Annotated in this window: 88 protein-coding genes and 3 tRNA genes (1 of these 91 running past the window's edge); 40 read left to right on the top strand and 51 right to left on the bottom strand. The window is 43.0% G+C overall.

The genetic code is table 11. The features are described from left to right. Both VLA57_RS11980 and VLA57_RS11985 read left to right on the top strand, forming a co-directional pair. A protein-coding gene (locus VLA57_RS11980; RefSeq protein WP_333955026.1) for a UvrD-helicase domain-containing protein crosses the window boundary here: on the top strand, positions 1–2 show a 2-nt sliver of it. The gene continues 1,498 nt to the left of window position 1, outside the view; just 2 of its 1,500 coding nucleotides fall inside the window; its start codon lies beyond the left edge, outside the window; its stop codon straddles the left edge of the window (only 2 of its three bases are visible, at positions 1–2). Positions 3–106: 104 nt separating this feature from the next. Continuing rightward, positions 107–1,129: a tRNA dihydrouridine synthase gene (locus tag VLA57_RS11985; RefSeq protein ID WP_333955027.1), complete on the top strand. Its 1,023-nt coding sequence runs from the start codon at positions 107–109 to the stop codon at positions 1,127–1,129. Between the two features lie 49 nt (positions 1,130–1,178). On the opposite strand, the gene VLA57_RS11990 is transcribed toward VLA57_RS11985, so the two are convergent. Together VLA57_RS11990 and VLA57_RS11995 are read right to left on the bottom strand one after the other, a co-directional pair. Then, entirely contained in the window at positions 1,179–1,604 is a 426-nt protein-coding gene (locus tag VLA57_RS11990) for an MAPEG family protein (RefSeq protein WP_133104915.1), read from the bottom strand. Between the two features lie 14 nt (positions 1,605–1,618). Then, positions 1,619–2,032, bottom strand: a complete 414-nt coding sequence (locus VLA57_RS11995; RefSeq protein ID WP_333955029.1) for an OsmC family protein — start codon at positions 2,030–2,032, stop codon at positions 1,619–1,621. A gap of 473 nt (positions 2,033–2,505) precedes the next feature. Here VLA57_RS11995 and VLA57_RS12000 point away from each other — a divergent pair, with 473 nt between their 5' ends. Then, entirely contained in the window at positions 2,506–3,027 is a 522-nt protein-coding gene (locus VLA57_RS12000) for an RNA pyrophosphohydrolase (protein WP_011514617.1), read from the top strand. A gap of 99 nt (positions 3,028–3,126) precedes the next feature. Here the strand turns inward: VLA57_RS12000 and VLA57_RS12005 are convergent, their stop codons facing one another. Both VLA57_RS12005 and VLA57_RS12010 read right to left on the bottom strand, forming a co-directional pair. Further along, the gene (locus VLA57_RS12005; protein WP_201531898.1) at positions 3,127–3,951 is read right to left on the bottom strand and encodes an NRDE family protein; all 825 of its coding nucleotides are present in this window, start codon (positions 3,949–3,951) and stop codon (positions 3,127–3,129) included. A 197-nt stretch (positions 3,952–4,148) separates the two neighbouring features. Then, complete coding sequence (locus tag VLA57_RS12010) at positions 4,149–5,822, bottom strand: DUF4139 domain-containing protein (protein WP_333955030.1); 1,674 nt, start codon at positions 5,820–5,822, stop codon at positions 4,149–4,151. A 156-nt stretch (positions 5,823–5,978) separates the two neighbouring features. Here VLA57_RS12010 and lgt point away from each other — a divergent pair, with 156 nt between their 5' ends. The 3 genes from lgt (at position 5,979) to VLA57_RS12025 (ending at position 8,437) form a co-directional block, all read left to right on the top strand. Then, the gene (gene lgt, locus VLA57_RS12015; protein WP_011514620.1) at positions 5,979–6,863 is read left to right on the top strand and encodes a prolipoprotein diacylglyceryl transferase; all 885 of its coding nucleotides are present in this window, start codon (positions 5,979–5,981) and stop codon (positions 6,861–6,863) included. Between the two features lie 73 nt (positions 6,864–6,936). After that, entirely contained in the window at positions 6,937–7,809 is an 873-nt protein-coding gene (locus VLA57_RS12020) for a thymidylate synthase (RefSeq protein ID WP_333955031.1), read from the top strand. 55 nt (positions 7,810–7,864) lie between these two features. Continuing rightward, positions 7,865–8,437 (top strand): dihydrofolate reductase, encoded by a 573-nt coding sequence (locus tag VLA57_RS12025; protein ID WP_133104941.1) that lies wholly within the window; start codon positions 7,865–7,867, stop codon positions 8,435–8,437. A gap of 114 nt (positions 8,438–8,551) precedes the next feature. On the opposite strand, the gene uvrC is transcribed toward VLA57_RS12025, so the two are convergent. Together uvrC and VLA57_RS12035 are read right to left on the bottom strand one after the other, a co-directional pair. Further along, on the bottom strand, positions 8,552–10,396 hold the full coding sequence (gene uvrC, locus VLA57_RS12030) for an excinuclease ABC subunit UvrC (RefSeq protein ID WP_133104993.1): 1,845 nt from the start codon (positions 10,394–10,396) through the stop codon (positions 8,552–8,554). Between the two features lie 148 nt (positions 10,397–10,544). After that, positions 10,545–12,065, bottom strand: a complete 1,521-nt coding sequence (locus VLA57_RS12035) for a DUF3360 family protein (protein WP_133104942.1) — start codon at positions 12,063–12,065, stop codon at positions 10,545–10,547. A gap of 452 nt (positions 12,066–12,517) precedes the next feature. On the opposite strand from VLA57_RS12035, the gene VLA57_RS12040 reads away from it, so the two are divergent. Beyond that, positions 12,518–13,075, top strand: coding sequence for a DUF4442 domain-containing protein (locus VLA57_RS12040; protein WP_149409727.1), 558 nt, complete (start codon positions 12,518–12,520; stop codon positions 13,073–13,075). 211 nt (positions 13,076–13,286) lie between these two features. Here the strand turns inward: VLA57_RS12040 and rplS are convergent, their stop codons facing one another. From rplS to rpsP, 4 genes are all read right to left on the bottom strand, one after another. Beyond that, complete coding sequence (gene rplS / locus VLA57_RS12045) at positions 13,287–13,715, bottom strand: 50S ribosomal protein L19 (RefSeq protein ID WP_011514626.1); 429 nt, start codon at positions 13,713–13,715, stop codon at positions 13,287–13,289. A gap of 181 nt (positions 13,716–13,896) precedes the next feature. Beyond that, a complete protein-coding gene (trmD, locus tag VLA57_RS12050; protein WP_333955032.1) occupies positions 13,897–14,661 on the bottom strand; it encodes a tRNA (guanosine(37)-N1)-methyltransferase TrmD in 765 nt (254 codons plus the stop codon). An 87-nt stretch (positions 14,662–14,748) separates the two neighbouring features. Then, positions 14,749–15,282, bottom strand: coding sequence for a ribosome maturation factor RimM (gene rimM / locus VLA57_RS12055; protein ID WP_133104946.1), 534 nt, complete (start codon positions 15,280–15,282; stop codon positions 14,749–14,751). 179 nt (positions 15,283–15,461) lie between these two features. After that, positions 15,462–15,731: a 30S ribosomal protein S16 gene (gene rpsP, locus VLA57_RS12060; RefSeq protein WP_011281274.1), complete on the bottom strand. Its 270-nt coding sequence runs from the start codon at positions 15,729–15,731 to the stop codon at positions 15,462–15,464. Between the two features lie 296 nt (positions 15,732–16,027). On the opposite strand from rpsP, the gene VLA57_RS12065 reads away from it, so the two are divergent. Beyond that, positions 16,028–17,497, top strand: a complete 1,470-nt coding sequence (locus tag VLA57_RS12065) for an ATP-binding protein (RefSeq protein ID WP_133104947.1) — start codon at positions 16,028–16,030, stop codon at positions 17,495–17,497. Between the two features lie 179 nt (positions 17,498–17,676). Here the strand turns inward: VLA57_RS12065 and VLA57_RS12070 are convergent, their stop codons facing one another. From VLA57_RS12070 to VLA57_RS12130, 13 genes are all read right to left on the bottom strand, one after another. Continuing rightward, positions 17,677–17,853, bottom strand: a complete 177-nt coding sequence (locus VLA57_RS12070; protein ID WP_201531891.1) for a hypothetical protein — start codon at positions 17,851–17,853, stop codon at positions 17,677–17,679. A 177-nt stretch (positions 17,854–18,030) separates the two neighbouring features. Next, positions 18,031–19,716 (bottom strand): ATP-binding protein, encoded by a 1,686-nt coding sequence (locus VLA57_RS12075; protein WP_133104948.1) that lies wholly within the window; start codon positions 19,714–19,716, stop codon positions 18,031–18,033. A gap of 252 nt (positions 19,717–19,968) precedes the next feature. Continuing rightward, on the bottom strand, positions 19,969–20,685 hold the full coding sequence (locus VLA57_RS12080; protein WP_011514631.1) for a response regulator: 717 nt from the start codon (positions 20,683–20,685) through the stop codon (positions 19,969–19,971). 530 nt (positions 20,686–21,215) lie between these two features. Continuing rightward, entirely contained in the window at positions 21,216–21,632 is a 417-nt protein-coding gene (locus tag VLA57_RS12085) for a F0F1 ATP synthase subunit epsilon (RefSeq protein WP_149493092.1), read from the bottom strand. A 104-nt stretch (positions 21,633–21,736) separates the two neighbouring features. After that, positions 21,737–23,170: a F0F1 ATP synthase subunit beta gene (atpD, locus tag VLA57_RS12090; RefSeq protein ID WP_011514633.1), complete on the bottom strand. Its 1,434-nt coding sequence runs from the start codon at positions 23,168–23,170 to the stop codon at positions 21,737–21,739. Positions 23,171–23,220: 50 nt separating this feature from the next. Beyond that, positions 23,221–24,102: a F0F1 ATP synthase subunit gamma gene (gene atpG, locus VLA57_RS12095; protein WP_011514634.1), complete on the bottom strand. Its 882-nt coding sequence runs from the start codon at positions 24,100–24,102 to the stop codon at positions 23,221–23,223. A 261-nt stretch (positions 24,103–24,363) separates the two neighbouring features. After that, positions 24,364–25,908, bottom strand: a complete 1,545-nt coding sequence (gene atpA / locus VLA57_RS12100) for a F0F1 ATP synthase subunit alpha (protein ID WP_011514635.1) — start codon at positions 25,906–25,908, stop codon at positions 24,364–24,366. Between the two features lie 91 nt (positions 25,909–25,999). After that, positions 26,000–26,623 (bottom strand): F0F1 ATP synthase subunit delta, encoded by a 624-nt coding sequence (locus tag VLA57_RS12105; protein WP_011514636.1) that lies wholly within the window; start codon positions 26,621–26,623, stop codon positions 26,000–26,002. 13 nt (positions 26,624–26,636) lie between these two features. After that, a complete protein-coding gene (locus VLA57_RS12110; RefSeq protein WP_011514637.1) occupies positions 26,637–27,107 on the bottom strand; it encodes a F0F1 ATP synthase subunit B in 471 nt (156 codons plus the stop codon). A gap of 117 nt (positions 27,108–27,224) precedes the next feature. After that, complete coding sequence (atpE, locus tag VLA57_RS12115; protein ID WP_010197960.1) at positions 27,225–27,473, bottom strand: F0F1 ATP synthase subunit C; 249 nt, start codon at positions 27,471–27,473, stop codon at positions 27,225–27,227. A 33-nt stretch (positions 27,474–27,506) separates the two neighbouring features. Continuing rightward, positions 27,507–28,373 carry a F0F1 ATP synthase subunit A gene (gene atpB, locus VLA57_RS12120; protein ID WP_011514638.1) on the bottom strand — a complete coding sequence of 289 codons (867 nt, stop codon included), beginning with the start codon at positions 28,371–28,373 and terminating at the stop codon, positions 27,507–27,509. A 682-nt stretch (positions 28,374–29,055) separates the two neighbouring features. Next, a complete protein-coding gene (locus VLA57_RS12125; protein ID WP_333955038.1) occupies positions 29,056–29,454 on the bottom strand; it encodes an ATP synthase subunit I in 399 nt (132 codons plus the stop codon). A 294-nt stretch (positions 29,455–29,748) separates the two neighbouring features. Continuing rightward, on the bottom strand, positions 29,749–30,684 hold the full coding sequence (locus VLA57_RS12130) for a metal ABC transporter solute-binding protein, Zn/Mn family (protein ID WP_333955039.1): 936 nt from the start codon (positions 30,682–30,684) through the stop codon (positions 29,749–29,751). A 290-nt stretch (positions 30,685–30,974) separates the two neighbouring features. On the opposite strand from VLA57_RS12130, the gene VLA57_RS12135 reads away from it, so the two are divergent. From VLA57_RS12135 to gluQRS, 6 genes are all read left to right on the top strand, one after another. Continuing rightward, positions 30,975–31,496: a Fur family transcriptional regulator gene (locus tag VLA57_RS12135; protein ID WP_133104951.1), complete on the top strand. Its 522-nt coding sequence runs from the start codon at positions 30,975–30,977 to the stop codon at positions 31,494–31,496. A 57-nt stretch (positions 31,497–31,553) separates the two neighbouring features. After that, positions 31,554–32,285: a metal ABC transporter ATP-binding protein gene (locus VLA57_RS12140; RefSeq protein WP_333955040.1), complete on the top strand. Its 732-nt coding sequence runs from the start codon at positions 31,554–31,556 to the stop codon at positions 32,283–32,285. Between the two features lie 75 nt (positions 32,286–32,360). Then, entirely contained in the window at positions 32,361–33,194 is an 834-nt protein-coding gene (locus VLA57_RS12145) for a metal ABC transporter permease (RefSeq protein ID WP_011514643.1), read from the top strand. Between the two features lie 309 nt (positions 33,195–33,503). Continuing rightward, on the top strand, positions 33,504–34,343 hold the full coding sequence (locus VLA57_RS12150) for a metallophosphoesterase (RefSeq protein WP_133104953.1): 840 nt from the start codon (positions 33,504–33,506) through the stop codon (positions 34,341–34,343). Positions 34,344–34,866: 523 nt separating this feature from the next. Beyond that, a complete protein-coding gene (gene dksA, locus VLA57_RS12155; RefSeq protein WP_011514645.1) occupies positions 34,867–35,307 on the top strand; it encodes an RNA polymerase-binding protein DksA in 441 nt (146 codons plus the stop codon). Positions 35,308–35,570: 263 nt separating this feature from the next. Further along, positions 35,571–36,560 (top strand): tRNA glutamyl-Q(34) synthetase GluQRS, encoded by a 990-nt coding sequence (gene gluQRS, locus VLA57_RS12160; protein ID WP_133104954.1) that lies wholly within the window; start codon positions 35,571–35,573, stop codon positions 36,558–36,560. Positions 36,561–36,609: 49 nt separating this feature from the next. On the opposite strand, the gene VLA57_RS12165 is transcribed toward gluQRS, so the two are convergent. Together VLA57_RS12165 and murD are read right to left on the bottom strand one after the other, a co-directional pair. Next, positions 36,610–37,734, bottom strand: a complete 1,125-nt coding sequence (locus VLA57_RS12165) for an FtsW/RodA/SpoVE family cell cycle protein (protein ID WP_133104955.1) — start codon at positions 37,732–37,734, stop codon at positions 36,610–36,612. Positions 37,735–38,171: 437 nt separating this feature from the next. Next, complete coding sequence (murD, locus tag VLA57_RS12170; protein WP_133104956.1) at positions 38,172–39,587, bottom strand: UDP-N-acetylmuramoyl-L-alanine--D-glutamate ligase; 1,416 nt, start codon at positions 39,585–39,587, stop codon at positions 38,172–38,174. 521 nt (positions 39,588–40,108) lie between these two features. On the opposite strand from murD, the gene VLA57_RS12175 reads away from it, so the two are divergent. The 4 genes from VLA57_RS12175 (at position 40,109) to VLA57_RS12190 (ending at position 44,726) form a co-directional block, all read left to right on the top strand. Next, on the top strand, positions 40,109–41,608 hold the full coding sequence (locus VLA57_RS12175; protein WP_133104957.1) for a SulP family inorganic anion transporter: 1,500 nt from the start codon (positions 40,109–40,111) through the stop codon (positions 41,606–41,608). 145 nt (positions 41,609–41,753) lie between these two features. Next, positions 41,754–42,608 (top strand): universal stress protein, encoded by an 855-nt coding sequence (locus VLA57_RS12180; protein WP_020444443.1) that lies wholly within the window; start codon positions 41,754–41,756, stop codon positions 42,606–42,608. Positions 42,609–43,047: 439 nt separating this feature from the next. Further along, positions 43,048–43,386: a P-II family nitrogen regulator gene (locus tag VLA57_RS12185; protein ID WP_011514651.1), complete on the top strand. Its 339-nt coding sequence runs from the start codon at positions 43,048–43,050 to the stop codon at positions 43,384–43,386. A 77-nt stretch (positions 43,387–43,463) separates the two neighbouring features. Continuing rightward, the gene (locus VLA57_RS12190) at positions 43,464–44,726 is read left to right on the top strand and encodes an ammonium transporter (RefSeq protein ID WP_011514652.1); all 1,263 of its coding nucleotides are present in this window, start codon (positions 43,464–43,466) and stop codon (positions 44,724–44,726) included. 293 nt (positions 44,727–45,019) lie between these two features. Here the strand turns inward: VLA57_RS12190 and VLA57_RS12195 are convergent, their stop codons facing one another. The 3 genes from VLA57_RS12195 to VLA57_RS12205 form a co-directional block, all read right to left on the bottom strand. After that, on the bottom strand, positions 45,020–45,403 hold the full coding sequence (locus VLA57_RS12195) for a DUF2147 domain-containing protein (RefSeq protein ID WP_133104958.1): 384 nt from the start codon (positions 45,401–45,403) through the stop codon (positions 45,020–45,022). 271 nt (positions 45,404–45,674) lie between these two features. Next, positions 45,675–45,938 carry a hypothetical protein gene (locus tag VLA57_RS12200; RefSeq protein WP_133104959.1) on the bottom strand — a complete coding sequence of 88 codons (264 nt, stop codon included), beginning with the start codon at positions 45,936–45,938 and terminating at the stop codon, positions 45,675–45,677. Positions 45,939–46,014: 76 nt separating this feature from the next. Next, positions 46,015–46,908, bottom strand: coding sequence for a DNA/RNA non-specific endonuclease (locus VLA57_RS12205; protein WP_149409715.1), 894 nt, complete (start codon positions 46,906–46,908; stop codon positions 46,015–46,017). Between the two features lie 223 nt (positions 46,909–47,131). On the opposite strand from VLA57_RS12205, the gene VLA57_RS12210 reads away from it, so the two are divergent. The 3 genes from VLA57_RS12210 to cls all read left to right on the top strand — a co-directional run bounded on the left by VLA57_RS12210 (position 47,132) and on the right by cls (position 49,896). After that, positions 47,132–47,222 (top strand) — tRNA-Ser (locus tag VLA57_RS12210). Between the two features lie 415 nt (positions 47,223–47,637). Next, positions 47,638–48,375 (top strand): YdcF family protein, encoded by a 738-nt coding sequence (locus tag VLA57_RS12215; RefSeq protein WP_333955045.1) that lies wholly within the window; start codon positions 47,638–47,640, stop codon positions 48,373–48,375. A gap of 81 nt (positions 48,376–48,456) precedes the next feature. Next, positions 48,457–49,896 (top strand): cardiolipin synthase, encoded by a 1,440-nt coding sequence (cls, locus tag VLA57_RS12220; protein WP_333955046.1) that lies wholly within the window; start codon positions 48,457–48,459, stop codon positions 49,894–49,896. 56 nt (positions 49,897–49,952) lie between these two features. Here the strand turns inward: cls and VLA57_RS12225 are convergent, their stop codons facing one another. The 7 genes from VLA57_RS12225 to rsmH all read right to left on the bottom strand — a co-directional run bounded on the left by VLA57_RS12225 (position 49,953) and on the right by rsmH (position 59,361). Then, positions 49,953–50,894: a putative RNA methyltransferase gene (locus VLA57_RS12225; RefSeq protein ID WP_333955047.1), complete on the bottom strand. Its 942-nt coding sequence runs from the start codon at positions 50,892–50,894 to the stop codon at positions 49,953–49,955. A gap of 158 nt (positions 50,895–51,052) precedes the next feature. Continuing rightward, on the bottom strand, positions 51,053–52,171 hold the full coding sequence (gene mraY, locus VLA57_RS12230) for a phospho-N-acetylmuramoyl-pentapeptide-transferase (protein ID WP_333955048.1): 1,119 nt from the start codon (positions 52,169–52,171) through the stop codon (positions 51,053–51,055). A gap of 3 nt (positions 52,172–52,174) precedes the next feature. Beyond that, positions 52,175–53,623 (bottom strand): UDP-N-acetylmuramoyl-tripeptide--D-alanyl-D-alanine ligase, encoded by a 1,449-nt coding sequence (locus VLA57_RS12235; RefSeq protein WP_333955049.1) that lies wholly within the window; start codon positions 53,621–53,623, stop codon positions 52,175–52,177. A gap of 111 nt (positions 53,624–53,734) precedes the next feature. After that, positions 53,735–55,453: a UDP-N-acetylmuramoyl-L-alanyl-D-glutamate--2,6-diaminopimelate ligase gene (locus VLA57_RS12240; protein ID WP_133104966.1), complete on the bottom strand. Its 1,719-nt coding sequence runs from the start codon at positions 55,451–55,453 to the stop codon at positions 53,735–53,737. A gap of 70 nt (positions 55,454–55,523) precedes the next feature. Beyond that, positions 55,524–57,611, bottom strand: a complete 2,088-nt coding sequence (locus tag VLA57_RS12245) for a peptidoglycan D,D-transpeptidase FtsI family protein (RefSeq protein WP_133104967.1) — start codon at positions 57,609–57,611, stop codon at positions 55,524–55,526. After that, positions 57,608–58,120: a cell division protein FtsL gene (ftsL, locus tag VLA57_RS12250; protein WP_263241230.1), complete on the bottom strand. Its 513-nt coding sequence runs from the start codon at positions 58,118–58,120 to the stop codon at positions 57,608–57,610. Before ftsL ends, VLA57_RS12245 begins: the two co-directional genes overlap by 4 nt. Positions 58,121–58,332: 212 nt before the next feature. Then, the gene (gene rsmH / locus VLA57_RS12255) at positions 58,333–59,361 is read right to left on the bottom strand and encodes a 16S rRNA (cytosine(1402)-N(4))-methyltransferase RsmH (protein ID WP_201551412.1); all 1,029 of its coding nucleotides are present in this window, start codon (positions 59,359–59,361) and stop codon (positions 58,333–58,335) included. A 400-nt stretch (positions 59,362–59,761) separates the two neighbouring features. Here rsmH and gltX point away from each other — a divergent pair, with 400 nt between their 5' ends. The 5 genes from gltX to VLA57_RS12280 all read left to right on the top strand — a co-directional run bounded on the left by gltX (position 59,762) and on the right by VLA57_RS12280 (position 63,099). Continuing rightward, positions 59,762–61,291, top strand: coding sequence for a glutamate--tRNA ligase (gene gltX, locus VLA57_RS12260; protein ID WP_201551364.1), 1,530 nt, complete (start codon positions 59,762–59,764; stop codon positions 61,289–61,291). A 145-nt stretch (positions 61,292–61,436) separates the two neighbouring features. Then, the gene (locus VLA57_RS12265; protein ID WP_333955051.1) at positions 61,437–61,802 is read left to right on the top strand and encodes a hypothetical protein; all 366 of its coding nucleotides are present in this window, start codon (positions 61,437–61,439) and stop codon (positions 61,800–61,802) included. 122 nt (positions 61,803–61,924) lie between these two features. After that, positions 61,925–62,000, top strand: a tRNA-Ala gene (locus tag VLA57_RS12270). 145 nt (positions 62,001–62,145) lie between these two features. Further along, positions 62,146–62,221: transfer RNA gene (locus VLA57_RS12275), tRNA-Glu, on the top strand. Between the two features lie 224 nt (positions 62,222–62,445). Continuing rightward, positions 62,446–63,099, top strand: coding sequence for a LysE family translocator (locus VLA57_RS12280; RefSeq protein ID WP_333955052.1), 654 nt, complete (start codon positions 62,446–62,448; stop codon positions 63,097–63,099). 88 nt (positions 63,100–63,187) lie between these two features. Here the strand turns inward: VLA57_RS12280 and acnA are convergent, their stop codons facing one another. Next, positions 63,188–65,995, bottom strand: a complete 2,808-nt coding sequence (acnA, locus tag VLA57_RS12285) for an aconitate hydratase AcnA (protein ID WP_333955053.1) — start codon at positions 65,993–65,995, stop codon at positions 63,188–63,190. 411 nt (positions 65,996–66,406) lie between these two features. Beyond that, positions 66,407–67,450 carry a DUF3025 domain-containing protein gene (locus VLA57_RS12290; protein ID WP_333955054.1) on the bottom strand — a complete coding sequence of 348 codons (1,044 nt, stop codon included), beginning with the start codon at positions 67,448–67,450 and terminating at the stop codon, positions 66,407–66,409. A 114-nt stretch (positions 67,451–67,564) separates the two neighbouring features. Between VLA57_RS12290 and VLA57_RS12295 the strand changes: the two genes are divergently transcribed. Together VLA57_RS12295 and VLA57_RS12300 are read left to right on the top strand one after the other, a co-directional pair. Then, positions 67,565–68,281, top strand: coding sequence for a metal-dependent hydrolase (locus VLA57_RS12295; protein WP_201531864.1), 717 nt, complete (start codon positions 67,565–67,567; stop codon positions 68,279–68,281). 42 nt (positions 68,282–68,323) lie between these two features. Then, positions 68,324–68,887, top strand: coding sequence for a YchJ family protein (locus VLA57_RS12300; RefSeq protein WP_333955056.1), 564 nt, complete (start codon positions 68,324–68,326; stop codon positions 68,885–68,887). 23 nt (positions 68,888–68,910) lie between these two features. Here the strand turns inward: VLA57_RS12300 and VLA57_RS12305 are convergent, their stop codons facing one another. The 3 genes from VLA57_RS12305 to VLA57_RS12315 are packed head-to-tail and all read right to left on the bottom strand — an operon-like array spanning position 68,911 to position 71,307. Then, positions 68,911–69,834 (bottom strand): class II glutamine amidotransferase, encoded by a 924-nt coding sequence (locus VLA57_RS12305; protein ID WP_201531860.1) that lies wholly within the window; start codon positions 69,832–69,834, stop codon positions 68,911–68,913. After that, positions 69,835–70,095 carry a hypothetical protein gene (locus tag VLA57_RS12310; RefSeq protein WP_011514694.1) on the bottom strand — a complete coding sequence of 87 codons (261 nt, stop codon included), beginning with the start codon at positions 70,093–70,095 and terminating at the stop codon, positions 69,835–69,837. A 42-nt stretch (positions 70,096–70,137) separates the two neighbouring features. Continuing rightward, positions 70,138–71,307 carry a homoserine kinase gene (locus tag VLA57_RS12315; RefSeq protein ID WP_201531858.1) on the bottom strand — a complete coding sequence of 390 codons (1,170 nt, stop codon included), beginning with the start codon at positions 71,305–71,307 and terminating at the stop codon, positions 70,138–70,140. 188 nt (positions 71,308–71,495) lie between these two features. Here VLA57_RS12315 and hisF point away from each other — a divergent pair, with 188 nt between their 5' ends. The 7 genes from hisF to glmS all read left to right on the top strand — a co-directional run bounded on the left by hisF (position 71,496) and on the right by glmS (position 79,483). Beyond that, entirely contained in the window at positions 71,496–72,278 is a 783-nt protein-coding gene (gene hisF / locus VLA57_RS12320; RefSeq protein ID WP_011514696.1) for an imidazole glycerol phosphate synthase subunit HisF, read from the top strand. Positions 72,279–72,483: 205 nt separating this feature from the next. Next, positions 72,484–73,005, top strand: a complete 522-nt coding sequence (ribH, locus tag VLA57_RS12325) for a 6,7-dimethyl-8-ribityllumazine synthase (RefSeq protein WP_011514697.1) — start codon at positions 72,484–72,486, stop codon at positions 73,003–73,005. A gap of 230 nt (positions 73,006–73,235) precedes the next feature. Next, positions 73,236–74,297 carry a transcription antitermination factor NusB gene (nusB, locus tag VLA57_RS12330; RefSeq protein ID WP_227673063.1) on the top strand — a complete coding sequence of 354 codons (1,062 nt, stop codon included), beginning with the start codon at positions 73,236–73,238 and terminating at the stop codon, positions 74,295–74,297. A 2-nt stretch (positions 74,298–74,299) separates the two neighbouring features. Beyond that, positions 74,300–75,334 carry a thiamine-phosphate kinase gene (thiL, locus tag VLA57_RS12335; protein ID WP_333955060.1) on the top strand — a complete coding sequence of 345 codons (1,035 nt, stop codon included), beginning with the start codon at positions 74,300–74,302 and terminating at the stop codon, positions 75,332–75,334. A 3-nt stretch (positions 75,335–75,337) separates the two neighbouring features. Further along, complete coding sequence (locus VLA57_RS12340) at positions 75,338–75,916, top strand: phosphatidylglycerophosphatase A family protein (protein WP_333955062.1); 579 nt, start codon at positions 75,338–75,340, stop codon at positions 75,914–75,916. Between the two features lie 196 nt (positions 75,917–76,112). After that, positions 76,113–77,489: a bifunctional UDP-N-acetylglucosamine diphosphorylase/glucosamine-1-phosphate N-acetyltransferase GlmU gene (gene glmU, locus VLA57_RS12345; RefSeq protein WP_133104979.1), complete on the top strand. Its 1,377-nt coding sequence runs from the start codon at positions 76,113–76,115 to the stop codon at positions 77,487–77,489. 149 nt (positions 77,490–77,638) lie between these two features. After that, positions 77,639–79,483 carry a glutamine--fructose-6-phosphate transaminase (isomerizing) gene (gene glmS, locus VLA57_RS12350; protein ID WP_133104980.1) on the top strand — a complete coding sequence of 615 codons (1,845 nt, stop codon included), beginning with the start codon at positions 77,639–77,641 and terminating at the stop codon, positions 79,481–79,483. 248 nt (positions 79,484–79,731) lie between these two features. On the opposite strand, the gene ahr is transcribed toward glmS, so the two are convergent. From ahr to recG, 5 genes are all read right to left on the bottom strand, one after another. After that, the gene (gene ahr, locus VLA57_RS12355; RefSeq protein ID WP_133104981.1) at positions 79,732–80,733 is read right to left on the bottom strand and encodes an NADPH-dependent aldehyde reductase Ahr; all 1,002 of its coding nucleotides are present in this window, start codon (positions 80,731–80,733) and stop codon (positions 79,732–79,734) included. A gap of 369 nt (positions 80,734–81,102) precedes the next feature. Beyond that, positions 81,103–84,201 (bottom strand): efflux RND transporter permease subunit, encoded by a 3,099-nt coding sequence (locus VLA57_RS12360; RefSeq protein ID WP_333955063.1) that lies wholly within the window; start codon positions 84,199–84,201, stop codon positions 81,103–81,105. Next, positions 84,198–85,511: an efflux RND transporter periplasmic adaptor subunit gene (locus tag VLA57_RS12365; RefSeq protein WP_333955064.1), complete on the bottom strand. Its 1,314-nt coding sequence runs from the start codon at positions 85,509–85,511 to the stop codon at positions 84,198–84,200. The genes VLA57_RS12360 and VLA57_RS12365 overlap by 4 nt, the downstream gene beginning before the upstream one ends. A gap of 398 nt (positions 85,512–85,909) precedes the next feature. After that, positions 85,910–87,025 (bottom strand): OmpW/AlkL family protein, encoded by a 1,116-nt coding sequence (locus tag VLA57_RS12370; RefSeq protein ID WP_333955065.1) that lies wholly within the window; start codon positions 87,023–87,025, stop codon positions 85,910–85,912. Positions 87,026–87,452: 427 nt separating this feature from the next. Further along, positions 87,453–89,804, bottom strand: coding sequence for an ATP-dependent DNA helicase RecG (recG, locus tag VLA57_RS12375; protein WP_333955066.1), 2,352 nt, complete (start codon positions 89,802–89,804; stop codon positions 87,453–87,455). A 267-nt stretch (positions 89,805–90,071) separates the two neighbouring features. Between recG and VLA57_RS12380 the strand changes: the two genes are divergently transcribed. Beyond that, positions 90,072–91,079, top strand: coding sequence for a patatin-like phospholipase family protein (locus VLA57_RS12380; protein ID WP_149409680.1), 1,008 nt, complete (start codon positions 90,072–90,074; stop codon positions 91,077–91,079). A gap of 124 nt (positions 91,080–91,203) precedes the next feature. Here VLA57_RS12380 and VLA57_RS12385 read toward each other — a convergent pair whose 3' ends face one another. After that, positions 91,204–91,791 carry a hypothetical protein gene (locus VLA57_RS12385; RefSeq protein ID WP_333955067.1) on the bottom strand — a complete coding sequence of 196 codons (588 nt, stop codon included), beginning with the start codon at positions 91,789–91,791 and terminating at the stop codon, positions 91,204–91,206. 402 nt (positions 91,792–92,193) lie between these two features. On the opposite strand from VLA57_RS12385, the gene argA reads away from it, so the two are divergent. Then, on the top strand, positions 92,194–93,516 hold the full coding sequence (gene argA, locus VLA57_RS12390; protein WP_020444499.1) for an amino-acid N-acetyltransferase: 1,323 nt from the start codon (positions 92,194–92,196) through the stop codon (positions 93,514–93,516). A gap of 124 nt (positions 93,517–93,640) precedes the next feature. Here the strand turns inward: argA and VLA57_RS12395 are convergent, their stop codons facing one another. After that, positions 93,641–94,372 (bottom strand): FKBP-type peptidyl-prolyl cis-trans isomerase, encoded by a 732-nt coding sequence (locus VLA57_RS12395; RefSeq protein WP_333955068.1) that lies wholly within the window; start codon positions 94,370–94,372, stop codon positions 93,641–93,643. Between the two features lie 426 nt (positions 94,373–94,798). Here VLA57_RS12395 and VLA57_RS12400 point away from each other — a divergent pair, with 426 nt between their 5' ends. After that, positions 94,799–96,496, top strand: coding sequence for a mechanosensitive ion channel (locus VLA57_RS12400; protein WP_011514712.1), 1,698 nt, complete (start codon positions 94,799–94,801; stop codon positions 96,494–96,496). 121 nt (positions 96,497–96,617) lie between these two features. Here the strand turns inward: VLA57_RS12400 and VLA57_RS12405 are convergent, their stop codons facing one another. Next, positions 96,618–97,961, bottom strand: a complete 1,344-nt coding sequence (locus VLA57_RS12405) for a hypothetical protein (protein WP_333955071.1) — start codon at positions 97,959–97,961, stop codon at positions 96,618–96,620. Positions 97,962–98,286: 325 nt separating this feature from the next. Between VLA57_RS12405 and VLA57_RS12410 the strand changes: the two genes are divergently transcribed. Beyond that, positions 98,287–99,099, top strand: coding sequence for an SDR family NAD(P)-dependent oxidoreductase (locus VLA57_RS12410; RefSeq protein WP_133104987.1), 813 nt, complete (start codon positions 98,287–98,289; stop codon positions 99,097–99,099). Between the two features lie 112 nt (positions 99,100–99,211). Here VLA57_RS12410 and VLA57_RS12415 read toward each other — a convergent pair whose 3' ends face one another. The 3 genes from VLA57_RS12415 to VLA57_RS12425 all read right to left on the bottom strand — a co-directional run bounded on the left by VLA57_RS12415 (position 99,212) and on the right by VLA57_RS12425 (position 102,694). After that, positions 99,212–99,907 carry a lysophospholipid acyltransferase family protein gene (locus VLA57_RS12415; RefSeq protein ID WP_262881098.1) on the bottom strand — a complete coding sequence of 232 codons (696 nt, stop codon included), beginning with the start codon at positions 99,905–99,907 and terminating at the stop codon, positions 99,212–99,214. Positions 99,908–100,041: 134 nt separating this feature from the next. After that, entirely contained in the window at positions 100,042–101,928 is a 1,887-nt protein-coding gene (gene parE, locus VLA57_RS12420) for a DNA topoisomerase IV subunit B (RefSeq protein WP_133104989.1), read from the bottom strand. 139 nt (positions 101,929–102,067) lie between these two features. Next, positions 102,068–102,694, bottom strand: coding sequence for a YqiA/YcfP family alpha/beta fold hydrolase (locus VLA57_RS12425; protein WP_333955072.1), 627 nt, complete (start codon positions 102,692–102,694; stop codon positions 102,068–102,070). A gap of 188 nt (positions 102,695–102,882) precedes the next feature. Between VLA57_RS12425 and VLA57_RS12430 the strand changes: the two genes are divergently transcribed. After that, a complete protein-coding gene (locus VLA57_RS12430; protein WP_133104990.1) occupies positions 102,883–103,143 on the top strand; it encodes a DUF1289 domain-containing protein in 261 nt (86 codons plus the stop codon). Positions 103,144–103,327: the final 184 nt, after the last annotated feature.

The following is a 103,327-nucleotide window of genomic DNA, read 5'->3' on the forward strand; positions in this document are numbered from 1 at the left end:
AGTTTTCCTCACTTAATCAACCTTTGTATTTGCCACTCTAAACCTCTAGCCTACCTTTCTTTATGGCAACCTTTTAATAGCACCCTTTTAGCAGTGAACAACAAGCATGAATAATAGTCAGCAACTTCAAATACGTCAAAAAACAATACAAAATCTATTTGCCAATCCTGTCCGCCTCCTTGCACCAATGGAAGGCTTGACCGATCCATTAATGCGACAAATCCTAACGCAAATCGCATCGGACTTGGGTCGCCCTTATGATTGGTCGGTTAGCGAATTTATCCGTGTGACTCAGCATGTCTTGCCCGCGCATGTATTTTATAAATACGTTCCAGAATTGCGTCATGATGCCAAGACTGCCTGTGGCACGCCTATTCATATCCAGTTGCTCGGTAGTGAAGCGCAACTCATGGCAGAAAATGCCGCTTATGCTGCCGAGCTTGGTGCGCCAGCGATTGACATCAATTTTGGTTGTCCTGCCAAGACTGTCAATAGCCACCGTGGTGGTTCGGTATTATTGGATGAGCCCGAAACTATGTATCAGATTATCAGCGCGGTGCGGCAAGCTGTTCCCGCTCATATTCCAGTCTCAGCCAAGATTCGTTTGGGCTATACCGATAGCAGTCGTATGGATGATATCAAAGCTGCGATTGACGACAGTGGTGCTGATTGGCTAACTATTCATGCACGAACTAAAACCCAAGGCTATAAGCCGCCAGCCTATTGGGACAAGATTCAAAGTTTTAATGCGCTCGATATTCCAGTCATTGCCAATGGCGAAATATGGAATGCAGAGCACGCACAAAATTGTATGATGCAATCGGGTACAGAGCATTTGATGTTGGGTCGCGGTGCAGTTACCCGTCCCGACTTAATTGCACAGGTTGATAGAGAACATAGTCAGACTTTAAATAATGAAAAAACATTGTTATGGCAATACCTGATTGCGCATCAGATTAAATTTCTGCAAGGCACAGCAAAAAGCGATATTGTATTGGTCGGTCGTTATAAACAATGGTTAGCGATGCTCACCAAAGGCTATAGCGAGGCGAAGATATTATGGGACAGTATTAAAAGAGAGAAAAATAAAGCAGCTATCATTAGCGCACTACAGATGAGTGCACAGTAACGTTAGCTGCTTTTATCTTATAAGCATTAGTATTTTCAATCAGCTGCTGCTATACACTGACTCGGATAGCTAAATAAAAGAGCATGAGACAGCAGGCAATAGAAAGACCCCAAAGGATAGAGCGGAACATCGCCAAATTAGTGATGTAAGCCACGCAAAAACCGATACGAATCAGCACGTATAGCCAAGCCAATGTATTTACAATCAGCTGTGGCACAAAAAACAGCATCGCTGCTAAGACTGCAGCTAAGAATACTGGTAAAGTCTCATAGCTATTCTGCTGCGCGGCATTAGCACGTGCAGCAGCGCCCGTCGTACCTTGTAAAAAATCACGTGGATGGGCATTGTCAGCCAAATTAAAGCCGCCGAGCATTTTTGCAGTCAATGCCATTGTTAATGGCAGCAAACTGGCTACCACCATTGCCCAAATGGCTGACGATGCGGTATCAGAGACCAACCCTAAGAATAAATTCATCAATATACTCGCCTTTATCCTGCGATAACTTCAAAGTCATGCGTCACATTGACCCCGCCTTGTACCAACATACGACTGGCTGAGCAGTATTTTTCTGCGGATAACTTAATGGCTTTTTCTACTTGGCTTTCTTTGACATCTTGACCGGTCACGACAAAATGCATATGAATATTAGTATAGACAGCCGGTACGGTTTCGGCACGTTGAGCAGTCAGCTCACAACGTACGTCAGTCACATTTTGACGCGATTTCTGCAAAATCGCCACCACATCATAGCTAGCACAACCACCAAGCCCCAGTAGAATCAGCTCCATTGGACTGGCGCCTTTTTCTTTATCAGCATCGATTTGTACATTATGACCTGATGGCGATACACCCATAAAGGCTTTGTTCTCTTGCCATGTAACGCTTGCTTTAGATTCTGACATTTTTAATATTCCTAGTTTTATTTAATAATAGGTTCTTATTTGTTCGATATTATTGGTTCAATATATAAGAATAACTTTATCGTTGATTAAGATAAGCAAAATATGACTAGTGTAGCATAAGCTAAAACCCGCATTAATGAATCAAAAACTCGTATTATTACTTACATTATTAAGTAAGCACTTATAACGATAAGACACTAAAGCAAAAACTTTGACAACAAAATAACTTAGCTAAAAAATACACAAAAGTCTGCTTAAATATCTTTATATACCCTCTTGATTTTAAATCATTAAAGCTGTGAAACATTTTATAGCAAAATACTGTTACACATTTTGCTCTTTTCTTGGTTTAATGATGGTAATGAATCTTATTTTGCCAAAGTATCGATAGCAATCACCCTATAATAATTATGATTGCTGTCACTGTGCCTTGTTGAAATAAGCTATTTTTAAACATTTTAAAAGGTTACGTCATGATAGATGCAGACGGCTTTCGCGCCAATGTCGGCATCATCTTGGCAAATACACAAGGGCAAGTTCTGTGGGCAAAACGTATTGGTCACAACGCTTGGCAGTTCCCTCAAGGCGGTATCGACCGTGGGGAGACGCCGATGGATGCGATGTATCGCGAGCTCTGGGAAGAGGTCGGTCTACATCCGCGTCATGTCGATTTGCTAGCGGTTACGCAAGATTGGTTGCGTTATCGTCTGCCAAAACGCTATGTGCGTCATGGGCAGTACCCTTTATGTATTGGGCAAAAACAGAAATGGTTTTTGCTACGCTTAGATGAGCCAAATACCCAACACATCCGCTTTGATGAGGGAAAACCAGAGTTTGATAACTGGCAATGGGTCAGCTACTGGTATCCACTTGGACAAGTGATTCACTTTAAACGCAGCGTATATCGTCGCGCCTTGCAAGAATTGGTGCCCGAGCTACCGCTTCAACAAGGGCTTATTATTCCGGAACAAAACAACCATTTGTTGGTGGAATAAAGTCACTAATTTTTCATGCAATTAGCACAATAATGAATACCGTTAGTGATATTTAATATTACTAACGGTATTTTTTTCTCACTGGATTTTTGTTAATAGCTAATGAGTACATTCACGGCTGACGATTTCAGCTTGAATGCCTGAATCTTTAATAGTATTTCGCCGTAACGTTAAAATACTTTGTGTCCTTGTACCGTAGCTTGGCACGGCATTATTGGCAGCCTCCTTACTAGCAATGCCAGTAAGATTGGCGCCTTCAATATAAATCGAAGACAGCGCTTGCTCTATTTTGATATCGATACCAGTATTTGGTAACTCTTCTTCTGGTGCTTGAGTATTATCGGACAATACCTTAAAAGCAGCGTCTTGCCAGTATTCAAAATCACTATTTTCGCTAATTAATGGCAATATTTCTTGACGTAACCTGCCGCGCAAACGCTCTGTCTTAAACCAACCCTCTTCTGGCTGACCATTAGAGAATACGTGCAAGCCTCCATATAAGGGTGTTGGTGCATGACCACGGTTATTAACGACAACCGCTTGTTTGCTATCGCCGATAATCAGATTAAACCCAGCATATTCTTGCAGACTGATTTTCCGTGCAAATTCCATCGGGCTTAAGCAACTGGTCAAAAAATCAGCGACCAATTCACCACGTGAGCGCTCATCATTACTTGCCTGCACACCATCGCGAAAGTTCAATACTGCCGCCCAGCGACCATTTTGCTTATAAAAGTCAGCATGCTGCTCTTGGTGAATTCCTAACCACGTACCGCCACTTTGCGCATCACGCCCTGCAAAAATAGGCTTATCTTCCCATTGATGTAGTGGCTCTGTCGGACGCTGTAGAAACTCATCGCGATTAGATAATAAAACCAAAGGCAGCTCATCAAATAACTGCCAAGCAATGGCGACAATACACATAGAATTCCTTTTATATGATTGTTATATAGTCATTTCAATATGAAATAGGCTCATTCAAAATAGGGTTATGCTGGGATAAATTTTCCTCGCTTGCTGTGCGCTTCGCACTCCAGAGGCTTCATAAAATTTATCCCAGCAGCATTCCCATCAGGATTGTATTTTTTAAATTGAATCGATTATATGGTTCTGATTTAACATTAATTCGTGCTTAATTTTTTATCCGCAGGATAGCTAATTTGATAGATCGACTGCACGACTTGAGATTGTTGACTCGGTAAATCGAACTCCCACGCTACCATTCCTTTGTTATCATTCCAATCTTTTTTGCTAATCGCTGGTGTATGCGTCGCGGTTACTTTAATGCTGTCATCGCTACTCAAGGGTTCTGCGCCTAACACTTGCATGCGCATACTACGATTGTGCTGATTGGTAAATTGATACGCCTGAGTGACGGTCTTGGTTTGTTGACGATTAAATACGCCTTTATCGCCTTTTTTGTCTTCATCAGTCAGCGGTTTCACAAGCAAGCTCGGATCAACACCAAAACCAATCCCTTGCTCTTTTAGACTCTGATAATCATAGCGCGACTGACCAACATAGTTATCGTCGCGATACAGTTGCAATGAACCATCTGCCCAAGCTGGCGTCAAAAATGGCGCAGACGCATACCAGTAAGCGGCAGCTTCGATGCTTGGTGTACTCCGTAGCCACAGCTTACTGATGCCGGATTGTTCATCAATAATAGTGCGTACGCGTCTGCCATCACTTGGAATACTGACGCGCTGCGGCAGGCGATATTCAGTGATACCGTTTTTATTTTGGCTGCTAACCGTAAAACTCGGTAGCGGCGCCATACCATCTGCACCGCCATAACTGTCGCTGGCAGAAACAACAACCACTGGAGCAGCTTCCATCATTGGTTGTGCATAACGGCTCAACTTAGCTTGCTCTTCTTCATATAATGACAAACGTTCAACTCTTGGTAGCTGGCTGGTCGTCGTTTGATTGGAATTGACAGTACTCAAAATAACGGGCACGTTGTTCCAATTCTCGCCTGTTTGTTGGGCGATGATGGCAGAGGCGGTGATATTGAGTTGTTTATTATCGGTATTTAAACGCGCTTGATAAGTCGGCTCCCAGCTGGCACCGCGTACTTGATAATGTAATTTAACACTACTAGCAGAACGGCTAGCGGTACGTACACTGACTTGGGTGACATTACTTTGTACTGAAGAAGTACTGTCAGCGACCAGCTGATTTAAGTCGTCTTTAGCACGAGCTTCTCGTTTTTGTAGCTCTACTATTTTTTTGTTAATACTGGCGGCTTGCGTTTCTAAGTCGCGTGCATTATTGGCAAGGGTACCAGCAGTAGTGATTTGCGTGACTTTGGTTAGGTTTTGCAAATAGGCTTTGGTCAGGCGTGCCGCTTCCAATTCGGCACTGATATCCGCTAGATTATTCTGCTGAGTCTGTACATTAGCTGCCCCTTGATACTGGCACTGCGCTGCTTGCTCACCACTCAAGGTTTGAATACTGACTTCACCGATATTAACATTGCCCAGTGCTTGCACACTAATACTGTCAGGTTCAATCGCAGGCGAAAGACAGGAAAAAACCAGTGTCTGCTCACCTGTGCCACTGATGGGTAATGCACGAGTGACACTGGCTAAGCCTTGATAAATGGTAATTTTCTCGATACTACTGGTTGCCGCTTGCCCCGTCATTGGCACGAAAAAACTGAAGGTTGATGCGACTATACACAATAAAGATAATGACAATCTGTTTCGCTGAAGGTTTGGCGATTGCACATCAACTGCGGTAGTTAACCGTTTATCGTGCAAAAATGATCGTGATGATACGGTAGCAGACATGATAATTCCTTAGAAGTTGATGCGCTTTTTTCATCTTATCGGTTTTTTTAGCGCTTTGCTATTCATTCAATAAACCATACATTTATCATAGTGTTCGCAAGGGATGAATTTTGCTATTATAGACAGCATTTCATTACCAATAATTATGACGACCTTATGATAATTCATCCTCAGTATAATCCTGTAGCGCTGTCCTTGGGTCCAGTAGAAGTACACTGGTATGGCTTGATGTACTTGCTAGCATTTGCTGCAGCTTTTGGTCTGGCTTGGTATCGCAGCAGCAAACGTGACAATTGGACCACTGATATGGTGTCCGATTTGGTTTTTTATGGTGCGCTTGGTGTCATTTTGGGCGGTCGTATCGGTTATGTGCTGTTTTATCAGTTTGGCGAGCTATTACAAAACCCGGCTTATCTATTAAAAGTTTGGGAAGGCGGTATGTCTTTCCACGGCGGTTTTATTGGTGTCATGGTAGGCATGTGGTTCTTTGCTCGTAAGTATAAGAAAACTGCCTTTCAAGTATTCGATTTTATCGTGCCTTGTGTACCAACCGGTTTACTATTTGGTCGCATTGGCAACTATATCAATGGCGAGTTATGGGGACGCGTATCAGACGGTGGCTATAACTGGCTGACTTATTTTCCGCAAGCCGCTGCCTTTGATATGGAGCAATTACAGAGTAATCCACAATTGCAAGAGCTAATGATTGAGGTTAATGGTCAGTATGTGCTGCCGCGTCACCCATCGCAGCTATATGAAGCCTTTGCCGAAGGTCTGCTGCTATTTATCTTCTTATGGTGGTATTCATCAAAGCCGCGTCCACGTATGGCTGCCTCTGCTGTGTTCTTACTGGGTTATGGTATCAGCCGATTTATCATCGAATTCTTCCGCCAGCCTGATGTTGACCAAGGATTTATTTTATTAGGTTGGATGACCAAAGGGCAGCTATTGAGTGCACCGATGATTATCGCTGGTTTGATTATGCTGATTTATGCTTATAAGCGCGGTATTTATGACTGGGGTAAGCAAGCCGCTTATTAAGCTTTATCTTCTTTATGCACCACGTTAAGAACTATATTAAAGATGCGTTTTAATAGCGCAGAAGAGTAATTTTATGACCATGAACAGCTCTATCATTAAAAACGAGCAAGCCTATTTAGACCTGCTACGCCTTGTCCTTAACGAAGGCACGGAAAAAGGTGATCGTACTGGTACTGGTACGCTAAGCCATTTTGGCGCGCAGTTACGTTTTAATTTAGCCGATGGCTTTCCACTATTAACCACCAAAAAAGTTCATCTTAAGTCCATCACTTATGAGCTCCTATGGTTTTTAAGTGGTAGTACCCACGTCGATTATTTACAACAAAACGGCGTACGCATCTGGAATGAATGGGCAACGAGCGAGCAAACCACGCGCTTTAATCGTCTTGCTGGCGACTTAGGTCCTATTTATGGTCACCAATGGCGTAATTATGGCGCGACCACAACTGCAGATGGGCAGTATAACTCTGACGGTGTCGATCAAATCGCACAAGTGGTTGAACAAATAAAAACCAACCCTAACTCGCGGCGCTTGATTGTCTCTGGCTGGAATCCGGGTGAAGCAGAGCAAGTTGCGCTGCCACCTTGTCATACGTTATTCCAGTTTTTTGTTGCGGATAATAAACTCTCCTGCCAACTCTATCAGCGCTCAGCGGATTTATTTTTGGGCGTACCGTTTAATATCGCAAGTTATGCCATGTTGACTCATATGGTGGCACAAGTTTGTAATCTAGAAGTTGGTGAATTTATTTGGACCGGTGGCGATTGCCATATTTATCAAAACCACCGTGAGCAAGTGGAGCTGCAGCTGACCCGCTCGCTTTATACGCTGCCGACATTAGCGCTTAACCCTAATGTAAAAGATATTTTTGCTTTTAATTATGATGATATCAGTGTTGATGGGTATGAGTCGCATCCAGCGATTAAGGCGCAAGTGGCGGTATAGCGCCTGTTTATTCGATTGTATTTAAATATATTTAAACATTAGCAAAGGATAATTTATGAGTTATGCCAACACCGAAGTTGCCCAAATCGCGGCTATCAGTAGCAATCGCTGTATTGGTAAAGACAATGAGCTACCGTGGCATATCTCAGCCGATTTGCAGCATTTTAAAAGTATGACAACCAAACCAAATGACGGTGCGATACAAGGTATCGTGATTATGGGTCGTAAGACCTTTGAGTCAATGGGCAGCAAGCCGTTACCTAAACGTGTGAGCTTTATTATTAGTAGCCAGATAGATTATGCTGAGCAAAAAGGCTTAGTCGGCAGCGATAAAGCTTATGTAATGCATAATTTAGACGATGCCTTAACTCAAGCAGCAAGCCTTGCGCATGGTGCGCATCTTGATACGATTTGGGTAATTGGTGGCGAGCGCGTGTTTAGCGATGCATTGCTGTACACCGACCGTATCGAACTGACTCACGTTGACACTGAAATTGTTGATGGCGATGCCTTTTATCCTGAGCTGCCAAGTGAGTTTGAAGTTGCGGAAGAATCTGAGCAGATGCATGATGAAAAAAGCGCGTTAGATTTTAGATTTGTGACTTATAAAATAAAAAGCGCTGAATAATAGTAAAATTTTAAACATGAAAAAAGAGGCTATCCTAAATAACTCTAGGACAGCCTCTTTTTTCATGTTCAAATTTTATGAACATAAACCTAAATTTGACGAACATTACCTAGACTACTCATGCAGCACTTTATAAACGGTTTTCGCTAATACCGGACCAATTCCCTGCACGCCTGCCAATTCTTGCTGCGAGGCACCAAGCAATTGCTGCATGCCACCAAAGTGATTGAGCAAGTCACGACGGCGCTTTTCACCCAGCCCCGGAATCACTTCTAGCACCGACGATGAACGACGCTTATCGCGCTTCTTACGGTGCGCTGTAATTGCAAAACGATGCGCCTCATCGCGGATATGCATTAATAAATGCAGCGCCTTGCTATCCATAGGCAAGTCAAGTGGCTCATGATCGATAAAGTGCAACACTTCCAAGCCAGCCTTACGTCCTTCACCTTTTGCCACACTGATAAGCAAAGTATCACCAAGGATACCCAACTCAGTCAGCACTTCTTTAGCGATACCGAGCTGCCCTTTACCACCATCAATCAGCAATAAATCAGGCAATGGCTGCTTCTTATAACGCCGTGTTAACACCTGCTTCATCGCTGCATAGTCATCACCGCCGACGATGTCATGGATAGCATACTGACGATAATCACGACGACGCGAGCCACCTTGATCAAAGACCACACAGCTACCAATCGTCGCCTCGCCCATCGTATGTGAGATATCAAAACACTCGATACGGTCAATGGTACGATCCGTGACTTCGGTCAAGACATCTTTTAACGCCCCAAAGCGTGCATGTAACTCTAAATAATCACCAAGTTTGGTTTTTAGTGCATTATTAGTATTGAGTTTTGCTAAGTCTAACCATTCAGCACGGTGCTCACGTACGCTGGTTTTGATAACGACCTTACTACCAAAGTGTGTTGCCAACGCTTCACTCACTGCTAGCTGATCTGGTAATTCATCGCTCAATATAATCTCTGCTGGCAAATCATCCGTCACCTGAAAATAAAATGAGGTGATAAACGCTGATAAATTGTCTGCAAGAGGCTCACTGCTATCGACATCAGGGAAGTAGTTCTTACCGCCAAGCACGCGCCCACCACGTACCGTCAATACGTTGACACAGGTCATGCCTGCTTGACTGGCAATAGCAATCACATCCGCCTCGCCCTGCACTGTATAAACGGCTTGCTTGGCTTGTACTTCACGCAGCATAGACAGCTGATCGCGATAAAAAACTGCCTTTTCAAAGTCTAGCTTTTCAGCAGAAGCTTCCATTTTTTCAATCAAAGCAGTATGGATATCACTAGAGTCACCTTTTAAGAAACGAATAGTATTATTGACGTCCTCGCTATATTCTTCTGGCGATACTAAGCCCACACATGGCGCACGGCAACGCTTAATTTGGTATTCAAGACACGGACGCTTACGTTGCTTAAAAAAGGTATTGGTACATTGGCGCATTTGAAACATTTTTTGCATGAGCACCAGTGTTTCTTTTGCCGCATGCGCGGAAGGAAAAGGACCGAAAAATCGCCCTTTCTGGTGATTACCTTTACCGCGCCCATAAGCCAATCTTGGATAAGGCTTATCTGCTGAAATAAACACATAGAGATAGGATTTATCATCGCGCAGTAGCACGTTATAAGGCGGACGATATTCTTTAATCAGATTTTGCTCAAGTAACAGCGCTTCCGTCTCACTGCGGGTAATGATGGTTTCAATATTATGTATCCGTGCCACCAGTGCTCGTGTCTTAGGATGATCAATGGTTTTCGCAAAGTAGCTGTTCACACGGCTCTTGAGTGATTTAGCTTTGCCGACATATAAAATATCACCATTTTTACCCAGCATTTTATACACTCCCGGCAAGTTTGGCAGGCGCTGGATTAAATGTTTAAGACGGGCTTTCTTGTCATCGATGGGACTCGATTCTGAGACATTGACCATAGAATTTATTGCTCTCAAGATACTGATATACAGATGTTTATGGGGCGATGGCATGGGTTTTACAAGAACCCTTATCAGCTTAGCAATAACCATAAAAAAAGCCAGCACCAAGGCTGACTTTTTGCAGAAAAACAACCCTACAGTGTGACTAGTGACGGAAATTTGGTAATAGTGCTGGGATACCTGGCAACATACCGACGATTGCCATAACCCCCGTCAATATCACAAAGGTGATCACAGGAATAATCCAGCGGCTCATTTTGGTCAGACTGGCACTGCGCTCTTTAGAGCCAATTAATCCTAAATTATCAAGCACCAAAGTAATAGACCAACCGAAGGCGGGGTTAACTAGTGCGGACGCAAAAACCACAATAGCAGCAGACTGAGTAGTTTTACCCTCACGCGTCATCTCCATCCCAGCTTCAAGCAATGGAATGAATACCCCAACAATCAGCGCCACACACATCACTGGCTCCCAGATTGCCAAGTCCATAGGGTAACCCCAAACACCTGCGATAAGGCAAAATAGTCCTGTCAAAATCGCACCAGCTGGAATAGGACGTTTGGCAATTGCTGCAGGTACAATATAAGTACCCCATGACGACGCAAAGTTTGCCCCACCGAGCACAGAACCTACGACCTGACGAAACGATGCGCTGGTCATCGTATCATCAATATCCATCAGTACACGTTCAGTACGTTTGGGATAGCTGATTTTCTGGAAAACCTGATGACCTAAAAAATCTGGCGACCACATCGCCACTGCTAACACCGCAAAAGGTAATACCACGATAAAGCTCTCAACCGTCGGTAATCCTAACATCCAACCGGTATTTTCACCCCACCAATACATAGGGCTCATATGCGGTAGACCGGGTGCGGTTTTAAAGGCAAAAGGTGCGCCCATAGCAAATGCCACGCCACCACCTAACAAACAGCTCAGCGGCACAGCCAGCCAGCGCTTTTGAAAATTTTCTAACACAGCATATAAGACAATCGTCAGCAAAATCACCACAAAAGCAATATGCGCCATGCCAATGCCCTCTGCCCATGCAAACAAGTTTTTAACTTGTGATATCGTACCAATAAAGCCCAAGTAGAGCAGCAAACCACCGCACACGCCTTTACTGGTCAAATTTGCTAGTAAACTGCCCCCTTTACTGATTGCCAATAATAATCCAAAGGCACCGATGAGCAGACCAAAGGCCATCGGGTGACCACCAGCTGCGACAACAATAGGAATAAGCGGAATTAAAGGCCCATGAGTACCCGCAAGGTTGGCGGTCGGTAGTAGAAAACCTGAGAATAAAATGACAAAAAACGAAACAATCAATAACTCATAACGGACGTTTTCTAAGATAAAAGCATCACCCAAACCGAGTGGCCCTGCAAAAGTCGCCGCAATAGCACCCACCATCACGACTTTACCAATGGTCGCAGCCATTGCTGGAATGGTATCTTCGTACTCAAAACGATAATCACGGAACGGTAAGTTGGCGCGCCAGCGTTTCGGCTGCATGATTTGTAATTCATGATTGAGGTAGGCATCACGATTTTTAAAACTTGAATAGGGCTTATGTAATTCTACATAACTACTTTGAACATCATTATCAGAAGAGGTTGGCTGCTGCGGATTGGCATCTAAAGGGGGAAGCTGCGTGTTACTCATCACATTTCCTTGTGTCGACCGACGTTTTAGTGACTGGTTATCCACTTACTACTCTGGCGATAAGTGTTAAGCCACTGAAGAAAAAATGCAGTCATTGTATGTCATGAGACTTTAGAATGCGAATGTATAACGATTCGAATATACTATAAATATAGCAGCCATTAATAACATAAAGTTTCCTTTTAAAATAAATGCAAACTTATTAACTACTTAGTTGCTAATAAAATAGTAAATTGTAGTCATTATGATGATGGTTCTTATAATTAATAATGCGTTATGGTACATAAACCATCGACAATCACGCATAGACAAAAACAAAGCGCTAAGATTTGAATGAAGTTACGCTTTAGCTCTAGCGCCTTTATAAGTTTTTCACTATGATAAATACCTTTTTACCCATAACGATTGAATAATAGCAGTCTAAAAATCAAGAAGTTCCCTAGGATAAGTTTATGAGTTTACTACCCAAAAATCTTGAGACGCTAAAACGTAACGCTAAAAAAAATATTATGCCATTGCTCACACCTTATCTGCTCAAGCTACGTATCAACACTTATGCACCTTATATCGGTGCCGGCATCAAGATTGAGCACATAAACCTTGACCAAGGTTTATGTGTGGTCAATATGGGACTAAATAGTTTAAATAAGAACATTGTAGGGACACAGTTTGGCGGCAGCTTATATTCAATGGTTGATCCATTTTATATGCTCATGCTCATGCATCAACTGGGTAGCAGTTACGTCGTTTGGGATAAAAGCTCACATATTGAATTTATCGCGCCGGGCAATAGCAAAGTTACTGCTCGCATGAAAATCCCTAGCAGTGAGATTAAAGCCATTCAAGAGCTGGCAAAAGAGGGTGAACCCGTCTTTCGTGAATACCAAGTAGATATCGTGGACGATCAGCAAAAGACCATCGCTATCGTCACCAAGACGCTATACATACGCTTGCGTAAGTACAGCAAATCTAAAGACCAAAACAGCCGTATTGAAAATCTCGATGATTAAAGGCAACGTTTAAAGCTTTAATTTAAGTCTGTGATTTAAAGCGCCAGAAACAAAAACCCCAATCTGGCATTCGCACAGATTGGGGTTTTGTCTTTTTTGGTATGACCCGCTTATTTATATGATAAACCTATGAATAAGGGTTTGTATCTACTATCGCCTTACTTTAATCGACTGTATACCATACAGCTAATTAAAGATGGCAAACTTTTGCTTAAATACCAGGTGCAGTTTCAACTGCATCAGGAACGCGAGCATCAGTTTTTGCCTTAACAACTTTAGGCGCACGCGGAGCAAGCTTCTCGCGGATACGTGCTGATTTACCAGAGCGTTCACGTAAGTAGTATAGTTTCGCACGGCGAACAGCGCCACGGCGTTTCACTTCGATGCTATCGATAATTGGTGAATGCAATTGGAATGCACGCTCAACACCAACGCCACTTGAGATTTTACGTACGGTAAACGCTGAGTTTAAACCGCGGTTACGCTTAGCAATTACAACGCCTTCAAAAGCCTGTAAACGCTCACGCTCACCTTCACGTACTTTTACTTGAACCACAACGGTATCGCCGGGTGCAAAGCTTGGGCGCTCAATCAATTGAGCATTTTCGATGACCTGAACCAATGGATGCTTGTTGCTCATGAGAGTTATCTCCTCACATTAGATAATAGAGGCTTGACGCATATCACCTGTTTGTAATAATTAATTATATCTCTTTTTAATAAGACACAACGTAAGTAGGTTATGACAAACGGCCATTATGCTATGACTCGTTTTGTTATTGCTCAAAATTTTATTACTTAACTGTTTATCTTTTTAACCGCTATTTTTTATCAGCTTTTGCTAATGCCTTTAGCCACTTTGCTTGCTCTACCGTTGGCGTAAACGCTTGCCATAAGTCTGGACGACGCGCTTGCGTACGTTCGACTTGCTGACTAAAGCGCCACTTCGCGATATTGGCATGGTGACCTGAAAGTAACACTTCAGGCACTGCCATACCTGCAAACTCATGCGGCTTAGTATAATGTGGACAATCAAGCAAGCCATCGACGAACGAGTCTTGCTCAGCTGACTTATCATCACCCATAATATCAGGCAGACGACGTATCACACTATCCATTAGCACCATTGCTGGTAGCTCACCACCGGTAAGCACGTAATCACCAAGTGATATTTCCATATCGACATACTGCGACAGTAAGCGCTCATCAATGCCTTCGTAACGACCGCATAATATAATCATGCCGTCATACTCGGTCATATCGACCACACTACTCTCACTCAGCGTCTGTCCTTGTGGCGACATATAAATCACCGGACAGTGCGCTTTGTCGACACGGCAGCCATGCTGACTTGCTCGTAGGCGCGCATCCTCAATCGCATGGGATAAGGGCTCAGCCATCATCACCATGCCAGGACCGCCACCATACGGGCGTTCATCAATACGGCGATAATTATCACTGGTAAAATCACGTGGATTGATGCATTCAATCGTTACTTGCTTCTGAGTGACTGCCCGACCTGTGATTCCAAACTCACGAATCGTGGCAAACATTTCAGGAAAAATACTAATAACGGCAAAATACATCAGATGTCTACTTGCGCAGTGGCTAATATTGGCTAAATAAATCGGTGTTATTACTGATAAAGCTTAACCGCAAAGTTAAAATTATTATCAATAATCACTCGGCCATGCCACTAGCACTGTCTTTTCAGTCAGATCGACCTTCACTACAGTTTGCTTGTGCCATGGAATTAGGCGCTCATCGGCATCTAAGCTGTCTGTCGTTGCCGCAACCCGCATGATAGCGTGGGCGCCAGTTTCAAACATCTCAGTAATATCGCCTAGATATTCATCCTGCTCGTTCATTACGCGCAGGCTGACCAAATCCGACCAATAGTATTCATCTTCAGCAGGTTCTGGCAAGATGTCTTGCTCGACCCAAAGAGTTACCCCATTCATGGTCTCAGCAACATTGCGATCAGGAATCTGCTCAAACTGAGCCACAATTCCTGTGCCTTGCTCACGCCAAGCCTTTACTGTCAAAGGTTTCATACCGGTAGCGGTTTTCATCCACCAAGGCTTGATGTCGAATATCGCCGTACGATCGTCTGTTTCACTAAAGACCCAAAGCCAACCTTTGATGCCATAAGGCTTTTTGAGCTGACCAATTTTCATAAGGGCACTAGCGTTTGGAGCAGACGACATAACGGCTAACCTAACAATGATAAAAACAGCGATGATAAATAAAAAGCCATTAAAAACGATAAACGTCGTCAAAAGCGATAAACAGTTAATGGCGTACCCTGGTTAGACCAGTTACGCTAGGTATTCTTAAGCCAACTGATGGATGCATAAATGCACTATCAGTCTATTGCAGCCAAAACTTAAGCAGTAGCTTCAGTTTGAGCAGCAGACTTATTATAAGCTTTTGCTAATGAAGCAACGCGATCAGAAGGTTGTGCACCTTTTGCGACCCACGCATTATACGCTTCCATGTTCAAGCGCACTGCTTCTTCAGAATCTTTAGCGAGTGGGTTAAAAAAGCCGATGTTTTCAATATAGCGACCGTCACGCGCGCGGCGTTGATCAGCAACAACTACTTGATAAAATGGGCGTTTCTTGGCACCGCCCCGTGCTAAACGAATAACAACCATGTGAATTCTCTCTTTCGCAGGTATACCAAAAAGGGCATAATTATACCACAGTCTTATTTTATTGAAAACATAAACTGTGCTTATTTAATTATTTATTAACAATAGCTTAAATCGTTCTGACTGTAAATAAGATTCATCATTCACGCTGCTAATATGATGGATACTCCTCTATCATATGCCTTTATCTTAAGCGGATGATATTGCCAGCGTTGTCGATGAAAGCTGGCAGCGTTATTAATGGGTTATGCTATCCTAACAATAGCATCTGTCACTGCCTCATTATAATTTGGATTCCTATGACCACGCCAAACCCACCATTGCCTCATAAAAGCTGGTTACCCCGCTCTTACTCTAATAGTCTGCTAACCACTCTAATGGTGGCTTTTATTGTTCTCATTAGCGTCGGGGTATCAATTTTGTTTTTTTGGCGCAGTCTATATTTACCCGAGCTCAAAAGCCATGCGCGCTATTTGACCAGCGAGCTTCGGCTGATGAACAGCGCCAATCGAGACTGGCGGGACAATCCTGAAGTCCGTCAGTGGATTTATCAGCACTCACATGTAGTAGTGGTAGATAATCCAAGTGACTTTCCAGAGGTTGCGGACAAAGCTTTTGTCAGTGTTTTTACGGATGTATTACAGCGAGAAATCAGCGCACAATTGGGGCGACCAGTTGAAGTATATTTTAAATTTAAACCAACCCCTCAGCTTTGGGTACAAGACAGTCGTGATAGCAGTTTTTGGATACGCGAACCTGTGGTCTATTATTCGCAGTACAGCCCTACTTTATTGATCTTGTTTTTGTTTGGGCTACCCATTTTGACACTGTTGACGATTATTTTATTAGCCCGTCAATTAAATCGTCCTCTACGTTATCTTCAACGTGCTGCTACCAACTATATTCAGTTGGGTCATGCAACAACGCTACCGACCCGTCATGGTCCTACCGAGATTCGCCAAGTAAATATGGCTTTTAACCGTCTGTTTACTACTCTTAACCAGGCGCAAAAAGAGCGTACGATTATGTTAGCCGGCATCTCACACGATTTGCGTACCCCGCTGACTCGTATGCGCTTAACTGCTGAAATGCTGCCCGATGATTTTTTTCGTGAAGGGTTGATTTACGATATCGAAGATATGGATGCTATTTTAGAGCAATTTATCTCGTTTATGAAAGATGGCTCCGATGAGCCTGTACGCCTTACCAATTTAGATACCATATTTAATGAGATTATGGTGCAATTTGCGCCACTAGAGTTTATTTATCAGTCAGAATGCAGCAAGCTTGTGCCCGTACGTCCTATGTCGATTAAGCGCCTGATTATCAATCTGGTGAATAATGCCAAGCGTTATGGTGAGCCGCCTATTTATCTGTCTGCTGTTGTCATGCCAACCTTTGTAGAAAAAGAGGTGATAGAATACAGCGATGTCGTGACCGAAAATACAGTCAATAAAGAAGCAAAAGAGCAGTTGATTATATGTGTGCGAGACTGCGGCGATGGGGTGGCAGAAGACCAACTCGAGCGTGTCATGCAGCCGTTTGAGCGTGGCGAATCAGCGCGTACCACTCAGGGTAGTGGACTCGGCTTGGCGATTGTTGACCGTATCGCCCGCTTGCATCATGGAACAGTTGAGGCTATTAATCATCCAGATGGTGGTCTGCAAGTCTGTATTCGCATCCCTCTCATTTCAGAAGTTGCCGGAGAACAACCTTTGAATGTCAATCCCGCTACAAAGCCATTTATTGAGACAGTTGATATTAAATAAAATAGATACGTAATTTTATAGGGCGAGACTGGGACGAATTTTTCTCGCTTAATCACTTTTATATTGAACTGATCATAATAGTGCCAATCAATAATACTAAAAAAGCAACGACTGGCTATCGTTGCTTTTTTAGTATTATTTTTCTTTAGATATAAAAACTTCAACGGTTATAAAACTTATTACTTGTTGCCAATAGCCGGCGGAATATACTCAGCACTGTTAATAAACGCTAAAGGCTGGGTAATCTCATCCTGCGCTACCTTTAGCGTCTGAGTAGTACTTGGCTGCTGTAAGAATAAATAATATCCTAGTGTCACAGCATTTAATACCACCAAACCTCCAAATAAATACGGCATCCGTTGCCCTCCTCCATTAAAGACTAAATAACAGCAATAAATAACTTGTTAGCGTCATTTATGATCAGTTAGAAATAACATAGCTACAAGTGAAATAGTATTTCGATAGGCGTTTTGATACCTTTATAAAAGTCATCTTAACAGCACTGTTTTATTTCAAAAGTATATTGATGATGCTTATGCATCAAACTCACGCTCACTCTTATCTTGGGTTAATTCATCGGCCGCTAAAATTTGTGTCAGTGGCTTGATAGGCCATGTCATCACAAACCGCGCGCCACCAAGATCTCGGCTCTCATCAACCTTCATACGACCATTAAACCAAAAAGCAATGCGTGATACGATAGACAAGCCCAAACCGTAGCCACCTGAGGCACGCGTCCGACTGTCATCTAAGCGGGAGAATGGAATAAAGACCTTTTCGCGATCTGCTTCTGGAATACCGTGACCATCATCTTCAACGCTGACAAAGGCATTGCCCTTTTTGACCCCAGCACTAATGATAATCGTAGTCTCTGCATAACGCAGAGCATTACCAGCCAAATTCTGAATCACGCGATGTAAGTAGCGTCTATCTGCTATTGCTTCTACTTTAGCATTTGGCAGTTTAGTGACAATTTTAATCGGTTTACCCAAGGCATTGGTTTCACGCTCAATCTGCTCAAGCAGTTCTCGAAGATTGACTGGTTCCAAATCCAACTTGGGCGAGCCTTCTTCAAGTTTCGCATAGGTGAGAATTTCATCAATCAAGCCATTAAGCGCTTCGATATCTTCATCAATAAAGTCACGCTGCATAAAACGCGAGTCTTCATCATCAGTATCTGCCAGCATATCAACAGCAAAGCGAATACGGGCAACGGGCGTACGTAGCTCATGTGACACCGCTCGCGTTAGCTCTCGCTGCGACTCAATCAAACGCTTAATATGAGAAGTCATGGCATTAAAGGTTGCAGCTAAACGGGCGATTTCATCTTGACCAATCACCTGTACTTGACTTTCAAGATTGCCTTTACTGACCTCATTTACCCCGACCTGTATCAGTTGTAACTTGCGCTCAAGCGGGAAAATCAGTGCATACACACCCAAACTGATTAAAAACATACTGATCAAAATCATACTGACGATTAAGTTTAGTGGGAACCAATTAAACAAAGGTACTGGACCGATCAAAATTGCCATATCACTAATTTCAGACGGCACAATGACTTTGATAGATGAGTTACTTTTACTGGTATTGGTATCTTGCAATAAGATAACCACCTCATCACGGCGCAAGCGCGCCATCTGATCAGGATCCAAATCGAGCGCCGCTACCGCTTTAAATGCTAAAGGGAATGAAAACTTTTCTTCTAACTGTGCCAAACGTGCACGTTTATCAGACAAAGTAATATAATAGGACAAATCATCTAGCAAAAATACGGCGATAGCTCTGACTTGCTGTTCAGTCACTTGTGAGATACGCGCAGTCAAAACACCTTGATTGTCTGGTAGGCGATAATAGACATCGGCAGTGGTCAGTTGACTGATATAGCGTACGACCGTGTTTTCTTTCTCAAAACGGCGCAGCTCGCTGGCGTTAAAATCCACTTCATCAATAGACACGATCTTAAATTCTGAGCCAAACAAACTACTGGCATCAGACAACCAATAATCACGTTGCGCCTCGTTTTCTTGGTGAGCCAAACCCTCACTCACGATATGAAACGCCCCTGTCGCCATATTTTCACGATAAGATTGGACGCGCTCTTTATTGATGGTATCCATCAATAGCTGGGCAAATAGTGCCACACACAAGCAGACTATCAATAGCCCTGCATAAATACGAACAAAAATACTGTGTTTAAGAGAAGAGACTAATGACATACGTGCCGTGACCAACCTGATGAATAAGCGTTATCAATAGAATAATACCTATTATAACCACTATAGGATAATATTTGCTGTGATATATATTTAATGATAATTAAACTGGTACACAAAATTATCGCTTAATTAAACCACATAACGCAGCAATTAAGGTTAAAAACTTAATATTTAAACCCTAAAAAACCAGCTTTACGCTGGTTTTTTATTGCATAACGAGGAACAATCAAGACTTATAGCAAAAGTCGGCGATTAGTTGCCTTCTTTTACGAACAGATAGCCTTTACTACGTACGGTTTTGATACGTTTTGGGTTTTCTGGATCATCACCGATTTTTGGACGGATACGTGAGATACGGACGTCAATAGAGCGATCTTGACCATCATACTCAATACCACGTAGACGCTCAAAGATATCTTCACGTGACAAGATACGGCCAGCATTAGAAGCAAGCAACCATAGTAGGTCATATTCTGCACTGGTGAAATCTACTAACTCATCACCTAGATTCACTGAACGACCACCATTATCGATAACCAATTCACCAAACTCTAGACGCTGCGGCACATCTTCTGACGGGGCGTTTTCTGAACGGCGTAATAATGCACGAATACGCGCTAATAAAACACGTGGCTGAGCAGGCTTAGCGACATAATCGTCGGCGCCCATCTCAAGACCCAATACTTGATCCATATCTTCTGTGCGTGCAGTCAGCATCAAGATAGGATTCTGGTAATGTGGACGTACTTCACGGCAGACTGTCAAGCCATCGCTACCAGGAAGCATGACATCAAGTACGACCAAATCTGGCTGCTCACTGACAATACGACGAATGGCGCGATTACCATCCGTTTCAATCGCCACTTCTAGACCGTTTTTGACCAAATAATCTTGGGTCAACATGGCCAGACGCTCATCGTCCTCAACAATCAAAATTCGGGGGGTGTTGTCATCATCATTCGTTGTCATTGTTATATCCTCTAATACATCTCATTTAAAAGTAGTCAAAATAAGAGCAGTAAAATGAATAGCACTACAAAATAGTGCAACTGCTGTTTATATAGCTGTTACAAACTTGGCAGCACAGTATACTATTAATCCTGCAGCTTCCTATACTATAGCTTATAGTCGTTAACAAAACCTATAAACTACGACCATTAAAACTTTATTTTACGTGCAAAAATCATACCGTTTATCGTCTTCAAAAAGCGTCAAATAACTTTATTTGCTCATAACCGTTTCGCTATGTCTAAAGCTTTCGATCATAAGCCTGATCATTAAGTAAAGCGCATAAAACAGCTCAACTTTATAAGTTAGCAAACTATTTTTCAACCCTTAATATAACCATATATTGCCATTGTTGCTAGTAGCTTTTTGGCTAAAAGCTAAAAACCATCACTATCCAATAAAACCAACAGCCATAAAAAAACAGCCCATAAAGGACTGTTTTTTTATTATTGCTTACAAGAGTAAATATTTACTCTTACAAACAAAAAATATTAAGCACGGTTTTTGTACTTACGGATGGTCTGTAGCTGGGCAACAGATTCCGCCAATGACGCCAAGGCAGCATTAGTTTGTACGGTATCAGACTGGTTGACCAGCATTTGCTCCGCTTTCTTACGTGCTTCAACGATTTTACTTTCGTCAAGGTTATGTGCACGCATGGCAGTATCAGCAAGTACGGTGACCATTTTTGGCTGTACTTCTAGTACGCCACCTGAGACGTAAATCACTTCTTCTTCGCCATTTGGCGTTTGTACGCGCATTGCACCTGGCTTTAGCAAAGTAATAAGCGGAGTGTGACCTGGCAATATACCAATCTCGCCTTCGGTACCACTAGCTATTAACATGCTAATTTCGCCTGAATACAACTCTTCACGAGCACTTACGACGCGACATTGTAACGTTGCCATACTTAATTCCTTACTATCAAAGCGCGATCAAAAACGCAACACGTTACTAAAGAGTAGATATAAAGTTTATATTACACCTACTTTTTAGCGAATACTAATACCACTTACGCAGCAGAAGACTTCATTTTTTCAGCTTTAGCAACGACTTCGTCGATACCGCCAGCCATATAGAAGGCTTGCTCTGGTAAGCTGTCATATTCACCTGCGATGATTGCTTTGAAGCTAGCAATAGTATCGCGTAATGGTACATATTTACCAGGTGCGCCAGTGAAAACTTCAGCGACATGGAATGGCTGTGATAAGAAGCGCTGAATTTTACGAGCGCGATAAACAACCAGTTTATCTTCTTCTGATAACTCATCCATACCCAAAATCGCGATGATGTCTTTTAGTTCTTTATAGCGCTGTAGAACTTCCTGAACACCACGAGCCACGTTGTAATGCTCTTCACCGATAACCAATGGATCAAGCTGACGTGACGTTGAATCTAGTGGATCAACTGCAGGGTAGATACCTTGTGAAGCGATATCACGGCTTAGTACCACAGTTGCATCCAAGTGAGCAAACGTCGTTGCTGGTGATGGATCGGTCAAATCATCTGCAGGTACATATACCGCTTGTACAGAAGTAATAGAGCCTGATTGCGTAGAAGTAATACGCTCTTGCAGCATACCCATTTCTTCAGCAAGTGTCGGCTGATAACCAACCGCTGATGGCATACGACCTAGCAGTGCTGATACTTCAGTACCGGCTAGTGTATAACGGTAGATGTTATCAACAAATAACAATACGTCACGACCTTTGCCAGTAGCAGGATCTTTCGTATCACGGAAGTATTCAGCCATGGTCAAACCAGACAGTGCAACACGTAAACGGTTACCCGGTGGCTCATTCATCTGACCGTATACCATCGCAACTTTAGATTTGCTAAAGTCTTCAGTGTTTACAACGCCAGCTTCTTGCATTTCGTGATAGAAGTCATTTCCTTCACGCGTACGCTCACCAACACCCGCAAATACTGATAGACCTTCGTGCTTAAGCGCGATGTTATTGATTAATTCCATCATGTTGACGGTTTTACCAACACCAGCACCACCAAACAGACCAACTTTACCACCTTTAGCAAACGGGCAAAGTAAATCGATTACTTTAATACCAGTCTCTAACAGCTCAGTACTGTTTGATTGTTCTGCATAGCTTGGCGCTTCACGGTGAATTGACCAGCGCTCATCTGCTTGCACTGGACCTTCTTCATCGATAGGACGACCAAGAACATCCATGATGCGACCTAGCGTACCGATACCAACTGGCACAGAAATTGGGCCACCAGTATTGGTAACTGGAAGGTTACGCTTGAGTCCTTCAGTAGAACCCATAGCAATCGTACGTACGATGCCATCACCCAGCTGTTGCTGTACTTCTAAAGTAGTTTCGGTGCCATCAACTAGCAAAGCATCAAAAATCTTAGGTACTTCATTACGGTTGAACTCAACGTCAAGAACCGCGCCAATAATCTGTACAATACGACCGCTACTCATTGCGTTCTCCTGGAAATTCTGTATATATTGGGTTTTATAAAGGGTTTCAATTATGAAACAGCAGCAGCACCGCCAACGATTTCCGATATTTCTCGGGTAATCGCCGCTTGACGCAGCTTGTTATAAACCAACTGTAAATCGTTAATTAGGTCGCCAGCATTATCTGTCGCCGCTTTCATCGCAACCATACGTGAGGACTGCTCAGAGGCAATGTTTTCCATTACCGCTTGATAGACGATAGACTCAATGTAACGTCCAAGCAATTCATCAATCAATGTTTTGATATCAGGCTCGTAGATATAATCCCAACTAAGTTCTGTCTGAATGCCACTCTCTTCTTCACCAAATGCGCTCTCTGGTAAAGGTACCAACTGATTGACCGTTGGCTTTTGGGTCATTGCATTGACAAACTTATTATAAACCACATAAATGCGATCTATTTTACCGTTTGTATAATCGTCAAGCATCGCTTGAACTGGTGCATTTATCTGCTCAAAAGTAGGTTTATCACCATAATCAGTTACGGCTGAGGTGACTTTACCACCAAAGCTTTTAAAGAAGCTGACACCTTTAGCGCCAATGACAGCAAATTCAGCTTGTACAGACTGCTCTTGGTATTTCTGGATATTCTTAGATAAGGCTTTGAATAAGTTGATATTCAAACCACCCGCTAGACCACGGTCAGATGTGATGACAATATAGCCAACTCTATTGACTGGACGGCTTACCATATACGGATGTTTATAATCGGATGAGGCATGCACCAAATGCGAAATAACCCGGCGCATACTATCAGCATACGGGCGACCCACTTCCATGCGCTCTTGGGCACGGCGCATTTTACTGGCGGCTACCATTTGCATAGCGCGAGTAATTTTCTGGGTGCTTTGAATACTGGTGACTTTGGCACGTATTTCTTTTAAGTTTGCCATAATGATTCCAATATAAGAGGGTTAAAAAAGCATTGGCGCATGCAACAATATTTCAATATAAAACGGTATTCTCATTAACAATGTACAATTTAGCATTGCATCATTGTTTAAATGTTTTAATATCTTGTGGCATGACGCAACCATATACCATGAGTTGTGACTAAAGTGGCGCTGCTGTCTTAATAAAAAGCTTATCAGACAACGCGCCACTCCATAAGCTCTAACACTAAAGCCACAACAAAACTGGCTTAACCCGTTAAATTAATAACTGTGATTTTGTTTAAAAGTCTCTAAAGAAGACTTTAAACGACCTGCGATATCATCGTTATAATTCGCAGTGTCATCAATCTCTTTCATTAAGTCAGCTTGCTCATCATGCATGTAGCGTAAGTAAGCTTCTTCAAAAGAACCGATTTTTTCAACTGGTACGTCTGCTAAGAAACCTTCGTTTGACGCATAGATAACAGCGGCTTGCTCAGAGATTGACATTGGCTGATACTGTTTTTGCTTCATCAATTCAGTCACACGCTCACCGTGGTCAAGCTGTTCACGAGTCACATCATCAAGATCTGATGCAAACTGAGCGAATGCTGCAAGTTCACGATACTGAGCCAGTGCGGTACGGATACCACCAGACAGTTTCTTAATAATCTTAGTCTGAGCCGCACCACCAACACGTGATACCGAAATACCAGCGTTCACAGCCGGACGGATACCTGAGTTGAATAGGCTTGACTCTAAGAAAATCTGACCATCAGTGATTGAAATCACGTTAGTCGGTACAAATGCAGATACGTCACCTGCTTGGGTTTCAATGATAGGTAGAGCAGTTAAAGAACCTGTTTTACCGACCACTTCACCATTGGTGAATTTTTCTACATACGCCGCGTTTACGCGTGATGCACGCTCAAGTAAACGTGAGTGTAAATAGAATACATCACCAGGATACGCTTCACGACCTGGCGGACGACGTAATAGTAGTGAGATTTGACGATACGCGACTGCTTGTTTTGATAAATCATCAAATACAATCAGTGCATCTTCGCCGCGGTCACGGAAGTATTCACCCATCGTACAACCTGAGTACGGTGCGATATATTGCAGTGCTGCTGGCTCTGATGCTGACGCTACTACAACAGTAGTATATTCAAGGGCGCCAGTTTGCTCAAGCTTACGTACGACGTTGGCAATGGTAGAACGTTTCTGACCGATTGCAACATAGACACATTTAATACCAGATGATTTCTGTGCAATGATCGCATCGATAGCCATCGCGGTTTTACCCGTCTGACGATCACCAATGATAAGCTCACGCTGACCACGACCGATTGGAATCATGGTATCAACAGACTTATAACCTGTCATTACTGGCTGATCAACTGACTGACGATCGATAACGCCTGGAGCGATCTTCTCAACTTTGTCAGTCATTTTGGCATTAATAGGACCTTTGCCATCAATAGGGTTACCTAAAGCATCAACAACACGGCCTAGCAACTCAGGACCTACCGGAACTTCAAGGATACGACCAGTACAATAGGCTTTTTGACCTTCTTGTAGTTTTAGGAAGTCACCCAGTACTACTGCGCCAACAGAATCACGCTCTAAGTTGAGCGCCATTCCGTAGACTTCACCTTCAAACTCAATCATTTCGCCGTACATGGCATCTTCAAGACCATGAATCTGCACGATACCGTCAGATACTTTGACAATCGTGCCTTCATTCTTTGCAGTTGCACCCGCATCAAGGTCTTGAATGCGCTGCTTAATCAGGTTACTGATTTCCGCTGGATTCAATTGTTGCATTGCCTTGTTTCCTTTAATTTATGATAACCCGCCACTGACGTAAATGCTCTTATATCACGCATGCTTAATTAAGCTACGTTAATGATTGGCATTAGGCCGTTAGCTGTGTTTTTAACTGTTGTAACTTGCCGCGCATCGAATCATCGATGACTTTGTCACCGACTTTGATCGTAACGCCTGCCAAAAGACTGGCATCCACCGATTCATGAATCACTACGCTAGCATTTAGCGAAGCAGCAAGACGTGCTTGTAGCATATCACGCTGATCATCGGTTAATGGATAAGCAGAGGTCACATAAGCGTCAAGCTGCTTTAAGCTTACTGCCTTGTGACGGCGATAATGCTCATAAACTTCAGGAAGCAGCGCCAGACGCTCTTGTTCTGATAACTGTTTAACGAAGTTACTAAATGCTACTGATACTTTTGAATAGCTGGCGTTGCTGTCAGGGCGAACCCCTTTATTTGCATCTAATAACTGCTTAAAAGCAGAATCATTAGCGCTAGCTACTTGCGTATCATAAAGATCGACCAAAGCAGCTGACTTATGCTCAGCAGAAACAGCTGGATTGTCTAGCCAAGTACTGAACGACTTGTCATTGACAACGGTGGCGGCAACAAATAAGAAGTCTTCCCACTCATTTACTGCCCCGTTTTCATTGGCATAGTCAAACGCGGCTTTAGCGTACGGTCGTGCTAAGGTTGATAAGTCAGCCATTATATCCTCACAATTACAGCTTCGCCGCCAGTTGGTCTAACATGCTGGCATGTTTTTGCACATCGACTTTGTCTTGCAAAATCTTTTCTGCACCAAGTACCGCCAATTCAGCAACTTGGGCACGTAATGATTCACGTGCTTGATTGATTTCTTGGTCGATAGAGGCTTGCGCTTGTTGACGAATGCGCTCGCCTTCCACTTGGGCTTGCGATTTTGCATCTTCAACAAGTTGATTGGCGCTTTTATTTGCTTGCTCGATCAGAGCAGCAGCTTTAGTCTTTGCAAGATCAAGCTCCTGCTGTACATCTCGCTCCGCGGTCGCCAAATCTGCTTTTGCTTTTTCTGCGGCATTTAAGCCTTCAGCAATTTTACGCTGACGGTCATTAATTGCGCCGATAAGTGGTGGCCACACGAATTTCATGCAGAACATCACAAAGATTGCAAAAGCAATGGCTTGACCGATGAGGGTAGAATTGATATTCACGTGATCACCTCTTTGTTAATGAAAAATCAGTTTCATTGATCATATTTGATAGCCAAACTTTGGCTATGGTTAAGATACAAGCTTTGACTACCAAACATTTACAACTGAGCTTTCTGATTAACCTGCTAGAGGGTTAGCGAACAACAATAGCATAGCAATACCAACACCGATCATCGGAATAGCATCAAGAAGACCTGCTACGATGAACATACGAGTTTGCAACTGTGAACCAAGTTCTGGCTGACGCGCAACACCTTCTAGGAATTTACCACCTAGAATAGCAAAACCAATACCTGTACCTAGTGCACCTAAACCGATAAGTAGTGCTACTGCGATAACTGTGTAACCACCTAATACTGGATCCATGGATGTATCCTCATTTACCTATTGAATGTCTAATTAATGTTCAGTTGATGATGCAAGTGACATATAAACTATCGTCAGCATCATAAATACGAACGCTTGAAGTGTAATAATTAAGATGTGGAAAATAGCCCACGGTACTGATAACGCCCATTGAATCCAAAACGGCATTAAGGCAATCAGTATGAAAATCAACTCACCAGCGTACATGTTACCGAATAGTCGTAAACCTAAAGAGATAGGTTTCGCTATCAAAGTAACAAACTCTAAGATAAAGTTGATGGGTATTAAAATAATTTGTACGATAGGGTTTTTGGCACTAAACGGATGCAGTGTTAGCTCGCCAACAAAGCCGCCCAAACCTTTTTCTTTGATACTATAAAATAGAATCAGTATAAAGACAGAAAAAGACATGCCAAGCGTGATATTAGGATCCGTGGTTGGAACAATCTTAAAGTACACATGATGTGGATCATGTCCCATCAGTGCGCCGATTTGGCCAGCAATCATAGGGATAAAGTCGACGGGTAGTAAATCCATCAAGTTCATTAAGAATATCCATACAAAGATAGTCAACGCCAAAGGCGCAATCAGCTTTGAGGTACCACTATACGAATCACGAACGTTGTTATCAACGAACTCAACGATCATCTCAACCGCAGCCTGAGTTTTACCCGGCACGCCTGAAGTGACTTTCCTAGCGACCATCCAAAAGATGGCGCAGAAAACAATGCCTAGACCAATTGACCAAAGCATAGAATCAAGGTGGATAGCTTTAAAGCCCATTGCACTAGCTTCTTCAGCATTATAGGCAACTTTCCAACCTTCGCCCGGCAGATAGCCGTACGTCCAGTTCGTTAAGTGGTGAGAGATATATTCTGTTGTTGTTTGCTCGCCTGCCATAATGTCAGCTTCTTATTAATCAACGATTTAATCAACTACCAAAAATATGGTTGTCATCTGATGAGATTTTAGTATGTTTATCTGCCTTACAACAAAGCAAGCAAATGACTCATGCTAACACGCTCATGTAACCAATAACATCCAACCCATAGTTCTATGACTCATGCTGATTTGATAGCGTAAGATAAATTTTAGCTATCAAAAAAGGGCTTATGATAGTTCAGTAATAGCCCTTTACATGTGTACGCAAAATTCTTATGTATATGTTTACTTATTATCACTGTGTTTTGACAGTCGACGCTTAATACAGCGCTGTTAAGTAAAATATTTAGCTGCATATATTAATGCAGGGTTGTATTCGTGTAAAGTCAATTGTGAATTTTTTATCCGCTGTATGAATAAGTTAGCTGCTAGTGGCGTTTAACACCGTTGCTTCGCATCTATAATTAAATTGTAAGAATTTAAGTATAAATAGTAGTAAACGCTCATTTCGCGCTCCCCTACCCGCACATTACTGCACGCTACCTTATATCAAACGCTCATATCACGATAGTTGGTACTGTCCTAAGACAATTATTATGCTTCGACTTTCTAAAATCAGTCATAGAGAAGCTGGACGGCAGGGTGACTTGCTAAGCGCAATGAATACTGTAACTATGTATATAGTTATCATTTATTAACACTAGCGTATATGCCACAACATCCAACTGTGACTAATTTGCATTACCATAAAACCGATAAACAGCGCTGGCGCAGATAGGGGTTGTACGGTAATAAAAATTAGTGCGAAACCAAACACAGTCAATAGCCATTTAGCCATCTGACCCCGATAAAGCTGGCTAACAATATGTAAGCGCGCGTGATAACCGGTATACCAAAAGATAAAAAAGGCAAAGACCGCTTGTGTGGCAAAACTTAGCAAGGCACCAATAGCGGTGCTTTTTGCAACGGTTAGCGCACTGTGCAGCCACATCGTATCTACAAGCCAAGCAATAATAATAAGGATAAACAGTATCCATGCTTGACGTTTGATATAAATGCCAATCTTATCTTTCTGTGTGCGTTTGGCAGGCTTGGTCATGGTATTTCTATAGCCTTAAACATTTGGATTATATCGCTATCTAATATCATCGCGACACTATTATCCGTGAATGGCTCACTCTACAGATGTTACCTTTTAACCAAAATTAAACGCCACTTATTATAGGGAGCGAGCCCCTTTTAAGCAAGTAAAATATACCTTTTATCAGTCACCTAGCTCAATCATCCAGAATTCAGATACTTAAGCGTAGATAACTAGTCTTTGACCGGCACTATATCACAGTCTTTAGAGATTCTTAATTAACAGTTTCAATCACTTATTCTAATAAGTCCATTATGATATACATTGGCGAATTTGCTGTGCCATCGTTTGCCACCCACTGACAAAGTCTTTAGTATTACTCATATCTTCTGCCTGAACGGTTTCTTGAACGGGCTGTAACTTGGCAAGTAAACCTTTGGCAGGCGCACTTGGACTGACCAGACACATCTGCTTAGCTGGGCGCTGCTCGTTAAGCCAGCGTAATTGACTGGCTTTTGGTGCTAAATGATCGTCAGTACTTAAGCTGCCAATGAGCTGTAGGTTGATGCTGTTTTCCATATATTGATAAGCATCATGATAAGCCCAATACGGCAAAGGTTTTTGTTTAGCACTACTGTTTGCCACTGCTACTGCTGCATCCATACGTTGGGCAAATTTTTGCGCATTGGCATGATAAAGTTCTTTATATTGCGGATCGGCATGACTATGTATGACGGCAAGCGCACGGGTAATGGCTTTGGCATTGTCAGGGTCGAGCCAAATATGCGGATCTAACGTGCCAGCGATGGGCTTGCCTTTGATATCGCGCAAGGGATGACGCTTAAACGCATCAAATTTAAATAAGGCAATAGAGTTGGGCGCGTTGTTCAAGTTTGCTGCCAAATTATTTTCTAGTGACTCACCAAACCAAACTACAAAGGTGCTGTCCTGAATCGCTTTGATATCGCCCGGGCTAATACTACCATGGTGTCCAACCTCCCCTGCTTGTAATAATTGCTTGGCAGGTGCTGCACCTTCTGTCACCGCTTGACTTAACAAAAATAGTGGATAATTACTGACACTCACGGTTGCAGCCTGCGCAGGCAATGCCAAAAATCCTAGCATCAACAAGCTAGCTATTAAAAAATACTGCTGTATTAATTGCTGCATCTTATGCAAAAGGTTCTTTTCTTGAACGTTTAAGTTTTTATCTAAAATCGTCGTGGCGTTATAAGCATTGGCAATCATGCGTTACTGATCCTATTAATTCATTGAACTGCGATATTTTTAATATATTATATTTACAATAACCATTATGTTATACTATAACATTATAAAATCACACTTTTATTTTTCATTTTATTGATTCTATTTTTGCTAATCGCAACCAATCATATAAAAACGATATTTATTAAAAGTAATGGCAAAGTTTGGCAAATCTGCGTATTGCCCGTGTCATTTGCCGTTATACTAGGCAGCGTTTTATAAACTCTGCCTGTTTGCCACACTTACTCAGATTGTTTTTAGGAGTTTTTGCTATGTTGATCACGTCATCGACCTGTGAGCATGTACACGATGTGCAAGATTTTACGCCACAGGATGTGACCGAGCGTCTAAAAGCGGCAAAAGAGCAGTCTTGTATGCGCGGTGTGCGTTTTACGCCCTTAAGACAGCAGATATATACGCTGGTATTGCAAGCCAATAAACCAGTGGGCGCTTATGATTTAATCACCCAATTACAGCAGATGCGCCTCTCAGATAATGACAGTGAGCTTACTGGCACGAAAAATGTCGCACCGCCAACTGTATATCGCAGTTTAGAGTTTTTATTGAGCGAAGGCTTGATTCATCAGCTGACATCTATCAATGCTTATGTACCTTGCTGTCATCCACGCGCTCATCATACGGCAGCCTTCTTAATTTGTGAGCAGTGTCAACGCGTACAAGAGTGTAGCAGCTTACCTGTGCAAGAGATGATGAGCTTTGCTGAAGAAGATATCGGCTTTACCGTTGCTCGTAGTGTGATTGAGCTGAGCGGTCGTTGCCAAGCCTGTCAGTAAAAATTTAGATTACTGTTATATTTAAACCTATTCCCTATCCATATGCGCGGTCATCTGATGAATAATACAAGTAAGCTGCTGAACTTAAGCAATGTCAGCTACTATATTGGTCAACAACGTTTACTGTCTAATATTAATATTGACATTGCAGTCAATGAGACGGTAAGCGTTATTGGTCCCAATGGTGCGGGCAAGTCGACGCTGGTTAAGCTTATTTTGGGACTGATTGTACCAACATCTGGACAGGTCACGCCTTCTGAACCTTTACAGATAGGCTATGTGCCGCAACGATTTTCTGTGCCACCAATACTGCCATTACGTGTCAGCGACCTTTTATCGCAAGCCCGTAAAAAACGCCTTACGGCAGAGCAGCGGCAGTTTATATTTGATAAATTATCATTGACCCATTTGCTCTCGCGGCAGATGCTGCACCTCTCTGGAGGTGAAACTCAACGGGTATTATTGGCACGGGCGTTATTAGATAAGCCCAACTTATTGATTTTAGATGAGCCGATGCAAGGTCTTGATCCTGAAACGGAGGTTTGGTTGTATCAATTTATTGATGAACTACCGGAATTTTTACGCTGTGCTATGTTAGTAGTCTCGCATGATTTGCACTGGGTCATGAAAGGCAGTCGAAGAGTGATTTGCTTGAATAAGCATATTTGCTGTGAAGGTCAACCGAGCGAGCTTGCCATCAGCAGTGAGTTTCAAAAGCTATTCGGTCATCATTACGAGCAGCCGTATGTCCATCAGCCGCATGCCTGCGAGCATCACGCACCAAGCTAGATATAATAAAAATCAAATGACTTAAATCAAAAACGACCTGATTACCTTTTTTATAAAAATTTACGGATATGTATTATGAGTGCTTGGTTAGCCATTATTGCGCCTGCTTGGATTGCCGGTAGTATTTTAGCATTGCTTTCAGCACCTTTAGGATGTTTGGTGTTGTGGCGACGTATGGCTTTTTTCGCTGATGCATTAGCACATGGGACATTACTAGGTGTGGCACTGGCGGTATGGTGGCAGATGCCAATGGGTATCGGTATTGCGTTGGTAAGCGTGATGGTGGTATTGGGACTGGCATTTATGGATGATGAGCGCTTACCAGCCGATGCTGTACTAGCAGTGGTTGCCGTATCCTTACTGTGTCTGGGATTATTAACTTTAACCCAACTAACCGATCAGCAAGCAAACGTCTTAGGGTTCTTGTTTGGTAACTTGCTTGAGCTTGATTGGGCAGATTTGCCCTTAATTGCTGGTAGTGTACTAGTCGGATTAGCATTACTCATTTATATATGGCCTGCCCAAATTAAATTGGCAACCCATGAAGCTTTGGCACGTATACAAGGCATTAACCCTACTCGCCAACGTCTGTTTTTTATGGGCGTATTAGCAGGGTTCTGTGCCATCGCTTTGCAAGCTGTTGGCAGCTTATTGATCAGTGGCTTATTGGTATTGCCAGCTCTTACTGCTCGCCTGTGGTCAGCGTCACCAAAACAGATGGTGATTATCGCCCTATTTACAGCACAACTTGGTGTGACACTCGGTGTATGGGGTAGTATTTGGCTTGATATCCAAACTGGACTCTCTATCGTCTTAGTCTTAGCCAGTTTGTTCTTTACCGCTTTAATCATCTCAAAACTGACCACATCAAAATCCATATTGGCAAAGTTTTGGTCGCCACGCCGTTAGAAGGTAGGCCATTTGCCATAACACACTATAGCCATAGGTAATGCTCTCAAATATCTCTTTCCCTTGCACAACTTTATTTCATTAAAATTGCTAAAGCTTTCATACGTTTAATGTTGTAAAATTTCACTAATGCTATCAATATGATAGTTAATAGCGCTTTACGCAAGAGGGAACACCCTTCTTATCAGCAGTCTAAAATGCGCTCTATAAAAACGACATTGAGAAATCAGGTGAGCTGCCATGGTGCATTTAATTATCTGAATATCCTAAAAGTGTTCATTGTTAGTCTTCGATAAGGGACAAAATTTAATGCCAAGCTATCCTGTGAGTGCCGTCAGCACGCCAGACGGACAGGTGAATGTATTACAAATCACTGATTTGCATCTATCATCACATGTGCCGGCTTCTGCTGATGAAACCAGTAGTGAAGTCGCTGTTTGCCAATATAGTTTTGAGGCAATTATCAAGCAAGCATTGAGCAAAGAGATACGGTGTGATTTAATTATTGTAACAGGCGATTTGGTCAATAAAGTAGAGCCTGCTATATATGACCATATTTTTACAGTATTGAAGGAGACGGGCATTCCCTTTGCCTGTATTGCTGGCAATCATGACGTGACTGATGAAATGGATGAGGATTTACCTTTTTACCAACGGACGCTGATTGCGAGAGCTTCTGACCCACGTCTGCTTAGCCGTCATTTGATTGAATCTGAGCATTGGCAGCTGCTTTTACTAGACTCGTCGATTACTGGCAAAGTAGAAGGCGAGATTACGGCGACCGACATTGATTGGGTACGTGAGCAGCTAGCATCTTGTGCTAAGCCCGCGCTCATCGCGCTCCATCATCATGTATTGCCTGTAGATTCCGAATGGATTGATAGCCATATGGCAGAGAATGCAAAGGAGTTCTGGCAGCATATAACCCCTTTTGAAAATCTTAGCGTTATTATCAATGGGCATACCCATCAAGAGCAAACACGCCATCATCAAGGTGTTACTGTATATAGTACTCCTTCTACCTGCTATCAATTTAAGCCGTTTGAAGACAATTTTGCCTACGATAAAAATATGCGCCCAGGGTATCGTTGGTTGCAATTAGCCAACAATGGAAAGGTTGCAAGCTGGGTTGAAAGACTAGATACTTGACGACCAGTTTTATTGACTAGAATTGATTACTTGTCTGGCTATAATGGTGCTTTGAGGCTGTCGGCTATATTGCTCGCTGATTTTGCTTGATTCGTTATAGAATGGCTGGCACAGTATAGGTTGATATAAATATGACTAATCGCATTTTTGTCTTGAGAGCTATAGTTTGAAGACAGCATTACAAACGATAAATAGTGATAAAAATCACAACAGTTTAATATATCATTAGGCAATATTATAATAGCTAGGATGGCTACATCGACCACAATTTAAGTGTTCACAGTCAGTGACTTATTATTTTATTTAGGCATAACCATTTAAATAAAAATATTTATGACAATATACTTGACCATTGATACGTCATTATCAGCATATTGAGACAAACATTTTAATCAGATCAGCTGTGTTACTAAGTGGTAAAACGTTTTATAAAGGGAAAATTTATAGCGTTTGGTAAATTGATAACGTCTGATCTTTTGACAGCACGTTTTATTGAATTAATTTGAAAAAGTAGGATACCCATATGAGCACCCTGACCACGAATCCAAGTGATGTTAAGTTTACGCCTTATGCACCTGCCAAAGACGAAGAGTATATGTCTGATGAGCAGTTGGCACATTTTAAGGCAATGTTATTAGACTGGAAGCATCAGCTTATCGGTGAAGCGGATCGCACTAAGACTTATATTCAAGATGAGTCGAGCGCCATGCCAGACATCAATGATCGCGCCACTCAAGAAGAAGAGTTTGCGCTGACTTTGCGTACGCGTGACCGCGAACGTAAGCTTATTCGCAAAATCGACAAGTCTATCTCAGAAATCGAAAATGATGATTATGGTTTTTGTGAAACCTGTGGCGTAGAGATTGGTTTGCGTCGTCTTGAAGCACGGCCAACAGCAACTCAGTGTATTGATTGCAAAACATTGTCTGAGATTAAAGAACGCCAAAACCAAGGTCATACCTAAAAGCGCTTAGGTTTGCTAAATACAAGATATAGTGAACTGAAGCCATTTTGATTAAGCATGACAATAACGACGAGCGACCATTGATTGGTCGCTCGTTGCGTTTTATAAATAGGCTTTACGCAGGTTGACGAGTCACCAACAAAATAAGCGTATTTGTTAAATATCTTTTTATAATGGGATTGTTTATTCTATTTATCTCTCCAGTCATTTTACAATAACTGTCTATGTTGAAAACGTCTACCCCGTCTAAGTCAGAAAAAACTATGCCAACCAATATTGAATTGACGCAGCCTATCGGCCGTTTTGCGCCTTCACCCACAGGTGAGCTGCATCTAGGTTCGTTAACGACCGCGCTTGCCAGCTTTTGTCATATCAAATCACTCGGTGGCAAATGGTTATTACGTATCGAAGATACGGACACCGAACGTTGTGACAGACAGTTTACCGAGCAAATTTTGATAGATTTAGAGGCGCTTGGGCTCAACTGGGATGACGATGTTATTTTTCAATCTGAGCGCATTGATATTTATAATGATTATGTCTCTTCAGTATTGAGCCCTCTGACTTATGGCTGTCAGTGCTCACGTAAGCGTTTAGAGCATTATTGGACACAGCAAGAACAACAAATAGCGCTTAATGATGTAAAATTATCCACTGACTTGTCTATTAACGGTAATAGACAAGTAGATAACGATCTACAGCCTAATAGGCAACGCTATCCACGTTTTTGTATTGAGGAGGATTTAAGTCCTATACAACATAAGCTGCGTATACAGCTGCCAGATTATTGTATTGGATTCAACGATGGTATTCAGGGCATACAGTGGGATAATCCGCAGCAAACTTTAGGGGACATGGTGGCTCGACGTCAAGATGGCATGATTAATTATATTTTGGCGGCAAGTCTTGATGATGGACTACAGCAAGTCACCCATATCATGCGCGGTTTGGACATCTTACCGATGACGACTGCTCAAATCAGTATCATGCAAGCAGCACGCTTACCGACGATCAGTCATTGGTATCATCTGCCTTTGATATGCAATTCAGATGGTCAAAAACTTTCCAAGCAAAATCTTGCGCAGCCTATCGATACTCGTCATCCAAGTAAATTACTTGCGTATGCATTAAAGCTATTAGGGCAGTTACCAGTCGAGTATGACTCGCCAGAGCGTATGCTAAATCAAGCAATTGCTCAATGGGATAATACGCCATTACAAGGTAGGCAGTCTTTAAATATGCCCACTATTTAACAAAAAAAACGCCGCTGTAAGCGACGCTTCTCTAAATCAAAAACACCAATTAGTAATAGCGACATTGGCTTTTTTCAATCTCAGGACTTTCTTTATAAATCTTTAGTAGCACCGCCACCATCACTAAGCTAATCAGCATTGATGAGCCACCATAACTAAAGAAAGGCATTGTCAAACCTTTAGTCGGAATTGCACCCATATTCATTGCAGCATTGATAATGGTCTGCGCAATAAACACGACCGCAATGCCAAAAGCAGTATAGCTCATGCGCATCTGCCGACGCTTTAGAGCGGTATAACTAATACGCATGGCACTACCGATAATCAGTGCTTCAAGTATTAGAATCATCGTCACCCCAACGAAACCCAATTCTTCACCCGTAATGGCTAATAAAAAATCGGTATGCGCTTCTGGCAAATGCGACAGTTTTTGCACACTTTCACCATAACCAACACCAGTAAACTGTCCACGGCCAAAGGCAATTAAACTGCGTGCCAACTGATAATCCGTATCTTGCACATCATCAAATGGGTCTAGAAAAGACATCACTCGTATCAATCGGTACTGTACCGTCGCAACCATTAATACTGCGCCGCCAACAGCGACCGCACCCAAGGCGATAAATTGTTTATAAGGAGCACCAGCGATATAAAAAATCGCAAAGACCATACCAATAATAACCACAAAGGAGCCAAAATCTGGCTGCGCTAATAATAGGAAGGTTATCATCCCAACCACCAACGCAATCCTTAAAAAGCCATCCCAACCATTACGAACTTCGAATGAGCGCCGTACGACAAAATCTGAGACAAATATAATCATTACAAGCTTTGCAAGCTCTGCTACCTGGAAGTTAAATCCCGCTAAGGTTAACCAGCGCTTCGAGCCATTAATGGGCGTGCTAAATAAGGTCGCAAATAGCAAGGCTCCTGTAATGGCTAAGAGTATAAATTGGGTTTCTGTCTTATATAAGGTCTTTAAGGATACAACCCGATAAGAAACCGCAGCGATAGCCAGTCCAATGCCCATGTATAGAAGCTGATTATAAAAAAACTTTAGCTCTGTCATGCCGCGGCTGAGCGCAAAAGGAATAGACGCCGAAGCCACCATTAATAGGCTCAGCACCAACATACAGCCAACGCTAGATAATAAAATCGCACGCGCAGATGGCATAGACAAGACGCCATCTGAACCGTTAGGTTGTCGAGATTGAAAAGAAGAACGAAAGAGAGAAGAGAGCGCCATAATTTTATATACACTAGCAAACGAAAAAACACGGCGTTTATGCAACGCCACCGTTTAAAAATTAAAAAGAGATATTGTTAAGTAGACTTGACTAAAAAGTTGTGCATAAGCAAGTGTCGATTAGAAAACCTTCAATGAATACTCATCAAAGTATTCATTGTCTCTGCTACAGCCTGTAATTCCTGACCGTAATGCTTGTCTTTGACAGTAGCAGCAATTTATAAGCAAAACAATCATTTATCCAGGAAATGCTTGTCGTGTTTACGATTATAAAGCGCAGGTCACATAATATTGTAACAAGGCGCTTTATAAGACTGAATAGGGCGATATAGATGCTTAGGTTTTGCCGTTCATGATAGAAGCCTTTAAGACACAACATCCAATTGTTTAACGAGCTGGCTAAAGTGCTCGCCGCGGGCGACAAACCCATCAAACTGATCGAAGCTTGCACAAGCAGGTGACAATAATACCGCCTGTACTTGCGACAAACTACTTGCTGTTACTTGCTCAATCGTCGCAAAAGCATTTTCTAATGTCTGACATTGATGTAGGCTGACCTCATCGCTGAGACCCGCTGCGCGTAAATGCTGCTCAATCTGCTTACCATCTTCACCAATAAACAGCACTTGACTCACATATTGATTGATAAAGGGCGAAAGTTCACCGAACTGCTGACCTTTACCTTGACCACCCAATATTAATAGCAGCTTACCGTCTTTTGGCGCATAAACTGCACCTAAACCTTCAACAGCCGCCATAGTTGAACCAATATTAGTGCCTTTAGAGTCATTAAAATAATCAATGCCAGCGACTGTAGAGACATATTGGCAGCGATGCTCAAGCCCTGCAAACTGCTGCAAAGTAATGAGCATACTTTCAAGCGGCAAACCAGCAAGCTCGCCCAATGCCAACGCTGCTTGGGCATTAAGCAGGTTATGACGCCCTTTTATCTTGAGTTTGTCTGCCGATATTAGACGCTCTGTGCCGCGTGCCAAATAAGTTTGTCCGGCGGTATCCGTAATAAGTCCATAATGTCCTTTATTAGGCGCATGGATACCAGTACTCAATCTTGGCAAACTGTCTGATACCAGTGGCCGCGTCAAGGCATCTTCTCGATTAATCACTACTGATTTGGCACCTTGAAAGATACGGTGTTTGGCTTGGTGATAGCCGAGCATATCGCCATGACGATCTAAGTGATCAGGCGACATATTGAGGACTGTCGCGACCTGCGCTCCTAAGTTGGTGACCGTTTCTAACTGAAAGCTGGACAACTCTATAACCGCCAGCTCCATCTCTTTATCACTCAGTAGGCTTAGCGCTGGCACACCAATATTACCGCCTACGCCAACATTGATACCTGCATCTGCCGCCATTTGTCCGACCAGTGTCGTGACGGTGCTCTTAGCATTTGAACCTGTAATCGCAACAATTGGTACCGTACAAGCCTCACAAAATAGCTGAATATCACTGACCACTGGAATATTTTCAGCTCGTGCCGCGGCAATGGCGACATTATCTAAAGAGATACCAGGGCTGATAATAATCCGTGCCGCTTGTTGTAATAATTCGGCATCGATCGCACCAAACTGCCTGATATCAATAGTAGCAGGTAGCTTATCCGCTAACGCAGGATTTTCCTGATTGTCAGTGACGGCAACTTGGTAGCCTTGCTCGGCCAAATAATGCGCGACCGATAACCCCGACTGCCCCAAACCGACCACGACTTGTAAACCACTGCCTTTATGAAGTAAGGTTTCTGTTGCGGTGCTAGCGGTCATGGCTTTTCCTTTTATGAAACGAATAAATAAACGAACAAAATAATATCAAGAAAACAGACAATCAACATACTGCACATATCGCCTGAACCATTTGCTTAAAATGAATAGCATGATAACGGTATCAACCATATTTCGGTACTGATTTTTCAATACTTTATACAATGAGACGGCGGTTTTTATATTGAGTGGCTAATGCTATAATAGCGACCTTAGTAAGAGCGACTATATTGACGACAACTTCAGCATAGCATTTTAGTTTAGCATGTTGTCACGATTATCGTGCGACTGTCGCCTCTTATTGGCAATGTTTCATATTACGCTAATAGTATGATAGGCATGTTCTCCCTTATTTTTCATCATATGTATTTTTATAATTTTTCTGACAGTTTATCTGTCTTCTTCTACCGCAGACCATGATTGCGGACACAGTTTTATCATTCTAGAAATGCTCATCACAATGCAATCATTCTGTCACTGAGTAATGATTGCTTTTTTTGTCCCCAACTATATGCAGTTTACTTATGACATCTTTTTTTGGTAATTTACGTGAAGAGTGGTTTTCCAATATTCGTGGCGATACCTTATCGGGTTTAGTCGTTGCTCTGGCACTGATTCCAGAGGCCATTGCCTTTTCCATCATCGCTGGTGTCGACCCAAAAGTTGGTTTATATGCCTCATTTTGCATCGCAGTAGTCATCAGTTTCGTTGGTGGACGTCCGGGTATGATTTCGGCAGCTACAGGAGCCATGGCACTGGTCATGGTTGACTTGGTTGCCGACCACGGTCTGCAATACCTACTTGCTGCAACCTTGTTGTGCGGTGGTATTCAAGTCGTTATGGGCATCTTAAAGCTGGGTAATCTGATGCGTTTTGTGTCGCGCTCAGTCGTTATCGGTTTTGTGAATGCGCTGGCAATTTTGATATTTGCCGCGCAGTTGCCTGAGCTCAACCCTGCCACTGAACGCGTTGGTCTGACGGTTTATATAATGACTGCTGCAGGTTTGGCGATTATTTATTTATTTCCCCTCATTCCTAAAATTGGTCGCGTTATTCCATCGCCACTGATTTGTATTGTAGGTTTGACAGCTGTTGCCATGTATATGAATCTTGATATTCGTAACGTTGGTAGTATGGGCGACTTGCCAGATTCATTACCGATGTTTTTGCTTCCTGATATTCCCCTAAACTTGACTACCTTACTTATTATCGCGCCTTATTCTATCGCGCTTGCCATCGTAGGTTTGTTGGAATCTATGATGACAGCAACCATTGTCGATGAGCTGACCGATACAGCAAGCGATAAAAACCGTGAATGCCGTGGTCAAGGTATCGCTAACGTCGTATCAGGATTCTTTGGCGGTATGGCTGGCTGTGCAATGATTGGGCAGTCAATGATTAACGTAAAATCTGGTGGGCGTACCCGTTTATCATCGCTCATCGCTGGTGTCGTACTACTGATTATGGTGGTGTTTTTAAATGATTGGGTCAGCTTGATACCGATGGCGGCGCTGGTAGCTGTGATGATTATGGTATCTATTGGTACCTTTAACTGGCAGTCTATTCGTGAATTTAAGACCCATCCTATGTCATTTAATATTGTCATGCTAGCGACAGTTTTGACCACCGTCTTTACTCACAACTTAGCATACGGCGTCGGTGTTGGCGTACTATTATCTGCTTTAGCTTTTGCTAACAAAATTGGTCAATTCTTAACCGTATTTAGCGAATATGATGACAGTAGCAATACGCGTTATTATTACGTTCAAGGGCAAGTGTTCTTTGCATCTACCACGCAGTTTTTGCAAAGCTTTGATACCAAAGAGGCATTAGATAATGTTCACATCGATGTGAGCCAAGCGCATTTTTGGGATATCAGCGCAGTAGATACCTTGGATAAGCTGGTGATACGCTTGCAGCGCGAAGGTATTGAGGTAAAAGTCGTTGGATTGAACAGTGCCAGCCGTACGCTTATCGATCGTTTTTCGATTCATGATCGCCGAGATATTGGCTTATTAGATTAGCACTGTATGTGTGTTATCAAGCTGATATAAACGAGTGGTTTATTGATCAGTAATTATATTGGTATATAAATCAGGTTGGGCAGTTGAGCGCCATATCTCGACTGCCCAGCTTGCATTTAAGTTATTGAGATGATGTGATGCCTCTATGAGTAATTTGAAGCCAGATAGCGTAATTGCCTGCTTAGACTGCCCAAACCATGTGCAAGCTGTATTGGAAGCAAGCATGTGGGCGTCTATCCGCTTGCAAGCCCCGATTGGACTGCTGTATTCGGTGCCAAGCTTACAGCAAAAGGCAGCCGTTGATTATTCAGGCTGCCTCAATATTGATGATGAAAATACCTTACTAGATCAATTCACTACAAAAGAGCACTTGAGTAATTGCGAGTTAAAAGCGCAAGGTAAGCTTCTTTTACATCAAGCAAGCAGCTATTGCGAGCAGCAACGTCACAAAATCAAGACTTATACGCTGCATCGGCATGAAAAGCTCGATGACAGTATTAATTATGTTGATGACCAAGCCCAACTTATCGTGATTGGTCATCATGTCACTTGTAAATCGACTCTAAGCCAGCTTATCCGCTCAAGTCACTGCCCCATTTTGGTGACTCATGCACCATTTTTGCCCCCTACCAGTGCTTTATTTGCGTTTGATAATAGTCCTACTTCGCATAAAATGCTGAATTGGCTCTGTAAAACACCTTTAGTACGCGCCTTGATGATCCATATCGTCATGGTCGGCAAAGAGAATTCTGAAAACTGCGATGCATTACGTGAAGCCTACGCGCGCCTAAAACAAGCTGGTATTAAATGCAAAAAAACCTTGCTCGACTGCCGTGATGTCACTGCAGCGCTAACCTACTATCAACGTGACAACGATATTGGTCTACTGATGACAGGTGCTTTTGCCCAGCCGCGTTTGATTGAGCTACTCAAAGGCAGTGACACCAAAAAGCTATTAGGTAGCACCACTACTCCGTACTTATTGTTCCCCAAGGCCTAAAGACAGCCTCTTAGCTTATTCTTTTTGACACTCAGGCTACCTGTTTATCGATATAGAGACTACTCTTTATATCGATAAACAGGTAGCCTTTGTCTTTTCTAGCTGTTTTTATATCCTACAATCATTTAGCAAATCATCACAGGAAATAAAGCCATATCCTCCCCCAAGTGATTAAAAAGTTAGTTATAATAAAGTTTGTATTCATGTAACGTCACAGGTTAATTGTCTATTTATACACAGTAAAATGAGGATTATATTTGCTGTATAGACGCCATTTTTGTCATTATGCTAATGATTTTGAGTAAATGCGCCTTATTTTACCTTCCCCCTTGAGTAAGTTTGGCACAATTCTTGAATCATTTAATATAAGCATGATTATAATATGTTGCATCAAATGGCATCTATTGACCTGCGACATCACCCATATAAGGATTTTTTTATGAAGCTAATCACTGCGATCTTAAAACCGTTTAAGCTCGATGATGTGCGTGAAGCGCTTTCTGACATTGGTGTAAAAGGCGTGACCGTCACTGAAGTCAAAGGTTTCGGTCGTCAAAAAGGTCATACTGAGCTCTATCGCGGCGCCGAGTACGTGGTGGATTTTTTGCCTAAAGTAAAAGTGGAAGTGGCGGTGATGGATGAGATGGTTGAGCCAGCTATTGAAGCTATCACGCGTATCGCTAGTACCGGTAAAATCGGAGACGGTAAGATATTTGTGACCAATCTCGAGCAAGTCATTCGTATTCGTACGGGTGAGACAGGTCCTGACGCTATCTAAGCGCAAGACTTACCTATAAATATCTCTTTATAGGTCATACCGATCTCTGTATTGCATATATTCAAGGGGGAATTAACATGCAAAATCAAATCTTTGAGCTCCAGTACGCGCTAGATACGTTTTACTTTTTAATGTGTGGCGCGCTTGTCATGTGGATGGCTGCGGGCTTCACAATGTTAGAGGCAGGGCTGGTTCGCTCAAAAAATACTGTCGAAATCCTAACAAAAAATATCGCGCTTTTTGCGACTGCCTGTACCATGTACATGATATGCGGTTATGCCATCATGTATGACGGCAATCTGTTTTTGAGTGGTATTGCAGGCACCGAAAGTTTGGTCACTGATGCATTAGCTACCTCAGCTGAAAACGGCTTTAATGGCGATGCCGTTTACTCCAGCGCGTCCGACTTTTTCTTTCAAGTGGTCTTTGTAGCCACCTGTATGTCTATCGTCTCAGGCGCGGTCGCTGAACGTATGAAACTATGGGCATTCTTACTGTTTGCCGTGGTGATGACTGGTGTCATTTATCCATTAGAAGGCAGCTGGACATGGGGTGGCAAGGAAGTCTTTGGCTTATATAGTCTAGGCGACTTGGGTTTCTCTGATTTTGCAGGCTCTGGCATCGTACATATGGCAGGTGCGGCGGCGGCGTTATCAGGTGTACTACTCTTAGGAGCGCGCCTCGGTAAATACGGCGTTAAAGGCGAGATACGCGCTATTCCTGGTGCAAACTTACCACTGGCAGCGCTTGGTACCTTAATCTTGTGGATGGGCTGGTTTGGCTTTAACGGTGGTTCAGTATTAAAACTGGGTGATATCGCTAGCGCCAATTCTGTCGCTGTCGTGTTTTTGAATACCAATGCCGCCGCTGCTGGTGGAGCGATTGGTGCCTTGCTCATCGCACGCCTTATATTTGGTAAAGCCGATTTAACCATGCTCTTAAATGGTGCATTGGCAGGTTTGGTTGCCATCACTGCAGAACCTTTAACGCCGTCAGCACTACAAGCTACCTTATTTGGTATGACTGCTGGTGTCATCGTTGTCTTATCGATTTTACTACTAGACAAAATAAAAATTGACGATCCGGTAGGCGCTATTTCTGTCCATGGTGTGGTGGGTTTATTTGGTCTGCTTATTGTACCGCTGACCAATCCGGCGGCGTCATTGCTTGGTCAACTAGTAGGTGCTGCGACTATTTTTGCATGGGTCTTTATAAGCAGCTTAATCGTTTGGAGCATTATCAAGTTTGTCATCGGTCTGCGTATCTCTGAAGAAGAAGAATATCAAGGTGCTGATATTGCCGAATGTGGTATGGAAGCCTATCCAGAATTTATAAGATAGGGGATATATTAATAACTCCGCTTTAAGAATGCTGTAGTGCTGCTAGCAGGGATTTCAAAGTCTCTGCCACGCATTGCTCACAGTTTACGATGAACATCTATCCTAGCAAAGCTATAGTTAGCTTATACCGCTTTTGTTTTGAGATGAATATCTAATCAGGATCTTAATTTCACTTTAAACAGAAATATAACAACAGACACTACTAAAAATCCCGCAATACCTTTCGGCAATGCGGGATTTTTTTATCCTTTATTAAGACTTAGCTTAATAAAGAGAGTTACAGTAACTCAGACTTATTTCTTTTTCCACGTTTGGCTACGTGAGAATGGCCCTAAATGACCTTTTAGATCAAGATTGCTACCATTCAAGTTAGCAGTCAATTTATAAGTCTTGTTCTTTTCAGGGTCAGTAATCTTACCACCACTGTATTTACCATTACCATCAGCTTTTAGTCCAGAGATAATCGTCATACCAACGTGCTTCTGACCTTTCTCTGACACGGTGCTGATAAGCTTACCAGTCAACACGCCATTTGACTCGGTGATTTTAACCACGCCTTTTGGCTTGCCTTCGTCATAAGTCTGCCAAGTAGTATTGGCTAATGGATCAGCAGCGAATGCCATGCTTGCTAAACTGATACCAGCAATTGCTAATGTAGTTTTTGCGAATAGTTTCATAAATAGACTCCCTTCATTCAATGATTATTAGAAACGATATGTTTCTATGTCCTAAGCTCATCCTTTGCCAACAATTTTTTATTACAGCTCAGTGGTACTATATTCAGTTTTCGCTCATTAGTACAGCAAATACCAAATGACCAATTTACTCTTTATAAAAAATCTGGACAGCATAAGCGTTGTCTTGACCCATTATAAGCAATTTTAAGAATTTGCCTAGTAATTTTTTTATAGTTTATTATTTCTATAAAATCAAAACCATATCAATAAGTTACAAGAAAGGATTGTCTATAATTTTGCCCGATTGGTCATCTTTTTCTTTTGACTTAGCCTCATTATTGCTATAAAGACTTTTACTTTCGAAGGCGCTTAAAATTTTACCGCTAAGCTCATGCAGTTGCTTTGCCTGCTCATATCCAGTGTCATTTAAGACCAGATTAATGTCTCCATAAATAATAATTTTATCTTCTTGATTTTCGATTACCAGCTCACCAATTTGCATGCTTTGGTGGTTATTAGCAAATGGGTCAATCATTTAATCCCCCTTTTTTCATGAGTACCATATTACAGGATGTATCAGAATCACACAGGTTTAGCAATATTTAAACGACCTATGTTTGCAATTGTGTCATGAGCCATTCAAAAATTGCTACTACGAATAGTATCCAAGCAGGCTCTTCTACCTCTGTGGTTGGTAGATCTATCGCTTCACCAGCCTTTAGCGGTAGATCCAGAGCTTGTACTTTAGTTTTTGCATCAAGTACCGGCAAGACGTCAATACCAATTTTAGACGTCAATTCGTCAATACTAATTATTTCTATACGCTCAGATTCGTCGTTTGGCGCATAGTAAACACCTGCTTGATTGATCGCTGGAATATAAACGGCTTTAAAAAAATGACTGGGCACCAGTACCCGCCCTGCTAGTTGCTTAGCTTTTTTATCAGTAAATGCAACCCCTGTGACAGTATAGACTTCACCATATTGCTGCGTTAAATAGCGAGTCGCCGATTCAATATTGCGCCAGATATAGCGATTATTACGTGGTGATTGCGGGGCTATATTAGCAAGGCTAAAGCTATCATACTGCTGACTTCGATTGGCCATGTCACCATTAGGCGCTAAATGTCCGCGGTCATAACCTGAGCCTGAATAGTCAGAGAGCTTGGCACGCATGGACTGTGGCAATCGGCTTTCTTCATGAAAGCTGTCTTCACGGTCGATTTGTTTGGCCTGCTGTAAACGCTTACGATCCAGATATTCTGCTGACCATAATGGTGTACGTGATATACCAGAATACATGACAGCGAAACCGTCCATACATAGTGCTTGGGTATTATTACTGAGCTTCGTATTGCTGAATTCAGGATAGACACCGCCATAAAATGATTGGCTGCATTGTGTGAAATCCTCAGCATGTGCCGTTGATACGCTTAAAACGGTAGCAATTATTACCGTTATCGTGCTGTTTTTTAGATTAAATCTTCGCTTAAAAACACTTCTCATGCAACTTTCAACCATTTATGCTTACTATTACGTATGCTCTATCCTAGCAGGCGTCTACCAATAAAGAAAGATACTGCGCACACCGTGACATTTTAAATGCTATCCGCTATACTAGGTCCTGCAAAAATCAGTGCCTGTATATCATATACAGTATTTAAAAGCTTGGAGTCCTAATCAGATTATCAATGGTCTGTGTAGTATTTAAGTGAGTATGACTCAAAACGGTGAAGTGGGTGAGTGGCTGAAACCGCACGCCTGGAAAGTGTGTATACGTTAATAGCGTATCGAGGGTTCGAATCCCTCCTTCACCGCCAATCTTAGTTATTCCCTGTTTTCCCAATCTGTCCTACCCCCTCTTAAATATCCCTCAAAAACTGTTAAGATAAATCCTATAGTTTTCTCATGCTTGTTTTTCTGATATCACCTTCTACGATTTTCTTATCACTAAATTTACATTAATAGATGATTTCTTCAACCTTAAACTGCTTTAACTCTCTCTTCCAGCACTTATCGTTAAATTTGCCTTTCCTAGTAACAACAATGAGACGTTATCTCAAAACAGGGTGCGTTATGATGGGATCAAACAGTCTCTTATCAAACACGCTATAGCGTCCAAACTAATATCCCATAGAAGATCCATTGAATATATTGCCTTTAAACAATCGTATACCCCTGCCAAAAAACTTCATGATGCTAGTGCGAGTTATATTAACCATTATCGGTAGCCTTATGATCGTCGACTGTACGATTTTGATGGCAGTAGGTAAGGTAAATTTTGGTTCTGTTGTACCCTTCTTAGTAGGTATGGTGTTTGTTGCTCATGGTATTTTTTGGCGTAATATAATAAGATTTATCTATCAAAATCGTTGGTTAAACCGTCTGTGGTATGGGCTATGGATGGCGTTTTTTATCTGGTTGATCAGTTTTGGTATTTTTGCTTATGCATTACAGCAGCAGATTAAACAAAGTGCTAAACCTATACCTGAAGTCGCTGCCATCATTGTGCTAGGGTCAGGTACGGTCGCAGGCAAACCCACACCAACACTTGCCAAACGCTTAGATACTGCCGCGCCCCTTATAGATTCACAAAAAAGCGCGCTAGTCATCACTAGCGGTGGTATAGGTTTTGGTCAGACACGTAGCGAAGCCTATATTATGGCAACCTACTTGTACGATACATATGACATTCCTCTTAAGCATATTTTGCAAGAAGGTCAAAGCACGAGTACAGCAGAAAACCTTATTTATAGCCAAGAGATATTAGCGGCAAAAGGCATTTCTATCGCAGAACCCATCGCTATCGTGACCAGTGATTTCCATATCATTCGCGCCGCAAACATCGCTCGGCATCAAGGCTACGTGCAACCTATTATGATTGCCAGCCCTACTCCGTTATCCATCCGCTATAATGCGTGGTTTAGAGAGTACTTTGCCTTTGTCAGTGGTTGGCTTTTTGGAGAATACTAGACGGTTTTCATAGTACTTCTCTTTTTGATTAGTTAAAGCGATTGATACTTTTTAGATAAAATAATAATAAGGGACGCTGTTATGATCGTAGATATTTTGTTGACGATACATTTTATCCTACTGATACTGATTTCTTTACGGGTCTTATCTCGTCATGATTTGACCTCGCCCGCTAGATTAGCATGGATTGTCATTCTGTTTATTTTGCCTTATTTTGGCGTGCTGATTTACTGGATGTTTGGTGAAGTGCATTTGGGTCATGACTTTGGGCAAAAACGCGACGATATCATTAAGCGATTAAATACTCATAGTCCAAGCGTTCTTGGTCATGAGACGACGTTAGAGAAGATGATCAAGCCTGCTTATCAAGCTTCCTTTGCTTATGCAGCAAAAGCCACCGGTTTTCATACTATGGAGGGTAATCAGGCAGAGCTCATGGCAGATGCAAGCGAAACACGCAGACGCATGATTGCCGATTTTGATGCTGCAACAGACCATATACATGTGCTGTATTATATTTGGCTCGTCGATGGCATGGGTATTGATACCGCGCAAGCTCTCATTCGAGCAGCAAAGCGCGGCGTTACTTGTCAAGCAATGGTTGATGGCATGGGCTCACGGAAGATGGTGAGCTCAAAGATATGGCAAGAAATGCAAGATGCTGGCGTACAAGTCAGTGTAGCTCTCCCCCTAACCAACTTTGTAAAAGTAATGCTGTTTAGCCGTATTGATCTGCGTAATCACCGCAAAATTACCGTTATTGATGGCAAAATTGGCTACTCTGGTAGTCGTAACTGCGCCGATCCTGAATTTATGGTAAAGCCAAAATATGCGCCGTGGGTCGATATTATGCTGCGTATTGAAGGACCTGTGGTCGCGCAGAATCAGATGTTATTTGCCAGTGATTGGCTGATTGAAAACCCAGATACTTCGCTTGATAGCTTTTATTATGATAGCACGCCAAAGCCTAATGGCTTCCCTGCCCAAGTTTTTTCAGATGGTCCTACTCAGCGGCACGGTACCACGCCACAGTTTTTAGGTGCTTTGATTAGCCAAGCGCAAGAGACGCTGATTATCTCTACGCCTTATTTTGTGCCCGATTATTCACTCGTCAGTATTTTATGCGCTACCGCCTATCGCGGGGTTGAAGTGACGATGGTTTTTCCAAAAAATAACGATTCCTTTATCGTTGCCGCGACCAGTCGCAGTTATTATTGGCAATTGCTCGAAGCGGGGGTAAAAATTTATGAATATAAACCAGGCTTGTTACACGCCAAGACCTTGACGATTGATGGTGAAATTAGCTTAATTGGCTCGACCAATTTAGACTTGCGTAGCTTTGATTTGAATTATGAGAATAACGTTGTCTTTAGCGATAAAAAGCTGACGGCGGATATTATCGAGCGCCAATACCAATATATCGCTGACTCAGACGAAGTAACACGTGAAGAGGTCAAAAACTGGCCACTATCTTCTAGGATTTGGAACAACATCATTGCTACGATGGGACCTGTTTTATAAGCCCATCAGGTTATTTTGTGAAGTGTCTTGATAAGATGACATAGCGATAAGTAAACTTATAAGTTCGTTGTTTTCTGCAAAATATATATGACAAACTTGGCTTCAGTTGCAAATGTTTCGGTTGCAACTGAAGCTAGTAGCGCTTGTCTTTTTTCGCTATGCGCACGATATGCATAAGGAGTCATAGTCAGCAAATCAGCCAAATTATCTGCTGATAATTCTAACTCAGTACTAACATTATAAGTATTAAACAGCGTAAAATAGGGGGCTAACTCCTGCAAAAACTTGTCAGAATCGTGCTCACGAACATCGTCAAACAAAGCCTTACGCATCGTTGCTAAATGCCCGATATCTGGCTTAGCAATGATTAAATAACCCTCATCGCTTAATACTTCCTTGAACGCTTCTGGCAGAATGGGACTAAAAATACTGCTAATCCCATTGATACTTTGCGCACGTAAGGGCAAATGAGCAGCACTGGTTACTAATGGATAAATCACTGCTGTTTCAATACCATCGTTCTTATCTTGCTGATTCCAAAGAGAACTTGCTGCCTTGCTCGCTTTTGCAAGCTCTACTATGGCAGGTTTACTAATATCTGCCGCAATAAGTGTATCCATACCCGTCTGAGCCATCGCTTGGGTGTAATAACCTTCGCCGCAACCGATATCTAGCCAATTGACTGGTTTACCAGTTTGTTCAGATGGCAACTCGTTTTTTGCTAATAGTTCCACCATTTTTTGGCAGATCAGTGCCTGTAATGGCTGATAATGCCCTGCATTTAAAAACCGTTTCCGTGCCTCAATGGACGCTTGACTATCACCCGGTGCTTTAGATTTTTTTTGTTGGACAGGTAGCAGATTAACGTAACCCTGACGCGCCACATCAAAAGGATGCGCAGTTTGTTTTGGGTGCAAGCTACCATCACAGCGCCATGTATCGATTGCGGGCTGCAGTGGCGACTGACAAAGGGGACAAATAAATAAGGACACAGGCATCTCAAATCATAGCAATATGGCTGTTATTTTACCAAAATTCAGCCATGCTAAGTATTAAAAGGTATGAGAAAAGATAGTATGAGAAACAAAAAAGCCATCTCAAACTTGTTGAGATGGCTTTTTAATGAAGAATATCGAGATTAATCTGAGTTACTGTTTTAACGCAGCTTTAACGTCATCAATCCAAGGATAACCAAGATAATGGCGATAATCCAAAACCTTGCGACCACTTGGGTTTCTTTCCAGCCAATCTCTTCAAAGTGATGATGCAGAGGTGCCATGCGAAATACGCGCTTTTTGCGTAGCTTATATGAGCCAACCTGTAGCATTACCGACAGTGCTTCTGCAACGAACAGTCCACCCATAATTGCGAAAGCGATTTCTTGACGGGTCATCACCGCAATGGTACCGAGCATCGCGCCCAGTGACAGCGCACCCACATCACCCATAAACACTTGCGCTGGATGGGCGTTAAACCATAAAAAGCCAAGCCCTGCGCCAATCATCGCGCCACAGACAATAATGACCTCAGAGTTATAGGCAATATAAGGTACGTGCAAGTAATCCGCAAAGCGTACGTCACCAGAGACATATGCCATTGCGCCCAAGCCTGCAGCAACCAAGACCACTGGCAAAATCGCCAAGCCATCCAAGCCATCAGTTAAATTGACCGCGTTAGAGGCGCCATTAATCACAAAGTAAGTAAAGATAATAAAGCCAATACCAAACGGCACTGTCGAAAATGGAATCATCCAATCTTTAAAAATAGGTATTAATAAATCCTGCATCTCGCGAGTCGTCGCAATATCTGGCTGAAGTGTGGCAATATAATATAAAGAAATGCCGACGAATAATGCGCCCATCGAGAGCCAAAAATATTTTTTGCGAGCAATTAGACCTTTTGGGTTCTTATATTTAATTTTGAGCCAATCATCCGCCCAGCCTACCGCACCAAAGATAATCATGACAATGAGCAAAATCCAAACGTACGGATTATTCAAACGCGCCCAAAGCAAGGTTGATACCCCAATCGCGCTTAAAATCAGCACTCCACCCATGGTCGGGGTGCCAGTTTTGACCAAATGCGACTGTGGTCCATCATTACGAATCGCCTGACCGTACTTAAGTGCACGCAAACGTCGAATAACGCGATTACCAAAAATCATGCTAAAAGCAAGGGCGGTAACGACCGCCAGTAACGCACGCAGCGTCAAAGAAGAAACCGCATAAAACGGGGCATAATAATGACCAAGCCAGCTAAACAACCAAACTAACACCGCCTACTCCTCGACTAGCGCATTGATAAGTGTTTCCATTTCCATGGAACGAGAACCTTTAAACAACACCGTACAAGGTTGCGCCTGCTGCGCTTGCAAATAAGGTTTCAAATACGCCAATAAACCGTTTTTATCGGTAAACGCATGGGCATTGATATCAGAAATCTCCTGCGCACCTTCTACTGTATAAGGGGCATATTCACCAACGCAAAGCAGTACATTAATACCTGTGGTTGCAATGGTACGACCCAAGCTTCGATGCTCGCTCACTGCAGCCTCACCTAACTCAGCAATATCGCCTAATACCATCACTTGCGTACCCGTTTGTGCTGCCAATACTTTGGCAGCCGCCCGTACCGAATGTGGATTGGCATTATAAGTATCATCAATCAGTCGATGCATGCCTAACAGCTGACTGTTCAAGCGACCTTTGGCAGGACGCGCATTTTCAAGTCCGACGACGATATCACTAACTTCAATATTTAATGCATGGGCACAAGCAGCAGCAGCCAAGGCATTATTGACATTGTGCTCGCCCGCTAGTGGCAAGTTGATATCATGGACTTGATTGCCGATATGCAGCTTAAATTCACTGCGTTCAGGCTCGACATCTAAATGGCTGGCACTGACATCAGTATTACCAAAACCAATCACGTGTGATGTATGCTTTTCAGCGATACGGCGTAATTGATTGGTAAAATCATCTTTATCTGGGACAATTGCAAATTGGCTATCATTCAAGGTGTGGTAAATCTCAGCCTTGGTTTGGCAAATCCCTTCACGGCTGCCAAACTCACCCAAATGCGCCGTACCAATATTTAAGATACACGCAACATCTGGCTGGACAATCTCCGTAGTATAAGCAATTTCGCCAATATGGTTTGCGCCCAATTCCAAAATAGCATAGCGATGATGATCGGATAATTCGAGCAACATCATCGGTACGCCCAAGTCATTATTTAGGTTGCCACGCGTGATAAGCGTTGGGGCAAGTCTGCCAAAGATACTACCCAGCATCTCTTTACAGGTGGTCTTACCGCTAGAGCCAGTAATAGCAATAACGGTTAAATTTTGATGCTGTTGACGACGATATGCAGCCAATTGTCCTAACGCTAAACGGGTATCGCTCACCACTAACTGCGGAATACTATTTGCATCAGCTGTAGCAATAGGGCCGGCGACGATAGCCGCAACCGCACCTTGCGCGATGGCAGTATCGAGATAATCGTGACCATCAAAATTGTCACCCGTTAACGCTAAAAATATATCACCAGGCTTTATCGTACGGGTATCGGTGGCAATACGAGTGCTCATTACATCGTTTTCTGAGCCGGATTGTCCCTCACTCATCTGCCAATGCCCGTCGAGTGCTGCGGTTGCCGCGAGCAGATTGTCTGCTTGCCAAACATACAGCCCTTGCGACTGAATGCTGTTATCGTTGTCGGCTGTCATAATGATTACCTTATATATGATGACTACTTATTTATTTTTTATAGTTAACGACTAATACTTTTTAAATAGCATGGAAAACTAACTGTAAGCGCTATTATTTATCTATAAATGCTATACACGCCCTGCTTGTTTTAAGGCGTTTTGCAAAATAACACTGTCGTCAAAATCATAACGAACATGGTTAATTTCTTGATAGGTCTCATGACCCTTGCCCGCGATAACGACGATATCATCAGCCGCTGCTTGATTGACCGCATACTCAATCGCTGCTTGGCGCGCAGGCTCAATATGGGTACGCTGATATTGCTCAGTGCTCATCCCTGCCTGCATATCTTGCAATATCGCATTGGGATCTTCGGTGCGTGGATTGTCTGCCGTTAACACGACTTTATCCGCGCCTGCCAATCCTGCTTGCGCCATCAAAGGACGTTTGCCCGCATCACGGTCGCCACCGCAGCCAAACACTGCCCATAGCTGGCCTTTGCAGTGGGTTTTGAGACTGGCAAGCACCTGACTTAAGGCATCAGGGGTGTGAGCATAATCAACGATGAAACAACCATCATTCGATGGTACACGCTGCATACGCCCAACCGCACCTTGTAGCTGCGGGATAAGGGTCGCAATGCTTTCAAGACTAATTCCTAAAGCTACAGCAGCTGCGATAGCAGCAAGTAAATTTGCCACGTTAAAACGTCCCAATAATGGGCTAACGATATCTAAATGATTCATTGTCCCATCGTCGAAATCTGTACGCAGGCTGATCTCTACACCTTGTAAACTTGGCGTGATATTAGCGGCGACGAAGGTAGCTGTTTTTAGTGAATCTAAGCTGTATGTCCAAACGGTCAAGTTGCTAGCGTGTGCGGTGTCGAGCATAATCTGGGCATGCTCGTCATCGATATTGATAATAGCGTGGGTCAAATCCGGAAAATGGGCTTTATCAAATAGCTTGGCTTTAGCCGCTGCGTACTCTGCCATATCAGCATGATAATCTAAATGATCGCGACTCAGGTTAGTATAAATCGCCACCGACACTGGCATATCTTGCAGACGCTGCTGATCTAAACCATGTGAGCTGGCTTCCAATGCTAGTAGTTCAGCACCTTCTTTGCCCATTTGATATAAAAATTGCTGGACCGCTAAAGCATCTCCCGTGGTATGGCTGGCTTGCACCAAAGCGCCAAGCCGACCATTACCCGCCGTGCCCATGACTGCGCTACTCATACCGGTGAGCTGGGTGAGTTGTGCCACCAATTGACTAATAGTGGTTTTGCCATTGGTGCCCGTCACGGCTATGACAGTTGGTAATGTCACGGGCTGCTGATACTGCAAACGTGCTTGAATTAAGCTGCCCAGAAAATCACGGATATGAGGTACATATAATACGGGGCAAGGCAAAGTACCTAATTGCTGCTGTGCGATAGATTTTGCATTATCAGTTTTAGTCAATTCGAGATTGGCATGAGGCGGAACATTAGCGGTGGCAAGCAAAGCTAGAGGGTCGATTTCCGATAGGATAAAAGCCGCATTGTTAGCGGCTTCATAAAGGTGGTCACGGCTTTTTTGGCAATTTGGCGTATGGCTTTTTAACAAGATGAACACGTCGTTGCTGGCTAATTGACGGCTGTCTAAACAGAACTGTTGGAATGGCATATTGATCACCGTATCCAGTTGAACAGCGGTCATTTGATGCGATAACTCGCTAACAGCTGCGGTCATATTCGCTGTAAATACCTGCTGTAGACTATGTCTATCGTCGCTGCTACTAGCTGCAAGCAGCTGTTGCAAGGTAACTGTGATACTGCTTGGCGACGAGGTAGACAGGGTCATTGGCAAATCCTAAACGGTTAAAACACATCAAATAGTTAAGAGGTGGATATTAAAAAATTTACTTTTATATCTATTGAGCTTCGGTTTTGAGCGGCTTATCTAAAGGCACATTATATAAACGTAGTGCCTCTTTCATTACATTATGGAAAACAGGAGCCACGGTTAAACCAGCATAAATCTGACCACGCGGGTCTTCGATTAACATGACACCGACCAGTTTTGGATTAGAAGCTGGTGCCATACCCGCAAAGACATTACGATACTGGTCAGTATAGTAGCCACCTTTTGGATTGATACGGCGCGAGGTTCCTGTTTTACCAGCAACGCGGTAACCATCAATAGCCGCACCTTTAGCCGTACCGCCGTCTTCTGTGACACTTTCCATCATCTGTACGATGGCCATCGCTTGTTCATGCGCCATAATACGTTTGCTTGGTAGCGCTTTGTCATTTTTATTCAACGTTAGCGGATGCATGACGCCACCTGCCGCCAGCGCTGAATAAGCTTGCGCTATCTGTGCCAGCGTCACCTGTATACCATAGCCATAACTGACCGTTGCCCGTCTCGAAGTTTCTTTTTCTTCTGGTGTCACCACAAGCCCACTGCCTTCACCTGGGAATTGCAGTGGTGTTTTTGCCCCAAAGCCAAACTGTCTTTGCATATTGGTAATGCCGTCAGCCGGTAGAGACAAAGCAATCTTGGTCGAGGCGACGTTACTAGATTTCTGTAGTAGCGTTGCCATCGTGATCCGCCCTAAATTATTATGGTCACGAATCGTATAACCACGGACACGGATAGAGCCAGGATTGGTATCGATCAAAGTAGTGGCAGTGTATTTCCCTGAATCTAAAGCCGCAGCAACGGTGAATGGCTTCATGACTGAACCGGGTTCAAAGACATCAAGGAGCGCACGGTTACGCTGATTTTCACCCGTCATCTCATTTAGATTATTAGAGTTAAATGACGGCCATGTCGATAGCGCCAGTACTTCACCAGTTTGTACATCGACTACCATACCTGTCGACCAGCGCGCTTTTTGCAAACGCCCCGCCTTTTCTAGCTCTTTATAAAGCAAATATTGCAAACGCGAATCAATGGTCAATGTCACATCTTTGCCCGGCACTTCTGGTTCAACCTGTTTGATTTCTTTAAGACTGTTTTGTTTGGCATCTTTGAGCACCAAAACCTTACCATCATCACCCGCCAGCTCTTTCTCATACTGACGTTCGATACCAGCACGTCCTTCGTAACCACCTTCAGGATCGTTGGCATTTTGTCCCATGAAACCTAGTAGTTGCGAGTTAGGCTGTGGCTGCGGATAATAGCGCTGAAAAAAGTTTTTCTCATTAACACCAGGAAAATCAAGCGAGCTAACGCTTTCTGCAATCTCCGGCGTTACTTTATTTAATAGTGGTAAATAATGCGAGCCTGCACCCGATGGCAGCGCTGCTTTGACTGCCACTTCATCCGTTACATCAATAGTGGGATCGATAGCTGTCACTCTTTTTAGCTCATCGGCTGAGATATTGGCAGCCGCCGCAAGCGTCGTCAAATCCATATTGTCTAAGCGCTTTTGCATACGTGCGATAAGCTGCGGACTTTCAGGATTGGTGATAATAATACGCTTAAGCTCGTAGTATTCACGGGCATAGTCATGCGGGCTAAAAGAGACTGTCGCAAGTGGTGCACTGACAGCCAATGGCAAATCGTTGCGATCCGTAATCATGCCACGATAGGATTTTTGCGTGCGTACACTGGTGATGAGCTCATTGCCTTTATCTTGATAAAACTGAGTATTGGCAATTTGAATATAGTAAGCACGACCGATAAGTGCCACTAAAATAAGCAGCGCTATACCCCAAATCAAACGGAAACGGTTCTTATCTTGTTCGACACCGCCGCGAGAGGAAGCGCCAGACGCTTTACCCAAAATTGATCTTTTGCTTTTTAGGTTTTTGACACTGGTATAAGCACCCTGTTCTTCATTCTTCTTTAAGCGACCAAATAGCTTGGCTTTACGGCCATCATCTGATTTATGGTCAGGCTTGCTACTCGTTTGCCCAGATTTGGCCGCACTAGCACGGCGTAGTGGCTTAGTAACCTTGCCGCTGGCTGGTTTTTTGCTGGTCGCTTTAGCACTGGGTTTTTTATCGCTCATTGTCCTGCCTCCGCTAGGTCAGAATCGGTAGCAGCAGCCTTAACGGGTACATCGCTCACAGCATCAGCTTCGAAAACATCAGAATCATTCGTCGTTAAAGTATCTGGAGTACTGGCATCAGGGTCCACGAGTGCAACTGCTGTCGCAGCACCTGGCTGGATAATCAGCTTATCTTTGAGTGTCGGTGAAAACATCCCAAGCTCAGCAACGGCACGACTGGCAATCTGCGGCGTCGCACTAAAGGTCTGCTGTTCAATAAGCAGACGCTGATGCTCAACTTGTAATTTTCGCTCTTGTTTTTTCATGTCTTGCAAGGTTTTATAATCCTGATGATATTGCTGAACACCTTCAGCCGTTTTGATGCCACTCCATACAATACCAGCCGCCAACAGTACCAATATAGCCACATAGATATTTGATATTTTAAATTTACGCACAAATAAGGCGCCAACATCGGTATTTGATGGCGTTGCGGCGCGGCGGTTTGCAGGTTTGTCGGATATTGCCATGACAATCTCAAAAAAGTGAACTTCAAAATATAAAAAGCGATAACCATTTACGAGTTATAAAACTCTTATAAGCCATCAGCACCATCAATAAAAACAATACCAAGCAAAAAAGTAACTGCTGAGCCTAGCAGATAATGTTTACAGCTTTTTAACAGCCGCGTAATCATTAAAACATTCAGTCATATTTAAACCACATAAGTTAATAATGGCATTCATGGATGAATATCTGCTACATAGTCAGCATCAGTACGTGTTGCCATGCGTAACCATGCACTACGCGAGCGTGGGTTATGACTTATCTCTGCTTTACTTGGACCGACCCGTTTAGGCTTACTAAAGTAACGCGGACGCTTGGGCGGCATCGGCAAATTCTCATCTTCTGGATATTGCCCTTTACTATGACGCTGCAAAAACTGCTTGATACGTCGATCTTCTAAGGAGTGGAAACTAATCACTGCTAGCTGTCCGCCTACCTTTAATATCGGGATACTTTGCTCTAAAAAGTTATCGACATCACCAAGCTCGTTGTTAATAAAAATCCGCATCGCCTGAAAGCTCTGGGTCGCTGGATGCTTGCCGCGTTGCCAGTTTGGGTGCGCAACTTTTATCACTTCAGCCAATGCTAAAGTAGAGTCGTAACTGTCCATCTGCTTAATCGCACGAGCGATACGGCGACTGTGACGCTCTTCGCCAAATTCATAAAGCACATTGGCCAAGGTTTCATCATCGACCGTCTCAAGCCACTCAGCAACCGACTGCCCGCGGCTGATATCCATACGCATATCGACCGCGCCATCGCGCATAAAACTAAAACCACGACTGCCATCATCAATTTGCGGTGATGAGATACCTAAGTCTGCCATTAAGCCGTCAACTTGAGTGATTCCCATTGCAGCAAGACTGTCTGTTAACGTCGCAAAGCTATCATGCACCACTTTTACGCGACTGTCGCTATTTGCCAATTCACGAGCAACGCTAATGGCCGTTGGGTCTTTATCAAAAACAATCAAGGTTGCGTCATCGGCAAGCTGGCTCAATAGCAAGCGACTATGGCCACCACGACCAAAGGTAGCATCGACGTAGATACCGCTTGCTTGCAAGCTATTTTGACTTTCGTCGTCTGTCTGCTTCGGTAGCGCTTTGACACCCAACACTGCGGCGACTGCTTCTTGCAATAGCACCGCATCATGGACAAAACTCAATTTGTCAGACGTAGCTTGATCTTCACTAGGCTCTTGCATAAGTTTTTGAGTAGAAGTGCTTTCTTCAGAAAACAGACTCGCCGCTGACATAGAATGATCAGGGTCAGAAGGATTGTGATTAGCATTTGGCGTATTTTTTGGCTTACTATTCGATATGGACACAAACAACTCAATAGATGATGGTCAAATTGACCAGTAATAGTAAAAAATCAGATGAAAATAAACAAGTTATGACTTACCTAACATTATTATCGCAAGGATACACGGGTAGTCAAGCGCTAGAAGGGCATTTCGTTAAAAATATCCCATCTCTCTGTTATACTAGCGCTATATTTTACGCTATTTTTCAACGTTGACTTCCATTCTTTCGTTCATATTTTCACTTTTCACTACTACTTTTGACTGTCCCATTCATTAACAACAACATTCTGAGATTTTTATGATGCAACCATCTACTTCTACTAATAGCATACGCCCTGTTCGTACCCGTATTGCCCCTTCGCCTACTGGCTTCCCGCACGTTGGCACTGCTTATATCGCACTGTTTAACTTGGCCTTTGCCAAAGCTCATGGTGGCGAATTTATTTTGCGTATTGAAGACACTGACCAAACGCGCTCGACAGAGCAATCTGAAAAAATGATTTTAGATGCATTGCGTTGGGTCGGTCTTGACTGGGCGGAAGGTCCAGACATCGGTGGTCCACACGCGCCTTATCGTCAGAGCGAGCGTAGCGATATTTATAAAAAGCATGCAGAGCAGCTGATAGAAAACGACCATGCGTTTCGCTGCTTTTGTAGCAGTGAAGAGCTTGATGCCATGCGTGCTGCGCAAATGGCCAATGGTGAAACGCCGCGTTACGACGGTCGCTGTGCCCATTTAGCACCAGAGAAAACCGCGCAATTGGTTGCTGAGGGCAAACCAAACGTCATTCGTATGCGTGTGCCAACCGAAGGCGTCTGTCAGGTACAAGATATGCTGCGCGGTACGGTCGAGATTCCTTGGACGCAAGTGGACATGCAAGTGCTTCTCAAAACCGACGGCATGCCAACTTATCATCTAGCCAACGTTGTCGATGACCACTTGATGGACATCAGCCATGTGTTGCGCGGTGAAGAGTGGCTCAACTCTGCGCCGAAACATCAGCTGCTTTATGAGTATTTTGGATGGGAGATGCCAGTCCTTTGCCATATGCCACTGCTGCGTAACCCTGATAAATCAAAACTGTCTAAGCGTAAAAACCCAACCTCTATCACGTATTACCGTGATGCCGGCGTGCTACCTGAAGCCTTGCTAAATTACCTTGGTCGTATGGGCTACTCCATGCCTGACGAAGCTGAGAAATTTACCTTGGATGAAATGATTGCCAGCTTTGATATTCAGCGTGTGTCACTTGGCGGCCCTATTTTCGATATCGAAAAGCTTAATTGGCTCAATGCAGAATGGCTACGGGCGCTAACGCCAGAAGAACTCAAAAACAAAATCCTCGACTGGGCAAGTAACAGCGATAAATTAACCGCTATCGCAGCAGCGATTCAGCCGCGTATTGAGCTGTTATCTGATGCAGTTAATTGGGGTGGCTTTTATTTCCAAAACCTACCTGATATCAATGCTGAGAGCTTTACCCATAAATTACTCTCGGCTGAACAAATTACTGAGATGCTGCAATTAGCGCTTTGGCAGCTAGAGACCTTACCAACGTGGTCGGAAGAAAACATCTATGCCACCTTAAAAGGTCTTGCTGCTCACCTTGACATTAAAATGCGTGATTTTATGGCGCCGTTCTTCATTGCTATCGCTGGTAGCACCTCATCGACGCCAGTCATGAACTCTATGGCAATTATCGGCGCTGATATGACATTGACACGCTTGCGTCATGCGGTTGACGTACTTGGTGGTTTGGGCAAAAAGAAGCTGAAAAAACTAGAGAAACAAGCGGCAGAGTTGCCAGATTTTTTGGCAGCTGAATAGTTGTTTGTTAATAATATTGTTGATTCATAATACTATTAGTGAATAAAAAAGAGGGGTCAGGCTATTACTGACCCCTTTTTACGTGAATATCAGCATTTGCATACGAATACTGATTCTTTATTTAATACTTAAATTGGAAATAAAAATGGCCGCCAAGACCGTCACCATCGAAAGCAAAGACTATGTCTTTAACACGCTAAAAGAAGCGCAGAAATACTACGATGCCATCGTAAAAGAGCTATACGATACCAAGTTAACCCTCACTACCGGTCAAGATTTTGATGACTTAAAGTGGATATATCTCTCTTATTGCAGTTATATCAATCATAATGTCGATCGATTGAAAGAATCTGACATCATTGGTTTTAAAGGTATCAGCACAGTACAACTAAAAGGTGGGCAATATATCCCCACAGAATGCGGTGCAGTTATTTTTTCAGATGGTACTGAAGAAGAATTCTTTACCGATAAAGCCATCAAAGAGATAGCCAGTCAGCAAAACCCACGCTAAATTGGGCTTAGTAAGTTAATAAAATAGCTTTGAACACTTTTTTTTGCATATTTATGCATTATTTTTAAAATAGCAGTTGACAAGACTGCTGGTCTTACATAAAATACGCACACTCTTAGCGAGGGGCTATAGCTCAGTTGGTAGAGCACTTGCATGGCATGCAAGGGGTCAACGGTTCGACTCCGTTTAGCTCCACCATACTATTTATTGCAAAGCTCAGTTCACTGAAACTTTAACGTAAATACTCGCTAGTAGGACGATATCAGCACCTAGGCAATGCTTATTTATAAGCTATCTGATATTGTGAAGTACCGTTGTAACCCCTGGTTATAACACTCTATGCGTCCCCATCGTCTAGAGGCCTAGGACACCGCCCTTTCACGGCGGTAACGGGGGTTCGAATCCCCCTGGGGACGCCACTATACGGCGTCACTTATTAGCACTTTTGCTTAGCATAAGATTAGACTAATAAGCGAACAATAAAAAAGCCCAGTCATCATACGGTGACTGGGCTTTTTTATGTCTGTCATTTCTGAAAAATGCTAGCAAGGCTATATATACCATTAGGAATATTGATAGAATGCAATGTAAAGGCGCTCTATAAAATGTTGAGCTGAATTTCTATCACAAGGAGGGATTGGCTATGTTTGGTATTGAAAATTATCTGGGATTTATTCTTGCTGCCATTTTATTAAATATAACACCCGGAACAGATAGCATGTATATCATTACTCGTAGTATGTCACAGGGACAGACTGCAGGATTCTACTCTGTATTCGGTATTATCTCTGGTATTTTAGTACATACTTTGCTGGCTGCGCTCGGGTTGTCCGTCCTATCAGCCAATTCACCATTTGCATTTACGCTAGTGAAATATATTGGCGCAAGCTACTTATGCTATCTAGGCTTTAAAATGCTGACTAGCAAACCAGTACCTTTACTTGCCAGTAATTTACCCATTGAGGAAAAATTAGCGTCTACTCGACCGTTAGATAGGTGGCAGATATATAAGCAAGGGGTTATAACTAATACCTTTAATCCAAAAGTCGCCTTATTCTTTTTGGCGTTCTTCCCACAATTTATCGACTCGAGTTACGGTAATAGCATGCTGTCTTTTTTAGGTCTTGGGCTAACTTTTGCTACGACCGGTTTTATGTGGTTCTCGTGCTTGGCATTACTGTCGTCAAAGTTCAGTGAAAATCTGCGTAAGAATCCTACTATTGAAGTGATTTTAAATAGAATAAGCGGTGTGATATTTATTGGTATGGGAGTCAAGCTGCTGACTGAGAAAGGTTGAGCGATAAAATTACTTAAGCACGATAATATTGCATAAAAGAGCCCAATCATATGATTGGGCTCTTTGTCATACTAAGTCTAATCAATTATTACGCAGCGTCTTTGCTCTCAGCTGCCAGTTGACGTAGCACATAGTGCAATACACCGCCGTGGCGCACATACTCGCGCTCTTTTGGCGTCTGTAACATGACATTGACATCAAAGCTCTCAGTTGAGCCATCGGCACGTATGGCCGTAACTTTCGCGGTTTTGCTTTCGCCATTATCTAGACCTGTGATACTAAGGACTTCAGAACCATCTAGATTATAGGTCGCTGCATTTTCACCGTCTTTAAAAGTCAATGGCAAGACACCCATACCGACTAGGTTTGAGCGGTGAATACGCTCAAACGAGCTGGTCAATACCGCTTTTACACCGAGTAGGATCGTTCCCTTCGCTGCCCAGTCACGGCTAGAGCCAGAGCCATATTCTGCACCGCCAAGTACCACGAGCGGACGTTTGTCTTCTTTATACTTCATCGCCGCATCATAGATAGCCATTTCTTGACCGTCTTTTAGCGTGGCACTATCGCCATTGAAGTAATAGGTATAACCGCCCTCTTTGCCAGCCATCATGGCGTTTTTGATACGGATATTGGCAAAGGTACCACGAGTCATGACCGCATCGTTGCCACGGCGTGAGCCATAACTGTTGAAGTCAGCTTCCATCACACCACGCCCTTGCAAGTACTTACCCGCAGGAGAATCAGCATCGATATTACCAGCAGGTGAGATATGATCGGTGGTGATCGAATCACCGAACAAACCTAAGATACGCGCGCCTTCGATATCAGGGATACCTTCCGGCTCCATGGTCATGCCATCAAAGAACGGTGGGTTCTTAATGTACGTAGACTCTTCGCTCCATGGATACAGCTGGCTATCGGCTGAGCTAATCGCGTTCCATGCTGCACTACCGTCAAACACTTCGCCATAGTTTTTGCGGAACATATCCGCGTCGATATTATTGGCAATTAGCTCGTTAATTTCTTCTGACGTTGGCCAGATGTCTTTTAGGAATACATCATTGCCTTCTTGGTCTTGTCCTAGCGGATGCGTGGTCAAGTCAATATCGACAGTACCTGCTAGGGCATAAGCAACCACCAATGGCGGTGACGCCAAGTAGCTGGCTTTTACGTGCGAGTGAATACGACCTTCAAAGTTACGGTTACCTGATAGTACAGCAGCGGCAACCAAATCACCTTCTTCGATAGCCCCTTCAATCGCCCCTAATAACGGACCTGAGTTACCGATACAAGTGGTACAGCCATAACCAACTAGGTAGAAGCCTATTTTCTCTAGCTCATCCATCAATTCGGCTTTTTCAAGGTAATCAGTTACTACTTTTGACCCTGGAGCCAGTGAAGTTTTAACCCATGGTTTAGCCGTTAGACCTTTTGCAGCGGCTTTCTTAGCAACCAGACCTGCGCCAATCATCACTGCTGGGTTTGAGGTATTGGTACAAGAAGTAATCGCCGCGATAACGACAGAGCCATCACGCAATCTATACTCTTCGTCTTCGATTTTGACCGTGCAATAAGTACTGCCTTCCGCGCAGAAAGGATTGGGTTTTGCCGCGAGCGTTTTTGCTTGCTCTTGCTTACCGCCTTCTTCATCGAAGCGAACCTTGGCTTCAACTTCTTTCTTACGGTCTTTGGTCATCGCCGTCAAGGTTTCGCCAAATTTTTCATGCATATCAGATAGATTAATACGCTGTTGTGGCAAGTTTGGACCGGCAAGTGCTGGCTGAACGGATGATAAATCCAGCTCCAACTTACTTGAGTAGGTCGCTGCTGGCGTATCTGCATCATGCCATAAGCCTTGCGCCTTGGCATATTTTTCAACCAACTCTATTTGGGCTTCATCACGACCTGATAGACGTAGATAATCAATCGCCATTTGGTCAATCGGGAAAATACCGCACGTTGCACCATATTCTGGTGACATATTGGCAATCGTTGCACGGTCAGCCAGTGGCATACTATGTAAGCCTTCGCCATAAAATTCGACGAACTTACCAACCACGCCATGCGCACGCAGCATTTCAACCACACGCAATACCAAATCTGTTGCAGTAACGCCTTCGGTTAACTTACCTTTTAGCTCAAAACCAACCACTTGTGGAATGAGCATTGATGATGGCTGACCGAGCATTGCCGCTTCCGCTTCAATACCGCCCACGCCCCAACCAAGTACACCAATACCATTAATCATAGTAGTATGACTGTCAGTACCAAATACCGTATCAGGATAAGCGGTCAACTCACCGTCGACATCAGCAGCCATTACCACACGGGCCAAGTACTCTAAGTTAACCTGATGCACAATACCTGTGGCTGGTGGCACGACAACGAAGTTTTTAAAGGCATTCTTGCCCCAATGCAGAAATTCATAGCGCTCATTATTACGCTTAAACTCAATCTTTTCGTTAAGATCTATGGCATCTTCGCGGCCATAAGCATCGACTTGTACTGAGTGATCGACGACCAATTCACTTGGGATAAACGGGTTAATTTGCTCAGCTTTACCGCCAAGCTCAACTACGGCATCACGCATCGCTGCCAAATCGACTACCGACGGCACACCAGTAAAATCTTGCAGGACAACACGGGCTGGCATAAAGGCTATTTCTTTTGACGCTTCTGCGCCTGCATCCCAGTTGGCGACCGCTTCGATGTGATTTTTGCCAACAGACTGCCCGTCATCTTCATTACGCAATAAGTTTTCTAAAACGACTTTCATGCAAAATGGTAACTTTCTGATGTGCTCAAAAGTCTCGGTTAGCTTGGGCAGACTATAATAGGTATGGTCCTTGCTATCGACCGTAATGGTGTCTTTTACATTAAAAATATCACTCATGGTAGCTTCCTTATCGTTGTTATAGATCCTGAACATAAATGACTCTTGAACTAATATGACTATCAATCAATAAGCATTTATGCTGATAATTGGTGGCTAAATAATAGTGCTTAAATTTTTACTAAATGAATTTAATGGCTAACTTTAGTAGCTGTTATTAACAACTCAAATTAATGATTCATAAGAGTTGCTAAGAAAAATAGACCGCTGTATTTTTATACTAACAAAATCTTAGGTAACAAAAGACATAAGCATATCTTTAGTATTTAACAGTAACGTCCTTTTACCATAACAAATAACCCGAGCTTTGTTAACGTCTAGACGTAGGCAAATCGTGGCACAATCGTAAACGTAACAATGCTTTAGCGGTTAAGCATTAACGGTTAACTCGTAAGGTATTCCCTTATCTTTTTATTTTTGACGGCGACCACTGCGAAACACTTGGCTATCATCATAAAAGTTAGGCTTGGCATTTTCAGCCCAAAAATGCGGCACACCCAAAATAGGCAATGGAGACAGTTTGCGCGGTGTCACATCCGGTTGTGATAATAATGCCTCCATATAATCAGCTACTTTCTGATCCAAATGACTAATACGCTCAGATAGCGATAAGACAAAAAAATCTGGCGTCACATAAATAACAATACTATGGGCGCATAATGCCTTGCGCGGCTGAAGTAGCTTCTCTAATAGTGCATGACCAAAAATATAAACCGCCGCCCGAGAGTGGTTATTCGATTGCTTTGGCTTATCCCACTGCTCACGCGGTTCTACCAAACTTTTTTGCCAGTCAAAATCCACTAGTGCCTCACCAATACTAGGCTCTGCTGTCACTAAAATCGCGCCGTTCTCATCAAGTACGGTAATGGTATCGCGGACACGCCCGCGACTGGCACCAATACCTTGTTGTTCGATTTCAAGCATATGATAATAATTCAGCAGGGCTTTGGTCTTAGGAAAGGTTAGCCAAATGCTGCCGTTAAATAAATCATGCAAATTATTACGGGTCGGAATATTACCAGTCGTACCGATAAAACTCTCGTATGCTTCGCCTGCTGGCAACGCATTTTGTGAGACAAATCGTAAGGTTTGGGCTTGATTGTTTAGTGCAGGTTTGGTTTTCGGTAATAGCTGACGTAATTCATCAGCCTGTTGCTGCAACGCTGTATTTAAAACCTTGGCGATAATATCAGGCGTATTCTCAATTATATCTGTCTGAGCAGGCTCATTTTTTAAGCCACTTAGCTGAGTAATGGCGTGACTTATATAATCTAACTGATTTAAGTGACACAGCCATGGCGCTTGCCAGTCAATAGTAGCAAAGCAGTCATCAAGCTGACTATCACATGCAGACGGGTTATTAATAGCAGCTTCAACAGATGCATTAACAGGCACATCGAAAGGAGCGTTGCAAATATTGTTATTAGGCTTGGCAGGTAAATCAGTGGCGGTCATATTCACTATCTCTATTAGACGGCTGGCTTGGCTATGGTATCATGGAGCGCTTTTTTACGGCTAGACGAGCCGCTCGAAATGACGTTTTCGTGCGCTACTTATTGATGAGTTTTTATGGCAAATTTTAACACCCACTTAAATGTCGCATTCATGGTCAGTGGTACGCTGAGTCTAACGGTTTATAAAGCTGGCTTGATTGAGGATTCAGGGTTTTTGATGTGTGTGGCGCTCGGTACCATCGGTGGGTTGCTGCCTGATTTAGATTCAGATAACTCGACGCCGATTAAACTTGGTTTTAATATTACCTCGTTTATTTTTGCCTTTGGTCTGGTGATGCATTGGCGTAGTGAGCTGAGTTTACTGGCGTTGATAGCCTTATGGTTAGCCGGCTACGGCTTTATGCGTTATGTGGTATTTTCGATTTTTACCAATATGACCGTGCATCGCGGTGTCATTCACTCGGTGCCCTACATGGCGATAATGGGGCTTGGAATGACCTATATCAGCTACGATATTTTAAACTTACCGTTGACGGTTAGCTGGTTTTACGGCTTATTTTTATTCGGCGGCGCCATGGTGCATTTGGCATTAGATGAATTATATAGTGTGAATTTATCCAATATGAAAATGAAGCGCTCATCGGGTACGGCGATGAAGTTCTATCAGCATAAAGATAAATGGTGGTATCTGCTACTGTACGTCATCCTTGCGCTCTTGGTATATTTTGCGCCACCATTTGATGAATTTTGGCAGCAGCTATGTGACCCCGCCCCTTGGGCAAAGCTTAAAATCGGTCTATGGCCAGAATTGATAAAAAACTGGCTAAATTAAAACTTATGAAGCTATCAAAACGAATAATAACTTGAGTAAATAATGTCAATTTCTCTACAGACCTGCCCTTGCCAAATGAACCCGTCATCGGATGACATTAGCGCGCCGCTACTTTATCAAGATTGCTGCCAGCCTTACCATGACAGTTTATTGAGCGAAGAAACTGATAAAGCTGACGGCATAAAAGCAGAAACTGCTGAACGCCTCATGCGGTCGCGTTATAGTGCGTTTGTGTTGGTCAAGCCAAACTATATCGTCAAGACTACACTACCCGCGCAGCAAGCATTACTTGATATCCATTCGATTGAGAGTTGGGCAAAGGAGACGGATTGGGCAGGATTGGAAATCGTCGCGCACACGCCAAAGCTAGGTAAACGTCATGCGCAAGTTGAATTTAAAGCTTACTTTAATGTCTCTGATAATGAAGATGATGGCTTGCAGGCGCATCATGAATTGTCTGCCTTTGTAAAAGTAACAGACAAAGCGAACAACGATGCGCGTTGGTACTTCCTCGACCCAACAGTAGAAATGACTATAACCCAAAAACAGCCGTGTATTTGCGGTTCGGGTGAGAAATTTAAGCGTTGTTGTGGGGTTTATATTTAATTAACATCTAATATTCGCTATTCCTAAACACTCGCCCCAACAGCGCGCGCTACTGCAATCCCTTCTTCAATGGTCAAAAACTTACGCTGGCTTGGACTGTCTTTATAAATGACATCCCCATCTTGGAATATCAGGCATTCATTGACCGCAAGCTGCTGCCATTTTTCATTTTCAGTCAATGGCACGGTCACTAGTATCGTGACTTTATCGGTATCGGTAGTCACATCACCAAAGTTAATCGCCAAGTCATCATCAGCCAATTTTGCTTCACCAAATGGTGCTTTTCGCGTCAGATAGAACAATAAACTGCCCGCATACGCCATCTGCCAACGACCATTCGATATGAGGCAATTAAACAAACCATTGGCAGATAAATAGCGACATTGAGTCGTCAAAAAGTTAAACAGCGTTTTGTCATCCGGACGAGTTTTAAAGCTACTTTTCAGGCGATTGACCAGATAACAGAATGCCATTTCAGAATCAGTTGTACCGACTGGTTGGCAATGTGAGGCATTACCATTGTCTTGCAGGCGCTGGCAGCGTTTAATAAATTCGCTATTCATCTGTCCATTATGCGCAAATACCCACTGCTCACCCCAGACTTCACGGACAAAAGGATGGGTATTCGCCAAACAATTCTGACCTTGGGTTGCTTTACGAATATGTGCGATAACATTCATCGCTTTGATTGGATAATTATTAACCAAATCAGCAACGGGCGATAAATGGCTTGGGCGATTGTCATGGAATAAGCGTAGACCAGTCGAGGCATTGTCCGACTTTTCACTATTAGAGCTGTCACTATTAGTACATTCGCTACGCTCAAAAAATGCAATACCAAAACCATCTTCATGACTGTCTGTCATGCCGCCGCGACGACGGAAGCCTGCAAAGCTAAAACCGATATCGGTTGGCGTATTACAGTTCATACCTAAAAGTTGACACATTTATAGAGTACCGCCGTTATCATCGTCTGTTTCAGGCAAGCTTGCTGCATCCTTATCAATACTATCCAAAATGCGTTTTGCATGCACCAAATCGGTATCTTGTACCCAAAGCACGATGCCAGAATTCATACCAGGCATCGCACTCAGCGGTTGTAGAGAAACAGTAATATCATTATTACGTAGCAAATTGGCATGTAACTCACCTTGGATATTGGTATCGTAGCGTGCCAGTTTGTGCCAGTTATCAACTTGATCGGTCATGAGGTCGCCTTTATATTTTTGATACAGGAATGCTCAAAAAAATTATACTAATTGATCGAGCGTATATTCTTTAATAATAAAATCGCTGCTATTACCTAAACTATCACATGTTTGCTCAGCTTGCGTAATACTGCTAAACACACCGGCTATCGGCTTTTCGATCTTATTATTAATAGCTAACAGTACAAATACCGTATTTTGTGCTTTTTCAACATGTGACCAATGATAAGCGGCTAGACGCTTCATTAAGTCAGGGTTTTTGACCATGATGTTATCACCGGTACGACCTTCGGTACGGTTATAATGGATGACGTTGAGACGTAATAGCCAAAAAATCACCGCAGCTTTTGCGAGCATAACAGGTAGTGCATGCTTTTCATCTTCACCGAGCATGCGTTTCGACTCATAGCCTTGCAAAAAAGCCACCATTTTGCTGCGGTCAAAATTCACCGACTCGCCTTGTTCAGCCATACCCCAAGTAGTACAAAAGTCATTAATGGTAATGGCAATATCCATCACATAGTGTTCGACGCTGACTTCGGTGAAATCTAATAACCCAGTCAGACGCTCTTCACCTTTTTGACTGTTATTTAACGATAAGTTCCATAGCGTGTTATCAGCAAACATATCTAAATGACATAAGCCTTTTGGCATGCTGGCAAGCGGCAAATTCGTATAAGACTGCCAAATATCGCTCATGAGTTTGGCTTCGTCAGCTGGCATAAACTGCATTTCACGGTCGCGTACATCGCTCCATGGGTATAATGGCACGCCATATTCTTCCGCAGGCTGTAGCTGTTGTAGCGTTTCATGCAATACTGCCAAAGATGCGCCAATTTCATGGCACATCGCTTGCGTAGTCTGCTGTGGATGAGAGCCTGCCAAACATGGCACTAGCGTAATGGCTTTATTGTCATAACGTATGACATAACATTTTTCTGCGCTATCAACTAATGATAATGGCGCCGCTACCGGCAATTTACCATCTAATTGGTTTAAGATAACCGCCATTTTTTCGATGTCTTCTGGTGGACGCTCTTCAAACAAGGTAAATACATAAGAGTGTGCACCATCTACATCATCAGTCGTCTGAATAAACCAGTTAGAGTTTTTGATACCTTGGGTAATCGGAATGGCACGGGCGAACGATACGCCAAAACGTTGGCAAAAGGTAGCAAATTGGTCATCGGTTAACTGGGTATAGACGGACATGACATCTCACTTATGGCAATTAAATAAAGGTAAATAGGATAAATATAGACGGTGATGGCGACGATTACACCGCTTATAGATAAACTTTGGCAAAAAGCACATTAATCTTGCGAAAACCTGCCTGAGATGGCAGTGATTTTGCTAGACTAGCGCTTATAGAATGAATTGATTATAAGGTGAAAGACCCTATGTTAGCAAAGCGTATCATCCCTTGTTTGGACGTTGATAATGGGCGCGTGGTCAAAGGCGTACAATTTGTCGATATTAAAGATGCAGGTGACCCTGTCGAAGTGGCCAAACGCTACAATGAACAAGGCGCCGATGAGATTACTTTTTTGGACATTACTGCGACCAATGACGAGCGTGACACCACTTATCATACGGTAGAACGTATGGCGGAAACGGTATTTGTGCCATTAACTGTCGGCGGCGGTGTGCGTAAAATTGCCGATATTCGTAATTTGCTTAATGCAGGCGCGGATAAAGTAGCGATTAATTCTGCTGCGGTATTTACCCCTGAGTTCGTCGGTGAAGCCTCGCAGAAATTTGGCAATCAATGTATCGTCGTTGCTATCGATGCCAAGCGCGTTGCTGATATCGAGGTTGATGGCATTATCATGCCGCGTTGGGAAATATTTACCCACGGCGGTCGTAAGCCAACGGGCATTGATGCCGTCGCTTGGGCAAGCAAAATGGCTGAGCTTGGCGCCGGTGAATTATTGGTGACTTCTATGGATGGCGATGGCACCAAAAAAGGTTACGATTTGGCGCTCATGAAGCAAATTACCAGTCGTGTAAATGTACCGGTCATTGCTTCAGGCGGCGTCGGTAATTTACAGCATTTAGCTGAAGGCGTATTAGAAGGCGGCGTCGATGCCGTCCTTGCTGCCAGTATTTTTCACTTTGGTGAGTATACCGTTCAAGAAGCCAAAGCATATATGGCAGCGCAAGGTATACAAATGCGTTTGTAAGACGTTGGTAAAATACAAATATAGCAGAAAAAAATGTTATCATAGCGCTAACTGCTTATTATCATTTGGTTTTCGTTCATTTTACTGCCTATTTATCTGCTCACTAGCCAATTAAATAAGCGATTTGAACCTAGCAATATATTTAGATTCCTAATACTTAGATTCTTATACTTCTATTAATAGCCCATTCGGCAAAGGATTTTTTATGTCAAATTTACAACAGCAACGCAATGACGTGACCCATATTGATGGCAATTTACATCAAAACGAGGACGTGCGTATCGGTATCGTCGTCGGTCGTTTTAATGGTTTTGTCGTTGAGTCATTGGTTGATGGTGCGATTGATGCATTGCTTCGTCATGGCGTATTGGGTAGTAATATTACTGTGATTCGTGTGCCAGGTGCGTTTGAGTTGCCATTGGTTGCACAGCGCGCTGCTGAGTCTGATCGCTTTGACGCTATCGTTGCTTTGGGTGCGATTATCCGTGGTAGCACGCCGCATTTTGACTTTGTCGCAAGCGAATCTGCTAAAGGTTTAAGCAGTGTTGCCATTGACTATAATATTCCAGTAGCAAACGGCGTATTGACTACTGACAGCATCGAGCAAGCGATTGAGCGTGCTGGTACTAAAGCTGGTAATAAAGGTTCAGAAGCAGCGATGGTTGTACTAGAAATGCTTGCTGTGTTATCACAGTTAGACATTGATGATGGCAGCGAAGACGCTTAATTGCACTCACTGTTAGCCGCATTTATGAGTATAAAATTATTATTTATTGTTTGAAATGGGGCTATGGTTATAACGATAGCCCTCAGCACTTTACAATAGCATTAGCATTAATATTTTAAGTGATTATCGAACATTCATCTCCAAGACTGACTAGCAACATTTGCGAGTCGACCACTATTTAACATTTTATTTTTAAACTTATTATCTCAAAAACTAGGTATAGACCCCTTATGACTGACCAACTCAAGCGCGCTATTAGCGCTGCACAAACCGCACAAGTTAATGACCAACAAGCTGAAGCCACGCGCATCGCGAGCAGCAGTGCGGGCGATCAAACCTTTGATATGAGTGAGTCTTCTTATAAGACCAGTCACACCGCTATCCGTAAGGCACGCCGCTTTGCTATGCAAGGTCTATATGAATGGCTGGTTACTGACCGCCGTTTTGATATCGATGGCAAGCTTGGCTGGAAAGCCAATGCCCCGCACGATATTGCTGCTCGTACACGCGCGACTAATGCCATGCATACTGTACATATTGGCTACTATCATGAAATGATGCGTGATATCCCAGAGCAGATTGATGCCTTAGATGCGCTTATTAGCCAGCATCTAGATCGTGAAATCAATAAACTCGATACGGTTGAACATGCCATTCTTTTGGTTGGCGCTTATGAGCTACAAAATCGTTTAGAAATTCCGTACAAAGTGGTACTTGATGAAGCGATGAAGCTAAACAATCATTTTGGCGCAACCGATGCACATAAACTGATTAATGCCGTCTTAGATAGAATGGCAGTTGAGCTACGTGCTGCCGAAGTAGAAGCGGATAGCAAAGCCAATCTTCGCACCTCACAAAAAGCAGCAACTAAGCCTGTTACTAAAGCGGATAAAAACACAGATATCAATGCTAATAATAGTGATATCGAAGAAAAACCAACAGCATCAAATAAACCACGTATCAGTGCTAATAATGCCAGTGTTAAACGCAATAGTGTCAGTAAAGCTTTGGCAAATATTACTGATTACAAAGCCAGTAAGCAGAACGATACTCAAAATACGGTTGAAGAAATTATTATTAAGCCGACTAGCATCGAAACAGTCATCGTTGATAAAGCAGACGAGATTGCCGTTACTGCCGAAAACATTGCCAATGATCAGCCAGTAGAAGAAAACATCGCTGCTAGCAATGACAAAGTTACAGCAGAGGTCGAATTACTTGACTCGAATAGCGTTGATTTTGATACCAAAAGTGCTGAATTAAATGATGCTGATGAAAAAAGCAAAGACTAGCCATGAATGAATTTGAGCTGATTGAGCGTATATTTTCGCAAATGCAAGCCACTCAGTCATCATCTAAAGCTGTCGAAAAGGGCATCGGTGATGATGCAGCAGTCATGGCACTGCCACAAGGCGCGCGCTTGGTCAGCTGTATTGACACACTCGTTCAAGGTCGTCACTTTAGTGAAGACTGGGATCAGGTTAACAAGTTAGCATTTGCCATTGGTTATAAAGCTGTGGCAGTTAACGTCTCTGATATCGCGGCTATGGGTGCCACCCCGCATAGCATTTTACTGGCATTAGCATTACCTCAGCGCCTTGCTAATAGTCAGTGGCTGACTGAGTTTGCCAAAGGTTTATTTCATGCTTGCCAGTTATTTGGTGTGACCTTGATAGGCGGCGATACGACCCATAATGATAGCTTAGTGTTAAGTGTTAGTGCCCAAGGGCTGCTTGCCGCAGATACTCCAGCTGTCTATCGCTCAGGTGCGCAAGTCGGTGATAAAATTTATGTATCAGGTACACTTGGTGATGCCGCTTATGCCTTACAGCACCCTGATAATGCTATCGGCATTGAACTTGCGCATCGACTTCATATGCCAACACCACGTATTAGCTTAGGTGCAGCACTAGCACAAATCGGTGCAACGTCAATGATAGATATCTCTGATGGTCTTTATCAAGATCTTGGTCATATCTGCGAGCAAAGCGGCATCGCTATGAGACTTAATTTGGAAGCTCTTCCTACCAGTAACCCTTTAGCTAGTATCGATGTATCTGAGCGGCTATTGTGTCAACTGGCTGGTGGCGATGATTATGAGTTGGCTTTTACCTTGCCTCCCCATATCGAGCCGTCTTCTTGTACCGACGTTAATACGCCTGTGACTTACATTGGTAATGTGATTGCATTGGCGAGTGATAGAAATACAGATAATGCGGCGCATAAACGTCCTGAACTTTATTATCAAGATCAGCCAGTGACACCCACCCATCCCTCACCGTTTATTACTTGGCCCAATCTTACGGGTTACCAACATTTTGCAGGTTAACCCATGACCGATCACGACCTAGTTAAGCCCGATATCCGTAAAGCCAATGATTGCCCTCCTCTGCCAGTCAACGCCACCATGCTTGACCGCGCAGTTTATTGGCTCGGTATCGGCTTGGGCAGTGGTTTACCTCGCCGGGCGCCCGGCACTTGGGGTACGGTTGGCGGCTTAATCGTTGCAATACCGCTACTAAGCTTAGGTTTTATACCATTTTTAATTATTACGCTTTTATCTTGCATCATTGGTATCTGGATATGTGGTCGCACCTCAGATTTGATGGGCGGTCATGATGACCCACATATCGTCTGGGATGAGTGGGCAGGTATATGGATTACCTTATTGCCGTTGTCTTATATAGGTATTGCTGACGGTAATTTTTGGCACAATATCTCGCAACCTTTTTCTGTCGCTGCTCTGATCATGATCTTTATACTCTTTCGCTTTTTTGACATCATTAAGCCACCACCCATTGGATGGGCAGATAAAAAAGTCGCTGGTGGTCTAGGCATTATGTTAGATGACATTATTGCTGGCATTATGGCAGCGGCAGTTTGGGTCATTATTTATAATATAATCCTCTAATTTTACATTAGCAGCGCATTTATTTTATCTTGTAACCAGATAGTTATAACACAACAACTTTTATCATTTAATATTGCTGTTAGCGATAGCTGAATTACAAAGAGGTCACGACATAGCGTTTTAATTAAATGATAATTTACGCTATAATCTGAAATTATATTTTGTTACATTTGTAGGGCTCTTTTTTAGGAATACTATGACATCTCCTCTTTCGGTAATCATCCTCGCTGCTGGTAAAGGCACGCGTATGCAGTCGGCCAAGCCAAAAGTTCTACAGACATTGGCTGGCAAGTCATTGCTAGGTCACGTGTTAGACACTTGCCATCAATTGACGGTTGATGACACCATCATTGTCCATGGTTTTGGTGGCGAGCAAGTACAAGATCACATTGACCAGCAATATGCGCATTTGCCCATTACTTGGGTCGCCCAAACTGAGCAGTTGGGCACGGGACATGCGGTCAAAGTGACTCTATCTGAGCTACCAAAAGATGGACAAAGCCTCATTCTTTATGGTGATGTACCCTTGGTTAGCTGTCAAACTTTAGCGACACTACAGGATGCCAATACTGACGGCATGTCTATGTTGACGCTAACCGTAGATAATCCATTTGGTCTCGGTCGTATTAAACGTGATAAAGATGGCAATATTGAAGCCATTATTGAGCAAAAAGACGCCAATAGCGATGAGCAGCAGATACAAGAAATTAATAGCGGTATTTACTGCGTCGATAATGCTTTATTGCATAAATTTTTGCCCAAGCTATCAAATGACAATGCGCAGCAAGAATACTATCTGACTGATATTGTCAAAATGGCGGTTGCTGATGGCATCACTATTGCAGCGATTGAGCCTGAGCATACCTTTGAGATTGAAGGCGTGAATAACCGTCAACAACTTGCTAGCTTAGAGCGTACATGGCAAGGTAAACTTGTCGCCGACTTACAAGAAGCTGGCGTACAGTTCGCTGACCCTACTCGTGTCGATATTCGTGGCACCTTGAGCGCAGGTCAGGACGTGTTTGTCGATGTGGGTGTGGTATTTGAGGGTGATTGTGTCTTAGGTGATAATGTTTATATTGAAGCGGGCTGTGTCATTAAAAACGCCCAGATAGGCAACGCTTGTCATATAAAGCCTTATTGCGTGATTGATAGCGCTGAAGTTGGCGCAGGTGTAGATATTGGTCCTTTTGCGCATTTACGTCCTGAGACCATACTCTCTGACAACAGCAAAGTCGGTAATTTTGTCGAAATTAAAAAATCAACAATTGGTGATGGTAGCAAGGTTAATCATCTAAGCTATATTGGTGATGCCATTATTGGTACTGGTGTCAATGTTGGCGCTGGTGTGATTACTTGCAATTATGATGGTGTGAATAAATCACAAACCATCATTGACGATAATGCCTTTATTGGCTCTAACTCAAGTCTAGTGGCGCCAGTGAAAATTGGTGATACCGCTACTGTGGCAGCTGGTTCAGTGATTACTAAAAACGTTGATGCTCATGCACTAGCCTTTGGTCGTGCTCGTCAAACACAGAAAAATGACTTTAAGCGTCCGACTAAAAAATAATGGCAGCGTTGACAGTTAGTTAAATAAAAATGGCTCTTAGCAATCTCAAGCAGTACGACAATGATTTGTGGTGCTGCTTATTTATATTTATAGATTAACCAGACATCGTCATATATCGAAATACTAATAATTAAATTTAAGGAATAGTTATGTGCGGAATAGTTGGAGCAGTGGCTGAGCGTAATATCGCCAATATCTTACTTGAGGGACTTAAGCGCCTAGAATATAGAGGCTATGATTCTGCTGGTCTGACTGTCATTCGTGATGGCGAGCTCCACCGTGAGCGCCAAGTGGGTAAAGTTCAGGCCTTAGTCGATGCCGTCGCAGTCAACCCAGAGTTTTTCGATGGTCATATTGGTATTGCGCATACACGCTGGGCAACGCATGGCGAACCGGCTCAGCGTAACGCCCATCCGCATGTTTCAGGCAAGATTGCTGTGGTACATAATGGTATCGTTGAAAACTACGCCGAGCTAAAAGAAGAATTAATTGCCAAAGGGTACGAGTTTACCTCGCAAACCGATACCGAAGTCGTCGCGCATCTTATTAACGATATCTATAAAGCAACGCCTGACTTATTAGAAGCCGTTCGCACTGTCACTCCTTTATTACATGGCGCATTTGCCCTTGGCGTTATCCATATTGATTGCCCAGAAGAGCTTATTACAGTACGTTTAGGCTCTCCTTTAGTGATTGGCGTCGGTATTGGCGAAAACTTTATCGCCTCCGATCAATTGGCACTTTTACCAGTGACCAATCGTTTTATGTATCTAGAGGAAGGCGATATTGCCCGATTAACGCGTAACAGTATTCAGGTTTACGCTGATGGTGTCGAGGTCACACGCCAAATCCATGAAATTGACGCAGCACAACACAATGCGGACAAAGGCGAATTTAAGCATTATATGCTCAAAGAAATCTACGAGCAGCCAGATGCCGTCGCTCGCACTCTCGAGATGGCATTAGATAATGATGAGCCAACTAAACTGCGTGATGATTTTCTGCAACGTCATGAAACGCAATTAAAAGGCATTAAGCACGTACAAGTGATCGCTTGTGGTACTAGCTATCATTCAGGTTTGGTCGCAAAATACTGGTTTGAGAGTCTTATTCGTGTGCCTTGCTCAGTTGAAGTTGCCAGTGAGTTCCGTTATCGCAATCCAGTCGTCATTGATAACTCCTTAGTGATTTGTATTTCTCAGTCGGGCGAGACTGCTGATACTTTATCAGCACTACGTGATATTCAAAAACAGGCTCCTATTGGACTGGTTAGTCTAGCATTATGCAATGTACCAACCTCATCATTGGTACGTGAAACGGATATCTTCTTACCAACGCTTGCCGGTCCCGAGATTGGCGTGGCATCTACCAAAGCCTTTACCACTCAGCTTGCAGCACTGATGTTGTTGTTATTAAAGGTGGGTGTGACCCAACAGCGCATGACTGATGAAAATTTGAGCACGCTGCTTGGTCAACTGCAACAACTACCGGGTCAGCTCCATGCCAGCTTACACCTCGACGCGCCTATCAAGATCATGAGTGAGCATTTTGAATATAAGAAAAGCTGCTTATTCCTAGGTCGTGGTTTACAGTTCCCAATTGCTCTAGAAGGCGCATTAAAGTTAAAGGAAATCTCTTATATCCACGCTGAAGGCTATGCAGCAGGCGAGCTGAAGCACGGACCATTGGCATTAGTTGATAAAGATATGCCTATCGTGGTGCTAGCACCTAAAGACAGTATGTTTGATAAGCTAAAAGCCAATATGCAAGAAGTTCATGCCCGTCATGGTGAATTGTTTGTCTTTGCAAGCGAATCCAGTCAAATGGTCGCAGCAGATAGATTGCACGTGGTGTATGTGCCAGATGTTTGCGAAACGCTTGCGCCGATTGTTTATAGCGTGCCAGTACAATTGCTGTCATATCATGTCGCAGTAATGCGCGGTACAGACGTTGATCAGCCACGTAACTTAGCCAAGAGCGTTACTGTCGAATAATGTTTACTAATTTAGCAATATTTATTGTCTGCGAGTAATAAAGATTCATACTACACAATTCATTCTATTGACTCAACTATTAGCCCTTGCTGTTGTTTAATACCACAGCAAGGGTTTTTTATGCGCTCAAAAAAAAGCAAAAATGGCTTAAAGAAAGTAGCATGACAGTACAAAAAAATAGCGATACCTCATCATTTATCATTTGAGGTATCACTACTATAACTATGCTTCGTTACCTTTAAAGACTTTTAGTCTCTTTCTAATACCACTCTATAGCGAGCGTTACCACTCTCTAGGCGCTCAAATGCTTCATTGATCTCAGACATTTTGTACGTTTCAGTCACTGGCTGAATATTATGTCGAGCGGCAAAATCTAACATTTTTCGCAGGATTGACGGTGATCCAACTGGTGAGCCTGACAGACTGTTCTGAGCCATAATCATTGGTGCAGCTGATATCTCTAATGGAGCTTCTAACAGTCCGACAAAGTGTAGCTTACCTTTTGGTCTCAAGGTCTTGATCACGACATCCCAGTTCATATCGACATTCACTGTTGATATGATTAAATCAAAAGAACCAGCGGCTTTTTCAATTTCACTATCCTCTCTTGAGTTTAATGAGTGATGAGCGCCCATCTCTTTTGCCTCTTCCATTTTTGATTCACTGGTAAATGCCGTCACCTCACAGCCCCACGCATTGGCAAACTGAAGCGCTAAATGACCTAAACCACCAATACCGATAACAGCTACTCTTGAGGTTGGCGTGATGTCGTACTGCATAAGCGGATTAAACACCGTAACGCCGCCACATAGCAACGGTCCTACAGCGTTAAAATCAAGTCCTTCAGGTATCTTGATGACGCTAGTATCTTTTGCGCGCACCTTATCTGCAAAACCGCCATGGTTACCAATGATAGTACCTTCTTGCTCAGGGCATAGATTGTGGTCCCCACCGATACATAGATCACAAACGTTGCAATATCCTTTATGCCAGCCAAGCCCGACTTTATCGCCAAGCTCTAGGTGCTTGACATGCTTGCCCTTTGCGAGGACTTTTCCTGCGACTTCATGCCCACCTACAAACGGATATTGGGTCATTCCCCATTCGTTTTGCCACATCGATAAATCGCTATGGCAGATACCACAGCTATGTACTTCGATTTCTACTTCATGATCCCCTAATGTGCCAGGATCATATTGATAAGGCACAAACTCGCCACCTTTTTCTTTTGCTGCATAGGCATTAATCATAGTTATTCCTTGTTTTCTAATATGTATAGAAACTGGTTTATAGTTCTAGTAATGATCAAGACACGGATAGCATCAAAATATCGATATAAACCGTTTCTTTGATAAATTTAACTGAATCGACTATAACAAAGACTTGCTCAACTAAACCACTAAACTTACCAGTTTCAGACTAACGTCATACAAAGAACCATAATTAAAGCCCATTACCTTGGTAACCTGTCTCCTAATAACACACATTACGACTCTTTGACTTCATAACAGCTTGAATTAATCTAGTAGCTAACATCTTACCCATAAAAAGCTCAAACTATATCTGAATATAGTTTGAGCTTTTTATGTCGCTTACTAACAGTATTACTGTTAGAGCTGCTACTTTTCCTCAGTCATTATATCTGGCTTACCATTCGGAGCAAGCCACTTAGCAAACCATCCTGATAGGTCATCCATCAGCGTATAAACAACTGGAATGACGACCAAGCTCAATAAAGTTGAAGTGACCAAACCACCCAATACGGCGGCCGCCATCGGTCGACGGAACGTCGGATCGGCATCGCCCCAACCAAAGACCAATGGCAGCATGCCCGCACCCATCGCAATAGTAGTCATAATAATCGGGCGCGCACGCTTACGACAAGCATCGATAATTGCCTCAAAACGTGCTAGGCCGCGGCGCTGAGCAATCAGTGCATAATCGACCAAAAGAATAGAGTTTTTGGTCGCAATGCCCATCAACATAATAAAACCAATCATCGAGGGCATCGACAGGCTGCTATTGGTAATTACCAAGCCGACAAAGGCACCACCGATAGACAAGGGCAATGCCATGAGAATCGTAAATGGCTGCAAGATGCGTCCAAATAATAATATAAGTACGCCCAAAATACAGACCACGCCGACCGACATTGCAATCACAAAGCCGCTAAATAACTCGGCCATATTTTCTGCTTGTCCTTGATCAATAATAGTAATAGAGGCTGGCAGCTGTTGCATACTAGGTATGCTCTTGACCGCTTGTACCAAATCACCAAGCTCACCATTGGCAGGCTGAACAGTAATACTAATCGCCCGCTCACGATCAAGGCGACTGATTTGCGCAGGTCCAGTACCAAAGTCGAGTGTCGCAACTTCGCCAACACGCACGCCTTGTCCTGCTGGTAGCGCACTTGGTACATATAAGCCTTCGAGTTGGCTGACGTTTTGCTTAGCGATATCTGGCAAGCGCACGACAATTGGTATCTGCCGCGTATCTAAATTCAGCTTGGACAAACGTTGCTCATAGTCACCAACGGTCGCTACACGTAAGGTCGTGGCGATGTCTTGCGTCGTCACCCCTTTATCCGCCATTGCTAATCTATTTGGTGTGACGGTCAACTCTTGGCGGGGCAGGCTGCGATCACTCGTGACAGCACCAGCACTTGGTAGCTCACGTATCTCTGACATCATCTGCTGTACGGTTTGCTCAAGCAGTTGCGGGTCGGTGCTGGTCAAAGAAAAATTATAACCTGTCTCACCACCACTCGATAACCCGACCGTAAAGCGCGCACCGGGTACTTCTGCCAATATAGTACTCATCTTACGCTCAATCTCTTGCTTAGAGCCGCGCTCTGCTCTTGGCGCAAGTACAATATCTAGACCTGCTATATTTTCAGCCTTGCCACCGCTAGAGTTTGAGTCCATTGTCGCCTGCGCCTCACCTACCGACGTAAAAATATTGGTTACTTCAGGCATGGCTAAAATACGCTCACTTGCCAGCGCGGCAACTCGTTCCGTGTCCGCTAACGCCACATCGGGTGTCAGCTCAATCGCCACCCGTGTTTGGTCAATATCATTATCAGGTATAAAAGAGGTGGGTAATAATTTTACCAAAGCCAATGAAGCCACAAATAGTATTAACGTCGCCCCCATCGTAATCCAGCGATGATACAGCGTCCATGAGACCACTTTAAGATACCAATCCATCAGCGCGCTCTGCTTTTCAACGTGCTTCTTTTCTGGTTTCAATATATATGCTGCCATCATCGGTGTGATAAGGCGCGCAACCATTAACGAGGCAAATATTGATAATGCTGCCGTCCAACCGAATTGCCGGAAAAACTGCCCGACAATTCCGCCCATAAACGCAGTCGGTAAAAATACGGCAATCAGAGTAAAGGTAGTGGCAACAACCGCCAAGCCAATTTCATCCGCCGCTTCCATTGCCGCCTCATAAGGCGTCTTACCCATACGCAAGTGACGAATAATATTTTCAACTTCTACAATGGCATCGTCGACCAGTACACCAATGACCAGCGACAGCGCCAATAATGAGATAATATTAAGACTAAAACCAAACAGATACATACCCAAAAAAGTAGGTATGACGGACAATGGCAATGCCACAGCAGCCACAAAAGTCGCGCGGATATTGCGTAAAAATAAGAACACCACGACTACGGCAAGCAAACCACCTTCTATCAGCATTCGTAATGACGCTTGATAATCTTCAGAGACTGGCGTTGCCCGATCATAAACCTTTTCAATACTAATATTACCTACATCTGCTGACAGCTTAGTAAGCTCAGCGTCAACCAGTTCCATGACTTCCACTTCACTGGCACCACGCGAGCGCGTAATATTGAACGCAACCACCGTTTGTCCATCGAGCTTGGCAATAGAGCTTGGGTCAGCGGCGCCATCCGTAATTTGTGCCATACGCCCAAGCGCTTGCGTACCGCCCGTAGGGACGGCTATTTGTAAATTATTCAGCTCGCTTGAGTGCTCAACCGCCCCAAGTACACGAATGGTCTGCGTGGCTTTGCCGACTTCGGCTTCACCGCCTGAGCTGTCTTGCTGAATACCGGTGATTTGATTGGATAATTGCGTGATAGAAAGCTTTAGACCACTCAAGGTAATAGGGTCAGCGGCAACCGTAATTTCACGCTGCAAACCGCCGATACGGCTGACAGTACTGACACCAGGTATATCAGATAAACGCTTGGTGACGGTATCATCGACAAACCAAGACAAGTCTTCTACATTCATGTTTTCAGCAGCGACAGAGTACGTGACGACTGGGAATCCTGATGTTGAGACTTTGGTGACGATAGGGTCATTGGCAGCGGCAGGCAAATCGCCACGTACCTCACCGACTGCCGAGCGCACATCATCAACCGCTTCTTGGATGTCTTTTTCTAAGACGAACTCAGCGACCATAGTAGCGGCGCCCGTCTGTAGCGTGGTACGAATGTGCTTGACGCCCTCAATACTGGTGAGCTTATTTTCCACCTTTTTTGCAATATCGTTTTCAAGCTGCGATGGCGCAGCGCCTGGCAAGGTCACCGTGACCACCACTGCTGGCAGGTCAATATCAGGAAACTGCTGCACCTTCATTTGCATAAAGCCATAGATACCGCCTAAGGTCAGCAGTACAAACAGCAAGATAGCCACTAATGGATTTTTAATCGAGTAGGCGGAAACATTTAAACTCATGAGCGCGCCTGCGTGTCTGTGCTAGTAGCCTGCTTACCAGTTTGACTCAGACCATCAACGACACGTACCAAGTCACCATCATTTAAAAAGCTTCCCCCTTGCTTTACAAGTCGGCTCTCTGCAGGGAGTGGCTCCGTGAGCATAACACTATCGCCAAAGCGCTCACCAAGGGTCACACGTTGTTGTTTGATACGGCCAATGTTGTGACCGTCTTTAGTACTGATATTGCTCACTAGCATCACATAGTCATAGCCGTCATTGCTGACAATGGCGCTATTAGGAACCGTTTGAGCGCTGCTACTACCCAATAAAAACTCGCCCGTTTGATACATGCCTGCTCGTACTTTTGCGTTAGCAGCAAGGCTAGCATAAATGGTAATTTGCCTATTATTATCAGCAGTTGGTGCAATGCGACTGACCTGCCCCATGACAGAATCGCCGCCCGGTAGGCTGACTTGGACTGGTGTGCCAACATTAACCTCACCAATCAGCTTAGGATCGATATCCGCACGCCATTCCAAAATGCCACCTTTGATAATAGTAAATAGTGGGTCTCCACCAGCAACCATACCAACTTCAGCCATTTTTTCACTAATAATACCGCTAACCGGTGCAACCACATTGGCATTATTGACACTCAAGCGCTGCGTACTCAGTCGAGCTTTAGATGCTTGTAGTGACGCCTGCGCTTGCAGTTTGGAAGTCCGATAGCGATCCGCTTCTTGTTTGCTAATGGCATCAATATCAATAAGTGGCAGGACGCGGGCGGCATCGGCAGTAGCATTGGCAAGCGTCGCTTCTGCTTCGGCAACATCTGCTTCTGCTTGCAAGACTTGCTGCTCCATCGCGTCGGTATCAAATACAGCCAGTATTTGACCAGCTTTAACACGCTGACCTTCTTCGACCAAGATCCGTTCAATCGCTACGCCGTTTACTTTGGCACTGACATTAGCGACATCTTTAGCATTGATGGTTCCGTCAGCACTGAGCGTATTACCAATATTATCTTGGCTTGGTAGCACTGTTTCGACCGATAATACAGCTTGCTCGATGCTAGCATCTTTTAGGTTAGCGCTATCGTTTTGCACACTGTTAGCAATGGGCGGCTCATTGCTCGCTTCCTCATCATTGCCCCAGTACTTACCAACCAATACCCCAATAACGAGCACAATGGCCAATACTGGTAATAACCATAAAGGAAATTTTGATAATGGCTTATCTGATAAAGGCTTAGACGCTCGCGCATCAGATTGGCGGTATGGGGGTAGCTCAGATTCAACTGGCAGCTTGTTGTCTTCAACATCGCTCATGATAACTCTCTGTCAATACAGGCAATAATAAGGATATATAATATGAGGAAAATAATAGGTGAAAATAGGCTAGCCTTACGTTAAACGAGCATCTTTATATAGTCAAAATGCTGTTTATGACTACAATAGTTCGTAAATTTATTGAGCATAGCATATATCAAGTTGTCATCTGATTTATATATATAGTGTCTGAGCTTCGTAAGTTCCATACTGACTCAATATCGGCAAATATAAAAACGCTCCAAGCGAACATACTAAAAGTGATAAACAATACATACCGCTTATTAATGAATTTGATAGCATAAAGATTCTTTTTGTAGATCGTAAGACAAAAAACACATTCCTAAGAATGTGCGCTATGTTTATCCTACTATTCTGTAGTTACTACAAACCTTCTATTAAAAACGATAGCCAACGCCAAGGAAAGTAATGTAAGGATCGATATCAAGGTGAGCTTTCGATCGAATCAACTCTTCATTCTTATCATTATTAACGGTGATGGTCGTATCGCTGTCCAGTTTTGCATAAGACAATGACCCGACTCCAAACCATCTATCATTGAAATCATAAGTAGCGCCAACAGTGACGATAGGTGCAAAAGCGCTTTCTGCCTCCACATCCACGTTCATCTCTCGATTGGATGGCACATTTTCTAGCGCAGCACCCGATTTGCCATCTTTGATATTCTGAATTTGATGTCCAGCTGCCTCTAGATCTTTACGAATACCCTCATTTAGCTCAATACCGTTAAAATAGGCATACATGACCCCAGCACCGACATAAGGGCGAAACTTATTGACCCCAGATTTGCCAAACTGATATTGCACCCCCGCTGCTGGTAGCCATGCGCGAGCCTTAGATGCCACGCCATCACCTTGTTCTAAATCGGTTATAAGCTGTTCTTTTTTAATTTTAAATTTTGGTAGTGCATATTCTCCTATTCCACCAGCTGTAACCTCACCAGATATAGGTGCATACACTTTCCCTTTACCCATAATATTTACTTTAGGAGGAAATCCGGCTTTTACCTCAATTGACCAGTTATCATTTAGATAATAGTTAAATAGCGAACCAAAAGTATCAACATCAGCAGACTCAAGACCCGTACCTGGACTGCTGAAATTCTCTAAACCGCCAAGCTTAACTTGACCTGATACATCACCTAGGGTAGTTCTAGACAAATCAGTTTCTTCACCTCTAAAGCTTACTACCCCTATAGCAGTTAGGCCTGTATTTACTTTAACTTTAGTGAGCTCACTTTGATCAGGATCAATAACCTCTCTGACAGTTTTTATTTTAACACTGCCGTTTTTAGCGACAGTACCATCTTTAATGGCTGTCGTATTTTCTAGAGGATTGGCCGTGCCTTGCGGAGAGGCATGCAACCAGCCAGCAGAGACCGAAAAGCGTTTGAAGCTACCATCGGTTTTAAAATAATCGAATGCAGCAAAAGCAGACTGGCTAAATAATAATGGTGTGGCGATAGCACAAACGAAGGTTAACGTCTTTTTCATGAAACATCCTTGTTAATAAATTCAGGTCGTTAATAAAAAGCATGAATGGCACAGTAGTCATCAGACAAAGCAGATAGATTGCCACTATGAAGTTAATCAAGTTCTCATCCTAACGTCCTGTTAGAATCGGTAAAACGACTAGAAATACGCATATTTTAACCATATATCATTATGTAAAACGCGATATCCTAGCAAACGCATGGAAGACACTGTGCCAATCCATTATCGTAAACTGCCACACAAATAATCATAGTTCAATAATAACTCATGAACACATAAGTCAATATTAGTTCATTAAAATAAGAATAAAGTGTTAATTATTGGTTGATAAATGATTTATAAAACCATAAAAAAAGCCATTATTTTCTTAAAATAATGGCTTTTTTTATGGTAATCAGTAATAGAAAACAGGTTGAGTTAACTATCATTAAGCATTGGTATAACGACTTGCCTCTGGCATCCAACGATGAATCAGTTGGCTGACATCGGCTTTGCGTGCAGGATCTGCAATCAGATGCTTTGCCAAACGCTGGGCAATAGCAAATAACTGCTCATCCCGAATAAGGTCCGCCAAATAATAGCCGACATTACCTGTTTGACGCTTTCCTAATAACTCGCCCGGACCACGCAGCTCTAAATCTTTTTGCGCAATGACAAAACCATCAGTACTATCACGCAATACATTTAGACGTTCAGTACCTGTCTCCGACAACGGCTTTTGATACAGCAGCACACAATAGCTTTTTGTTGAACCGCGCCCGACTCGCCCGCGTAATTGATGCAATTGCGATAGACCCAATCGCTCTGCATTTTCAATGACCATCAGAGAAGCATTAGGCACATCAACACCCACTTCGATAACTGTGGTAGCTATTAACAAATCAAGTTGTCCTGCCTTAAACGCTTGCATAATGGCTTGTTTATCAGCGCCTTTCATTTTGCCATGCACCAAGCCAATACGAATATCCAAACGCTCACTCAAATCTTCATAAGTCGCCTCAGCAGCTTGCGCATCGAGTACACTCGACTCTTCAACCAGTGAGCACACCCAATATGCCTGCCTGCCAGCTTCACAATTAACTGCAATACGTTCAATCACCTCATCACGGCGGTTGCGGTCAATTGTTACGGTAGTAATTGGTGTACGCCCTGGTGGTAGCTCATCGATAATAGAAGTGTCCATATCGCCATAAACACTCATCGCTAGCGTCCGCGGAATGGGCGTTGCAGTCATAATCAGTTGATGCGGTGTGCTACCAGCCACGCCTTTATTGGTCAACGCCATACGCTGCTCAACACCAAAACGATGCTGTTCATCGATAATAACCAAACCCAATTTGGCAAATTGCACCTGATCCTGAAAAAGCGCATGAGTACCAACGACTACTTGTACGGTATTCTCGCTCACCGCTTCTAACGCTTCGCGGCGCTGCTTAGCGGTTTGTTTACCAGCCAACCAACCGACCCCAATACCTAACGGCTCAAACCAGTTTTTGAAATTAACCAAATGCTGTTCCGCTAAAATCTCCGTCGGTGCCATCACCGCCACCTGCCAACCACTATCTAATGCATAACCCGCCGCGCCTGCCGCGACTAAGGTTTTACCAGCGCCAACATCGCCTTGTACCAATCTGAGCATTGGTATTGAAGTCGCCATATCAGCGGTAATATCCCTCATAACTCTTTTCTGCGCGCCCGTTAAATCAAATGGCAACGCACCAAACAATTTATCTGCCAATGGACTTTGGATAGCGCATTTTGGCGCTTTATACTGATGTAATTGCTGACGGCGATATAATAAGCTGAGCTGATGTGCAGTCAACTCTTCAATAATGAGGCGTTGACAAGCAGCATGAGTACGAGCGCTTAATTGGGTTAATAATTTGTATTGTTGACCAGCATCAGTATAAGTAGGCGGCGTATGCAGTAATACCAACGCCTCAAATATGGTTAAATTATAGACGTTATTGTTAGCCATACTTATAGCATCGGAACTGGTATTATTTTGACTATGATAAAAAGAGGGCTTCGTTCTATTGACGCTACTGTTACTGCTATCACTAACACTACTAAAACCGTTGTCAGGCACACTACGCGCGAGGGTAGAAAAGATATCTTCTGGATAATCTGGCTCGGTTATCGGTATTTTAGCTGGTTCAAAAGGCACTAATGGCAAATCCACAACGACTGAAAAATCCTCAGGCGTAAATAAAGTCATCGGCAAGCCCTGACTACGAACCGTTTGCAGTGCAAGCTTAATTAATGTACGCAGCTTATTTTGATGTAAACCTTTAACGCTTGGATAAATAGGCTGTAAACCCGTATTTACTACCGTCTCGTTACTGCTGATAATTTGATATTCAGGATGATGTATCTGCTTACCGTAGCGGCTCACTTTGACTTCACCGAATAATTGCAGATGGGTACCTAGACACATAGTTTGAGCAAGTCCACGATATACCTTAAAAAAGCGTAGAGATATCGTACCCGTGTCATCATCTACAATCACCGTCATGCCGCTGCGATTGGTATCGACATGCACGACGCGACCAGTAATCATGGCGGCTTGTCCATGAGCCACATCGCCTATTGATACCAAGCGACTACGATCTTCATAGTCGCGCGGCAGATGTAGTAGCAAATCAAAGATACGGGCAATGCCCAATTGCGTCAATTGCTCGGCCACTTTTGGTCCAACACCTGCCAGCGCCGTCACCGGCATATCAAGTGCCAAAACGTCTAGTAAATGAGGTGTAGCAGGGTTAACCGATGTGGGCATCAAAAATCCTAACGATGTTAATATAAATTTTATAGGGTCAAGTGTCTTGTTCAAGAATTCATGCTAGCTTATAAGCTGTCTTATCATGTGATAATGATCAATATTCTGTAACGTGCCTAGCTATACCGCTAAATTATTATGCTAACTAATACCTTATGCTAAGCTATTTCGCCATACAACGTCTAGCTGATTTCTGCGTAACCTATTGATGAATACCTTACTACACCGCTATTTATTCCTCTATGATAATTTTTGATAAGGTTTTTTATGTCCTCTCATTCTATCTGCCACCCTTATTATCATTTTTTATTGACGCTTCGTCTGAGCCTCTTCGCTATATTTGCTATATTGATGAGTGCTTGCAATAGTTTGACGCCAGTCGCGCCAGCAGATACGTCAGTACCGAACAAACCTACGGTAGCTTTAGTATTAGGTGGTGGCGGTGCAAAAGGTTTCGCTCATGTAGGCGTGATTAAAGCATTAGAAGAGAACGGTATCAAACCGACACTGGTAGTAGGCACCAGTGTCGGGAGCTTAGTTGGTAGCTTATATGCCAGTGGTTATACTGCAAAGCAGCTTGAACACTTGGCATTGAACACCACTGATAGTGAATTGACAGACTTTACCTTATCTAACCAAGGCTTTATCGAAGGTATTAAGCTCAAAAACTTTATTAACGCGAATGTTGGTGGACGAACGATAGAAAACTTCCCAATCCGCTTTGCCGCTATTACTGCTGAAAAAAATACGCTGAAAAAGACCGTATTTACCACCGGTGATGTTGGGCTTGCGGTACAAGCATCCTGTAGTGTGCCTAATATCTTTATTGCACCGCGCATCCCTGAAAAAGTCGGCAAAAAATATATTGATGGTGGCGTGGTCAGCTTGGTGCCTGTGGATAGCGCCCGTGATTTGGGTGCCGATATTATCATCGCCGTTGATGTGACTGCTGCTAACGCTAATACATCGACTGTCAATCAAAAACCAAACATCAATTCATTAACCAGCTTTTGGGGCTTTCTTGAAAACAGTTTAATCGCCAATGCAGCCTATAACGCGAAAGCATCTCCGATTAATCATAGCGCTGCATCAATGCGTCATGAGCGTGATAGTGCTGATATTGTGATTATGCCAAATGTCGGTCATATCAGCTCGCTAGATACTAGCCAGCGCAGCGCTGTGATTGCTGCTGGCTCGCAAGCCACTACCGCCCAAATTCATGCCATTAAGCAACTTATTAACGAGAAATCCAAGAGTAAATATGCCACTCTTTAATTTATAGTGGAAAAGGATATATAAAAAATCCTGCTAACTACAGATATTAAAGATTGACGATAAAAAAAGCACCACAGTGATTGCTGCGGTGCTTTTTTGTTGAAGCAGATATCAAAGCATAAACTTATTTGACACGTGCACGGTATTTCACTGCGACTGTATCATTAAGACCTACGCCTTCCAAATCCCAGCGTACGGCTTTATAGAATTTTAACGGAATATCTTGCAACTGATTGTCAACTTTTCCACGTAGCGGCATACGGGCAAAGGTATTGCCGTCTGCACTACCATAAGGAAAATCAGGAGAAACGGCGCGTAGCAATTCTACTTGTTCAGGAATGCTCATCGTTACGGTCATTTTACGAACACGATCCGCATTGGTATTGGTAAAATAGCCTTGATACTCTAAGACATTACCGGACTGCAAACGCGTATTTGCATCCACAGGAACCAGTATTTCTTTACCATTGGCATCAACACTAATCAATGACGCTGTAATCCTACTGTTAACTGCTTGCGCATTTGACTGACTGTTTTGATTAAAGTTTGACTGAACCGCTACTGAATTATTAACGGCTTGTTCTGGTGTGGGCAACATCGCTGATGCTTGCGTGACAGCCATTACGCCAACGAGCGTACCAGCGACAACATGAAACAAGCGGTGTCCAGTCCATGCACTGAATGGGTTCGCAAAATGGTTACTTTTCTTCATGACATTCATTATCCCTAGTTGATGTATCGGTAAAACAAAGCTGGTAAAAAAGGAGCTGGTAAAAATTAGTAGTTTTAAAAATATAGGAGAATAAGCAATTTACCATCATATATGGTCATACTCAGTCATGTTAACTTTTAAACATTATTATTTTTATCAATTATCTGCGTAAGCCATCGGTAAAGCAATAGCGCTTAGCATAGCAAAAAGCATTTATACGTATATTAACCCTGTGTTGATGTTGTGTATATCGTTAATCTGCTGTGAAGACTCTTTAACGCTACTGAAATAAAAGATAGCTCATAACGACGTTTTTTGCTATGGTAAATCTTTAGCGATCCTTTAGCGACAGGCATTCTCTGTCACGCCCTTTTTCTTATTCTAACGACTATTGCTCCCATTATGACTACTAGCGCCATGCCCCAGATTAACCCTGAATACGTCCATTGGTTCCGTAATTCTGCCCCCTATATCAATACCCATCGCGGCAAAACGTTCGTGATTATGTTTGGTGGTGAGGCGGTCAATCATCCAAATTTCAGCACACTGATTCATGACTTTGCTTTATTGCATAGCTTGGGTATCAAGCTGGTATTGGTGCATGGGGCGCGACCGCAAATCGAGAAAAACCTCAAAGATGCTGATATTGAATCGCCACTGCATCAAGATATTCGTGTGACACCTCGCGTCGCGATGCCTTCTATATTACAAGCGGTTGGTGCTATTCGCTTGCAGATTGAAGCGCAGCTATCGATGGGGCTTGCCAACTCACCTATGTACGGCTCACGTATTGATGCAGTGTCGGGCAATTTTGTCACTGCGCGTCCTTATGGTATTCGCGATGGCGTTGATTACCAGATGACAGGCGAAGTACGCTCTATCGATGTTGAAGCCATCAAAAATAATCTACTACACGATCATATTGTAATTTTAGGCTCTATGGGCTATTCGGCAACCGGCGAAGTCTTTAACTTATTGGCTGAAGATGTTGCTCTTAGTGCCGCCGTGGCGCTTGGTGCCGACAAGCTTATATTCTTAGGAGAAGAAGCCGGTATCAATCACAATGATCGTTTGTTACGTGAGATGATTCCAAATGAGGTCGATCGCTTCTTACGTGACCGTGATCTAAACTGTGAGATTAATTACTTCTTAAGCTGTGCCAGCAATGCCTGTCGCCAAGGGGTTCATCGCACCCATATTATCTCTTATGCCAAAAACGGCGCACTACTTGAAGAGCTATTTACCCGTGATGGTTCTGGCACCTTGATTAGTCACGATCCTTACGAAGAGATTCGCCGCGCTGATGTCGATGACGTGGTAGGGCTGATAGAGCTATTATCGCCGTTAGAAGAGCAAGGTATCTTGGTCAGTCGCTCACGCGAACGCTTGGAGCAAGAGATTGATAATTACAGCGTCATCGAACGTGACGGCATGATTTTAGGTTGTGCAGCGCTTTATCCACTCGATACAGATTCAGCAGAAGTTGCCTGCGTCGCGGTACATCCAGAATATCGCAGCGGTAGCCGCGGCGCTGATTTGCTGGCATTTTTGGAGCAACAAGCACGCAGCCATGGTCTACACAAGTTATTTGTATTGACCACTCGTACAGCACATTGGTTCGTTGAACAAGGGTTTGCTGAAGTTGAGGCAAGCGCCTTACCTGAAGTACGCCGCGAGAAGTATAATAACGGTCGCAATTCTAAAGTTTTCCAAAAGAACCTTTAATAATGGCTCATTAACGTCGAAAGCTTAAGTGCTATTTCTTGCGCAAAAAGAAGCCCTCTTAATGTAAGAGGGCTTCTTTTAACGTCTATTGTATCAATACTAAATTGGCATTAATTACTGCTAATTACTTTACCTTTAATAGCTCAACAGTAAAGATTAGCGTGCTATTAGGCTCGATACCTGCGTTACCCGCTTCACCATAAGCGATATCAGAGGGGATATAAAACTCGTATTTACCGCCCTCTTTCATCAACTGTAGACCTTCAGTCCAACCAGCAATCACTTGGTTTAGTGGGAATTCAATTGGCTCACCACGCTCATATGAGCTATCGAATACAGTGCCGTCAATCAATTTACCTTCGTAGTTTACTTCAACCACGTCCGTAGCTTTTGGCGACTTGCCAGTACCTGCGGTCACTACTTTATATTGTAGACCTGAAGCAGTGGTTTTTACGCCAGCTTTTTTGCCATTCTCTACTAAGAATGCGGCGCCCTTAGTTTTGTTTGCACCCGCTTTAGATTCCATATCTTTCACAAACTTCGCTTCCTGTTCTTTTTGATAGGTCATTAACACTTCTTGCATTTGCTCTTCTGTCAATGCCGCTTTTTTGCCTTCATAGCCATCACGGAAACCTTTTTCAAACGTATCTAGGTGCAGATCCCCAACCGCTTCTTTATTCCCTTCTGCCATCATATAGCCCAAGCTATAGCCTACTTTTTCCTTGGCAGGGCTTTGTTCAGTCACTGAAACACTTTTGGTAGCGGTTTCTTTACTGCCATTGTTTGCGCTACAGCTTGTGATTAATAACATAGCACTAGCAAGGGCACTGATGCTTAGGGTAGTGATTTTTTTCATAAAATGCTCTCAAATTGTAATAATAGTGGCGAGATGTCACATTCATCTATAATAGCAAATCTTAGTTTTGCCTGCTATGACTCACTTGAAATTATCGGTCAAATGTACAGTCTATGTTAATATTTACCGCAAAAATAACAACTTATCACACAAATATAGTAAGACGTTAAGCTTTCTATCTTTAAATTCATAATTACATAAGTTAAGCTAAATTGGTTAAGGAAAGAAATAACAAAAGGTATGTTTTGTTAATAGTGACTACTGATTGTTAAGTATAAATTTCTTATAAAGCACTAAAATCGAGTTTACAAATAATTTTAATTAAAAATACTAATAAATAGGTGTGTGTTTGCCTCAGATGAAACGCTTGAATTAAAGTGATTTTCTTATCTTATAGCAGATACATGATCATTAGAGGAGGACAGGATGAATCCAATGTTTACATCGTTCAACGGTTATCTGGGTGGCCCTATCGGCTCCATCATCGGCGCTATTCTTATTTTCATCATTGGTTGGCTTGTCGCCTTGGGCATAGCTGCTCTGGTACGCGGCGTGCTGTCTAAAATCAATCTCAATCAACGTATGAACTCTTCAACAGGTAAAAGCTATGACTTAGAGGGCATTATCTCTAAGATTGTTTTTTGGTTTATTTTCGTTATCGCTATTTCTGGCGCGTTAAGTCAGTTAAACCTAAACTCTATTTCAGCGCCGTTTGCCAACATGGTAAACCAAGTACTCACCTTTATCCCTAATCTTATCGCTGCTATTGCAGTTGGTGTGATCGGTTGGGTTATTGCAACGGTTGCACGTACTGCCATCAATGCTGCACTTTCAAAAACCTCAATGGATGAGCGTTTAAGCGCAAAAGCTGGTGTAAAACCAATGAGCAGCACGATTGCTGACATGGTTTATTGGTTCATTCTATTAGTAGTATTGACCATGGTATTAGGCCAACTAGAGCTTGACGGTTTATTTGCTCCATTAACCAATATGGTTGATAAAATCTTCAGCTTTATCCCTAATATTCTGATTGCTGCTGTAGTATTCGTAGTAGGTTACATCATCGCCAAAGTGGTACGTGGCATCGTAACCAACCTTGTTTCTACTTTTGATGTGCAGAAGCTTGCAACCAAAGCTGGTTTAAGCGAACAGAATAGCTTACCCAACATTGCAGGTTCTTTAGCGTTTCTAGTAGTGATTATTCCAACAATCATTGCTGCTTTAAATGCCCTAAAAATTGACGTAATTGCTCGCCCTGCAACCAACATGTTAAACAAAATCATGGAAGCCTTGCCAAATATCTTTATGGCAATTGCTATCTTGGTTGTGACTTTTTATGTTGTACGTATGGTTGCAAACATCATCAAAGGCTTGCTTGAAAATACGCAAATCAATCAGTTACCTGCCAAAGTTGGTCTTCAACAGACCATGGGTGATAAAAAGGTTTCTGACTTAGTTGGCTATGCCATCGTATTTTTTGCCATGTTATTTGCCTCTATCGCTGCTGCTGACTTATTAGGTTTTGAGCCTATCTCAGCCATTATTGCGATGTTTATTGCTTTCGGTGCTAATATCATCCTAGGCGCAATCATCCTATTCATCGGTTTTTGGCTTGCCAATATCATCGCTGGTGTCGTTGAACGCTCTGAACAAGGTTCACAGTTCTTAGCAAATATCGTGCGCGTTTTGATCATGGGCTTAGTACTTGCCATGGGTCTAAAAGCAATGGGTATCGCTGACTCTATTGTCAACCTAGCATTTGGTCTAACTTTAGGTGCAGTTGCCGTAGCATTTGCCCTATCGTTTGGTCTAGGTGGTCAAGAAGCAGCAGCACGTTTCTTACGCAAAATGCAGGATAAAATGGACAGAGAACGTGACGAAGCAAAAGCAAAATCTGCTTTAACGCCAAGCTCATCGACTCAAGATAAGGTTGCTGCTTCAGTACGTGACAATACGCCAAGTACAGCTACTGATACGTTTGGTAGCAGCACAACCCAAGTAGATAATAATATCATCACACCTAATAACTTAAGCTCTACCAGTGATGTAAATTCTTCTACGGTTGATATCAATCATATTGCAACTGATGATAGTGATATCGATGGTCCTAATAATCTAAGATAATTTATCGTTATTGATTTATTTTATAAAAAAGACAGCTTAGGCTGTCTTTTTTTATGTTTGATAATAAGTAATTTTAGTCAGTATTATTAGGGCGAGATGCACTTGGAATATTTAAGCGCACTTATGATAGATGATTAGAATGAGCTTTTTTCTTATTATCTTCGGTAATTTCACTAGCATTACTCTGATTACTTTGCTGCAACTGCTGAACCTTTTTAGTCAGTTGGCGCTCGCGCTGGGTCATGGGATTAACTGGCTGAATCCATAAATCAATATCCATAAAAGCATCTTCAGCCTCTATTATAAAATCTATACCCAATACAACCACATGATGTAGTTCTGCCATTGGTAACCGTGTCGCCACATCTAAAGCGATTTTCGCTAAATTTGGGCGTATAGCCGACTTACCATGCTTTCCTTCTGCATCTTGTCCATAAAATATTAGTACATAATGCCGCCCCAAACACTCGTAAGAATGTTGGTGGACAACATAGCCTTGTTGCTGCAACTGCTGCGCTTGCTTGGGATGCTTATATAAAGTACGAACTAACTCATGACGCGAAAACAATGACTCATCTAATATCTGCTGTTGCCAATGAGAAAAATCTGCCTTACTAGACTTCTCCAATGATTCTTTCTGCTTAAACGCAGCAGGATTTTTATAAACTGTTTCTAACATCTGCATGCTAAGTTGTGACCATAAAGCAGCCGCTTGCGCCATATGCTGTTGATACATCTGCTTAGTTGGGCTATTGGTTTTCTGTGCCAGCGACATCGCTATCAATGCCGAGTTAGGCTCATTTTGCAAACCATATTTTATCAACGCATTATCTATCGTAATTGCAGGTGCAAAGAAGTCGGCAACATTTAGAAATCCAGTAATAATATCGTTTTCGGAATTTGTTATATGATCCTTATTATCCTGCTGTGACTGCCCTAAACGATAGTGTAAAAATCGCCATAGCTCGCAAGGTATCTGTAATTTATTTAAATGAATATGCCAGTCATGCCAGCCAAATGCTTGTAATGGCTGAATAGATGCACTTGTATCAACGAGCGAACCCTCTACTAAATTACTGTCCGTAAAACTATGGGCTAGACGTTGAACAGGATTTTTTTTGCAGGATTTATTATGAACATCAGTATCAGTATCAGTATCAGTATCAATTTGACGCTGGATATCCAAAACCAAGACGTCAATACTACGTAACTGGCTGTCTATAGATCTTGATATATGAGTCTTGCGCCATATATTTACAGCATTAAAAACTGTCCTACCTAGTGCCTCAATATCAGCTGGCAGCATGTCAGTAGGCAAATATATCACCCACTCTACTAAGTTAAGATCGCCTAGTGGTAGCTGGTACTGAGAATATTGCGCTTGATAGTTGCTCTCTATCACTGGCATATCCGGTAAGATAATCTTTAAGATATCTGCTCGTAAATAACAAGCCATTTCATTCATAAGATAGCTTCCATCAGACATTACCATCGTCGAATCACTGGGCACAGTTACCACCTTTTTGTCTGAAAAAAAATACGCTATTATAAGCGGCGCAATTGGTGTGCAGCGGATAAATGCAACTGCTGCTCCAAGACTATTGGATAAAAAATAAACTACATAATAGCAATTATACATGGTCGCTTTCAGCACAGTGACTTGTTATGATGATATAAAAGCGGTATTACTCGCGTATTAAGGAATCAATTAATACGCATGCTACCTTACAATATAATTAGCCCATTTATTTAGAAAATGTCTCTCTGATGAGAACAAGGACTTGCCCATCATGAAACGCTTTAAAGAGAAAACAGTTGTCGTAACAGGTGCCGACTCACATATCGGTCGTGCAACCGCCATTCGTTTTGCGAATGAAGGTGCTAACGTCATACTCGTCGGACGCTCGACCGATACATTAAATCAAATCACTGAAGGATTTCCACAAGACCGTACATGGATTCATACCGACAACTTTTTAACCATCGCTTGTGACATTGGTGTTGAGAGCCAAGTACAAGAGATGATAAAAAGAGTCATCGATAAGTTTGAAACAATCGATATATTGGTGAATAACGCAGCACAAACGACGCAAGGCAGAAATAGTGGGTTATCTACTGAACAGAAGAGTCCAGCTGTTGATGACTATTTAAGTGAAACCTTGTATGTCTGTCAGACGGCTATGCCTTACTTAATACAGAGTAAAGGTAGTATCATTAACGTTCCTTCATTTGCAGCTTGTAGTAGCGATCAGAGTGCAGCAACTTATGATGCTGCCACCTCAGGTATTACTGATTTGACCCGTACGTTGGCTTCGGCACACAGCGCAGACGGCGTGCGCGTTAATGCAGTAAATCCAAGCGTCACTCAGTCTGATATATCAGATGCGATTCAAAATACCGATATTCAAAATACCGATATAACAGATCTTCAAGCAAATATAGATGAATCATCAGATAAGAGTCCATTAGGACGCTGTGCTACACCAAACGATATTGCCGCGGTGATTACTTTCTTAGCAAGCGATGATGCTGCCATGATTACCGGTACCAATTTGCCCGTCGATGGCGGTGTAAGCACTTCTAACCGTCAGCTACCTTTATAACTTTATAAAACCTTAATGTGTAAGGGCTCAAGATTAATAAGCGCAAACAAGAAACCCCTGATACTCCATATCAGGGGTTTTTTATAAATATAATCAGCTACTACTTAAAAAACTACTCCGCTGATTTATTAACGTCCTGTAGCGGCTGCGATAAACGCTCAGGATGTCTTGGAATTACACCTTGATATTGAGCATATATTCTTGGCAAATCGGATTCGATATCTCCGGTAGGATAGACCAAAGGCATAAAGCGTATCTCTTTGGTATTGTAATCCAGCGCCACTGGCAAGATTGGCACACCGGCACCCACTGCTAAATAATAAAAGCCTGACTTCCAATTTTTGGTGTACTGACGCGTACCTTCTGGCGACAACCCCAAAAATAATGGCTCACCTGTTTTAAATTTATCAATACTCGCTTGTAATACGGAGCCTTTATTACGGCGATCAATCGGAACAATACCTATCCAATGCAGCAATTGTGCAAGGATCGGCACCTTAAATAAGGTGTGTTTGCCCATAATACTAATTTTCAAATCGAGCGCAAACAAACTGGGTATCGCATATACACCGTCGATATTTGATGTATGCGGAAGCGCTAGCACCACCGCCTGTGGAATATTTTCTATCTCACCAACGGTACGCCAGCCTGCCGCTTTTAATAATGCAGACGCAATCACTGGCGCAATCTTGTTGCCGCGTCTAGGAACCAAATTCCCAAGCTGTTTTTTATTGAGACTTGGTAATGTTTTAGAGCGTGGCGGCTTAGCACTGTTAGCATTAGAGCGATTAAATAATTTTGATGTCATAACGGCACCATGTAGTAGAAGATATCCATATAATACCATTAAGCTGGTATCACTAATCTGGATTTTACATGCTTTTGTTATGTTATAGCTTACTCAATCATGATTATAAATAATGCTAAGCGTCCTAAAAATAGCTATGAGATATCAGCTAGATTACCTTTATCTTCTAGCCATATCTTACGATCAGCAGCACGCTTTTTGGCTAGCAGCATATCCATCACACTGTTGGTTAGTACCATGTCATCCATATCCAACTGAACCAGACGACGAGTATCGCGATTCATGGTTGTTTCACGCAGCTGCTCAGCGCTCATCTCACCCAAGCCTTTAAAACGTGTGATTTGAGCTTTTTTATTGCCCGGTACATTGGCTAAAATATGCTGAAGCTCGGTTTCATCTAACGCATAATGCACTTCTTTAGCCACATCGACGCGATAGAGTGGCGGCATTGCAACAAATAAATGACCAGCATCGACTAAGGCAGGAAAGTGCTTCACGAATAGCGCACAGATCAAGGTAGCAATATGCAGTCCATCAGAATCGGCATCCGCTAAGATGCATACCTTGTCATAACGTAGCTCAGATAAATCGTCAGATGCTGGATCAACGCCAATGGCAATCGCAATATCATGAATTTCTTGACTCGATAGCACTGTATCTGATGAGACCTCCCACGTATTTAAAATCTTACCACGCAAGGGTAGAATCGCCTGATAATGACGATCACGTGCTTGCTTCGCACTCCCACCCGCAGAATCCCCTTCTACCAAAAACAGCTCAGCCCCATCACGCAAATCACCGCGGCAATCTGCCAACTTACCGGGCAATGCAGGTCCCTGAGTGATTTTCTTACGGGCGACTTTTTTAGCAGATTTTAAACGACGCCCTGCTTTATTAATCGCCAGTTCAGCGATTTGCGTACCCATGTCTGCATGCTGGTTTAACCATAGGCTAAAGGCATCTTTTGCCAATGTCTGTACAGCGCCTGCAGCCTCGCGACTAGATAAACGTTCTTTGGTCTGTCCAGAAAACTGTGGCTCAGAGAACTTCAGAGACAGAATATAGTTCACCCCGTCCCAGACATCTTCTGCGGTTAGCTTCACACTACGTGGTAGCAAATTATGAATATCGCAGAACTCACGCAATGCTTCTAAGATACCCGTGCGTAGTCCATTGACGTGAGTACCGCCCTGAGCTGTCGGAATCAGGTTCACATAGCTTTCTTGAATCGGCGTCCCACCATCAGGCAACCAAGACAAGGCAAAGGTAATGGCAGCTCGTTCGCCCGCTTTCGCATCGTAATTATAATAAAACGGTGCTTCAGGCAATGTCTCAAGACCATCTAATTGTTCGTTTAAATACTCGACCACCCCATCGGTAAACTGCCAAACCACCTTTTCATCATTAATGTCATCAGTGAATTCAATCGTCAGTCCAGCTGCCAAAACCGCTTTGGCTTTCAAATTATGCTTGAGATGCTTTACATTGAATTTTGGCGTATCAAAAAAGCTACCATCTGCCCAAAAGCGTACCCTAGTGCCACGTTTACGCTTATTGGAGCTAATCGTCTCAGTTAGCGCCGTCACTGGCGCGCCATTTTCAAACGCCATCTCAAACTGCGTGCTATCACGCCATACCGTGACTTCAACTCGCGTCGACAAGGCATTAACGACAGAAATACCCACGCCATGCAAACCGCCCGAAACTTCATAATTAGAGGTCGAAAATTTACCACCAGCATGCAAACGGGTCAAAATCAGCTCGATACCCGATTGATTGAACTCAGGGTGAATATCTGTCGGCATACCGCGACCATCATCCTCAACCGACAGCGACCCATCACTATGCAATTGAACCTTGATAGTTTTGGCGTAACCACCCAATGCCTCATCGACGGAGTTATCAATAACTTCTTGCGCCAAATGATTGGGGCGAGTGGTATCAGTATACATACCGGGACGACGACGTACTGGCTCAAGCCCTTCTAAAACTTCTAATGATTGCGCATTATACTGACTCACAAATGCATCCTTAAATATTCATATACGATTAATTCTATTAAACCATTATAACGAAAAATAGCGACGGTAACGGTAATAGTCAGTCGCTTACGTCAGATAATGTCGTCTATTTAATACGCTATGACAGCTTTATTTGAACTTAGAGCAACTGCTGTAGCATATCAATCACCTTTGGCAATTGCTCACCAAAATCGCTAAACCTGTGATCGCCACCTGCTTGCACAGCTACCGATGCGCCCTGACTCTGATAAAAAGCTTTAGACAATTCAGAATTTAACAGCTCATCGCCTTTTTTCAGTAGCACAGCAACTTTATCGGGATAATTTACTGCTAAAAGTTGATGGTCTGCAAACCATTGTAAATCTGAGGGAGTAATATTCCAGCCGCCCGCCGTCGTATGCAGGACGTCACTATGAGACAACTCATCACTGCTTTCTTGATTTGATACTAAGGTGTCAGAAAAACGCTGTAGAGTAATATGAGGCTGAGTGCTAGGGTTTAGCAATAGTGCGGGGCAACCTGTATGATTGCTCACCAAGGTAGAAAAATAGCCTCCTAACGAGCTACCAATAAGTAAGGTTTTATCCTCTCTACTGAGTTCGGTTACCAATTTAACTAGTTGCTCAAAAACTTGCTCAGGAGCACTATTCAGGTTAGGACGATATACATTGATATCAGGATAATGACGCTGGCAGTATTTTTCTAACAGCACCCCTTTGGTAGAGTTGGCATCACTGTCCAGTCCATGGATATAAATCAGGTTCACGTATCATCTCCCTTGTTAATTTTGTTATGATTATCTTATATAGGCTATCAAAGCCAAGCATAGCACCCGCTAAACAAAAATAATAACAATAAAACGGCACACTATTAGTCAGTATTTGCGACATAATAATGTTGTCATTGCAGTTTTATATAGGTCAAAGGAATGACGATAATAGCGATGGAGTAGCCATGAATCAACAGTTTGAGCTGTTCGAGATTGCCAATCCATGTATTGGTCTTTGTAAAAGCAATAAAAAAGGCTATTGCTTTGGTTGCTTGCGCAGTCGTCCTGAGCGTCAGCTATGGCTGAGCATGACTAACGAGCAGCGCCGTGAGGTGCTACGGCTAGTCTCTGGACGCAGGCAACGTATCGAACAAATGAAACAGCGTAAAGGTGAGCAGTTGGGGTTTGATTTTGAAGACACAGCAGAAGCGGGTAAGCTTTTCTAAAAAGCTCATGATAACGCCTCACTAGGATACGTACTCTAAATTGAATAAATCAGCGCGATTATCCGATAAACACTCACTCATCCAAACGTCAGGCAAAGAAAATCCCCCGCCTAGATAACTAGTCGGGGGATATTTCAGAATAGAGAGCTGACGATGACCTACTCTCACATGGGCGAACCACACT

Source organism: Psychrobacter sp. S4(2024), assembly GCF_036861305.1.
Classification (GTDB): domain Bacteria; phylum Pseudomonadota; class Gammaproteobacteria; order Pseudomonadales; family Moraxellaceae; genus Psychrobacter; species Psychrobacter cryohalolentis.

Coding starts and splice junctions, on each gene's coding strand:
- VLA57_RS11985 (WP_333955027.1), top strand. CDS start 107: ATGAATAATAGTCAGCAACTTCAAATACGTCAAAAAACAATACAAAAT.
- VLA57_RS11990 (WP_133104915.1), bottom strand. CDS start 1,604: ATGAATTTATTCTTAGGGTTGGTCTCTGATACCGCATCGTCAGCCATT.
- VLA57_RS11995 (WP_333955029.1), bottom strand. CDS start 2,032: ATGTCAGAATCTAAAGCAAGCGTTACATGGCAAGAGAACAAAGCCTTT.
- VLA57_RS12000 (WP_011514617.1), top strand. CDS start 2,506: ATGATAGATGCAGACGGCTTTCGCGCCAATGTCGGCATCATCTTGGCA.
- VLA57_RS12005 (WP_201531898.1), bottom strand. CDS start 3,951: ATGTGTATTGTCGCCATTGCTTGGCAGTTATTTGATGAGCTGCCTTTG.
- VLA57_RS12010 (WP_333955030.1), bottom strand. CDS start 5,822: ATGTCTGCTACCGTATCATCACGATCATTTTTGCACGATAAACGGTTA.
- lgt (WP_011514620.1), top strand. CDS start 5,979: ATGATAATTCATCCTCAGTATAATCCTGTAGCGCTGTCCTTGGGTCCA.
- VLA57_RS12020 (WP_333955031.1), top strand. CDS start 6,937: ATGACCATGAACAGCTCTATCATTAAAAACGAGCAAGCCTATTTAGAC.
- VLA57_RS12025 (WP_133104941.1), top strand. CDS start 7,865: ATGAGTTATGCCAACACCGAAGTTGCCCAAATCGCGGCTATCAGTAGC.
- uvrC (WP_133104993.1), bottom strand. CDS start 10,396: ATGGTCAATGTCTCAGAATCGAGTCCCATCGATGACAAGAAAGCCCGT.
- VLA57_RS12035 (WP_133104942.1), bottom strand. CDS start 12,065: ATGAGTAACACGCAGCTTCCCCCTTTAGATGCCAATCCGCAGCAGCCA.
- VLA57_RS12040 (WP_149409727.1), top strand. CDS start 12,518: ATGAGTTTACTACCCAAAAATCTTGAGACGCTAAAACGTAACGCTAAA.
- rplS (WP_011514626.1), bottom strand. CDS start 13,715: ATGAGCAACAAGCATCCATTGGTTCAGGTCATCGAAAATGCTCAATTG.
- trmD (WP_333955032.1), bottom strand. CDS start 14,661: ATGTATTTTGCCGTTATTAGTATTTTTCCTGAAATGTTTGCCACGATT.
- rimM (WP_133104946.1), bottom strand. CDS start 15,282: ATGTCGTCTGCTCCAAACGCTAGTGCCCTTATGAAAATTGGTCAGCTC.
- rpsP (WP_011281274.1), bottom strand. CDS start 15,731: ATGGTTGTTATTCGTTTAGCACGGGGCGGTGCCAAGAAACGCCCATTT.
- VLA57_RS12065 (WP_133104947.1), top strand. CDS start 16,028: ATGACCACGCCAAACCCACCATTGCCTCATAAAAGCTGGTTACCCCGC.
- VLA57_RS12070 (WP_201531891.1), bottom strand. CDS start 17,853: ATGCCGTATTTATTTGGAGGTTTGGTGGTATTAAATGCTGTGACACTA.
- VLA57_RS12075 (WP_133104948.1), bottom strand. CDS start 19,716: ATGTCATTAGTCTCTTCTCTTAAACACAGTATTTTTGTTCGTATTTAT.
- VLA57_RS12080 (WP_011514631.1), bottom strand. CDS start 20,685: ATGACAACGAATGATGATGACAACACCCCCCGAATTTTGATTGTTGAG.
- VLA57_RS12085 (WP_149493092.1), bottom strand. CDS start 21,632: ATGGCAACGTTACAATGTCGCGTCGTAAGTGCTCGTGAAGAGTTGTAT.
- atpD (WP_011514633.1), bottom strand. CDS start 23,170: ATGAGTAGCGGTCGTATTGTACAGATTATTGGCGCGGTTCTTGACGTT.
- atpG (WP_011514634.1), bottom strand. CDS start 24,102: ATGGCAAACTTAAAAGAAATACGTGCCAAAGTCACCAGTATTCAAAGC.
- atpA (WP_011514635.1), bottom strand. CDS start 25,908: ATGCAACAATTGAATCCAGCGGAAATCAGTAACCTGATTAAGCAGCGC.
- VLA57_RS12105 (WP_011514636.1), bottom strand. CDS start 26,623: ATGGCTGACTTATCAACCTTAGCACGACCGTACGCTAAAGCCGCGTTT.
- atpE (WP_010197960.1), bottom strand. CDS start 27,473: ATGGATCCAGTATTAGGTGGTTACACAGTTATCGCAGTAGCACTACTT.
- atpB (WP_011514638.1), bottom strand. CDS start 28,373: ATGGCAGGCGAGCAAACAACAACAGAATATATCTCTCACCACTTAACG.
- VLA57_RS12125 (WP_333955038.1), bottom strand. CDS start 29,454: ATGACCAAGCCTGCCAAACGCACACAGAAAGATAAGATTGGCATTTAT.
- VLA57_RS12130 (WP_333955039.1), bottom strand. CDS start 30,684: ATGATTGCCAATGCTTATAACGCCACGACGATTTTAGATAAAAACTTA.
- VLA57_RS12135 (WP_133104951.1), top strand. CDS start 30,975: ATGTTGATCACGTCATCGACCTGTGAGCATGTACACGATGTGCAAGAT.
- VLA57_RS12140 (WP_333955040.1), top strand. CDS start 31,554: ATGAATAATACAAGTAAGCTGCTGAACTTAAGCAATGTCAGCTACTAT.
- VLA57_RS12145 (WP_011514643.1), top strand. CDS start 32,361: ATGAGTGCTTGGTTAGCCATTATTGCGCCTGCTTGGATTGCCGGTAGT.
- VLA57_RS12150 (WP_133104953.1), top strand. CDS start 33,504: ATGCCAAGCTATCCTGTGAGTGCCGTCAGCACGCCAGACGGACAGGTG.
- dksA (WP_011514645.1), top strand. CDS start 34,867: ATGAGCACCCTGACCACGAATCCAAGTGATGTTAAGTTTACGCCTTAT.
- gluQRS (WP_133104954.1), top strand. CDS start 35,571: ATGCCAACCAATATTGAATTGACGCAGCCTATCGGCCGTTTTGCGCCT.
- VLA57_RS12165 (WP_133104955.1), bottom strand. CDS start 37,734: ATGCCATCTGCGCGTGCGATTTTATTATCTAGCGTTGGCTGTATGTTG.
- murD (WP_133104956.1), bottom strand. CDS start 39,587: ATGACCGCTAGCACCGCAACAGAAACCTTACTTCATAAAGGCAGTGGT.
- VLA57_RS12175 (WP_133104957.1), top strand. CDS start 40,109: ATGACATCTTTTTTTGGTAATTTACGTGAAGAGTGGTTTTCCAATATT.
- VLA57_RS12180 (WP_020444443.1), top strand. CDS start 41,754: ATGAGTAATTTGAAGCCAGATAGCGTAATTGCCTGCTTAGACTGCCCA.
- VLA57_RS12185 (WP_011514651.1), top strand. CDS start 43,048: ATGAAGCTAATCACTGCGATCTTAAAACCGTTTAAGCTCGATGATGTG.
- VLA57_RS12190 (WP_011514652.1), top strand. CDS start 43,464: ATGCAAAATCAAATCTTTGAGCTCCAGTACGCGCTAGATACGTTTTAC.
- VLA57_RS12195 (WP_133104958.1), bottom strand. CDS start 45,403: ATGAAACTATTCGCAAAAACTACATTAGCAATTGCTGGTATCAGTTTA.
- VLA57_RS12200 (WP_133104959.1), bottom strand. CDS start 45,938: ATGATTGACCCATTTGCTAATAACCACCAAAGCATGCAAATTGGTGAG.
- VLA57_RS12205 (WP_149409715.1), bottom strand. CDS start 46,908: ATGAGAAGTGTTTTTAAGCGAAGATTTAATCTAAAAAACAGCACGATA.
- VLA57_RS12215 (WP_333955045.1), top strand. CDS start 47,638: ATGATCGTCGACTGTACGATTTTGATGGCAGTAGGTAAGGTAAATTTT.
- cls (WP_333955046.1), top strand. CDS start 48,457: ATGATCGTAGATATTTTGTTGACGATACATTTTATCCTACTGATACTG.
- VLA57_RS12225 (WP_333955047.1), bottom strand. CDS start 50,894: ATGCCTGTGTCCTTATTTATTTGTCCCCTTTGTCAGTCGCCACTGCAG.
- VLA57_RS12235 (WP_333955049.1), bottom strand. CDS start 53,623: ATGACAGCCGACAACGATAACAGCATTCAGTCGCAAGGGCTGTATGTT.
- VLA57_RS12240 (WP_133104966.1), bottom strand. CDS start 55,453: ATGACCCTGTCTACCTCGTCGCCAAGCAGTATCACAGTTACCTTGCAA.
- VLA57_RS12245 (WP_133104967.1), bottom strand. CDS start 57,611: ATGAGCGATAAAAAACCCAGTGCTAAAGCGACCAGCAAAAAACCAGCC.
- ftsL (WP_263241230.1), bottom strand. CDS start 58,120: ATGGCAATATCCGACAAACCTGCAAACCGCCGCGCCGCAACGCCATCA.
- rsmH (WP_201551412.1), bottom strand. CDS start 59,361: ATGCAAGAGCCTAGTGAAGATCAAGCTACGTCTGACAAATTGAGTTTT.
- gltX (WP_201551364.1), top strand. CDS start 59,762: ATGATGCAACCATCTACTTCTACTAATAGCATACGCCCTGTTCGTACC.
- VLA57_RS12265 (WP_333955051.1), top strand. CDS start 61,437: ATGGCCGCCAAGACCGTCACCATCGAAAGCAAAGACTATGTCTTTAAC.
- VLA57_RS12280 (WP_333955052.1), top strand. CDS start 62,446: ATGTTTGGTATTGAAAATTATCTGGGATTTATTCTTGCTGCCATTTTA.
- acnA (WP_333955053.1), bottom strand. CDS start 65,995: ATGAGTGATATTTTTAATGTAAAAGACACCATTACGGTCGATAGCAAG.
- VLA57_RS12290 (WP_333955054.1), bottom strand. CDS start 67,450: ATGACCGCCACTGATTTACCTGCCAAGCCTAATAACAATATTTGCAAC.
- VLA57_RS12295 (WP_201531864.1), top strand. CDS start 67,565: ATGGCAAATTTTAACACCCACTTAAATGTCGCATTCATGGTCAGTGGT.
- VLA57_RS12300 (WP_333955056.1), top strand. CDS start 68,324: ATGTCAATTTCTCTACAGACCTGCCCTTGCCAAATGAACCCGTCATCG.
- VLA57_RS12305 (WP_201531860.1), bottom strand. CDS start 69,834: ATGTGTCAACTTTTAGGTATGAACTGTAATACGCCAACCGATATCGGT.
- VLA57_RS12310 (WP_011514694.1), bottom strand. CDS start 70,095: ATGACCGATCAAGTTGATAACTGGCACAAACTGGCACGCTACGATACC.
- VLA57_RS12315 (WP_201531858.1), bottom strand. CDS start 71,307: ATGTCCGTCTATACCCAGTTAACCGATGACCAATTTGCTACCTTTTGC.
- hisF (WP_011514696.1), top strand. CDS start 71,496: ATGTTAGCAAAGCGTATCATCCCTTGTTTGGACGTTGATAATGGGCGC.
- ribH (WP_011514697.1), top strand. CDS start 72,484: ATGTCAAATTTACAACAGCAACGCAATGACGTGACCCATATTGATGGC.
- nusB (WP_227673063.1), top strand. CDS start 73,236: ATGACTGACCAACTCAAGCGCGCTATTAGCGCTGCACAAACCGCACAA.
- thiL (WP_333955060.1), top strand. CDS start 74,300: ATGAATGAATTTGAGCTGATTGAGCGTATATTTTCGCAAATGCAAGCC.
- VLA57_RS12340 (WP_333955062.1), top strand. CDS start 75,338: ATGACCGATCACGACCTAGTTAAGCCCGATATCCGTAAAGCCAATGAT.
- glmU (WP_133104979.1), top strand. CDS start 76,113: ATGACATCTCCTCTTTCGGTAATCATCCTCGCTGCTGGTAAAGGCACG.
- glmS (WP_133104980.1), top strand. CDS start 77,639: ATGTGCGGAATAGTTGGAGCAGTGGCTGAGCGTAATATCGCCAATATC.
- ahr (WP_133104981.1), bottom strand. CDS start 80,733: ATGATTAATGCCTATGCAGCAAAAGAAAAAGGTGGCGAGTTTGTGCCT.
- VLA57_RS12360 (WP_333955063.1), bottom strand. CDS start 84,201: ATGAGTTTAAATGTTTCCGCCTACTCGATTAAAAATCCATTAGTGGCT.
- VLA57_RS12365 (WP_333955064.1), bottom strand. CDS start 85,511: ATGAGCGATGTTGAAGACAACAAGCTGCCAGTTGAATCTGAGCTACCC.
- VLA57_RS12370 (WP_333955065.1), bottom strand. CDS start 87,025: ATGAAAAAGACGTTAACCTTCGTTTGTGCTATCGCCACACCATTATTA.
- recG (WP_333955066.1), bottom strand. CDS start 89,804: ATGCCCACATCGGTTAACCCTGCTACACCTCATTTACTAGACGTTTTG.
- VLA57_RS12380 (WP_149409680.1), top strand. CDS start 90,072: ATGTCCTCTCATTCTATCTGCCACCCTTATTATCATTTTTTATTGACG.
- VLA57_RS12385 (WP_333955067.1), bottom strand. CDS start 91,791: ATGAAGAAAAGTAACCATTTTGCGAACCCATTCAGTGCATGGACTGGA.
- argA (WP_020444499.1), top strand. CDS start 92,194: ATGACTACTAGCGCCATGCCCCAGATTAACCCTGAATACGTCCATTGG.
- VLA57_RS12395 (WP_333955068.1), bottom strand. CDS start 94,372: ATGAAAAAAATCACTACCCTAAGCATCAGTGCCCTTGCTAGTGCTATG.
- VLA57_RS12400 (WP_011514712.1), top strand. CDS start 94,799: ATGAATCCAATGTTTACATCGTTCAACGGTTATCTGGGTGGCCCTATC.
- VLA57_RS12405 (WP_333955071.1), bottom strand. CDS start 97,961: ATGAATGAAATGGCTTGTTATTTACGAGCAGATATCTTAAAGATTATC.
- VLA57_RS12410 (WP_133104987.1), top strand. CDS start 98,287: ATGAAACGCTTTAAAGAGAAAACAGTTGTCGTAACAGGTGCCGACTCA.
- VLA57_RS12415 (WP_262881098.1), bottom strand. CDS start 99,907: ATGACATCAAAATTATTTAATCGCTCTAATGCTAACAGTGCTAAGCCG.
- VLA57_RS12430 (WP_133104990.1), top strand. CDS start 102,883: ATGAATCAACAGTTTGAGCTGTTCGAGATTGCCAATCCATGTATTGGT.